At 64.2% G+C, this 115,343-nt stretch carries 99 protein-coding genes and 1 pseudogene (1 of these 100 running past the window's edge); 55 read left to right on the plus strand and 45 right to left on the minus strand.

The window, feature by feature from the left end; all coding sequences use genetic code 11:
• From bamA to CAG34_RS15725, 16 genes are all read left to right on the plus strand, one after another.
• Positions 1 to 1,436, plus strand: a 1,436-nt coding sequence (gene bamA / locus CAG34_RS15650; protein ID WP_143516492.1) for an outer membrane protein assembly factor BamA, incomplete at its 5' end; no start/stop codon positions are given.
• Between the two features lie 121 nt (positions 1,437 to 1,557).
• On the plus strand, positions 1,558 to 1,941 hold the full coding sequence (locus tag CAG34_RS15655; RefSeq protein WP_085591078.1) for a hypothetical protein: 384 nt from the start codon (positions 1,558 to 1,560) through the stop codon (positions 1,939 to 1,941).
• A 14-nt stretch (positions 1,942 to 1,955) separates the two neighbouring features.
• Positions 1,956 to 2,921: an endonuclease gene (locus CAG34_RS15660; protein ID WP_085591080.1), complete on the plus strand. Its 966-nt coding sequence runs from the start codon at positions 1,956 to 1,958 to the stop codon at positions 2,919 to 2,921.
• A 146-nt stretch (positions 2,922 to 3,067) separates the two neighbouring features.
• Positions 3,068 to 3,376 (plus strand): hypothetical protein, encoded by a 309-nt coding sequence (locus tag CAG34_RS15665; RefSeq protein ID WP_085591082.1) that lies wholly within the window; start codon positions 3,068 to 3,070, stop codon positions 3,374 to 3,376.
• A gap of 48 nt (positions 3,377 to 3,424) precedes the next feature.
• Complete coding sequence (locus tag CAG34_RS15670) at positions 3,425 to 3,976, plus strand: YbhB/YbcL family Raf kinase inhibitor-like protein (RefSeq protein WP_025339230.1); 552 nt, start codon at positions 3,425 to 3,427, stop codon at positions 3,974 to 3,976.
• A gap of 555 nt (positions 3,977 to 4,531) precedes the next feature.
• A complete protein-coding gene (locus CAG34_RS15675) occupies positions 4,532 to 5,587 on the plus strand; it encodes a 3-deoxy-7-phosphoheptulonate synthase (protein ID WP_085591085.1) in 1,056 nt (351 codons plus the stop codon).
• 80 nt (positions 5,588 to 5,667) lie between these two features.
• On the plus strand, positions 5,668 to 5,949 hold the full coding sequence (locus CAG34_RS15680; RefSeq protein WP_016715592.1) for a peptidylprolyl isomerase: 282 nt from the start codon (positions 5,668 to 5,670) through the stop codon (positions 5,947 to 5,949).
• A 13-nt stretch (positions 5,950 to 5,962) separates the two neighbouring features.
• Positions 5,963 to 7,888 (plus strand): extracellular solute-binding protein, encoded by a 1,926-nt coding sequence (locus CAG34_RS15685; RefSeq protein WP_143516493.1) that lies wholly within the window; start codon positions 5,963 to 5,965, stop codon positions 7,886 to 7,888.
• Positions 7,885 to 8,943: a microcin C ABC transporter permease YejB gene (locus CAG34_RS15690; protein ID WP_085591089.1), complete on the plus strand. Its 1,059-nt coding sequence runs from the start codon at positions 7,885 to 7,887 to the stop codon at positions 8,941 to 8,943. Before CAG34_RS15685 ends, CAG34_RS15690 begins: the two co-directional genes overlap by 4 nt.
• Positions 8,943 to 9,959, plus strand: a complete 1,017-nt coding sequence (locus CAG34_RS15695; protein ID WP_025339234.1) for an ABC transporter permease — start codon at positions 8,943 to 8,945, stop codon at positions 9,957 to 9,959. Before CAG34_RS15690 ends, CAG34_RS15695 begins: the two co-directional genes overlap by 1 nt.
• A 140-nt stretch (positions 9,960 to 10,099) precedes the next feature.
• A complete protein-coding gene (locus CAG34_RS15700) occupies positions 10,100 to 11,494 on the plus strand; it encodes a sigma-54-dependent Fis family transcriptional regulator (RefSeq protein WP_085591091.1) in 1,395 nt (464 codons plus the stop codon).
• Positions 11,495 to 11,778: 284 nt separating this feature from the next.
• Positions 11,779 to 13,170 (plus strand): GntP family permease, encoded by a 1,392-nt coding sequence (locus tag CAG34_RS15705; RefSeq protein WP_075045288.1) that lies wholly within the window; start codon positions 11,779 to 11,781, stop codon positions 13,168 to 13,170.
• Between the two features lie 10 nt (positions 13,171 to 13,180).
• Positions 13,181 to 13,951: a 3-hydroxybutyrate dehydrogenase gene (gene hbdH / locus CAG34_RS15710; RefSeq protein WP_085591093.1), complete on the plus strand. Its 771-nt coding sequence runs from the start codon at positions 13,181 to 13,183 to the stop codon at positions 13,949 to 13,951.
• Positions 13,952 to 14,006: 55 nt separating this feature from the next.
• The gene (eco, locus tag CAG34_RS15715) at positions 14,007 to 14,486 is read left to right on the plus strand and encodes a serine protease inhibitor ecotin (RefSeq protein ID WP_063914771.1); all 480 of its coding nucleotides are present in this window, start codon (positions 14,007 to 14,009) and stop codon (positions 14,484 to 14,486) included.
• 143 nt (positions 14,487 to 14,629) lie between these two features.
• Positions 14,630 to 16,585, plus strand: a complete 1,956-nt coding sequence (locus CAG34_RS15720; protein ID WP_085591096.1) for an acetoacetate--CoA ligase — start codon at positions 14,630 to 14,632, stop codon at positions 16,583 to 16,585.
• 202 nt (positions 16,586 to 16,787) lie between these two features.
• Positions 16,788 to 17,063 carry a peptidylprolyl isomerase gene (locus CAG34_RS15725; protein ID WP_013972552.1) on the plus strand — a complete coding sequence of 92 codons (276 nt, stop codon included), beginning with the start codon at positions 16,788 to 16,790 and terminating at the stop codon, positions 17,061 to 17,063.
• Positions 17,064 to 17,080: 17 nt separating this feature from the next.
• Here the strand turns inward: CAG34_RS15725 and CAG34_RS15730 are convergent, their stop codons facing one another.
• A complete protein-coding gene (locus CAG34_RS15730) occupies positions 17,081 to 17,704 on the minus strand; it encodes a LysE family translocator (protein WP_046616681.1) in 624 nt (207 codons plus the stop codon).
• A 131-nt stretch (positions 17,705 to 17,835) separates the two neighbouring features.
• Here CAG34_RS15730 and CAG34_RS15735 point away from each other — a divergent pair, with 131 nt between their 5' ends.
• Together CAG34_RS15735 and CAG34_RS15740 are read left to right on the plus strand one after the other, a co-directional pair.
• Positions 17,836 to 18,654, plus strand: coding sequence for an AraC family transcriptional regulator (locus CAG34_RS15735; protein ID WP_085591098.1), 819 nt, complete (start codon positions 17,836 to 17,838; stop codon positions 18,652 to 18,654).
• A 198-nt stretch (positions 18,655 to 18,852) separates the two neighbouring features.
• Positions 18,853 to 19,467, plus strand: coding sequence for a LysE family translocator (locus CAG34_RS15740; RefSeq protein WP_085591100.1), 615 nt, complete (start codon positions 18,853 to 18,855; stop codon positions 19,465 to 19,467).
• Here the strand turns inward: CAG34_RS15740 and CAG34_RS15745 are convergent.
• Entirely contained in the window at positions 19,415 to 20,140 is a 726-nt protein-coding gene (locus tag CAG34_RS15745) for a metallophosphoesterase (protein ID WP_085591102.1), read from the minus strand. The genes CAG34_RS15740 and CAG34_RS15745 overlap by 53 nt on opposite strands.
• Positions 20,141 to 20,215: 75 nt before the next feature.
• On the opposite strand from CAG34_RS15745, the gene CAG34_RS15750 reads away from it, so the two are divergent.
• From CAG34_RS15750 to CAG34_RS15760, 3 genes are all read left to right on the plus strand, one after another.
• On the plus strand, positions 20,216 to 20,731 hold the full coding sequence (locus CAG34_RS15750; RefSeq protein WP_085591104.1) for a DUF3016 domain-containing protein: 516 nt from the start codon (positions 20,216 to 20,218) through the stop codon (positions 20,729 to 20,731).
• Between the two features lie 76 nt (positions 20,732 to 20,807).
• Positions 20,808 to 21,551 carry a carbon-nitrogen hydrolase family protein gene (locus CAG34_RS15755; RefSeq protein ID WP_085591106.1) on the plus strand — a complete coding sequence of 248 codons (744 nt, stop codon included), beginning with the start codon at positions 20,808 to 20,810 and terminating at the stop codon, positions 21,549 to 21,551.
• A complete protein-coding gene (locus tag CAG34_RS15760) occupies positions 21,548 to 21,790 on the plus strand; it encodes a hypothetical protein (protein ID WP_085591108.1) in 243 nt (80 codons plus the stop codon). Before CAG34_RS15755 ends, CAG34_RS15760 begins: the two co-directional genes overlap by 4 nt.
• A gap of 4 nt (positions 21,791 to 21,794) precedes the next feature.
• Here the strand turns inward: CAG34_RS15760 and CAG34_RS15765 are convergent, their stop codons facing one another.
• The 8 genes from CAG34_RS15765 to CAG34_RS15805 all read right to left on the minus strand — a co-directional run bounded on the left by CAG34_RS15765 (position 21,795) and on the right by CAG34_RS15805 (position 34,179).
• Positions 21,795 to 22,295, minus strand: coding sequence for a methylated-DNA--[protein]-cysteine S-methyltransferase (locus tag CAG34_RS15765; protein WP_085591111.1), 501 nt, complete (start codon positions 22,293 to 22,295; stop codon positions 21,795 to 21,797).
• A gap of 858 nt (positions 22,296 to 23,153) precedes the next feature.
• Positions 23,154 to 24,794, minus strand: coding sequence for a fatty acid--CoA ligase (locus tag CAG34_RS15775; RefSeq protein ID WP_085591286.1), 1,641 nt, complete (start codon positions 24,792 to 24,794; stop codon positions 23,154 to 23,156).
• An 11-nt stretch (positions 24,795 to 24,805) separates the two neighbouring features.
• A complete protein-coding gene (locus tag CAG34_RS15780) occupies positions 24,806 to 26,584 on the minus strand; it encodes an acyl-CoA dehydrogenase C-terminal domain-containing protein (protein ID WP_085591114.1) in 1,779 nt (592 codons plus the stop codon).
• A complete protein-coding gene (locus CAG34_RS15785; protein ID WP_085591116.1) occupies positions 26,577 to 29,141 on the minus strand; it encodes an RND family transporter in 2,565 nt (854 codons plus the stop codon). The genes CAG34_RS15780 and CAG34_RS15785 overlap by 8 nt, the downstream gene beginning before the upstream one ends.
• A gap of 15 nt (positions 29,142 to 29,156) precedes the next feature.
• Positions 29,157 to 30,152 (minus strand): YCF48-related protein, encoded by a 996-nt coding sequence (locus tag CAG34_RS15790; RefSeq protein WP_085591118.1) that lies wholly within the window; start codon positions 30,150 to 30,152, stop codon positions 29,157 to 29,159.
• A 21-nt stretch (positions 30,153 to 30,173) separates the two neighbouring features.
• Positions 30,174 to 31,532, minus strand: a complete 1,359-nt coding sequence (locus CAG34_RS15795; RefSeq protein WP_085591120.1) for a DUF1329 domain-containing protein — start codon at positions 31,530 to 31,532, stop codon at positions 30,174 to 30,176.
• Between the two features lie 38 nt (positions 31,533 to 31,570).
• Positions 31,571 to 33,526, minus strand: coding sequence for a DUF1302 domain-containing protein (locus tag CAG34_RS15800; RefSeq protein WP_085591123.1), 1,956 nt, complete (start codon positions 33,524 to 33,526; stop codon positions 31,571 to 31,573).
• A 74-nt stretch (positions 33,527 to 33,600) separates the two neighbouring features.
• Complete coding sequence (locus CAG34_RS15805; protein ID WP_085591125.1) at positions 33,601 to 34,179, minus strand: alpha/beta hydrolase; 579 nt, start codon at positions 34,177 to 34,179, stop codon at positions 33,601 to 33,603.
• 207 nt (positions 34,180 to 34,386) lie between these two features.
• Here CAG34_RS15805 and CAG34_RS15810 point away from each other — a divergent pair, with 207 nt between their 5' ends.
• Positions 34,387 to 35,445: an AraC family transcriptional regulator gene (locus CAG34_RS15810; protein ID WP_075045146.1), complete on the plus strand. Its 1,059-nt coding sequence runs from the start codon at positions 34,387 to 34,389 to the stop codon at positions 35,443 to 35,445.
• 152 nt (positions 35,446 to 35,597) lie between these two features.
• Here the strand turns inward: CAG34_RS15810 and CAG34_RS15815 are convergent, their stop codons facing one another.
• The 7 genes from CAG34_RS15815 to CAG34_RS15845 all read right to left on the minus strand — a co-directional run bounded on the left by CAG34_RS15815 (position 35,598) and on the right by CAG34_RS15845 (position 42,031).
• Complete coding sequence (locus tag CAG34_RS15815; RefSeq protein WP_085591127.1) at positions 35,598 to 36,608, minus strand: YeiH family protein; 1,011 nt, start codon at positions 36,606 to 36,608, stop codon at positions 35,598 to 35,600.
• The gene (locus CAG34_RS15820) at positions 36,605 to 36,931 is read right to left on the minus strand and encodes a Rieske 2Fe-2S domain-containing protein (RefSeq protein WP_013972534.1); all 327 of its coding nucleotides are present in this window, start codon (positions 36,929 to 36,931) and stop codon (positions 36,605 to 36,607) included. Before CAG34_RS15820 ends, CAG34_RS15815 begins: the two co-directional genes overlap by 4 nt.
• Complete coding sequence (locus CAG34_RS15825) at positions 36,928 to 37,581, minus strand: DsbA family protein (RefSeq protein WP_085591129.1); 654 nt, start codon at positions 37,579 to 37,581, stop codon at positions 36,928 to 36,930. Before CAG34_RS15825 ends, CAG34_RS15820 begins: the two co-directional genes overlap by 4 nt.
• The gene (locus CAG34_RS15830; protein ID WP_085591131.1) at positions 37,578 to 38,894 is read right to left on the minus strand and encodes an MFS transporter; all 1,317 of its coding nucleotides are present in this window, start codon (positions 38,892 to 38,894) and stop codon (positions 37,578 to 37,580) included. Before CAG34_RS15830 ends, CAG34_RS15825 begins: the two co-directional genes overlap by 4 nt.
• Before the next feature lie 187 nt (positions 38,895 to 39,081).
• Complete coding sequence (locus CAG34_RS15835; protein ID WP_075045141.1) at positions 39,082 to 40,134, minus strand: 3-keto-5-aminohexanoate cleavage protein; 1,053 nt, start codon at positions 40,132 to 40,134, stop codon at positions 39,082 to 39,084.
• Positions 40,135 to 40,188: 54 nt separating this feature from the next.
• Complete coding sequence (locus CAG34_RS15840) at positions 40,189 to 41,037, minus strand: TauD/TfdA family dioxygenase (protein WP_013972530.1); 849 nt, start codon at positions 41,035 to 41,037, stop codon at positions 40,189 to 40,191.
• Positions 41,038 to 41,050: 13 nt separating this feature from the next.
• Positions 41,051 to 42,031 (minus strand): quinone oxidoreductase, encoded by a 981-nt coding sequence (locus CAG34_RS15845; protein WP_013972529.1) that lies wholly within the window; start codon positions 42,029 to 42,031, stop codon positions 41,051 to 41,053.
• A gap of 229 nt (positions 42,032 to 42,260) precedes the next feature.
• On the opposite strand from CAG34_RS15845, the gene CAG34_RS15850 reads away from it, so the two are divergent.
• Positions 42,261 to 42,464, plus strand: coding sequence for a hypothetical protein (locus CAG34_RS15850; protein WP_085591132.1), 204 nt, complete (start codon positions 42,261 to 42,263; stop codon positions 42,462 to 42,464).
• Positions 42,465 to 42,611: 147 nt separating this feature from the next.
• Here the strand turns inward: CAG34_RS15850 and CAG34_RS15855 are convergent, their stop codons facing one another.
• On the minus strand, positions 42,612 to 43,031 hold the full coding sequence (locus CAG34_RS15855; protein WP_085591134.1) for a MerR family transcriptional regulator: 420 nt from the start codon (positions 43,029 to 43,031) through the stop codon (positions 42,612 to 42,614).
• A gap of 111 nt (positions 43,032 to 43,142) precedes the next feature.
• Between CAG34_RS15855 and CAG34_RS15860 the strand changes: the two genes are divergently transcribed.
• Positions 43,143 to 44,378 carry an NADH:flavin oxidoreductase/NADH oxidase family protein gene (locus CAG34_RS15860; protein ID WP_085591136.1) on the plus strand — a complete coding sequence of 412 codons (1,236 nt, stop codon included), beginning with the start codon at positions 43,143 to 43,145 and terminating at the stop codon, positions 44,376 to 44,378.
• Between the two features lie 81 nt (positions 44,379 to 44,459).
• Positions 44,460 to 44,816 carry an osmotically-inducible lipoprotein OsmE gene (gene osmE, locus CAG34_RS15865; protein WP_085591138.1) on the plus strand — a complete coding sequence of 119 codons (357 nt, stop codon included), beginning with the start codon at positions 44,460 to 44,462 and terminating at the stop codon, positions 44,814 to 44,816.
• A 1-nt stretch (position 44,817) separates the two neighbouring features.
• Here osmE and CAG34_RS15870 read toward each other — a convergent pair whose 3' ends face one another.
• Positions 44,818 to 45,177 (minus strand): hypothetical protein, encoded by a 360-nt coding sequence (locus tag CAG34_RS15870; RefSeq protein ID WP_085591140.1) that lies wholly within the window; start codon positions 45,175 to 45,177, stop codon positions 44,818 to 44,820.
• Positions 45,178 to 45,311: 134 nt separating this feature from the next.
• Here CAG34_RS15870 and CAG34_RS15875 point away from each other — a divergent pair, with 134 nt between their 5' ends.
• Positions 45,312 to 45,512 carry a hypothetical protein gene (locus tag CAG34_RS15875; RefSeq protein WP_025338985.1) on the plus strand — a complete coding sequence of 67 codons (201 nt, stop codon included), beginning with the start codon at positions 45,312 to 45,314 and terminating at the stop codon, positions 45,510 to 45,512.
• 449 nt (positions 45,513 to 45,961) lie between these two features.
• On the opposite strand, the gene CAG34_RS15885 is transcribed toward CAG34_RS15875, so the two are convergent.
• From CAG34_RS15885 to CAG34_RS15895, 3 genes are all read right to left on the minus strand, one after another.
• Positions 45,962 to 46,384, minus strand: a complete 423-nt coding sequence (locus CAG34_RS15885; protein WP_015270222.1) for an anti-virulence regulator CigR family protein — start codon at positions 46,382 to 46,384, stop codon at positions 45,962 to 45,964.
• Between the two features lie 257 nt (positions 46,385 to 46,641).
• The gene (locus CAG34_RS15890; protein ID WP_085591144.1) at positions 46,642 to 47,910 is read right to left on the minus strand and encodes a cation:dicarboxylate symporter family transporter; all 1,269 of its coding nucleotides are present in this window, start codon (positions 47,908 to 47,910) and stop codon (positions 46,642 to 46,644) included.
• Between the two features lie 27 nt (positions 47,911 to 47,937).
• Entirely contained in the window at positions 47,938 to 48,351 is a 414-nt protein-coding gene (locus CAG34_RS15895; RefSeq protein ID WP_085591146.1) for a VOC family protein, read from the minus strand.
• A gap of 215 nt (positions 48,352 to 48,566) precedes the next feature.
• Between CAG34_RS15895 and CAG34_RS15900 the strand changes: the two genes are divergently transcribed.
• Positions 48,567 to 49,298, plus strand: coding sequence for a LysR substrate-binding domain-containing protein (locus tag CAG34_RS15900; RefSeq protein WP_158091100.1), 732 nt, complete (start codon positions 48,567 to 48,569; stop codon positions 49,296 to 49,298).
• Positions 49,299 to 49,307: 9 nt separating this feature from the next.
• Here CAG34_RS15900 and CAG34_RS15905 read toward each other — a convergent pair whose 3' ends face one another.
• The 10 genes from CAG34_RS15905 to CAG34_RS15940 form a co-directional block, all read right to left on the minus strand.
• The gene (locus tag CAG34_RS15905; protein WP_085591151.1) at positions 49,308 to 50,495 is read right to left on the minus strand and encodes an HlyD family efflux transporter periplasmic adaptor subunit; all 1,188 of its coding nucleotides are present in this window, start codon (positions 50,493 to 50,495) and stop codon (positions 49,308 to 49,310) included.
• Positions 50,485 to 52,647, minus strand: coding sequence for a type I secretion system permease/ATPase (locus CAG34_RS15910; RefSeq protein WP_085591153.1), 2,163 nt, complete (start codon positions 52,645 to 52,647; stop codon positions 50,485 to 50,487). Before CAG34_RS15910 ends, CAG34_RS15905 begins: the two co-directional genes overlap by 11 nt.
• Complete coding sequence (locus CAG34_RS15915; protein WP_085591155.1) at positions 52,637 to 53,908, minus strand: TolC family protein; 1,272 nt, start codon at positions 53,906 to 53,908, stop codon at positions 52,637 to 52,639. The genes CAG34_RS15910 and CAG34_RS15915 overlap by 11 nt, the downstream gene beginning before the upstream one ends.
• Positions 53,908 to 62,286, minus strand: a complete 8,379-nt coding sequence (locus CAG34_RS15920; RefSeq protein ID WP_085591157.1) for an Ig-like domain-containing protein — start codon at positions 62,284 to 62,286, stop codon at positions 53,908 to 53,910. The genes CAG34_RS15915 and CAG34_RS15920 overlap by 1 nt, the downstream gene beginning before the upstream one ends.
• A 408-nt stretch (positions 62,287 to 62,694) precedes the next feature.
• On the minus strand, positions 62,695 to 63,006 hold the full coding sequence (locus tag CAG34_RS15925) for a hypothetical protein (RefSeq protein ID WP_085591159.1): 312 nt from the start codon (positions 63,004 to 63,006) through the stop codon (positions 62,695 to 62,697).
• Positions 63,007 to 63,136: 130 nt separating this feature from the next.
• Complete coding sequence (locus CAG34_RS15930) at positions 63,137 to 63,469, minus strand: hypothetical protein (RefSeq protein ID WP_085591161.1); 333 nt, start codon at positions 63,467 to 63,469, stop codon at positions 63,137 to 63,139.
• Between the two features lie 311 nt (positions 63,470 to 63,780).
• Positions 63,781 to 63,936, minus strand: a complete 156-nt coding sequence (locus CAG34_RS28895) for a hypothetical protein (RefSeq protein ID WP_158090330.1) — start codon at positions 63,934 to 63,936, stop codon at positions 63,781 to 63,783.
• A gap of 244 nt (positions 63,937 to 64,180) precedes the next feature.
• The gene (locus tag CAG34_RS28900) at positions 64,181 to 64,330 is read right to left on the minus strand and encodes a hypothetical protein (protein ID WP_158091101.1); all 150 of its coding nucleotides are present in this window, start codon (positions 64,328 to 64,330) and stop codon (positions 64,181 to 64,183) included.
• Between the two features lie 18 nt (positions 64,331 to 64,348).
• On the minus strand, positions 64,349 to 66,160 hold the full coding sequence (locus tag CAG34_RS15935) for a DAHL domain-containing protein (protein ID WP_085591163.1): 1,812 nt from the start codon (positions 66,158 to 66,160) through the stop codon (positions 64,349 to 64,351).
• Positions 66,157 to 67,083 carry a cytochrome-c peroxidase gene (locus tag CAG34_RS15940; protein ID WP_085591165.1) on the minus strand — a complete coding sequence of 309 codons (927 nt, stop codon included), beginning with the start codon at positions 67,081 to 67,083 and terminating at the stop codon, positions 66,157 to 66,159. The genes CAG34_RS15935 and CAG34_RS15940 overlap by 4 nt, the downstream gene beginning before the upstream one ends.
• A gap of 171 nt (positions 67,084 to 67,254) precedes the next feature.
• On the opposite strand from CAG34_RS15940, the gene CAG34_RS15945 reads away from it, so the two are divergent.
• Positions 67,255 to 68,622 carry an HD domain-containing phosphohydrolase gene (locus CAG34_RS15945; RefSeq protein ID WP_085591168.1) on the plus strand — a complete coding sequence of 456 codons (1,368 nt, stop codon included), beginning with the start codon at positions 67,255 to 67,257 and terminating at the stop codon, positions 68,620 to 68,622.
• 130 nt (positions 68,623 to 68,752) lie between these two features.
• On the plus strand, positions 68,753 to 69,421 hold the full coding sequence (locus CAG34_RS15950; protein WP_085591170.1) for an SOS response-associated peptidase: 669 nt from the start codon (positions 68,753 to 68,755) through the stop codon (positions 69,419 to 69,421).
• Positions 69,422 to 69,465: 44 nt separating this feature from the next.
• On the opposite strand, the gene CAG34_RS15955 is transcribed toward CAG34_RS15950, so the two are convergent.
• On the minus strand, positions 69,466 to 69,825 hold the full coding sequence (locus CAG34_RS15955; protein ID WP_025338973.1) for a DUF6713 family protein: 360 nt from the start codon (positions 69,823 to 69,825) through the stop codon (positions 69,466 to 69,468).
• A 143-nt stretch (positions 69,826 to 69,968) separates the two neighbouring features.
• Between CAG34_RS15955 and CAG34_RS29485 the strand changes: the two are divergent.
• The 3 genes and pseudogenes from CAG34_RS29485 (at position 69,969) to CAG34_RS15970 (ending at position 73,714) form a co-directional block, all read left to right on the plus strand.
• Positions 69,969 to 70,337 (plus strand): annotated as a pseudogene (locus CAG34_RS29485) (integrase).
• A 32-nt stretch (positions 70,338 to 70,369) separates the two neighbouring features.
• Positions 70,370 to 71,956: an ABC-F family ATPase gene (locus tag CAG34_RS15965; RefSeq protein WP_025338972.1), complete on the plus strand. Its 1,587-nt coding sequence runs from the start codon at positions 70,370 to 70,372 to the stop codon at positions 71,954 to 71,956.
• Positions 71,957 to 72,520: 564 nt separating this feature from the next.
• Positions 72,521 to 73,714: an MFS transporter gene (locus tag CAG34_RS15970; protein WP_085591172.1), complete on the plus strand. Its 1,194-nt coding sequence runs from the start codon at positions 72,521 to 72,523 to the stop codon at positions 73,712 to 73,714.
• On the opposite strand, the gene CAG34_RS15975 is transcribed toward CAG34_RS15970, so the two are convergent.
• Positions 73,676 to 74,722 (minus strand): dienelactone hydrolase, encoded by a 1,047-nt coding sequence (locus tag CAG34_RS15975; RefSeq protein ID WP_085591174.1) that lies wholly within the window; start codon positions 74,720 to 74,722, stop codon positions 73,676 to 73,678. The two genes, CAG34_RS15970 and CAG34_RS15975, sit on opposite strands and share 39 nt — an antisense overlap.
• A gap of 200 nt (positions 74,723 to 74,922) precedes the next feature.
• Here CAG34_RS15975 and yghU point away from each other — a divergent pair, with 200 nt between their 5' ends.
• From yghU to CAG34_RS16005, 6 genes are all read left to right on the plus strand, one after another.
• Positions 74,923 to 75,765, plus strand: a complete 843-nt coding sequence (gene yghU, locus CAG34_RS15980) for a glutathione-dependent disulfide-bond oxidoreductase (protein ID WP_085591176.1) — start codon at positions 74,923 to 74,925, stop codon at positions 75,763 to 75,765.
• Positions 75,766 to 76,031: 266 nt separating this feature from the next.
• Positions 76,032 to 77,735, plus strand: a complete 1,704-nt coding sequence (locus CAG34_RS15985; protein ID WP_085591178.1) for an amidase — start codon at positions 76,032 to 76,034, stop codon at positions 77,733 to 77,735.
• Positions 77,736 to 77,919: 184 nt separating this feature from the next.
• Complete coding sequence (locus tag CAG34_RS15990; protein ID WP_085591180.1) at positions 77,920 to 78,594, plus strand: transcriptional regulator; 675 nt, start codon at positions 77,920 to 77,922, stop codon at positions 78,592 to 78,594.
• A complete protein-coding gene (locus CAG34_RS15995; protein ID WP_085591182.1) occupies positions 78,591 to 79,508 on the plus strand; it encodes a pyridoxal-phosphate dependent enzyme in 918 nt (305 codons plus the stop codon). The genes CAG34_RS15990 and CAG34_RS15995 overlap by 4 nt, the downstream gene beginning before the upstream one ends.
• Before the next feature lie 333 nt (positions 79,509 to 79,841).
• Positions 79,842 to 80,939 (plus strand): carboxynorspermidine decarboxylase, encoded by a 1,098-nt coding sequence (gene nspC / locus CAG34_RS16000; protein ID WP_013972889.1) that lies wholly within the window; start codon positions 79,842 to 79,844, stop codon positions 80,937 to 80,939.
• Between the two features lie 31 nt (positions 80,940 to 80,970).
• Entirely contained in the window at positions 80,971 to 82,215 is a 1,245-nt protein-coding gene (locus tag CAG34_RS16005) for a saccharopine dehydrogenase family protein (RefSeq protein ID WP_003248123.1), read from the plus strand.
• 143 nt (positions 82,216 to 82,358) lie between these two features.
• Here CAG34_RS16005 and CAG34_RS16010 read toward each other — a convergent pair whose 3' ends face one another.
• Both CAG34_RS16010 and CAG34_RS16015 read right to left on the minus strand, forming a co-directional pair.
• Positions 82,359 to 83,405: a class I SAM-dependent methyltransferase gene (locus tag CAG34_RS16010; RefSeq protein WP_075045114.1), complete on the minus strand. Its 1,047-nt coding sequence runs from the start codon at positions 83,403 to 83,405 to the stop codon at positions 82,359 to 82,361.
• A 120-nt stretch (positions 83,406 to 83,525) separates the two neighbouring features.
• Positions 83,526 to 84,389, minus strand: a complete 864-nt coding sequence (locus CAG34_RS16015) for a type 1 glutamine amidotransferase domain-containing protein (protein ID WP_085591184.1) — start codon at positions 84,387 to 84,389, stop codon at positions 83,526 to 83,528.
• 118 nt (positions 84,390 to 84,507) lie between these two features.
• Between CAG34_RS16015 and CAG34_RS16020 the strand changes: the two genes are divergently transcribed.
• From CAG34_RS16020 to CAG34_RS16080, 11 genes are all read left to right on the plus strand, one after another.
• The gene (locus CAG34_RS16020; RefSeq protein ID WP_085591288.1) at positions 84,508 to 85,443 is read left to right on the plus strand and encodes a LysR family transcriptional regulator; all 936 of its coding nucleotides are present in this window, start codon (positions 84,508 to 84,510) and stop codon (positions 85,441 to 85,443) included.
• A 48-nt stretch (positions 85,444 to 85,491) separates the two neighbouring features.
• The gene (locus CAG34_RS16025) at positions 85,492 to 86,829 is read left to right on the plus strand and encodes a UDP-glucose/GDP-mannose dehydrogenase family protein (protein ID WP_085591186.1); all 1,338 of its coding nucleotides are present in this window, start codon (positions 85,492 to 85,494) and stop codon (positions 86,827 to 86,829) included.
• The gene (locus tag CAG34_RS16030) at positions 86,817 to 87,791 is read left to right on the plus strand and encodes an NAD-dependent epimerase/dehydratase family protein (protein ID WP_075045111.1); all 975 of its coding nucleotides are present in this window, start codon (positions 86,817 to 86,819) and stop codon (positions 87,789 to 87,791) included. Before CAG34_RS16025 ends, CAG34_RS16030 begins: the two co-directional genes overlap by 13 nt.
• 34 nt (positions 87,792 to 87,825) lie before the next feature.
• The gene (locus CAG34_RS16035) at positions 87,826 to 88,569 is read left to right on the plus strand and encodes a glycosyltransferase family 2 protein (RefSeq protein WP_085591188.1); all 744 of its coding nucleotides are present in this window, start codon (positions 87,826 to 87,828) and stop codon (positions 88,567 to 88,569) included.
• Positions 88,566 to 88,838 (plus strand): lipid-A-disaccharide synthase N-terminal domain-containing protein, encoded by a 273-nt coding sequence (locus CAG34_RS16040; protein WP_025338958.1) that lies wholly within the window; start codon positions 88,566 to 88,568, stop codon positions 88,836 to 88,838. Before CAG34_RS16035 ends, CAG34_RS16040 begins: the two co-directional genes overlap by 4 nt.
• Positions 88,839 to 88,841: 3 nt before the next feature.
• Positions 88,842 to 90,362 (plus strand): glycosyltransferase family 39 protein, encoded by a 1,521-nt coding sequence (locus tag CAG34_RS16045; RefSeq protein ID WP_085591190.1) that lies wholly within the window; start codon positions 88,842 to 88,844, stop codon positions 90,360 to 90,362.
• Between the two features lie 335 nt (positions 90,363 to 90,697).
• A complete protein-coding gene (locus CAG34_RS16050) occupies positions 90,698 to 91,918 on the plus strand; it encodes a putative DNA modification/repair radical SAM protein (RefSeq protein ID WP_075045108.1) in 1,221 nt (406 codons plus the stop codon).
• A complete protein-coding gene (locus CAG34_RS16055) occupies positions 91,909 to 92,751 on the plus strand; it encodes a TIGR03915 family putative DNA repair protein (protein ID WP_085591192.1) in 843 nt (280 codons plus the stop codon). Before CAG34_RS16050 ends, CAG34_RS16055 begins: the two co-directional genes overlap by 10 nt.
• A 202-nt stretch (positions 92,752 to 92,953) precedes the next feature.
• Positions 92,954 to 95,020: a maltose alpha-D-glucosyltransferase gene (gene treS / locus CAG34_RS16060; protein ID WP_085591194.1), complete on the plus strand. Its 2,067-nt coding sequence runs from the start codon at positions 92,954 to 92,956 to the stop codon at positions 95,018 to 95,020.
• A gap of 748 nt (positions 95,021 to 95,768) precedes the next feature.
• Complete coding sequence (locus CAG34_RS16075) at positions 95,769 to 96,395, plus strand: riboflavin synthase subunit alpha (protein WP_085591198.1); 627 nt, start codon at positions 95,769 to 95,771, stop codon at positions 96,393 to 96,395.
• 10 nt (positions 96,396 to 96,405) lie between these two features.
• Positions 96,406 to 97,107, plus strand: coding sequence for a YoaK family protein (locus CAG34_RS16080; RefSeq protein ID WP_085591200.1), 702 nt, complete (start codon positions 96,406 to 96,408; stop codon positions 97,105 to 97,107).
• On the opposite strand, the gene proP is transcribed toward CAG34_RS16080, so the two are convergent.
• The 6 genes from proP to glaH form a co-directional block, all read right to left on the minus strand.
• Positions 97,108 to 98,610 (minus strand): glycine betaine/L-proline transporter ProP, encoded by a 1,503-nt coding sequence (gene proP, locus CAG34_RS16085; RefSeq protein ID WP_085591202.1) that lies wholly within the window; start codon positions 98,608 to 98,610, stop codon positions 97,108 to 97,110. It lies immediately after the preceding gene.
• 159 nt (positions 98,611 to 98,769) lie between these two features.
• Positions 98,770 to 99,744 carry a porphobilinogen synthase gene (hemB, locus tag CAG34_RS16090; RefSeq protein ID WP_013972900.1) on the minus strand — a complete coding sequence of 325 codons (975 nt, stop codon included), beginning with the start codon at positions 99,742 to 99,744 and terminating at the stop codon, positions 98,770 to 98,772.
• Positions 99,745 to 99,969: 225 nt separating this feature from the next.
• Positions 99,970 to 100,863, minus strand: a complete 894-nt coding sequence (locus CAG34_RS16095; RefSeq protein WP_025338950.1) for a PA4780 family RIO1-like protein kinase — start codon at positions 100,861 to 100,863, stop codon at positions 99,970 to 99,972.
• 87 nt (positions 100,864 to 100,950) lie between these two features.
• Positions 100,951 to 102,342, minus strand: a complete 1,392-nt coding sequence (gene gabP / locus CAG34_RS16100; protein WP_085591204.1) for a GABA permease — start codon at positions 102,340 to 102,342, stop codon at positions 100,951 to 100,953.
• A gap of 151 nt (positions 102,343 to 102,493) precedes the next feature.
• Complete coding sequence (gene lhgO, locus CAG34_RS16105) at positions 102,494 to 103,744, minus strand: L-2-hydroxyglutarate oxidase (RefSeq protein WP_085591206.1); 1,251 nt, start codon at positions 103,742 to 103,744, stop codon at positions 102,494 to 102,496.
• A 114-nt stretch (positions 103,745 to 103,858) separates the two neighbouring features.
• On the minus strand, positions 103,859 to 104,836 hold the full coding sequence (gene glaH / locus CAG34_RS16110; RefSeq protein ID WP_085591209.1) for a glutarate dioxygenase GlaH: 978 nt from the start codon (positions 104,834 to 104,836) through the stop codon (positions 103,859 to 103,861).
• Between the two features lie 195 nt (positions 104,837 to 105,031).
• Here glaH and csiR point away from each other — a divergent pair, with 195 nt between their 5' ends.
• The 3 genes from csiR to CAG34_RS16125 all read left to right on the plus strand — a co-directional run bounded on the left by csiR (position 105,032) and on the right by CAG34_RS16125 (position 107,988).
• Positions 105,032 to 105,727, plus strand: coding sequence for a DNA-binding transcriptional regulator CsiR (csiR, locus tag CAG34_RS16115; protein WP_015270630.1), 696 nt, complete (start codon positions 105,032 to 105,034; stop codon positions 105,725 to 105,727).
• Between the two features lie 211 nt (positions 105,728 to 105,938).
• Complete coding sequence (locus CAG34_RS16120; RefSeq protein WP_025338946.1) at positions 105,939 to 106,619, plus strand: response regulator transcription factor; 681 nt, start codon at positions 105,939 to 105,941, stop codon at positions 106,617 to 106,619.
• A complete protein-coding gene (locus CAG34_RS16125) occupies positions 106,597 to 107,988 on the plus strand; it encodes a HAMP domain-containing sensor histidine kinase (RefSeq protein WP_085591211.1) in 1,392 nt (463 codons plus the stop codon). Before CAG34_RS16120 ends, CAG34_RS16125 begins: the two co-directional genes overlap by 23 nt.
• 134 nt (positions 107,989 to 108,122) lie before the next feature.
• Here CAG34_RS16125 and cysS read toward each other — a convergent pair whose 3' ends face one another.
• Together cysS and CAG34_RS16135 are read right to left on the minus strand one after the other, a co-directional pair.
• Positions 108,123 to 109,505 (minus strand): cysteine--tRNA ligase, encoded by a 1,383-nt coding sequence (gene cysS / locus CAG34_RS16130; protein ID WP_025338944.1) that lies wholly within the window; start codon positions 109,503 to 109,505, stop codon positions 108,123 to 108,125.
• 9 nt (positions 109,506 to 109,514) lie between these two features.
• Positions 109,515 to 111,218: a glutamine--tRNA ligase/YqeY domain fusion protein gene (locus CAG34_RS16135; RefSeq protein ID WP_085591213.1), complete on the minus strand. Its 1,704-nt coding sequence runs from the start codon at positions 111,216 to 111,218 to the stop codon at positions 109,515 to 109,517.
• A 247-nt stretch (positions 111,219 to 111,465) separates the two neighbouring features.
• Between CAG34_RS16135 and CAG34_RS16140 the strand changes: the two genes are divergently transcribed.
• Together CAG34_RS16140 and CAG34_RS16145 are read left to right on the plus strand one after the other, a co-directional pair.
• Positions 111,466 to 111,966 carry a peptidylprolyl isomerase gene (locus CAG34_RS16140; protein WP_085591216.1) on the plus strand — a complete coding sequence of 167 codons (501 nt, stop codon included), beginning with the start codon at positions 111,466 to 111,468 and terminating at the stop codon, positions 111,964 to 111,966.
• Positions 111,963 to 112,685 carry a UDP-2,3-diacylglucosamine diphosphatase gene (locus CAG34_RS16145; RefSeq protein ID WP_025338941.1) on the plus strand — a complete coding sequence of 241 codons (723 nt, stop codon included), beginning with the start codon at positions 111,963 to 111,965 and terminating at the stop codon, positions 112,683 to 112,685. The genes CAG34_RS16140 and CAG34_RS16145 overlap by 4 nt, the downstream gene beginning before the upstream one ends.
• Before the next feature lie 113 nt (positions 112,686 to 112,798).
• Here CAG34_RS16145 and CAG34_RS16150 read toward each other — a convergent pair whose 3' ends face one another.
• Positions 112,799 to 115,111, minus strand: a complete 2,313-nt coding sequence (locus tag CAG34_RS16150; RefSeq protein WP_085591218.1) for an acylase — start codon at positions 115,109 to 115,111, stop codon at positions 112,799 to 112,801.
• A gap of 195 nt (positions 115,112 to 115,306) precedes the next feature.
• Between CAG34_RS16150 and CAG34_RS16155 the strand changes: the two genes are divergently transcribed.
• Positions 115,307 to 115,343 carry the start of a fe2+ zn2+ uptake regulation protein gene (locus CAG34_RS16155; RefSeq protein ID WP_025338939.1) on the plus strand. Its footprint extends 338 nt past the window's final position, so 37 of the gene's 375 nt are visible here — the first part of the coding sequence; the start codon lies at positions 115,307 to 115,309; its stop codon lies beyond the right edge, outside the window.

A 115,343-nucleotide genomic window follows, 5' to 3' on the forward strand; every position in this document is an offset into this window, starting at 1 on the left:
GCCTGGGTAACGAAGGCTACACCTTCGCCAACGTCAACGGCGTGCCGCAGCCGAACGATGAAGACCACACCGTCGACATCATGTTCGTGGTCGACCCGGACAAGCGTGCCTACGTCAACCGCATCAACTACCGCGGCAACACAAAGACCGAAGACGAAGTGCTGCGTCGCGAAATGCGCCAGATGGAAGGCGGCTGGGCCTCGACCTACCTGATCGACCAGTCCAAGACCCGCCTGGAACGCCTGGGCTTCTTCAAGGAAGTGAACGTCGAGACCCCGCCGGTGCCGGGCACCGACGACCAGGTCGACGTCAACTACAGCGTCGAAGAACAGGCCTCCGGCTCGATCACCGCCAGCGTCGGTTTCGCCCAGAGCGCCGGCCTGATCCTCGGTGGTTCGATCAGCCAGAGCAACTTCCTCGGTACCGGTAACAAGGTGTCCATCGGCCTGACCCGCAGCGAGTACCAGACCAAGTACAACTTCGGCTTCACCGACCCCTACTTCACCACCGATGGCGTCAGCCTGGGCTACAACCTGTTCTACAACAGCACCGACTACAGCGATTACTACGACGACGGCGTTTCCTATTACGCGATCGACAGCTACGGTGCCGGGGTCAGCTTTGGCTACCCGATCAACGAAACCTCGCGCCTGACCTATGGCCTGACCCTGCAGCACGACAATATCTCGCCCGGTACCTACAGCGCCGACGAGATCTACGACTTCATCGCCCGCGAAGGCAAGAGTTTCAACAACCTCAAGGCCTCGATCGGCTGGTCGGAATCGACCTTGAACAAAGGCGTGCTGGCTACCCGCGGCCACTCGCAGAGCCTGACGCTGATGGCCACCACCCCTGGCAGCGACCTGTCGTTCTACAAGCTGGACTACAGCGGCCAGACCTACCTGCCGCTAACCAGCAACACCTCGCTGCGCCTGCATACCAGCCTGGGCTACGGCAACGGCTACGGTTCCACCGACGGGCTGCCGTTCTATGAAAGCTACACCGCAGGTGGGCTGGGTTCGGTGCGCGGGTTCAAGGACGGCAGCCTCGGCCCGCGCAATACCCCGGCCACCGGCACCTACGCCAGCGCCGGGCAGGCCTATTACTCCGACCGTGACACCGACGTGCTGGGCGGCAACATCCTGATTGCCGGCGGCGCCGAATACATCTTCCCGTTGCCGTTCGTGAAGAACCAGAGCCAGCTGCGCAGCTCGGTGTTCGTCGATGCCGGCAACGTGTACGCCGACACCTGCTACCTGTCGACCACCCAGGGCTGCGGCAGCGTGGACCTGGCACAGATGGCCATGTCGCTGGGGGTTGGCGTGACCTGGTACAGCCCGATGGGGCCGTTGAGTTTCAGCCTGGCGGCACCGCTGAAGAAGCCGGATGGGGCAGAAACCCAGATCTTCCAGTTCTCGCTGGGCCAGACCTTCTGATGCCTGATGCCGTAACGGCCTGGCGTTGAGCATTACCCGCTTTTACCCCTGCTTAACCCAAGTTGACAGTGACCTTGCTTAAGCTGGCCAGGACTCGTACCCCGCCCAGCAGGACATGCCCATGCCACCCTTCACACCATGCTTCCCCACTTCACTGCGCCCCGACGAAGTCCCGGTCGCGCTACTCGACCTGGTCCAGCAGCGCCTGGCCGGGCTGCTCGGCCCGCGCTTCACCGTGGTGCTGGGCGGCAGTGGCAACGGTGCCGGGGTCAGCCACTACCACCTGGCAATCCAGCACAACCAGAGCGGTGTTTCCCTGGAGGACACCGGCGCCGTCGGCACCGGCTTCATCGAGCGCCTGCTGCGCATGGCCACCCAACTCAAGGCCATGCTCGACTCGGCCACGTTCAGCAGCATGGGCAGCGACGACCCGCGCCGCCCACTGGTGTGGATCAGCGAGCTGGCCTGCCCCAAGGAAATGATTACAATGCATGCCCCAATCTGAAATATGTTTTCCCCATGAAATCACTGCTTTACGCCGTATCCTTACTGTTTTCCTTTACCCTGCCCGCCCTTGCCAGCCCACCGGCGACCTTCACCGAAGCCAAGGTGGTGGCCAAGCAGAAGGTGTACATGGACCAGGCCAGCAGTGCCATGGGCGACCTGTACTGCGGTTGCAAATGGGCCTGGGTGGGCAAGTCTGGCGGGCGTATCGATGCCGCCTCTTGCGGCTACCAGACCCGCAAGCAGCAGAACCGCGCCGAACGCACCGAATGGGAGCACATCGTGCCGGCCTACACCTTCGGCAACCAGCGCCAGTGCTGGAAGAACGGTGGCCGCGAGCATTGCGTGGATGACGACCCGGTGTTCCGCGCCATGGAGGCCGACCTGTTCAACCTGTACCCGGCAGTAGGCGAGGTCAACGGCGACCGCAGCAATTTCAACTACGGCATGGTTGCTGGCAATGCAGGGCAATACGGGCAGTGCACCACCAAGGTGGACTTCGTGCAGCGTGCTGCCGAACCGCGTGACGAAGTGAAAGGCCTGGTCGCCCGCACCACCTTCTACATGTACGACCGTTACAAGCTGAGCATGTCGCGCCAACAGCAACAGTTGCTGATGGCCTGGGACAAACAGCACCCGGTGTCGGCCTGGGAGAAAGAGCGTGACCGGCGCATTGCCGCGATCATGGGCCATGCCAACCCCTTCGTGAGCGGGGAACGCAAATGGACCGCCAACTACGAGCCGGTCGGCAGTGGCGTGGTGCAAGCGGTGCCGGCGAAGGCTGCCAAGCCAGAGGCCAAGCCGAGCCTGGCCAATGCCGGGTCGGTGGGGGCGGTGCTTGGCAACCGCAACAGCCACGTCTATCACCTTTCCGTCGGCTGCCCGGGCTATACCCAGGTCACCGCGAAGAACCAGGTCACCTTCGCCACAGAGGGTGAGGCGCAGGCAGCGGGTTATCGCAAGGCGGGCAACTGCCGCTGATCACCTTCCTCGGGGCCTGCGCGGCCCCCTTGCAATCGAGCGGGCTGCACGGCAGCCCGCAACAATGACCATCCGTCGCCCAGACGGCACCCCACTCCCCACCCCCAGCCCAACGAATGACAGATCATCCGCAAAGGAGACGTTCCATGATCCGCATTCGCCCACTCTCACTGTGCCTTGCCCTTACCCTGGCCAGCGTCACTGGCACCAGCTTCGCCGCCACCGACACAGACACCGACAGCCGCCCGCAAACCGACCAGCACGGTGGCAAGACCGCCGGTGAAGACAGCAGCGTAAACAGCCCAGGCAGCAGCAAAACCAATGACAGCAGCGACACCGGCAGCAACAGCGATGCCGCCGACGGCGCCGCTGGCGGCTCGAACAGCACCGGCGAAGCAACCGGCTCCGGCGCCGGGCGCACCGGTGGCACCGCCGAGGATCAGGACAGCCATTGAGGCCGGCCTGGGCTACACTGCGCCGGAACGCCCTGCCAAGGATTCACCATGAACCTCAAACCCTGGCTGCTCGCCGCCCTGCTGCCGTGCAGCGCCCTGGCCGTCGCTGGTGGCCAGGGCGCGCTGTCGATCAGTTCATCGTCGTTCACCGATGGCGGCGTGATCGCCTTGCAACAGGTTGGCCCGGACCCGGCCTGCGGTGCCGGCGAAGAGCGCACCCCGCAACTGAGCTGGGACAACCTACCCGCAGGCACCCAGTCGCTGGCCCTGATCATGTTCGACCCGGACGGCGGCAAGGGCATTGGCGTGGTCCACTGGATCGCCTACAACATCGACCCGGCCCAGGATGGGCTGAAGGAAGGCGTCGCCGGGCTGACCGGGCAAGGCGTGACCGTGGGGCGCAACTCGCGGGGCACGCTCAGCTACCGCGGCCCCTGCCCACCCGCCGGCGACAACCCGCACCACTACGCACTGACGCTGATCGCCACCGACCTGCCATTGGGCACCCTGCCCGAAGGCCTGGACCGCAGCGGCCTGCTGCAACTGCTGCAAGGTCACGCGCTAGGGGCGCAGAGCCTGGTCGGGCGCTATGGCCATTGAACCGTGCGGTACAAAAACAATTGATCACCCCCATAACATTTATCCATTGAATGGCCCGGCCGAACTGAAGTAAGCTCGGGCTCATTCACTGGAGAGCAACATGCCGAAACACACCCGCAACCACGCCAACCACACCGGTCGCAGCCTGCGCCCTGTGCTGGCCGTTGCCGGCTGCGTGGCACCTGCCAGCTATTACTTTGGGTATTGGTTTAGCCACTAGGCGCCGATACCCACACGGCGCCCACCTTCGAGGGGCCGCCGAACATGAGAATACTCAAACCCCCGGTCGGCTCCCCGACCGGGGGTTTTGCTTTTCAGGCCTTTGAACAACACCGATTCACATTGAGGACAGATTCATGAACTACGCCACTTATTACTACGCAAACACTTACGCCTGGCGATTTAGCCAATCCCGTTCGGGCCAGCCTGCCGCCTCCGTTCGGTCTTCCACAGGTGGCAATGCAGCAGCCAATACGAATTCAACGATCTGTCGAACACCTCGATAGGGCCGACCATGCGGGCCAGAGCCCGCCGTCCGCCCAGGGAAAAAACGCCATGCAAGCTTCCAGCCTCGCCTTGACCCAGCCGCAAGCCGCCAACACCACCGTCAGCCAGCGCCTGCCCAGCCCGCACCTGCTCAAACAGCAAATGCCGCTGTCCAGCGAACTTACCCAGCAAGTCCATGCCCACCGCCAGGCCATCCGCGACATCCTCGAAGGCCGCGACCAGCGCCTGCTGGTGATCGTTGGCCCGTGCTCGATCCACGACCCGCGCTCGGCCCTGGAATACGCCGACCGCCTGGCCGCCCTCAGCCGCGAAGTCGACGACAAGCTGCTGCTGGTGATGCGCGCCTACGTCGAAAAACCCCGCACCACGGTCGGCTGGAAAGGCCTTGCCTACGACCCGCACCTCGATGGCAGCGACGACATGCACGCCGGCATCGCCCTGTCCCGCGGGCTGATGCTGAACATGATCGAACGCGGCCTGCCGGTTGCCACCGAACTGCTGCAGCCAATGGCCGCCGGCTACTTCGATGACCTTCTGGCCTGGGCCGCGATTGGCGCGCGCACCACCGAGTCGCAGATCCACCGCGAAATGGTCAGTGGCCTGGAACTGCCGGTAGGTTTCAAGAACGGCACCGACGGCGGCATCGCCATCGCCAGCGACGCCATGCGCAGCGCCGCCCACCCGCACCGCCACTTCGGCATGGATGCGCAGGGCTACCCGGCCATCATCGAGACCTTGGGCAACCCGGACACCCACCTGGTGCTGCGCGGCGGCCACAAGGGCCCGAACTTTGACGCCAACAGCATCGCCATGGCCCGCCAGGCGCTGGCCAAGGCCGGGCTGCAGGCGCGGATCATGGTCGATTGCAGCCATGCCAACAGCGGCAAGGACCCGGCGCGCCAGCCGGCGGTTTTCAACGATGTGCTGGAGCAGCGCCTGGCCGGCGACCGTTCGATCGTCGGCGTGATGATCGAAGGGCACCTGTTCGACGGCTGCCAGGCGCTGGGCAAGGGCGCGCTGAAATACGGCGTGTCGATCACCGACGGTTGCCTGGGCTGGGCTTCGACCGAAACCCTGTTGCGCGAGGCGGCACAAAAACTCTAGGTAGCGGGATGCAAGCCTGGCGAGACATACCCCGGACAAGTGCGCTAGGCTTGCCTTTTTTACCCCAAGGAGCAGTACCCATGGCCCGTGCAACCGCCCGCCACATCCTGGTCAGCAGCATCGATAAATGCAACGAACTGAAAGCCCAGATCGAAGCAGGCGCCGACTTCGCTGAAATCGCCAAAGCCAACTCCACCTGCCCGTCCAGCCGCCAGGGCGGTGACCTGGGCTCGTTCGGCCCGGGCCAGATGGTCAAGGAGTTCGACACCGTGGTGTTCAGCGCCCCGGTCAATACCGTGCAAGGCCCGGTGAAGACCCAGTTCGGCTACCACCTGCTGGAAGTGACCAGCCGCCAGGACTAAGTCCTCGCAGCCGATGAAATCCCCTGTGGGAGCGGGCATGCCCGCGAATAGGCCAGACCAGGCAATCTCATTGTCTGATCTGACGCATTCGCGGGCACGCCCGCTCCCACAAGTACTTTGGGGGCTTGTGTTTGCGTGCATGAGCTTGATGGCCCACGCCGCCTCCACCCACGCCCTCACCGTCTACGGCGAAGCCCCCCGCTACAACGCCGGCTTCCAGCATTTCGACTACGTCAACCCCGACGCCCCCAAAGGCGGCATCCTGCGCCGCTCGGCCATCGAGATCGGCCAGTTCGACCATATCCTGCCGTACATCGACAAAGGCATCGGTGTCAGCGAGGTCGATGGCCTGCTGTACGCGCCACTTGCCGTGCGCTCGTTCGATGAACCCTACACCGTCTACGGCCTGATCGCCCGGCGCATGGAGCGCGGCCCGGAGGATGCCTGGCTGCGGTTCGAGATCGACCCGCGCGCCACCTTCGCCGATGGCAAGCCGGTGCGCGCCGAGGACGTACGCTTTACCTTCGAGCTGCTGATGAGCAAGGGCAGCCTCAAGTACCGCACCCAGTTCGCCGATGTTGCCGGCGTCATCGTGGAAAGCCCGCACAGCGTGCGCTTCGACTTCAAGCCCGACCACGGCCGCACCCTGCCGCTGGACCTCGCCAGCCTGCCGGTACTGCCCGAACACGACTGGCAGCAGCGCGATTTTGCCAACGGCGCCGGCTTCGACAAGCCGGTCGGCAGCGGGCCGTACCGTATCGGGCGCATCGACAACGGCCGCAGCATCACCTTCGAGCGCGACGCCAACTGGTGGGCGCGCGATCTGCCGGTCAGCCGTGGCCGCTACAATTTCGACAAGCTGCGCATCGAGTACTTCGGTGATACCGAAGTGGCGCGGCAGGTGCTCAAAGGCGGCGGCTACGACTACAACCGCGAATTCTCCGCCACCGCCTACACGCTGGGCTACAACGGCGCACAACTGGACGACGGCCGCCTGCAGCGCGCCCACCTGGGCCCGGCCAAACCGCAGGTGGCCCAAGGCTTCGTGTTCAACCTCGACCGGCCGCAGTTCAAGGACCGTCGCGTGCGCCAGGCGCTGGGCATGCTGTGGGACTACGAGTGGAGCAACCGGCAGATGATGCGCAACATGTACATCCGCCAGCAGAGTGTTTTTTCCAATACCCCGCTGGCCGCCCGCCAACTGCCGGATGCCGGCGAGTTGAAACTGCTCGAACCGTTGCGCGGCAAGGTGCCGGACGAAGTCTTCAGCACCGTGTTCACCGCCCCGGTCACCGATGGTTCGGGGATCATCCGCAAGCAGCAGCTGCAGGCACTGGCGCTGCTCGAACAAGCCGGCTGGCGCCCCGAAGGCGACCGCCTGGTGAACAGCCAGGGCACGCCGCTGGCGTTCACCTTCCTCAACGGCCAGGCGGGCATGGAGCGCCTGCTGCTGCCGTGGAAGCGCAACCTGGCCCAGATTGGCGTGACCCTGGACATCCGCAACGTCGATTCGGCCCAGTACGTCAACCGCCTGATGGCGCGTGACTACGACATGATCGTCACCGGCTACCCGGTCACCCTGTCGCCCGGCGCCGAGCTGTACAACTATTTTGGCTCGGCAGCGGCCCACGACCCTGGGTCGAACAACCTGATGGTGCTGCAGGACCCTGCCGTGGACCGCCTGATCGACGGACTGGTGCGCGCCGACACCCAGGCCGACATGCTGCACCACGCCCATGCCCTGGACCGGGTGCTGCAATGGAACTACTACTGGATCCCCAACTACTACCCACCGGGCAGCTCCACTGCCTGGTGGAACCGCTTCGGCCTGCCCAAGGTCCAGGCTGCCTATGACGAAGGCCTGGACACCTGGTGGGAAGTCAGCCCCACCGCGCTGACCAACGCGCAAATGGCCGAGCGCCGGAAATCCTCGCCATGACCACCTACATCCTGCGCCGCCTGTTGCTGATCATCCCGACCCTGCTGGCGATCCTGCTGGTCAACTTTGCCATTGTCCAGGCCGCGCCGGGTGGCCCGGTGGAGCAGGCGGTGGCACGCCTGCAGGGCATCGGCGGCGGCGCCCCAGGTGCCCGGGCCGAGGTGGTGCACGGCGAGTCACGAGCCACCCGTGGCCTGGACCCGAAACTGATCGAGGAGATCAAGCGCCAGTACGGCTTCGACAAATCCGCCCCCGAGCGCCTGTGGTTGATGCTGGGCCAGTACGCCCGGCTGGACTTCGGCAACAGCTTCTTCCGCGGCGCCAAGGTCACCGACCTGATCCTCGACAAGTTGCCGGTCACCCTGTCGCTGGGCTTCTGGGCCACGCTGATCACCTACCTGGTGTCGATCCCGCTGGGCATCCGCAAGGCAGTGCGCCACGGCAGCCGCTTCGATGCCTGGAGCAGTGCACTGATCGTGGTCGGCTATGCCCTGCCCTCGTTCCTGTTCGCCCTGTTGCTGATCGTGCTGTTCGCCGGCGGCACCTCGCTCAGCTGGTTCCCGGTGCGCGGCCTGGTCTCGGACAACTTCGACGAGCTCAGCCTGCTGGGCAAGGTCGCCGACTACTTCTGGCACCTGGTGCTGCCGGTCGGTGCCCTGGTGATCGGCGGCTTCGCCACCCTGACGCTGCTGACCAAAAACGCCTTCCTCGACGAGATTTCCCGGCAATACGTGGTTACCGCCCGCGCCAAGGGCCTGAGCCAACGCCGGGTGCTGTATGGCCATGTGCTGCGCAATGCCATGCTGCTGGTGGTGGCCGGGTTGCCGCAGGCGTTGATCACGGTGTTCTTCGCCGGCTCGTTGCTGATCGAGGTGATCTTCTCGCTCGATGGCCTGGGCCGCATGAGTTACGAGGCGGCGGTGGCGCGGGATTACCCGGTGGTGTTCGGCACGCTGTTCATCTTCACCCTGGCGGGCCTGCTGATCCGCCTGATCGGTGACCTGTCGTACACCCTGCTCGACCCGCGTATCGACTTCGACACGAGGGCGCGCTGATGCTTTCACCGATCTCGCGTCGTCGCCTGCAACGCTTTCGCCGCAACCGCCTCGGCTGGGTTTCGCTGTGGCTGTTCGCCGCCCTTCTGCTGCTGAGCCTGTGTGCCGAGCTGGTGGCCAACGACAAACCGCTGCTGCTGGGCTACAAGGGCGACCTGTACGTGCCGGCGCTCAAGCGCTACACCGAGCAGCAGTTCGGCGGCCAGCTGCCGTTCCAGCCAGACTACCGCAGCGCCTATGTACGCCAGCTGATCGAGCAGCAAGGTGGCTGGATGCTGTTCGCCCCCATCCCGTTCAGCGCCGATACCCCCAACTACGACCTGCAAGTGCCCACCCCCAGCCCGCCGAGCGCGAGCAACTGGCTGGGTACCGACGACCAGGGCCGCGACGTGCTGGCCCGGGTGCTGTATGGCACCCGGGTATCCTTGCTGTTCGCCTTCGCCCTGACCGTGGTCAGCGTGCTGATCGGGGTGGCGGCCGGTGCCCTGCAGGGCTACCACGGCGGCTGGGTCGACCTGGTCGGCCAGCGCCTGCTGGAGGTGTGGTCGGGGTTGCCGGTGCTGTACCTGCTGATCATCCTCAGCGGGTTCGTCGAGCCGGACTTCTGGTGGCTGCTGGGGATCATGGCGCTGTTCTCCTGGCTGACTCTGGTCGATGTGGTGCGCGCCGAGTTCCTGCGCGGTCGCAACCTGGAGTACGTGAAGGCCGCAAGGGCGCTGGGGTTGCCAGACAGCCAGGTGATGCTGCGGCACATCCTGCCCAATGCCATGAATGCAACGCTGACCTATGTGCCGTTCATGCTGACCGGGGCGATCACCACCCTGACTGCGCTGGATTTTCTCGGTTTCGGCATGCCGGCCGGGAGTGCCTCGCTGGGAGAGCTGGTGACCCAGGGCAAACAGCACCTGGAGGCGCCGTGGCTGGGCTTTACCGCGTTCTTTGCGCTGGCGGTGATCCTGTCGCTGCTGGTGTTTATCGGGGATGCCTTGCGCGAGGCGTTCGACCCCAGGGGATAGGTTTTCAGGTCTGGCCTCTTCGCGGGCTTGCCCGCTCCCACAGGTACCCCGCAGTCCTCAGGATTTGTGGTGACCCTGTGGGAGCGGGCAAGCCCGCGAAGAGGCCGGCCCTGCTTACACAGATTTCAGGATTTCTACCCATGCACGACAGCGACAGCCTCAAGGACTACCCCCAGGTACGGCAACTGGCGATCCGCTCGTTGTTCGAGATCATCGAGCAGTCCAGCGAGGGCACGGTAATCGTCGACCGCCAGGCGCGCATCGTCTGGATGAACGAGCGCTACGCCCGGCGCTTTGGCCTGGCCGACGCCGCCAGTGCCATCGGCCAGCCATGCGAGGCGGTGATCCCGGGCAGCCTGATGCGCGAGGTAGTGAGCAATGGCCGGCCAATCCTGCTGGACATGCTCGACACCCCGAACGAGCCGCTGGTGGTAATGCGCCTGCCCATCCACGACGACCAGGGCGCGCTGATCGGCGCCATCGGCTTTGCCCTGTTCGATGAGTTGCGCAGCCTGTCGCCACTGCTCAAACGCTACTCCAGCATGCAGCAGGAGCTGGCCTCGACCCGCTCGCAATTGCGCGCCCGCCAGGCCAAGTACAGCTTCGCCCAGTTCGTCGGCAGCAGCGCCGCCAGCCTAGATGCCAAGCGCCGCGCCCGGCGTGGCGCAAGCAGTGATTCGCCGGTGCTGCTGCTGGGCGAAACCGGCACCGGCAAGGAACTGCTGGCCCATGCCATCCATGCGGCGTCGGCGCGGGCGCACAAGGCGTTTGTCAGCATCAACAGTGCGGCCATCCCCGAGACGCTGCTGGAAGCCGAATTCTTCGGCACCGCCCCCGGCGCCTTTACCGGCGCCGATCGCAAGGGCCGCAGCGGCAAGCTGCAACTGGCCGAAGGCGGCACGCTGTTCCTCGACGAGATCGGCGACATGCCGCTGGCCCTGCAGAGCAAGCTGCTGCGGGTGTTGCAGGAGAAGGAGTACGAGCCGGTAGGCTCGAACCAGATGCTGCGCAGTGATGTGCGCATCATTGCCGCCACCTCCATCGACCTGCAGGCTGCCATCGCCCGCGGGGCATTCCGCGCCGACCTGTATTACCGGCTGAATGTGCTGCCGATCGAGGTGCCGCCACTGCGGCAACGGCTGGAGGACCTGCCGGCGCTGTGCGAGGCCATCCTGGGGGAACTGGGCAGCCAGTATGAGCTCGAGGCCGAAGCGCAGCAGCTATTGGCGCGGCATGCATGGCCGGGGAACATTCGCGAGCTGCGCAATGTGCTGGAGCGGGCCACGCTGCTGGCGGATCAGCCGCGGCTGGGGGTGGCGGATCTACGGGCGGCATTGGGGCCGTTGAGCCCGGTGGCGGGTGAACCTATGCGGCAGACTTACCGTGAGGCGTGTGAAGAGTTTGAGCGTAAGCTGATTGTTGGGGCATTGGCCGAGCATGCGGGAAATGTGCCGCAGGCCGCGCAAGCATTGGGGTTGGGGCGGTCGACCTTGTACAAGAAGATGGTAGCGCTGGGGATTTCGTCTCCAATTTGAGACTTGTGTTTCTGATTTGAGATCGCTGCGAGGGCTTCGCCCTCGATCGCCGGCAAGCCAGCTCCCACAAGGTATTGCACCGCTTTCAGAGCTTTTGGATAACCCTGTGGGAGCTGGCTTGCCGGCGATGGGCTGCAACGCAGCCCCTACAGTCTCAAAATGTAGACAAGATTTTTAGAAAAACAAAATTAATCATTTAAAATCATCAACTTACCGATCTGGCACGATTCCCGCTATCTCCTGTTCACCGATAAAAACAAGACTCACCCAGGAGACCCACCCCGATGACCGTGCTCATCGCCCTCGCCGCTCTGGCCCTGCTGATGCTGGCTGCCTACCGCGGCTACAGCGTAATCCTCTTCGCCCCCATCGCCGCCCTCGGTGCGGTACTGCTCACCGACCCGTCTGCCGTGGCCCCCGCATTCACCGGGGTGTTCATGGAGAAAATGGTCGGCTTCATCAAGCTCTACTTCCCGGTGTTCCTGCTGGGGGCCGTGTTCGGCAAGCTGATCGAGCTGTCCGGCTTCTCGCGCTCGATCGTCGCCGCCGCCATCCGCGTGCTCGGCACCCGCCAGGCGATGCTGGTGATCGTGCTGGTCTGCGCCCTGCTCACCTACGGCGGCGTGTCGCTGTTCGTGGTGGTGTTCGCGGTTTACCCGTTCGCCGCCGAGATGTTCCGCCAGAGCAATATCCCCAAGCGCCTGATCCCGGCAACCATCGCCCTGGGCGCGTTCTCGTTCACCATGGATGCCCTGCCCGGCACCCCGCAGATCCAGAACATCATCCCCAGCACCTTCTTCAACACCACCGCCTGGGCCGCACCCTGGCTGGGCCTGATCGGCACACTGTTCGTGTTCTGCACCGGTATGGCCTACCTGCAGCGCCAGCGCAACAAGGCCCAGCGCGCCGGAGAAGGCTATGGCAGCGACTTGCGCAACGAACCGGAAACCGCTGCCGACCTGGCGCTGCCCAACCCCTGGCTGGCCCTGTCGCCACTGCTGCTGGTGGGGGTGATGAACCTGCTGTTCACCCACTGGATCCCGCAGTGGTACGGCCCCAGCCACAGCCTGCAACTGCCCGGCATGAGCGCGCCGGTGCAAAGCGATGTGGCCAAGCTCACGGCCATCTGGGCAGTGCAGGCGGCGTTGCTGGTGGGCATCCTGATGGTGCTTGTGTGTGCCTTCGGCGCCATCCGCACCCGCCTGGCCGAAGGCACCAAAAGCGCCGTGGGCGGCGCCTTGCTGGCGGCCATGAACACCGCCTCGGAATACGGCTTTGGCGCGGTGATCGCCTCGCTGCCGGGCTTCCTGGTATTGGCGGACGCCCTGCGCGGCATTCCCAACCCACTGGTCAACGAAGCCATCACCGTGACCTTGCTGGCCGGCATCACCGGCTCTGCCTCGGGCGGCATGAGCATCGCCCTGGCGGCCATGGGCGACAGCTTCATCGCCGCCGCCAATGCCGCCAACATCCCGCTCGAAGTGCTGCACCGGGTGGCCGCCATGGCCAGCGGGGGCATGGACACCCTGCCGCACAACGGTGCGGTCATCACCCTGCTGGCCGTGACCGGGCTGACCCACCGCGAGGCCTACAAGGACATCTTCGGTATTACCCTGATCAAGACCCTGGCGGTGTTCGTGGTCATCGCCACGTTCTACGCCACCGGCATCGTCTAAGGAGTTTTGCATGACCCTCAAAGGCAAGACCGCACTCGTCACCGGTTCCACCAGCGGCATCGGCCTGGGCATTGCCCAGGTGCTGGCCCGCGCAGGCGCCAACATCGTGCTCAACGGCTTCGGCGACCCTGCCCCGGCACTGGCCGAGATCGCCCGGCACGGGGTGAAGGCAGTCCATCACCCGGCCGACCTGTCGGACGTGGCCCAGATCGAAGCGCTGTTCGCCCTGGCCGAGCGCGAGTTCGGCGGCGTCGACATCCTGGTCAACAACGCCGGTATCCAGCACGTGGCGCCGGTGGAGCAGTTCCCGCTGGAAAGCTGGGACAAGATCATCGCCCTCAACCTGTCGGCCGTGTTCCATGGTACGCGCCTGGCCCTGCCCGGCATGCGAGCGCGCAAATGGGGGCGCATCATCAACATCGCCTCGGTGCACGGCCTGGTCGGCTCCACCGGCAAGGCAGCCTATGTGGCGGCCAAGCACGGCGTGGTCGGCCTGACCAAGGTGGTGGGCCTGGAAACCGCCACCAGCAACGTCACCTGTAATGCCATCTGCCCTGGCTGGGTGTTGACCCCGCTGGTGCAGAAGCAGATCGACGATCGTGCTGCCAACGGTGGCGATCCGCTGCAAGCGCAGCACGATCTGCTGGCGGAAAAACAGCCATCGTTGGCCTTCGTCACCCCCGAACACCTGGGTGAGCTGGTACTATTCCTGTGCAGCGAGGCCGGTAGCCAGGTTCGCGGTGCCGCCTGGAATGTCGATGGTGGCTGGTTGGCCCAGTGACGGGCGGCCTGGGCCTGGCGACGGTCTTGCATTCGTTTATCTGCAAGGAGGCCCTATGCGCCCAACCCCGATGACCGCGATCCTGGCCCTGACCCTGGCTGCCGCCGCACCTGCGATGGCAGCCAGCCTGAAGGACGTCGCGCCCTACCCCGAGGCGGAAAAAGGCTTCACCCGGCAGGTCATCCACCTGCCGGCCCAGGCTGATGAGTCGGCCTATCAACTGGAAATCCTCGCCGGCAAGACCCTGAAGGTGGACTGCAATCGCCAGCGCCTGGGCGGTAGCCTGGAGGAACGTACCCTGGAAGGCTGGGGCTACAGCTACTACCGCCTGGACAAGGTCAGCGGCCCGGTCAGCACGCTGATGGCCTGCCCCGATGGCAAGAAGACCGAGGCCTTCGTGCCAGTGGTCGGTGAAGGCTTCATGCTGCGCTACAACAGCAAGCTGCCGGTGGTGGTGTATGTGCCCAAGGACGTCGAAGTGCGCTACCGCGTCTGGACCGCGTCGCAGGACGTGCAAAAGGCTAAAGTAGAGTAAAACGCAAGCCTTTGGCCTTGATGATGCCTTCATCGCCGGCAAGCCGGCTCCCACAGGTTGGTCACCGCACTCAAGACCTGTGAGGTTCCTGTGGGAGCTGGCTTGCCGGCGATGGGGCCCTTGCAGGCAACAGGAGGTTCGGCATGAACGATGTGCTCTGGCGCCCCTCCACGGCGCAGATCGAGGCCAGCCGGATGGATGCCTTCCGCCGCCGGGTCAACCTGCGCTACAACCTGCAACTCGACGACTACCAGGCGCTGCACCGCTGGAGCATCGAGCAGCGCCCTGCCTTCTGGCAAACCCTTGCCGACTATTTCCACGTTCACTGGCATACCCCGCCGAGCCAGGTGCTCAGCGAAGGGCCGCAGATGCCCGATGCCCAGTGGTTCAGCAACGCCACCCTCAACTTCGCCGAACACCTGCTGCGCCGCCGCGACGACCGCCCGGCCCTGGTCGCCGTGCGCGAAGATGGCCAACGCCAGCTGTTCACCTATACCCAGCTGGCGGCCCAGGTGGCCGGCCTGCAAACAGCCTTCAAGGCCGCCGGCATCGTCCCCGGCGACCGGGTAGCCGCGGTCATGCCCAATACCTGGCAGACACTGGTCGCCATGCTTGCCTGCACCAGCCTCGGTGCGGTGTGGTCCAGCTCCTCGCCCGAGTTTGGCGTACACGGCATCATCGACCGCTTCGGCCAGATCGAGCCCAAGCTGCTGATCGCCTGTGCCGGGTACCAGTACGCCGGCAAGGCCATCGACCAGGTGGACAAGGTCAACCAGGTGTGCGCGCAACTGCCCGGTCTGCAGCGGCTGATCGTGGTGCCCCATACCCGCAGCGGGACGCGCGCCGACGAATTCCAGGCCGCCAATGTCAGCCTGTGGGACGAGTTCTTTCAGCCCGGCGGCGAGCCCCGCTTCACCCCGCTGCCCTTCGACCACCCGCTGTACATCCTGTATTCCAGCGGCACCACCGGTGTGCCCAAGTGCATCGTCCACCGCGCCGGCGGCGTGTTGTTGCAGCACCTGAAGGAACATGGCCTGCACAACGATCTGAAGGCCGATGACGTACTGTTCTACTACACCACTTGCGGCTGGATGATGTGGAACTGGCTGGCCAGCGGCCTGGCGGTGGGCGCCACGCTGGTGCTGTACGACGGCTCGCCGTTCCATCCCGGCCCCGAACGGCTGCTGGACCTGATCGACGCCGAGGGCATCCAGGCCTTCGGTACCAGCGCCAAGTACCTGGCGGCACTGGAGCAGGCGGGCCTCGAACCTGCGGCAAGCCACCGCCTGGAACGCTTGCGCCTGCTGCTGTCCACCGGCTCGCCGCTGTCGCCACACAGCTACGACTACGTGTACCGCAAGATCAAGGCCGACCTGTGCCTGGCGTCGATGTCCGGCGGCACCGATATCGTCTCCTGCTTCGTGCTGGGCAACCCGACCCTGCCAGTGCGCCGTGGCGAGATCCAGTGCAAGGGCCTGGGCATGGCGGTGGAAGTGTGGAACGAGCATGGCCAGCCGCTGCAGGGCGAAAAAGGCGAGCTGGTGTGCACGCGCAACTTCCCGTCCATGCCGCTGGGGTTCTGGAAAGATACGGACGGCAGCCGCTATCACGACGCCTACTTCAGCCAGTTCCCGGGGGTGTGGGCCCAGGGCGACTATGCCGAACAGCGTGCCGACGGCGGGCTGGTGATTCATGGCCGCTCCGATGCCGTGCTCAACCCCGGCGGGGTGCGCATTGGCACGGCGGAGATCTACCGCCAGGTGGAAAAGGTCGAGCAGGTGCTGGAAAGCGTGGCCATCGGCCAGGACTGGCAAGGCGACGTGCGGGTGGTGCTGTTCGTTCGCCTGCGTGACGGCCTGCAGCTGGATGAGACCCTGCGCCAGCACATCCGCCAGGTGATCCGCCAGTACACCACCCCCCGCCATGTACCGGCGGTGATCGCCCAGGTCGATGACATACCGCGTACCATCAGCGGCAAGCTGGTGGAGTTGGCGATTCGCAATGTGGTGCATGGCTTGCCGGTGAAGAACACCGACGCCCTGGCCAACCCCGAGGCGCTGGAGCAGTTCCGGGATCGCGAGGAGTTGCGCACTCCGTAATGAAGGTATTCACCGTTATTGTGGGAGCGGCCTTGCGTCGCGAAAGGGCCGCAAAGCGGCCCCAGAAATCTATGCTTCGCTGCTGAAATCCCGGGGCTGCTTTGCAGCCCTTTCGCGACGCAAGGCCGCTCCCACAATGGCCTCAACCCGACCCGTTAAGGCATAATGCCCACCTTTTTCGCCCCCGAAGCACAGGTACCCCATGAAAGCCCAAGCCCGCCACATCCTGGTCAAGACCGCTGACGAAGCCGAAAAGCTCAAGCAGCGCATCGCCAATGGCGAGGCTTTCGACGTGCTCGCAAAAAAGTTCTCCACCTGCCCTTCGGGCAAGCGTGGCGGCGACCTGGGTGAAATCCGCCCCGGGCAGATGGTCGGCGCCATCGACCAGGTGATCTTCAAGAAGCCCCTGCGCGTGGTGCACGGGCCGATCAAGAGCAAGTTCGGCTATCACCTGGTGCAGACGTTCTACCGCGACTAAGTGCCGAGTACGCAGTTCTAGCGCCGCGCAGCCAGCAGCCCGAGGCCGGCGCAGCCCAGCAATGAGGCGCTGACCCGGTTGAACAGCCGACGTGGGCCAGGCTGGCTGAACCAGCGCTGCAGGTACGCCCCCAGGCCGGCGTAGATGGCGATGGCGGCCCATTCCAGCAACAGGAACAACACTCCCAGCCAGAGGAACTGCTCGCTCACCGGAGTGGCGCTGCCGACCGAGACGAACTGCGGCAGGAAGGCGGTGAAGATCAGGATTGCCTTCGGGTTACCAGCGGCCACCCAGAACTCCTGACGTGCCAGGCGCCAGGTGCCGCGTGGGTGATCGCTTGCCACCACCGCCTCGCCCACCGGTGCCCGCCACAGTTGCCAGGCGATATAGAACAGGTACGCCGCCCCCACCACCTTGATGGCCAGGAACAGGTACTCGCTGGTGTGCAGCACCACTGCCAGGCCCATGGCCGCCAGGGCAATCATGCCGCTGAAGGCGACGATGCGCCCGCCGCCGGCCACGCAGGCCGTGCGCAGGCCGTAACGGCTGGCATTGTGCAGCGACAGCAGGTTGTTCGGCCCCGGCGCCATGTTCAGGGCGAAGCAGGCGGGGATGAAAAGCAGCAGGCTTGAGAGGTCCATTATTGTTTTCCTTTGGCAACAGGCGTCTATTTCGGCGGGTAGCGGGCCTTGCGGTCAAGTTACAGCCAGCGGAAAAAACTGTATGGGTGCGCGGCGCCTGATAAGCTGCCGCGCATACCGAGGACCCTGTGATGCACCGTTCCCATGCCGCCCTGTGGCGCGACCCGGCCCTGCCGCATGTCGAAAGCCGCCGCGCCTGCCATAGCCGCGCCTGCTACAAGCCCCACAGCCACCCGACGTTTTCCATCGGTGTGGTGGACGCCGGCCACAGTCATTTCACCGGTGCCGGCGACGGCCAGCAACGCCTGACACCCGGCACGCTGGTGCTGGTCCCGGCCCGCCGGGTACATGCCTGCAACCCCGAGCCCGGGCAGGCGTGGAGCTACCAGATGCTGCACGTGGATGCCGACTGGCTGGCACAGCTGCACCTGGAGTCAGGGCTGGAGGGTGCCGGGCCCGGCGAGCCGGCACGTATCTGCCAGGTGCCGGAGGTGTATCGGCAGTTCTGCGAACTGAACAGTCTGCTGTTCTCCAACGCCAGCAGTGGTGAGAAGGATGCGGCGCTGATTGCCTTTCTGGGTGACCTGGACTTTGCCAGGCACGCGCCGCTGGCACCGGCACCGGCCCTGGGGGCGACCGCGTTGAGTGGGCTGATCGCCCACATCGAAGGCCAGGACCCGGCGCAGTTGAGCCTGGCGGTACTGGCCCGGCAGGCCGGGCTTGGACGCTACCAGTTGATTCGCGCATTTCGCGCGGCCACCGGGTTTACACCGCATGCCTACCTGCTCAATGCCCGGGTCAACCGTGGGCGGCAATTGTTGGGTGAAGGGCAGGCCTTGGCGGAGGTGGCCTATCGGCTCGGGTTTGCCGACCAAAGCCATTTCCAGCGGGTGTTCAAGGCTCATGTGGGGGTGACACCGGGGCAGTATCGGGATTTGCACAGCCTCTGAGACCATGGGGGCGCTGTGCGCCCCTTTCGCGACACAAGGCCGCTCCCACAAGGTGCTGCGTACGCCGTTCAATGTGGGAGCGGCCTTGTGTCGCGAAAGGGCTGCGCAGCAGCCCCGGCAATGGGCCTGCAATATTGTTCAATACGGCATGAGCGCCGAGGGGCAGAGTCAGGCTTTACGCCAGAGCAACCTCACCCAATGCAACAGTTCCTGATCATCGCCCTCGCCCACTTCCTCGCCCTGCTCTCTCCCGGCCCGGACTTCTTCCTGGTCGCACGCACCTCGGTCAGCGCCGGCTGGCGCGTCGCGAGCGGCGCCTGCCTGGGTATCGCCCTGGCCAATGGCGTGTTCATCGCCATGGCTTTCACCGGCCTGTCGGTACTGCAGGAAGGCAGCCTGCTGTTCACCGCCCTGCAACTGGCCGGCGCCGGCTACCTGCTGTACATCGGCACCTTGTTCCTGCGCCATGCCGGGCAAACCAGCCTGGGCGCAGTCGCTGGCAAGCAGACCGCCCAAGGGTGGTGGCGGGGATTGGGCATGGGGTTCCTGTCCGGCATCCTCAACCCCAAGAATGCGCTGTTCTATGCCAGCCTGGTCAGCATGGTCGCCAGCGCCAGCATTGCCTGGAAAGCAACCTGTGCCCTGTGGATGTTCAGCATCGTGCTGCTGTGGGACCTGCTGGTTGCCGTGGCCATCGGCAACCCGCTGGTGCTGCGGCGCTTCGCCCGCTGCCTGCCGTGGCTGGAGCGGGCCTCCGGGGTCATGCTGGTGCTATTGGCTGCGGCACTGTTGTTTCACCTGGCCTGGGGCTGACCAGTTGCAGGGTCCGCATGTCCATCAAGGTGAAATGGCCACTGGCCCAACCCCCGGTATCCAGGTGCCAGACGTTGCCCAGCAGCTTGGCCTCCAGTACCGGCGTGTGGCCCACCAACAAGGCACGCAGGCCCTGCACGGGCTCGGTATCACCTACCTTCAACCGCCGCCGCGACCATTGGCACACTTCCCGTACTTGCGGGTCGTCCTCCAGTTCCAGCCAGGTCCTCAACACTGTCCAGTCGGCATATGGGCTGTCGGCATGCAGCAGCCCTACCAGGCCCGCTGCACTTTCAACCTCTATCGCAATCGGCAGCTGCTCGAAGCGCTCCACGAAACGCAACTGCCGAGCCCTCGGCAGGTCCAGAAACCAGCCACCCCCGGCGGCGCGGTACATGTCCAGATCGAGCCGCCCGCCGCGCACGCGGGTGATTGCCAGGGCTTCGTGATTACCCTGCACGGCATGGAACCAGGGCTGCGCCAGCCATTCCAGCGCCGCCTCGCTGTCCGGGCCACGGTCGACCAGGTCCCCCACGCTGAACAGGCGGTCCACGGCCGGATCGAAACCCACCCCATCCAGGCATTGCTGCAGGCGCTGGAAGTGACCATGGATATCGCCCACCGCCAGGTCACGCCCCCGCAGGTTGGCAATCAGACGCCGAAACCGTGCCATTACAATCTTCCTCTGCTGGTAGCGCCATGCCAGGGGTAAAATGGAGGCACACGCAATCTGCCCCGGAGGTGCATCATGCGTACCGCCCTCGTGTGTGCCGTGCTCATGGCGCTGTCATTGGACAGCATGGCACAAGGTGCCCCGGCCGCGCAGGTCGAGGTACGCTTCGAGCATCCGGAAAAATTCCGCGATGCCAGCCTCGACAGCCACGGGTACGAGCGTGGCGCCGACACCTATGTGATGAAAACCCTGACCCAGTACCTGCAGAAGCTTGGCCAACGCTACCTGCAACCTGGCCAGCAACTGGTCATCGACATTCGCGACATCGACCTGGCCGGGCGTTTCGAGCCCTGGCACAGCCAGGCCTACGATGTACGTTACATGCGCGAAATCACCTGGCCGACCATCGACCTCAGCTACACCCTCAGCCAACCGGGCAAACCCGACCAGCAGGCGCAGGAACGGGTCAGCGACAAGATGTACCTCAGCCGCCCGGGCCGGGTCACGAGCAGCAGCGACCGCCTGTATGCCGAAAAGGCCATGCTCAACGACTGGTTCCGCCAACGCTTCGCCGTCCACCCGGCATCCTGAAAATCCCTTCACTGGTACAGGCGTTGGTGCCGGTAGTATGCTCGGCCCTTCAACCTGTACCAGGGAAGGGTTTTTCATGAAGTTGTGCGCCGTGCAACTGGCGTCGCTCAAGGGCGATGTGCAAGCCAACCTCGAACGCCACCTGGCCTGCATCGAACAGGCCGCGGCCCTTGGCGCCGAACTGGTGGTATTTCCCGAACTGTCACTGACCGGCTATGAGCCAACCCTCGCGCGCCAGGCCGCCCTGCCCGTCAGTTCGACGCGGCTGGACCCGCTGCAGGCAGCCTGCGACCGGCTTGGTATCACCGTCGCCGCAGGCCTGCCACTGCCGACGCCTGATGGCATTCGTATCGGCATGCCAATCCTCAGCCCCGGTGCACCGCGCCAGGCCTATGCCAAGCGGCGCCTGCATGATGATGAACTGCCCTGGTTCACCCCAGGTGATCAAGCCTTGCTGCTGCAGGTGGGCGCGCACCGGGTAGCGCCTGCGATCTGCTACGAATCGATGTTCATGGCGCATGCGGCAGCCGCACGGGAACACGGTGCCGACCTGTACCTGGTCAGCGTGGCGAAAACCGCCAAGGGCATCCGCGAGGGTTACCAGCACTACCCCGAGGTGGCTCGTGAGCTGGGCATGACGGTGTTGCTAGCCAACTGCGTGGGGCCAGCCGACACCTTCATCGGCGCCGGTGGCTCGGCGGCCTGGGACAGCCAGGGGCGCTTGCTGGCCAGCCTGGACGACCACAGCGAAGGGCTGATCGTGCTGGACACCGCCAACGCCAGTGCCATGGCGGTGCCCCTGGTCCCGCACCCGACATGATCTATCTGTTTCTGGCGTTGCTGAGCTATGCCTGTACCTACTACCTGACGGGGCTGCTCATTCAGGGGCAACTGGCCGATGTGGCCGAGGGTTTGCGCCACCGGCCCGACGCGCCGACACCTGGCGAGTACCTGCGCGCAGTCAAGCCTCATGCGCGCCGGGCTCATCGACAGTACACCCTGATGGCCGGCACGACGTTGGCCGTGCTGGTCTGCCTGGTCGCCAGCTGGTTCTGCTGACGCCTTACAGGTCCAGTGCCAGGCTTTGCCGGCCCTCCAGCGCAAGCAGGTACTGCTTGGCCGCCAGGCCACCGGCAAAGCCGGTGAGGCTGCCCGAAGCACCGATCACCCGATGGCACGGGGCGATGATCGAGATCGGGTTGCGGCCATTGGCGGCGCCTACCGCGCGCACCGCGCTGGGGTTGCCGATCTGCCGGGCGATGTCGCTGTAGCTGCGAGTTTCACCGAACGGTATCGCCAACAGCGCGGCCCATACCTGACGCTGGAATTCGGTACCAGCAAAATCCAGCGCCAGTTCGAAGCGCTGGCGTTTGCCGGCGAAGTACTCGCCGAGCTGGCGGGCGGTTTCCAGCAGTACCGGGCACTGGTCATCACGGTGCAGGGCGCCAAGGCGCACGCGGTTTTCCCGCTCCTCCTCCCAGAGTACGGCAGCCAGGCGCTCGCCACGGGCTACCAGGGTCAAGGTGCCGACGGGCGACTGCATGAAGGTGAATGCGCTGGACATAAGCAGGCTCCTGCCAGGTTGCGATCAACCTACTGTACGCATCCACAGCCCTGCCTGCATCCGCTTTCTTGCTCAGGCAATCATGCAAGCGGAACATCGGCGTCGGCATATTGCCCGGGCCAGAGTGCCATCCACCGCGTCGCCTGCTTCGCGGGTGAACCCGCTCCCACAGGGATCCCATCAGCTGAAGGAATGCGCCATACCTGTGGGAGCGGGCGCGCCCGCGAACACCGGCGCAGCCGGTGCCATCCACCGCATTACCTGCTTCGCGGGTGAACCCGCTCCCACAAGGTGCCCATCAGCTGAAGGAATGTGCCGTACCTGTGGGAGCGGGTTTACCCGCGAACACCGGCGCAGCCGGTGCCATCCACCGCGTCGCCTGCTTCGCGGGCATGCCCGCTCCCACAGGGACCCCACCAGCTGAAGGAATGCGCCGTACCTGTGGGAGCGGGTTTACCCGCGAACACCGGCGCAGCCGGTGCCATACACCGCATTGCCTGCTTCGCGGGTGAACCCGCTCCCACAGGATGCCCACCAGCCGAAGGAATGCGCCGTACCTGTGGGAGCGGGCGCGCCCGCGAACACCGGCGTAGCCAGTGCCATCCACCGCATCGCCTGCTTCGCGGGCATGCCCGCTCCCACAGGGTGCCCATCAGCCGAAGGAATGCGCCGTACCTGTGGGAGCGGGTTTACCCGCGAACACCGGCGCAGCCGGTGCCATACACCGTGTCGCTTGCTTCGCGGGTGAACCCGCTCCCACAGGGTGCCCATCAGCCGAAGGAATGTGCCATACCTGTGGGAGCGGGCGCGCCCGCGAACACCGGCGTAGCCGGTGCCATCAGCCGGTGCTGCCAGCATTCAGAGAAATGCCTGCCGGATCCGCTTCTTGTCGATCTTGCCAACGCTGGTCTTGGGGATCTCGTCCACGCAACGCAACTGCCGTGGTATCGCCCATTTGTTCAGGTGCCCGCTGTCGACAAACGGCTGCAGATGCCCGGCCAATCCCGCCTGGTCGAACTGCATGCCGTCACAACAGACTACCAAGGCCAACGGTTGCTCACCCCACTGCGGGTCCGGGATGCCGATCACCGCCACCGATGCAACAGCCGGGTGCTGGCTGATCAGGTTTTCCAGCGCCACCGAGCTGACCCACTCACCACCGGTCTTGATCACATCCTTGATCCGGTCACGAATACGCACCACACCCGCAGGGTCGATGCAGGCCAGATCGCCGGTATGCATCCAGCCCCCCAGCCACAACGCGGCACCCTGCTCTGGCTCATGCAGGTAGCCCTGGGTCAGCCACGGTGCACGCACCACGATTTCACCCAGGCTTTCGCCGTCGCGGGGCACATCAATGCCTTCAGCGTCGACGATGCGCAGGTCCACCAGGGCAATCGGCACGCCAGCATCGATACGTAGCGGCAGCTGTTGCGCCATGGGCAGTGCCAGCAGCTCGGCGCTCAGGTGGGTGATGCTGAGCAGCGGGCAGCTTTCCGACATGCCGTAGCCACAATGCACGCTGATGCCGCGCTCGCTGGCACGCTGCGCCAGGCCCAGGGTCAGGGCGCTGCCGCCCAGCAGCATCTTCCAACCGGTCAGGTCGGCGCGGCGCCCTTCTTCACTGTCGAGCATCATCTGCAGCACCGTGGGCACGCAATGGGAGAACGTCACGCCTTCGTCGCGGTACAGGCGCACCAGGCGGTTGGGCTCGTAGCGCCCGGGGTAGACCTGCTTGATACCCAGCGCCGTGGCCACATAGGGCACGCCCCAGGCATGCACGTGGAACATCGGCGTGATGGGCATGTACACGTCGCCGCTGCGCAGCAGCGGCACCTCGCCGCAGGCAGCCAGGGTGCCCTGCTCGACCAGGGTATGCAGTACCAGTTGCCGGTGGCTGAAGTACACGCCCTTGGGGTTGCCGGTGGTACCGCTGGTGTAGAACAGCGTGGCCAGTGAGTGCTCGTCGAAATCGGCGAAGTCGAATTGCGGCTCGGCAGCCGCCAGCAGTTGTTCGTACTCACCCAGCAGCGGCACATCTTGCGTTGCGGGGTCGCCTTCGCCGAGGCGAATGAAACCCTCCACCGTCGGCAAGTCGTCGCGCAATTGCGCCATCAACGGCAGGAAATCGTCATGCACCAGGACCAGGCGGTCCTCGGCATGGTTCATGGTGTAGCGCACCTGCTCGGTGGACAGCCGTACGTTCACCGTGTGCAGCACCGCACCCAGCATCGGCACGGCAAAGAAGCACTCCAGCGCCCGGTGGCTGTCCCAGTCGAGCAAGGCCACGGTGTCGCCAGGCTTGACCCCGGCGGCGGTCAGCACATTGGCCAGCCGCTGAATGCGTTCGAGCAGCGTGGTGTAGGTGTAGCGCAGCTTGTCGGCGTAGACGATTTCCTGGTTGGGCTGGTAGCGCACGCCCGACAGCAGCAGGCGCTTGATCAGCAGCGGATAGGCATAGGCCTGCTCGGCCGCGGGCATGATGCGAGTGGTGATCATGTCGGCGGCCTTCACAGTTGCCCGGCCTCGAGCAGGTACAGGCTGTCGCTACCGGCCCTGACGCTGGCGCTCAGCGAATGAATGCGTGGCAGCAGGCGGGCAAAGTAGAACCGCGCGGTGCCCAGCTTGCTCAGGTGGAACGGCTCGGGGGCCGCATGACACTGGCATACCACGGCCATGCGTGCCCACAGGTAGGCGTAGAAGGTGTAGCCAAACACCTGTAGGTACTCCACCGCCGCCGCGCCAAGCTCGCGCGGGTTGCCCTGCGCGCGGTCGAGCACCCAGGCAGTCAGCTCGTCGAGGTTGCGCACGGCAGCCAGCAGCGGCGCGCCGAACTCGGCGCACGCCGCGGGCAGCGTCTCGACAAAGGCGGTAATTTCGTCGGACACGCTGCGATAGGCCTGGCCGCCATCGGCAAACAGTTTGCGCCCCACCAGGTCGAGGGCCTGGATGCCGTTGGTGCCTTCGTAGATCTGGGTGATGCGGCAGTCGCGGATCAACTGCTCCTGGCCCCACTCGCGGATATAGCCATGGCCGCCCAGCACCTGCTGGCCGTGCACGGTGGTTTCCAGCCCCATGTCGGTGAGGAAGGCCTTGGCCACCGGTGTGAGCAACGCCACCTTGGCCTCGGCCTGGGCGCGTGCCACCGGGGCCTCGCTGTATTTGGCCAGGTCCAGCTGCAGAGCCACATAGGTAGAGAAGGCCCGCCCGCCTTCGTTCAGCGCTTTCATGGTCAGCAGCATGCGCCGCACATCCGGGTGGACGACGATCGGGTCAGCGGCTTGCCCCGGCGCTTCGGCGCCGGTCAGCGCACGGCCCTGCTGGCGATCACGGGCATAGGCGATGGCGCCCTGGTAGGAGCGTTCGCCCAGGGCCAGGCCCTGGATACCTACGCCAAGGCGCTCGTAGTTCATCATGGTGAACATCGCGTTGAGGCCCTTGTTCGGTTCGCCGACCAGGTAGCCGATTGCACCGTCGAAGTTCATCACGCAGGTGGCCGAGGCCTTGATGCCCATCTTGTGCTCGATCGACCCGCAACTCACCGCATTTGCGTCGCCCAGCACGCCGTCGGCGTCAACCAGCACCTTGGGCACCAGGAACAGCGAGATGCCCTTGGGCCCGGCGGGCGCATCCGGCAGCCGCGCCAGCACCAGGTGGATGATGTTCTCGGTCAGGTCCTGCTCACCGCCAGTGATGAAAATCTTGGTCCCGCTGATGCGGTAGCGGCCATCGGCAACCGGCTCGGCGCGGGTGCGAATCAGGCCCAGGTCGGTGCCAGCGTGCGGCTCGGTCAGGCACATCGAACCGGTCCAGCGCCCTTGGTACATGGGCGGCAGGTAGAGCGCCTTCAACGGCTCGCTGGCATGGTTGAGCAGCGCCAGGCAGGCTCCGGCCGTGAGCATCGGGTACAGGCCGAACGACAGGTTGGCGGCATTGAGCATTTCTTCGAGCTGGGCACCGATCACTTTCGGCATGCCCATGCCCCCATATTCCGGGGCACCAGCCACACCCACCCAGCCATCTGCGGCAAATGCCCGGTAGGCATCGGCGAAGCCATCGGGGGTGTGTACCTGGCCGGCCTCCCAGCGGCAGCCCTGCTCGTCGCCACTGCGGTTTAGCGGCGCCACCACCTCGGCAATCAGCCGGCCGGCCTGTTCGAGCACGGCCCGGGCAGTATCGCCATCGACCTGTTCGGCCAGCGCGGGCGTTTGCGCCCACCAGGCCGGGATGTCGAACACTTCGTTGAACAGAAAATCCATGTCGCGCAGTGGCGGAAGGTAATCAGACATGAGGCGAACACTCGGTTTCTTGGGTTTGCGGAAGCGACGTGGCCTGGGCCTCGGCAGGTGCCGGGGCGGCCTGGCCACGCAGGAGGAAATGCGACAACGCAGGGATCAACACCAGCGCACCGAGCATGTTCCACAGGAACATGAAGGTCAGCAGCAGGCCCATGTCGGCCTGGAACTTGATCGGCGACCAGGCCCAGCCGACCACGCCGGCTGCCAGGGTGATGCCGACCAGCCCGACCACACGGCCGGTGAAGGCCACAGCTTTCTGGTAGGCCTGGGCCAGGCTCAACCCGGCGCGCTGGTAGTGCAGTTGCACGCTGAGCAGGTACAGCGCGTAGTCCACGCCGATGCCTACGCCCAGGGCGATCACCGGCAAGGTGGCGACCTTGACGCCAATGCCCATGGCTACCATCAGCGCCTCGCACAGCACCGAGGTGAGCATCAGCGGCAGGATCGCCACCAGCGTGGCGCGCCAGCTACGGAAGGTGAACAGGCAGAACAGCGTGACCGCCAGGTACACCAGCAACAGCATGCGGTGGTTGGCCTCGCGGACCACTACGTTGGTGGCAGCCTCGATACCGGCGCTGCCGGCGGCCAGCAGGAACTGCTGTTCGGCGCTGCTGTTGGCCTGGGCAAAACGCTCGGCCACGGCGGCCACCTGGGCCAGGGTGTCGGCGCGATGGTCCTTGAGGTAGGCGATTACCGGCATCAGCGAGCAGTCGTTGTTGAACAACTCAGGGGCGTTGACCGAAGCCTGCTGGGCGGCGTAGTTGAGCACGTCCTGGTTGCGCTGCAGGCTGTTCAGGCGCGGGTTGCCTTCGTAGGTGCCGGCGGTGATCTGGCGCACTGCGTTGGCCAGCGACACGGTGGTCTGCACACCCGGCAGTTGCTGCAGCTCCCAGGCCAGTCGGTCGGCAAGGACCAGTGTCTGGTATTGCAGGCAGCCTTCCGGAGCGGTCTTGACCATGACCGCGAAGGTATCGCTGGACAGCGCGTAGTGCTGGGTGATGTAGGCGTTGTCGAGGTTGTAGCGGGAGTCGGCGCGCAGCTCGGGGGCACCGCTGTCGAGGTCGCCGATTTTCAGTTGCAGGCTGCCCCAGATGCCGAGGGCGCCCAGGGCCAGGGCCACCAGCAGTGCGGCGCTGGCCCATTTGCGTTCGGTAAAGCGGTCGAGCAGGCTCCATGGATTGATTGGGGCTGCGTTGCAGCCCTTCGCGGGCATGCCCGCTCCCACAGGGACCGCGTCAGCTTCAAGTCTATCGCGATACCTGTGGGAGCGGGCATGCCCGCGAAGGGCCGCAGAGCGGCCCCAACGAGCATCAATTTCCAGGGCCCGCTCGGCAGCCTTGCGGCCAACACCAACATAAGACAGCGCCACCGGCATCAGCAGCAGCGAGGTGAAGATCAGCACCGCCACGCCGATGCTGGCGGTGATGGCCAGGTCCTGGATCACCGGGATGTCGATCAGCATCAGCACGGCAAAGCCCACCGCATCGGCCAGCAACGCAGTCACCCCGGCCACGAACAGGCGGCGGAAGGTATAGCGCGCTGCTACCTGACGGTGGGTGCCACGGCCGATGTCCTGCAGGATGCCATTCATTTTCTGCGCCGCGTGGGACACGCCGATGGCAAAGATCAGGAATGGCACCAGGATCGAATACGGGTCGATGGCGTAGCCCAGCCAGGCGACGATGCCCAGCTGCCACACCACCGCGGTCAGCGAACACAGCACCACCAGCAGGGTGCTGCGCACGCAACGGGTATAGCAGTAAATGATCAGCAGGCTGGTCAGCACCGCCAGGGCGAAGAACGCCATCACCTGGATCAGCCCGTCGATCAGGTCGCCCATCAGCTTGGCGAAGCCGATCACATGGATGCGGTACTGGCCGCTGGCCTGATACTGGCTGCGCAGTTGTTCAAGCTTCTGCGAGAAGGCGTGATAGTCGAGGCCCTTGCCGGTGGCCGAATCCTGGTCGAGCAGCGGCACGACCAGCATGCTCGACTTGAAGTCGCGCGCCACCAGGCTGCCGACGATATTGGCGCGCTCGATGTTCTGCCGCAGCTGCTCGATGTCACCCGCAGCGCCCTGGTAGCCGTCAGGCATCACCGGGCCACCCTGGAAACCCTCCTCGGTCACCTCGGTCCAGCGCACCGCCGGGCTCCACAGCGACTTCACCCAGGCCCGGTCCACGCCCTGGCTGAGAAACAGCTCGTCGTTGATGTGGCGCAGGGTCTGCAGGTAGCCCGGGTCGAAGATGTCGCCCTGGGTGTTCTCCACCACCACCCGCACCGCGTTGCCCAGGCCACGCAGTGATGGGCGGTTTTCCAGGTAGTTCTGGATGTAGGGGTGGCTCTGCGGCAGCATCTTGTCGAAACTGGGGCGCAGCTCCAGGCGGGTCAGCGCCATGTAGCCCAGCACCAGGGTCGCCAGCAGCATGCACAGCAGGAACGGCAGGCGATGGTTGAACACCAGGCGCTCCAGGCAATTGCCCGAGCGTGGGTCGAAATCGTCGAGGTTGCGGATTACCGGCAGGGTGTCTTGGCGGGTAGCGGCCATCAGGGTCTTCTCTTGTTATGGGTGCAGCGTGGGGTTACCGGGCTGGTTGCGCACGCCCCGCTCGCCCACCAGTACCAGGCCGTTGCCGGTATCGGTGGCGAGCGCGGTCACCGGGCCACGGGCGCTTTGCGGCACCGGGCTGAAGCTTGCGCCATCATCCCGGCTGAGCAGCAGGTCGCCAGCCTGGCTGGCCAGCCACAGCTGGCCATCACGGTCGACGCCGGCGGCGGTGAGGCTGGTGTTCACACCCGTGCTGACCGGTTGCCATTGCCGGCCGCCATCGGTGCTGCGGTAGGCATGCCCACGCAGGCCGTAGACCAGCAGTACGCCAGGCTTGCCGACAGCACCGAACAGTGTGCCGGCGTAGGGTGTCTCGACACGGCTGAAGCGCTCACCGTCCTGCTTCAGCAACAGGCCTTGCTCGCCGGTGATGTACAGCTCGTCACCCACCGCGGCCAGGCTGGTCAGGTGCAGGCCTTGCGGGTTATCGCTGTGGTCGAGCCAGGGCTGCCAGTGCTCGCCGCCATCAACGGTGCGCAACAGCAGGTTGAACACGCCGACCGCATAGCCATTGCGGGCATCGCTGAACCAAACGTCGAGCAAGGCATTGTCGCTACCTGTGCCCGGCAGTTGTTCGGCCAGCGCCCGGCCATCCAGCTGCTTCTGCCAGTGCACGCCGCCATCACGGCTGTGCAACACCACGCCATCGTGGCCAACCGCCCAGCCCAGCTCGGGCGTGGCGAAGCTCACGGCATTAAGGTCGGCGCTGACCGGCACCTGGGCCTGCTGCCAGTGCGCGCCGTGGTCGTCGGAGTACAGGATGTGCCCACGCGGGCCCACCGCGACCAGGCGCTGGCCGGCCAGGGTTACATCGCGCAAGGCGCTGCTGGCGACCAGGGCGCTGGGCATGGCGGGCAGGTCCAGCACATCGGTGAAGGGCGCAGCCTGGGCCGCGCCCTGCAGCGCGGCCAAAGCCAGAACTACCACGCTGCATCGTTTGAAGACAGACATTGCCACCTCTGCTGCGTGCGTTCAGCGAATGCCGTTGCCGGCCAGCGACTCAGGCGACCACTGGGTTTTCGACAGCGGGTCGATGTAGCGGATGCCGCCGTAGGCACCGACCACGCCATTGAGGTTGTAGGTGCCGCCGATCAGGTCGTAGATCATGAACGGCGTGGCGTCCGGGGTCTGCTTGTCATAGCTCTGGGTGAGGAAGGCGAACGAGCCGCGGTACAGCTGGCCACGGGCGTCGTACTGGTCCGAGGCCAGGGCGATCCAGCTGTCTTCGTCGAGGTAGAAGCGGCGCTTGTGGTAGATATGGCGCGCACCCTCCTTGAGCTTGCCTTCCACCACCCACACCCGGTGCTTCTCCCAGCGCACGAACTGCGGCGCCAGGTGGTTGGGGGTGATCACCTGCTTGACGTCGGTGTTGTAGGTCAGCTGGTAGGTGTTGTACGGCACGTACATTTCCTGCTTGCCGACCAGGGTCCAGTCGTAGCGGTCCAGCGCACCGTTGAAGACGAACACGTCATCGTAGGTACCCGAACCGGAGGTGCCCGGGTTGGGCGTGTCGTAGGCCAGGTTCGGCGCCAGCTTGACCCGGCGCTGGCCCGGCAGGTACTGCCAGGCGCTGCGTGGCTGCACCAGCGGGTTGGCGGCATCGCGCAGCATCATCGCTTCGCCGGCACGGCGTGCGGGCCCGGTGTATACCAGCTTCATCTGGTAGTAGGTGTCCTTGGCACCGATCGGCTTGGCCATGTCTTCGTAGATCGGGTAGCTGATATTGGCCTGGCCGGTGGTCGACAGCGATGGCTTGCCAGCAGCGTCGACGTTCCAAGAGTCGTACTTGGCAGTCATGCTCACGCCCTGATAGCGCAGCAGGAAGTTCCACATGGCCTCGGCGCCGTTCTGCGGAATGGGGAACGGGATGCCCGGCAGCACGTTGTCCACCGCAGTGCCGCCCTCCTTGCTGTTGGCGGCAGTGGCGTTCTTGCGGGTGTTGTCGAGTACCGCTTGCGGCAGCGCCACGCTACGGTGGGTCGGGTACACATCGACGCGGTAGCTGGGGTAGCGCTTGAGCAGTTCCAGGGTGGTGGCGGTCAGCTGGCCCTTGTACTGCTCGGCGTTCTTGCCATCGATCACCAGCAGCGGCTTGTCGCTGGCGAACGGGTCGGGGCGCATGCTGGCGCCGCTCTGGTAGCTGGCTGGCGGCGTCAGCAGGCCGCCCTGGTAGGCCGGGATCGAGCCATCGGCGTTGCCGGCCTTTTCCGCGCCGATGACGGTCAGGCTGGTGCCCAGGCGCGCGGCCTGGTCAGTGGAAACGGCGGCCTGGGCAGCGTTCAGGGCGGCCAGTGACAGGCACGAGGCCAGCAGGGTACGTACGAAATTCATGATGGTTGTCTTCCTGTGTAGGCTGTAGGAAACATGACTCAGAAGGTCGTCTTGACGGTCAGGTACAGGGCGCCACGGTCCTCGGTGGTGGCACCACCGCCGGAGAAGGAGGCGTAGCCGCCGCCGTAGCAGGTGTAATCCTGTTCGCCGTCCAGGGCGTTGGGGGTGCTGCCGTCGGTCTGGCCGTCCTTGCAGGCCTTGGTCTCACCGAAGCTGTCGACGTACTTGAGGTCGACGAAGTACTGGTTGTAGATCGCGGCGCTCACGCCCACCGCATAGTTGCCGGTGTTCTCGGCGCCACCGCCCTGCACCGGCGACACGCCGTCGAGGCCGACGTTGACCGACAGCGGCATGCTCAGGTCCATGCCAGGCAGCACCTGGTACCAGGTAGGGGTGAAGTTGACGGCGATGCCCCAGTTGTCGCGGGTGGCCTTGTCGATGCCGCGGTAGCTGCTCTTGCCCTTGTACAAGGCCTCGTTGTGGCTATCGAGCTTGAGCAGGTTGCTGTAGAACAGCTCGCCAAGCAGGGTTGCCGAATCGAACAGCGGCGTGTCGCCAATGGTCATCAGGCCGTTCAAGGTCCAGTGCAGGGTGTCGCCGGTGGCGCTCAGGCCGTCGCCATCCTTGGGCACGTCGTAGATCACCCCGCTGCTGGGCAGGCGTGCCGGCAGCAGGCCGAAGCCGCCGCCCAGGCCGCCCTGGCCGGGGGCGCTGACGATTGCCGGGATGCTCGCCAGCGGCATGTTGTGGCGGATGTTCAGGTCGCTGCCGACACTGATGCCGCCCACATCCTTGGACAGGCTCAGGCCATAGATGTCGATGTCGTCGGAGTAGGCGAACTGGTAAGTAGTGCTTTGCAGCGAGTTGTACAGGTTGCCGACTGCGCCTTGGCGGCTGCCCGGCGGGTTGCCGAACGGGCCATTGGCGACGGTCATGCCGCGCGCGTCGAGCCAGGCCTGCGGGAGAATCTCGGAGGTCTTGCGGTAGTAGAAGCCGAGGGTGCCGCCCAGCCACTCGGGCGACCACTTGGCCATGATGCCCCAGTCGCCGCTCTTGCCCGGGTTCAGGTCATGGCCACGGCGGATGGTGGTCAGCGCGCCGCGTACCGGGATGAGCCCCGGGGTACCGGTGTGGCCGAGCAGGAAGCTTTGGGCGCCCTCGCCTACCACGTCCGTGCCGCCATAGTAGGTACCGGCTTCGGGCAGGCGGGCGGCGTCCCAGTCGAAGAAGTACTGGGCGCCCAGGGTCAGTTCGGAATTGACCAGGAACGAGGTCGACAGCTGGTTGCGCGGCACGAACAGCTCCTTGGCCTCGGTGCCCGGCGAGGCGGCCAGCTTGGCCAGGTCCAGGCCCGACTGGCCGTAGCTCAGCGAGTGCACCGGGTTGAGCAGGGTTTCACCCCAGAACAGGTTGTGCTGGCCCAGCTTGGCGCTGACCTGCGAAGCCTCGCCGACTTCACGGCTGAAGAACACGAAGGCATCCAGCACTTCACCGGACGGGCCGCTGTAGTAACGCTGGGCGTAGTTGCTCAGGTGCGGGCTGCCCAGCGGCACACCGGTGCCGGGCAGGCCATTGAGGCTGGGGTTGATACCGGACTGGTCACCGTTGCCGTTGACGAACGGGTTGCTATTGGAGCCGGTGTTGTCATAGGCCTTGTCGTACCAGCTGGCGGTGCTGACGCGGAACCCGATATTGCCCTGGTAGACCACATCCAGTTCGGTCAGCAGGTCGACCCGGTTGGTGATGTTGGTGCCGGCCTTGCGGAAGTTGTAGTCACCGTCGTTGCTGTTGGGCGTGCCAAGCATGCGCTTGTCGGCGCTTTCGGTGCGTACGCCGTAGTTGTACTTGACGGTGTTGTCGAAGCGCACGGCCCAGTTTTCATTACCGGTATCGACTTCGAACGCCTGGGCGGCGGGCAGCGTGAGCAGGCCGATGGCGCAGGCGAGCAGGCAGCGCTGTGGTTTCACAGCACGGTGAATGCGGTGTTCTGGCATTACGATGGCTCCACGTATTGTTATTGTTTTTTTCGCCGCCCGTCTTTTGCGAGCGTGGCTGGGGCGTCCATGCGCTATTGCAGGTTGGGCTGGTCCAGTCGCTGGATGAACGCCTCGGCCTGCGGCCAGGGGCCGAAGCCGGAGGCCGGGTTGAGGTGGCCGACGGCCCCCAGTGCGACCAGTTCGCTACCCCAGCCTTGGGCCAGGGTGCTGGCCGCGGCAAAGCTGGCCAGGTGGTCGTTGCTGCTGGCCGCGACAATGCTGGGGAACGGCAGCGGCGCCTGGGGCAATGGCGACCAGCCGTGCTCGGCCAGGCTGGCCGGGCTTGGGTAGTGGGCCGGCCATGGCGCGTTCAGGTCGGGCGGCGCCGCCAGCAATGCACCCTTGATCGGCCGCCGGTAGCGCGCCGCCCAGTGGGCGACCATCAGCACGCCAGCGCTGTGCGCCACCAGGATCACTTCACCATCGATCTGGTCCAGTTCGCGCTGGATCGCCTCGACCCGGGCCGTGCAGCTCAGGCCGTCGAACTGTAGCGGCGGTACGCTGCGCACCTTGGCCAGGCGGCCTGCGAGCAGGGTCTGCCAGTGTTCGGCGACATGGTCGCGCAGGCCGGGGACGATCAGCACGGTGGCAGTGGTTTGCAGTTTTTCCACGGTGAACCTCGTGTGCGGTGTAGCTCTTGAGGTTCACAGTAAACAGCCCACCCACCGGGTGCTTCACATTGGGCGTCAGGGGCTTTTCATTTGATGACAATGGCCAAGACAGGGCTTTGCTTTTCAATTCATGACACGCAGGCTATAAAACACAAAACGCATGTCGGCATACCCAACAACAAGAAACCGCATGGAAAACAACCAAAGATGCCTGCCCTAGTCCGTGCCGCCAGCTTGACCAATTACCTTGAGGTGTCCCGCCACCTGGGCCTCAATCCCCATGCACTGTTGGCACAGGTTGGCCTCAGCGCCGCGTTGCTCGATGACCCCAACCGGCGTATCCCGGTTGCCAGCGTCATCACCTTGCTGGAAGCCTCCGCCAGCGCCACCCGTTGCGAAAGCTTCGGCCTGCGCATGGCCGAGTTGCGGCAACTGTCGGACTTCGGCGAAATCAGCCTGCTGCTCAGCCACCAACGCACCCTGCGTGATGCGCTGCAGGTGATCGTGCAGTACCGTCACCTGCTCAATGACGCCCTGGCCATTCATATCGAGGAAGCCGGCAAGACCGTGGTCATCCGTGAGGAGGTGATCAACGAACGCGCGCCCTGCAGCCGCCAGGCCACCGAGCTGGCGATCGGCGTGATGATGCGCCTGTGCGCGGCGCTGCTAGGTGCGCATTGGCACCCGATCAGCGCCAACTTCACCCACGCGCCTCCCGCCGACCTGGCCACCCACCGGCGCATTTTCGGCTGCACGCTGGTGTTCGGCAGCGAGTTCAACGGTATCGTCTGCCCGGCCGCCGACCTCGACAGCGCCAGCCCGCAGGCCAACGAGGCTATGGCGCGTCTGGCGCAGCGCTATCTGGACAGCCTGCCGGCGGGCGGCACGCCGTCCCTGGAGCTGGAGTTGCGCAAGACCATCTACCTGCTGCTGCCCATGGGCCGCGCCACCATCGAGCAGGTGGCACAAACCCAGGGCATGAACGTGCGCACCCTGCAGCGGCGCCTGGAAGAAAGCGGGTTGACCTTCAAGGACCTGATCAACAGCGTGCGCCGTGACCTGGTGATGCGCTACCTGGAAAACCCCGGCTATTCGCTGGGGCGTATCGCCGACATGCTGGGTTATTCGATGCCGAGTTCGTTCACCCGCTGGTTCATCGCCCAGTTCGGCATGCCGCCGGCCAGTTGGCGGGCACAGCGGGCCGGCCCATTAGGGCTGCCATGCAGCCCATCGCCGGCGAGCCAGCTCCCACCTCGACCGTATTGACCTCAAGCCATGCGCTATCCCTGTGGGAGCTGGCTTGCCGGCGATGAGGCCAGAACAGGTATGGTACAAACCCTCGACCCAGCGCCGGCCCTGTGGGAGCGGGCATGCCCGCGAAGCAGGCGCCGCGGAGTGTTGTCACCCACGGTCACTTTCTAAAGGCCCCAGTGCATCAACGCCAGCACCAAAAGCACAAGAAACACGCTCTCCCCCACCATCAGCGCAATGGGTTTCAACCCGACCGAAGCCAGCGCCTTGAGTTGGGTTTTCATGCCCAGGGCACTGATCGCCACCACCAGGCAGCCGCGCGACAGGTCGTTGATACCGGCTTGCACCGCGGTGGGTACCCAGCCTGTGCTGTTGACGCACGCCAGCAGCAGGAAGCCGACCGCGAACCATGGCAACAAGGGCGGCCGCTGGCCACCGGCCTCGAGGCCCTGGCGCCGGGTGATCATGGCCGCGCAGACAATGACCGGCAACAGCATGGCCACCCGCATCAGCTTGACCACCGTGGCGATGTCGCCGGTCTCGGTAGACATGCTGTAGCCCGCCCCCACCACCTGCGCCACGTCGTGGATGGTCGCACCGAGGAAGACCCCGGCCTGCGCTGGGGACAGGTGCAGCCACTGGGCAATCATCGGGTAGAGGATCATCGCCAGGGTCGACAGCGCCGACACGCCGATCACGGTGAACAGCGTTGCATGCTCCTTGCGCGGGTGCTGTGGCAAGGCAGCTGCCAGCGCCAGCGCAGCCGAGGCACCGCAAATGGCCGTGGCACCGCCGGTGAGCATGCCGAACAGCCGTGAAAAACCCAGCACCTTGGCCACCACCACCGAGACCAGGATGGTCACCACCACCAGGGTCACGACCAGGGCCACGGGCTTCCAGCCCAGGCTGGCAATCTGGTCCAGGGTGATGCGCATGCCAAGCAGCGCCACGCCCAGGCGCAGTACCGTGCGGGCGGTGAACTCGATACCGGCCTTGCAGGGGCCATCGACCGCGAGAAAGTTCAGCGCCATCCCCAATAGCAAGGCAAACAGCATGACCGGGGCCGCGTAATGCTCACCGAGGAAACTGGCGGCCGCGCCGACCACAAGGCTGACCACCACCCCCGGGGCGAGGGTGCGGATACGCTGATGGGTAGCGCCAAGTGCCAGTGTATTCATTGCCCCGCCTCCTCACTGTCAAACACGATGTAGACCTGCCCGCCCTGCTGCTCGACCGGGTAGCTGGCAACCTTCAAGGCCCTGGAGTTGACCAGGTAGCCGCTGGCCAGGTCAAAACGCAGGCCATGCGCGCAGCACTGGATGACACGGCCTTCCAGCCGGCCGCCGCACAACGACGCGCCCTGGTGCGGGCAGCTGTCGTCGATGGCATAGAGCGAGTCGGCAACGTTGAACAGCGCCACGCTGCGTCCTTCGCAGGCCAACAGCACACGGCCGTCACGTTCCGGCACCTGATGGGGGGCCAATGCAATGCGCCGGGTCATGCCCTCTCAACCTCTTGCAGCGCTTCGGTCATTGCCGCATACAGCACCTCGGCAGGCTGTGCACCCGCAACGAGCGGCCCCTGATTGAAACGGAAGCGCGGCACGGCACTGCCAGCGCGCCCGGCCCCATCGAGGAACGGGCTGCCGTCGTCACGCAGGCAGTCGACTACCTGCGCGGCATCCAGCCCGCAACATTGGGCGATGTCGAGCAAGGTGCGGCTATCCCCCAGATCGCGGCCCTGGTGGAAATAGGCGATGAACAGCTGCGCCAGCAAGGCTTCCAGTTGCGCTGCTTCGAGCAACTGGGCAGCCCGTTGCAGCAGCCGATGGGCATTGCCGGTGTTGGGCATGCGGCGAATACGCGAGAAGTCGATGTCCTCGCCTACCACACGGGCAGCGGCGCGCACCTGGGCCTGGCGCTCGCGTACTGCCTCCTCGCTGCCCAGGCGTTGCAGATAGAAGGCATGGAACGGCACGCCACCGGCTGGCAAGCCAGGCAACAACTGCACACCTCGCCATTGCAGTTGTAGCTGCACTTGCGGCTGTTCGCGCTGCAACAGCAACAGGGCGGCCTGCAGGTGCCGCTGGCCAATCAGGCACCACGGGCAGACGAAATCGAAGAACACTTCGACGGACAACAGCTGTTTCACGGTTTCAACTCCCGGGGTGCGTCGGCAGTGTCGTGTGCCGGTGCGTGCAGACGATCCATGTCGCGGTGGTAATGACGTTTGGCGAGGAAAAACACCGCCGCTGCGCCGATGCTCATCAGCGGCACCAGCTGGAAGGCGGCATGCAGGCCGATCAGGTCGGAAACGCGCCCGGTGATCAGCGGCCCGGTGGCCAGGCCCAACAGGTTGTTGGCCAGGGTCAGGGTGGCAAACGCGGTGCCGTGCACCGAGGCGTGGGTGAGGTTGGCGACCATGGCACTGGATGGGCCGTTGGTGCCGGCGGCGATCATCATGCCCAGGCAGATCAGCACCAGTTGGGCGGTGCCGGCTGGCAGCGCGAAAGCGAGGGACAACAGCGCACAACTGCCCAGGCAGTAGGCGATGGCCAGGCTGATCTTGCGGTCCGGGCGCTGCCGCCCGAGGCGGTCGCAGAGCATGGCGCAGAGGATCATGCCGATGCCGCTGCACAGCACGATGACTGCGGCAATAGCCCCGGCGCGGTCGGTGCCCATGGCGTAATAGCGGTTCAGGTAGCTGGGCATCCAGACGATCACGGTGCCGCCGACGAACAGCTGCAGCCCGCTGCCGACGTAGGCCGCGATGACCGAACGGCTGCTGTACAGGGTGCGCAGCGGGCGGCCGGCCTTGCCTTGCGACTGCTGCGCGCATCGAGGCGCAATACGCGCTTCCTTGACGATCAGCGGGTACAGCATCGCCAGCACCAGGCCGAACAGCGCCATGCCGGCGAATGCCCAGCGCCAGCCCAGGTGCTGGGCCAGTACACCGCCCAGGGCCATGCCCAGCACCGAGCCGAACATGCCACCGGCCATGAACGCGCCGGCCAGGGTCGAGCGCATGTCGCGGGGGAACACGGCGACCACCACGGCGATGCCGACACTGCCGTAGGCCGCCTCGCCCACCCCGACCAGAAACCGCGCGACGAACATTTGCGGGTAGTTTTCCGCCAGGGCGCAGCCGAGGGTGGCCAGGCTCCACAGTACCGCCATCAGCACCAGGCTGCGCACCCGGCCGAAGCGGTCGGCCAGCAGCGACAGCGGGAAGGTCAGCAGGCCGACCATCAGCGCGACGATACCGCTGAGCAGGCCGAGCTGGCTGTCGCTCAATGCCCATTCGCCCTTGAGCAGCGGGAACACCGCATTGAGCACCTGGCGCGACATGTAGTCGGAGATCAACAGGCCAAAGGTCAGGGCGAAGACCACCCAGGCATAGCGCCGGGGGACGCTGTGGGCGGTGTCGGTGCCGGAATCTTCGGCACTGGCGAGATAGGTGGCCATGTTGCCTCCTTGGGTGCGGGGCGTGAGGTTGTTTTTGTTGTTATGGTTACAGCCAACATTCATGTTGCTTTTGCGGGCCTCTTCGCGGGCTCGCCCGCTCCCACAGGGACAGCGTCGACCTTTGGGCCAGTGCCGCACCTGTGGGAGCGGGCATGCCCGCGAAGAGGCCGGACCTGCCGTACCAGCATCAGCCGCGCTGCGGCACGCCCTTCACACCCGGCTGGCGATTCGGCGCCATGCCGTTGGCCTCGAGGGTCTGCTCGATGCTGTCGTACTGCTGCCCGATGCGGTAAATGGCGCGTGCTTCCTTGCCGCTGGCAATCTCGCGGCCCAGCTCATGGGCCACACGCACGGTCTGCTGGATCTGCTGCACCGAGGTAAAGCGCTTGCCATGCTGGTCGATGATGGTGTCTTCGTTGCCGCAGCGTGGGTGCAGGCCCATGGCCAGGGCCATGGTGTTGAACGGCAGCACGTTCTTCAGCAACGATTCGGCGGTCAGGGTGCAACCGTCCGGCGCGCGGTGGATGAAGTTGAAGAAGTTGAACGGGTTGGGGCCGTCGAAACCGCCGCCAATACCGATCCAGGTCAGGTTCAGCGGGCCCATGTAGTCACCGCGGCGGACGATGCGCTCGAGCGTCTCCAGGGCATGCATGCCGGTCAGCTGGAAATGCGGCTGGATGTTGCTGGCCTGCAGGCGGCGCAGGTGCTCGCGGACCCAGGCCGGGCCGGCCGGCACGGTCATTTCACTATAGGCGGCATGAATCGCCGGGCTGGCCAGCGAGGTGCCTTCCAGGTACTCGGGGTACAGCAACTCCATGATGTTCATCTGCGTGGTGTTGATGGCGACGGTCACCTGGTCGGGGCGCGGCGTCAGCTCGGCGAGCATGTGCCGGGTGTCGTCCGACAGCCACTTGGCCGCCTCGCCTTCGCTTTCCGGGGCAAAGGAAATCGATCCGCCAACCTGGATGATCATGTCCGGCACCGCTTCGCGCACCCCGGCGATCAACTCGTTGAACTTGGACAGGCGCTTGGAGCCCTTGCCGTCCAGTTCGCGCACGTGCAGGTGCAGTACGGTGGCGCCTGCCTCGTAGCAGTCGACAGCCTTCTGCACCTGCTCGTCCATGGTCAGGGGAATGTCTTCAGGGAAGTCTTCAGGCATCCACTCCGGGCCATAGGGGGCCACGGTGATCACCACCTTTTCCATGTTTTCCGGGTGCAACGAATCGTCGAAGAATTGCATGCTGTAGTCCTCGCTATTGTTATTGTGCGGTTGCCGCCAGCGACGGCGACGAACTCAGAACGTGGGGCTGCCCTTGATCCCGGCGCGCTCCATCTTGCGGTGGCACGGCGGGTAGTCCATGACGGCGTAGTGCTGGGTGCTGCGGTTGTCCCAGATCGCCACGCTGTTGGGCTTCCAGCGCCAGCGCACCTGGTACTCCGGCAGGTAGGCCTGGCTGATCAGGTAACGCAGCAGGTCGCTGGCACCGGGGTTGGCGTCCTGCCCGAAGCGCACCCGCTGCGGGGTGTGGTAGTTGCTGAAATGGGTGGTGAAGGCGTTGACGAACAGCACCTGCTCGCCGGTTTCCGGGTGGGTGCGCACCACCGGGTGCTCGGCATCGGGGAACTGCGCCTTCAGCGCCAGGCGCTTTTCCAGCGGCATGGCGGCGCCAAAGCTGGCCTCGATGCTGTGACGGGCGCGCAGGCCTTCGATCTTGGCCTTCACATCGCCTGGCAGGTTTTCATAGGCCAGCACCATGTTCGCCCACATCGTGTCGCCGCCCACCGGCGGGCATTCGATGCAGCGCAGCACACAGCCCATCGGCGGGGCCTCGCGCCAGGTGGCGTCGGTGTGCCAGGCATTTTCATAGCGGTCGTTGGGCTGGTCCGGGCGCTTGTAGATCTGTACCAGGCCCGGATGCTCCGGGTCGCTGCCGGCCACCGGGTGGTCCTCCAGGTCGCCGAAGCGGCGGGCGAACGCCACGTGTTCGGCGCGGCTGAAGTGCTGGTCGCGCAGGAACAGCACACGGTGCCGGAGCAACTGCGCGCGAAGCTGGGCGAACAGGTCGTCGTCGTGGATCGCGTCGGCCAGGTTGACCCCACTTACCTCGGCACCGATCGCGCAGGTCAGTTGTTCGATGTGCATGCTGTTGCCCTCTTCAGATGACGAAGATCGACGAGCCGGTGGTCTTGCGCGCTTCCAGGTCACGGTGGGCCTGGACGGCATCCTGCAGTGCGTAGTGCTGGTTGATCTCGATACGGATGCGCCCGCTGCCGACGTGATCGAACAGCTCGCCGGCCAGGTCGGCCTTTTCCGCCGGGTCGGCGATGAAGTCGGCCAGAGCCGGGCGGGTGAGCTGCAGCGAGCCCTTGATCGCCAGCAACTGCGGGTCGAACGGCGGGATGGTGCCTGACGCCGTGCCGACGCAAACCATCAGGCCGCGACGCTTGAGCGAATCGAGCGAGCCCATGAAGGTGTTCTTGCCAACGCTGTCGAACACCACGTTCACCCCTACCCCGTCGGTCAGCTCACGCACGCGCGTGGCAACGTCCTCGACGCTGTAGTTGATGACGTGGTTGCAGCCATGGGCGCGAGCCACTTCAGCCTTGGCTTCGGTGGACACCGTGCCGATCACGTTCAGCCCCAGCAGCTGCGCCCACTGCGCGACGATCAGGCCGACCCCGCCAGCGGCAGCATGCAGCAGCACGCTGTCGCCGGGTTTGAAGTCATGCAGCCGACGCAGCAGGTAGGCGGAGGTCAGGCCGCGCATGGTCATGGCGGCGGCGGTTTCGAAGGCGATGGTATCCGGCAGCTTGATCAGCGCGGCGGCAGGGATCAGGCGCTCGGTGCAATAAGCGCCCAGGGTGTTGAGGAAGCCGGTGTAGGTGACCCGATCACCGACCGCCACCTGGGTCACGCCCTCGCCCAGCGCCTCGACCACGCCAGCCGCTTCCACGCCGATGCCATTGGGCAGCGGGATCGGGTAGGTGCCGTTGCGGAAATAGGTATCGGCGTAGTTCAGGCCCACCGCCACCTGGCGCAAGCGCACCTGCCCCGGGCCGGGCTCGCCGACCTCGGCGTCCTCGTAGCGCAGCACCTCGGGGCCACCGGTCTGATGGAAACGTACGACTTTGGACATGCTTGTCTCTCCAATCATCGATCTGGACGCATGGCGTCAGTTCTGGGTGATTGGACTGTATGCCCTTGGGGTGCGGGGTGCTTCGCATCGGACGACAGCGGGTTTTCATTTGATGACAGTACGTGCGTCGACCTGCCGATCACGAAAACCGGGTTTTATTCATGAGTCTCCTTGATGGTTATCCATGGCCAGACTAATACTTAAGTCTCTGCCTGGGGAGGCACGAAAAATGCAACCAAGATTCGTTATCGTTCCCGCTGTGCCGATCGAAAAGGAGTCGTTCCGCGTGGGTAGCCGCTATTACGCCGCTACCGTTTGTGGGGGGTTCGACATTTACGATAACCAAGCGAAGGAGCGGCTCAAGCCCAGTTATCCAAGCAGGACGGATGCGCTGATGCAGTGCGAGCAGATGAACAAGCGCGATGTAGGCTGATCGCGCAAGCAATAGCCTTGCTCGATCCTGTGGGCGCGGCCTTGTGTCGCGATGGGCTGCGTAGCGGCCCCGGCAATCTGTGCATCGACGCAAGATCCGGGGGTTGCTACGCAGCCCATCGCGACACAAGGCCGCTCCTACAGGGGGTCACGTGTTCGTGGCCTCGCCCTGCTGCCAACCGGCAATCAGGCGCTGGGCATTCTCCTCGCAATCCATTCCCTGCGGCTTGTCTTCCATGCCTGCAATAACCGCCAGCAACTGCGCGCGGTTGTGCGCCAGCCGCTGCTGCATCGCTTCGATCTCCGCCACCTTGCGCTTGAGGCTGCCCAGCAATAGATCATGCCCACCCGCCGCAGCCCCGGAGGCGTCGGTGAGTTTGCGCATTTCTTCCAGGCTGAACCCGGCCTGCTGGCCGCAGGTAATGATCTCCAGCGCCCGCACCACCTGCTCCGGGTAATCCCGGTAACCATTGCCCAGGCGCCGCGCAGTAATCAGTCCGCTGGCTTCGTAAAAGCGGATACGCGATGCACTAAGCCCCGTGCGTCGCGCCAGTTCACCAATTTTCATAGCGGCAGCATTCCCCTCTTGACCTTAAAGCTGACTTTAACCTTAGCCTTCTCCCGAACCTAGCCCACGCGCGCAAAAACCGATGCGTGGCAACCCTTTGCGGAGATCGCCATGACGCCGTTCCAGCCCCTGCACCTGCCCAATGGCAGTGTCATCCCCAACCGCATCGCCAAGGCGGCGATGGAGGAAAACCTGGCCAACCCGGACCAGACCCCTTCCGACCAGCTGCTGCGCCTTTACCAGGCTTGGGCCGAGGGCGGTGCCGGGCTGTTGCTGACCGGTAACGTGATGGTCGACCCTGGCGCCATGACCGGCCCGGGTGGCGTGATGCTCGATGCCAGCCAGCCACTGCAACGTTTTCGCGACTGGGCGCGCATCGGCCGCGCCCACGGCGCGCAGTTCTGGATGCAGATCAACCACCCGGGCCGGCAGATGCAGGCCAACCTCGGCCAGCCCACCGTGGCGCCTTCGGCCATTGCCCTGGACATGGGCGGTTTGTCCAAACTGTTCCCCCTGCCCAAGGCACTGGACGAAGCCGAGATCGGCGCGTTGATCCAGCGCTTCGCCCGCACTGCGGCGCTGGCTGAAGAAGCTAATTTCAGTGGCGTACAGATTCACGCTGCCCACGGTTACCTGCTGAGCCAGTTTCTTTCGCCACTGAGCAACCAGCGCCAGGATCGCTGGGGTGGCAGCCTGGAAAATCGCGCGCGGTTGCTGCTGGAGGTGGTCAAGGCCGTGCGCGAAGTGGTTTCGCCCGGTTTCGCCGTGGCAGTGAAACTGAATTCGGCGGATTTCCAGCGCGGCGGTTTCGAACCGGCGGATGCGCGCCAGGTAGTGCTGTGGCTGAATGAATTGCCGGTGGACCTGGTGGAGCTGTCGGGCGGCAGCTATGAGGCACCGGCGATGCAGGGTGATGCCCGCGATGGGCGCACCCTGGCTCGCGAGGCCTACTTCCTGGAGTTTGCCCGGGAAATCGCCGCCATCGCGAAGATGCCGGTGATGGTCACCGGCGGTATCCGGCGGTTGCCGGTGGTCGAGCAAGTGCTGGCCAGCGGTGTGGCCATGGCGGGGATTGCCACGGCGTTGGCAGTCGAGCCTGCCCTGCCCCGGCGCTGGCAGAACGGCGAGCAGACGGCAACCGCCGAACTGCAGCCCATTCGCTGGAAGCGCAAGGCCTTTGCCGCACTGGCCTACATGGCCCTGGTGAAATTGCAGATGCGCCGTCTGGCGGCCGGCAGCCGGCCCAAGGCGCATGCGTCGCCCTTGCGCGCCTTGTTGCTGGAGCAAGGCTGCACGTTACTGCGGGTGCGGCAGTACAGGCGTATGATGAAAAGCCGAGCGGATTGATGGTGTGATCGCAGAGCCAGGGGTCGCACATTCGCGCTGGGAGCACCTGCCTTCATCGGCGTCCTCTACCGGAGCACTGCCATGAACAAACCCTTTCAAGCGCTGATCCTTGCACTGGCAGCGCTTTCTGCCTGCTCGTCCAACTCCGCGCTGTACCACGACCAGCCGCTGGTGGCGAAAGTCGCCAACGGCATGAGCAGAGACCAGGTCATGCAGGTCGGCGGCAAGCCCGATGCCGAGACCGAACGCACCGTGGTACCCGGCACCTGCTTCGACTACCTGCTGACCAAGGCCGACAACCGGCAACCCTACAGCGTGAGTTTCGACGGCACCGGCAAAGTGGACAATACCGCTTTCATGACCTGCGCCGAGTGGAGCAATGCTCAGCGCAGGGCCCGCCTGCCCAGCATGGGCGGCTCTAGCGGATCGGGTTACTGAGTCAGTCCAGGCATTCCTTGGCAGCCTGGCGCAATTTGTCGCCAGACAGGAAGCTGCCCTTGTAGAAGGTCGCGCGGCTGCCCTCGCGGGAATCGACTACGTCCAATACATCATCGGATGCCACGGCGCTGGGAGCCGTCAACCGGTAGCCGTGGGCGATCGATTTCTGCGTGGCCTGTGGCGCCAGCGCTTGCCACTTGGGCAGTACGCAGGCGGCATACTGCTGGGGCGATTTGTGGGTCAGTTTGCTGGCAGTGGGTTTGCCAGGGGTTGCGCAGCCGGCAAGGCCGGTGACCAGCACGGCGGCGAGAAAGATACGAAACGTAGACATTTGCAGTTGGCCATCAAGGATACGCGACATTTTAACGGGGGTTGTATTGGCTTACCAATCAACCAAAGTCTCGCTGCACGGGCCGCAACTGATATTTCTGCCAGTGGCCTGGGTAAGTGAAGGCTGGGAAAGTGTATCTGCCAATAGCCTTCGGAGCACACACCATGCAAAGGAACACCAACAGAACGCAATTCTTCTATCAGAATGGAAAACTGATCACCCTGAGGGTTGGTGAACAAGGTCGCAGCATTTTCCGTACTACAGATGTGCCACTCGCCGAACTGCAAACGGAAGGCACGCACTCCAGCGGCTTGCTGGCCACGGACGATAAGGGTTCAGTACTGAACGTGCAGGAAAACACCTGATTCTGGAGGAACGGGCGCTATCGAGAACACCGGCGTAGCCGGTATCAGCCACCGCGTAGCCTGCTTCGCGGGTATGCCCGCTCCCACAAGGCCCCCACCTGCCGAAGGAATGCGCTGTCCCTGTGGGAGCGGGCGTGCCCGCGAACACCGGCGCAGCCGGTGCCAGCCACCGCGTCGCCTGCTTCGCGTGTGAACCCGCTCCCACAGGGTCCCCGCCAACCAAAGGAATGCGCTGTCCCTGTGGGAGCGGGCGTGCCCGCGAACACCGGCGCAGCCGGTGCCAGCCACCGCGTCGCCTGCTTCGCGTGTGAACCCGCTCCCACAGGGTCCCCGCCAACCAAAGGAATGCGCTGTCCCTGTGGGAGCGGGCGTGCCCGCGAACACCGGCGTAGCCGGTGCCAACCACCGCGTCGCCTGCCGGGGGCGCTCGCTGACACCTGCGCCTGACGTCAATCCAGCGCGCCGTTCAACACCTCGTAGATAATACCCGTAGCAACTGCCACCAGGATCAGGTCCGCACCCGCCTGCATCCATTCATAGCCATCGTAATGAGGCAGTTGCCCCAGCAGCCTGCCATCGAGCTTCTTGGCGATACCCGGCGGCAGCGGTTTGCCACGGGCCAGGTTCTTCTGAATGCCGGGGGGCAGCGCCGGCCCTGCGCTCCAGTAGCCACGGTGCCCGTCAAGAATGCCAAGCACATCGCCACGGTTTATCGACGGCCCACCATACGAGCCCCCGTGGCCTTGACCATGCTGGCCCTTGTCCTTGCCGTGGCCCTGCCCTTTACCATTACCCGGGTCGGCATAAGTGAGCGCCGGCCCCACTGCCAGCGCGATCGAGGTAGCGATAACAGCCCATCGACGCTTTGCCATAGCTGTTTCCTTACACCAGAGACGTCCCAGCACTGTAGACCAAAACCCGGTTCAGGGTGAAAGTCCCCAAACCCGGGTCAGGGCTTGGCACTCCGATAGAGCATGATGGCTGCCACATCGAGTGCCAACACGGCAACTGCGAAGAGAAACATGAAGTACAGATCTTCTGGAAACATGGCCGTATCCCCAAATGGGCAGGTTTTCAGGGATGCAGCAATTCCCGTTCCAAACGCCTGGCTGAACGAGCCTCCCCTCTGCTATCGAGATGATTGCTCCGTAACCACCACATCAGCCGGTAATGTTCCAGCGCGGCTTTCCCATTTGGCGACCACGATCGGCGCCAGGGCATTGCCGAGTACGTTCAGTGCCGTAACGGGCATGTCCATCAATCGATATACCCCTGCAATCAGGGCCACGCCTTCCAATGGCAAACCTGCCGCTGTCAGGGTTGCAGTCAGAATCACAAACATGAACCCGGGCACTCCGGCAGCGCCTTTGGACGTCAATACCATGATGAATACCAGCATCACCTGGTCGGCCAGGGCCAGTTCAATATTGTAGGCCTGCGCGATAAACAGCGTACCCAGGCCCGCAAACAGCGACGCGCCATCCAGATTGAATGAATAGCCCAACGGGATCACCAGCGACGTGATCGCTCGCGGCACACCCCGTGCTTCGGTCTTGGCCATCAATTGCGGCATGACGGTGGCAGAACTCGCGCTGCTGAAGGCCAGTATCAGTTCATCCTTGAAGGCCTTGATGATCTCGAAGATGTTCTCGCCAACAGCCCTGGCAACAAGGCCCAGCACGGCAATCGCGAAGAACAGTACCGCCACATAAGTAATGGCTATCAGTTTTGCCAGCGGCATCAGTGAATCAATCCCGAAGGTCGACACCGTGACAGCTATCAGGGCAAAGATGCCGATCGGTGAGTAGGCCATGACCATATGAGTGACCTTGAACATGGTATCCACTACCGTCTGCAGCACGGCAACCAAAGGCTGCCTCCTGGGTTCATCCAGCGTAGACAGTGCCACCCCGAACAAGATGGCGAAGAACAGTACCGATAACAGCTTCGCCTCTGCCATTGCGGCCACTACATTGTCAGGAATGATGCCCAACAATACCTTGCCGAGCCCTGCCGAACCATTTTGCACCGGTGGCACTGCTTCACTCGCCGATGAAACGGCGAAACCCGCACCGGCGCCTGGCTGGAGCACGTTACCGACCAGCAGGCCGAAAATGATTGCGACCCCGGTCACGACAAAGAAATAGACAAGGCTTTTTGTTCCCACCCGCCCCAGGGCGCGCTTGCCAGAGCCGGCTATGCCTACCACCATGCAGGAAAACACCAGCGGCACGATGATCATTTTCATCAGTTTTATAAACGCGTCGCCCGCCGGCTGTAGCACCTGTTCGATCCACCACCCCTTGTAATCGGGAAAATGATTCAACAACACGCCAACGCATATACCGACAGCCAGACCAATTGCAATTTGCGTGATTAAATTTATTTTTATTCTCACAGGACTGATCTCTGTTTTTATAAGACACTAGAAAGCAAAGACTGCATTCAAATTCTTGAACCCCTTGATTTCGATCGGGTTACCACTTGGATCCAGGAAAAACATTGTCCTCTGCTCGCCAGGCTCACCCTCGAAACGTACAACCGGTGGAATTTCGAACTGCACGCCCAGAACTTCAAGGCGTTCAGCCAAGGCTTGCCAGCGATCCAGAGGCAATATCACCCCGATATGAGGCATCAGTACAAGGTGCGGGCCGACCTTGCCAGTGCGGCTGGTTTCAAAGGGCTTGCCCACATGCAGAGATATCTGGTGACCAAAGAACTCGAAGTCTACCCACGTATCAGTGCTACGCCCCTCGACACAGCCAAGAACCTCTTTATAGAATTTTCTTGCTTCATCCAGATCTTTGACATGATAAGCAACATGAAAGGGTGTCAACATGATGGTACTCCTCGAACGGAGCCACTATCCTCACACCGCCCGGCATTCATGTACACCAATTGACACTTGGTCTGAGCATAAGCATTACTTATGGACATTCAAAATCTGGAAAGCCTCATATCTGTTGTTGAATGCGGCTCCATTGCGGGTGCGGCAAAGAAAGCAAATGTTTCAGCCTCCGCAATAGTTTGCGCATTCGAAACTTGGAGAAACACTTGGGCTGCACTCTCTTCAATAGAGAGGCACACGCGATAAGGCCGACAGAAAAGCTGCTGGCATTGATTCCACGGATACGTTGCATCGTCGAGCATGCCAATCAGCTCAGGAACGACCTGAACGCCGATACGCTGACCGGGGAACTGCGCATTGGCGCCATATCAACCGCCCTCACCGGCCTTGTACCGGCAGCACTGGAGCATTTGTCATCCTCCGCGCCCGACCTCAAACTCACCATCACGCCCGGTGACTCGAAACTGCTTCATGACAAGTTGATCAATCAGGAACTGGATGCGGCAATTCTGGTGGCGCCACCCTTCAAGACAGCAAAATCGTTGAGAACGCTCACGTTGCGCAGCGAACCGCTGTGCTTGTTGGCACCTGCCGCGGCCTCCCGGGCTGAAGCGCAGGCAATGCTGGCCACCGGGCCCTATATCCGATATGCCGTGGACTCCTGGGGCGGCCTGATAACCCAGCGTTATCTGGACGATCTGGGCCTCGCGCCCAGCGTGGCTTGCGACCTGGATGCGCTCGAGGCCATCAGCCTGTTGGTGTCGCTGGGGCAAGGTGTTTCCTTGGTACCGCAATGGCCGTCATTGCTGGAGCAATCGCCGAACGCCCGGATTCTGAGCGAAGAACCAAGGTACTGCCGCGACATAGTGCTGGCCTACAGTGCCGGCCATCACCGCACATCGGCAATCAAGCTGCTGGCATCCGTACTGATGGCCTGACACCCCAGTTCAGTACAGACGGGCCTTGATCAGCGGGCGCAGCAAGTAATTGAGCACGCTGCGCTTGCCGCTGAGGATATCCACCTCGGCAACCATGCCGGGGATGATCGGCAACACCTCCTCGCCGCGCTTGAGCTGGCTGCCGTCAGTGCGGATCAGCACCTGGTAGAACGACTCCTTGCCATGGGGCGTGTCCTCCTCGATGGTGTCGGCGCTGATCTGCTCCAGAGTGCCCTTGAGGTCGCCATAGATGCTGAAGTCGTAGGCGGTGATCTTCACCTTGGCCGGCATGCCCGGCACCAGGAAGGCCACGTCGCGCGGCTTGATCCTGGCCTCGACGAGCAGGCGGTCCTCCACCGGGATCACTTCCATGATCGCCTCGCCGGGCTGGATCACCCCGCCACGGGTGTTGATCAGCACGGTGTTGACTCGCCCACGCACCGGCGAAACGATCCCGGTGCGGCGCAGCTGGTCCTGGCGCTGCTGGACAATCGGCTCCAGGGCACTGAGGTCGGCCTTGCGCTGTGAGCGTTCGGTATAGGCATCCTGGAAGTAGCTGCTCTTCAGCTCGGTCAGCTTGCCGTTGAGGGTAGCGATGTCCTGGCTCAGGCGCAGCGCCTCCATCTGGCTCACCGCACGCTTGGCCACCAGCGGGCGGACCAGGTCGAGCTGGCTCTGGGCCAGGCTGATCTGCCTCTGGATTGCCTGGCTGCCTTCGAGCAGCTTGTCCCGCCGCGACTTGAACAGCTCGCGCTCGGAACGTGCCAACGGCCCTTGCGGGTCGATGTCCGGCGGGAACTCGATGGCCGCCTTGCCCAGCACTTCGGCGTCCAGCCGGGCGATGGCCGCGCGCAGCACCCCGGCCTGGTTGGCCGACTCCTGGAAATTGGTGAGAAAGCGCGTCTCGTCCAGGCGCAGGAGCGGCTGGCCGACCTCCACCAGGTCGCCCTCCTGCACCAGCAGACGGTCGAGAATGCCCCCTTCCAGGCTCTGGATCTTCTGGATACGGCTGAACGGCACCACCCGCCCATCGCCGCGCGTCACTTCATCGATCTCTGCCCAGGCGGCCCAGGCGACGAACAGCAAGACGCTGCCGAGCAGGGTCCAGAGCAGCGGGCGATAGACCGGGTGAGTGGTCGCCAGCAACGGGTCGGCCAGTTGCCGGCGCAGCACTACAGAACTTTTTTCAGCTGCCATGGCCGGCTCCTTCGGCGACCTGTGGCGCCTGCACCTGGTTGCCCAGCACCACTTGGTTCAGCGGGCCGTCCATGATCACCTGGCCGTTGCGCAGCACCACCGCACGGTCCACCAGCGCCAATACGCTTTTCTTGTGGGTGGTGATGATCAGGGTACGGCGGCCCAGCCATTTCTGCAGGTAGTCGATGACCTGTTTCTCGCTGTTCTGGTCGAATGCCGCGGTCGGCTCGTCGAGCAGCAGGATCGGTGGGTCCTGCAACAGTACGCGGGCCAACCCCACCGCCTGGCGCTGGCCACCGGAGAGGCTGGCGTTGCCCTGGATCGGCATGTCCAGCCCCAACGGGTGGGCGCGTACGAAAGTGCCCAGCCCCACGCCATCGAGGGCTTCCAGCAATTCCTCGTCGCCCAGCGCGGCGTTGGCCAGGTTGAGGTTTTCCCGCAGGCTGCCGTGGAACAGCGCCACATCCTGCGGCAAGTAGCCGATGCCGCGCTGGCGGTCGGCCGGGTCGAGCTGGCTCAGGGCGATGTCGTCCAGCAACAGCCGGCCGGATTGCGCGTCGAGCAGGCCGCTGAGCAGCCGCAGCAGGGTCGACTTGCCGGCGCCGTTGCCGCCAAGCAGCGCCACCCGCTCGCCGGCCTGGATGTTCAGCGCCTGCACGTCGACCACCGGCGGGCTGTCGCCATGGGCCAGACGCAGCGCCTCCAGGCGGTAATGCCCGTGGAGCCGGTCGCGGTGCACGAAGCGCTTGCCGGCGGGCCGCTCCTGCTCGGCGGACATCAGCTGGTCGAGGCCCTCCAGCGCCACCTTGGTGTGCTGCCAGCGGCCAAGAATGGCGGCAGCCTGGGACAGCGGTGCGATGGCCCGCGAGGCCAGGATCGAACAGGCCACCAGGGCACCGACGGTCATCGCGCCGTCGCTTATCCGGTAGACGCCGAACACCACCACCCCGACATAGCACAGCTGCTGGACGATGCTCGCCGAATAGCTGAGGGTCGAGGCCAGGGCGTGGGTCTTCATTGCGGTACCGGCCAGTTCCCCGGTGAGCGTCTCCCACTGCTGGCGGCAGCGGCCTTCGGCACGCGCAGCCTTGACCGTCTCCAGGTGTTCGAAGGCTTCCAGCAGCACGCTGTTCTTCATCGCCCCCTCGCGCAGGTTCTGCCGCGACAGGTGCCCCAGCAGGCGCTGGGTCAGTAGCCCCGGCAGCAGCATCAACACGCAGGCCACCAGCGGCACCCAGACCACATGGCCACCGATCACGGCAATGATCAACAGGAAGATCACCACGAACGGCAGGTCGCTGATCAGTGCGGCGCTGGACGAAGTGAAGAATTCGCGGACCGACTCGAACTCACGCACCTGGGTACTGAACGCGCCCATCGACGCCGGTTTGGCGGCGATCCGGGTGCTCAGCACACGCGCGAACAGCAGGCTCGACAACTGCAGGTCCAGGCGCTTGCCGAGAACGTTCAGCAGGTGCCCGCGAAGGATCCGCAATACCCCGTCGACGATGATCGCCAGGGCCACGCCGCTGGCGAGTATCCATAGGGTATCGAAGGCCGCGTTGGGTACCACGCGGTCGTACACCTGCATGGCGAACAGCGCCGAGGCGACGGCCAGGACGTTGGCCACCAGGGCCGCCGCCGTGACTTCCGCATAAGAGCGCCAGAGCCGCTTGAGCGGCCCGAAGAACCAATGTTCCGGCAGGCCGCTGGCGTAGTCGCCCACCCGCCCGTCGGGGTGGTAGCGGCACTTGGCGAACACCGCCGTGCCGCTGTAAAGCGCCTCCAGAACGGGCAGCGCCATGCACTCACGGCCGCCGTCGCTCTGCGGCACCAGCACCTCGTACTGCTCACCCTCGATGCCAACCAGCAGCAGGCTGCGGCCATCGTCGAGCAACAGCAGGGCCGGCAGCAGGTAGGTGTCCATCTGCCGCAACGGCAGCTCCGCAACCCTCGCAGTGATGTCGGCGCGGCGCAGGGCGCGGGCGACCAGGCGCAGCGGCAGGCGTCCGTGCTCCAGCGCCAGGCCGTCGACCAGCTCGGCGTCGCCCAGCGGCCGGCCCAGTTGCCGGCACAGCAGCAGCAGGCCCTGGCGCAGCGGGTCGTCGTGGTTCAGGGTCACGACATTATCCGGGGATTGTTCAACTTCCATGATTCAACCGATTCTCCAGTAATGCCCCCAACAGCCCGACCTGCGCGGCCGCCCGGTACTCGATGCGCTTGCGCTCGATGTGCAGATTGATCAATTGCCGCTCGGCCTCGAAGCGTTCGCGCTGCACATTGAGCAAGTCGATCACGTCGCGCCGGCCGACCTCGAACTGCTCGCGGTACAGCTCGCCCACCTGCTCCGACTCCGTCACCTGCTGGCTCAGCGACTGCTCCCGCCAGCGCAGCGTGTCGCCATTATCGAACAGCGTCTGCAACTGCCGGCGGATGTCACGCTGCATCGCATCGGCCGTCCATTGCGCCGACTCCAGACGCTGTTGCGCAGCAGTCGGCCGGCGGAAGTTGGAGAGCCCCTGGAAGGTGTCCATGCGAAAGCGCAGCGACATCACCGAGTCGCTTTCCGGGCGACCGCCGATCTCCCGGCGCAACGCGGAGGCCTCCAGGTTCAACTGCGGCAGCAACGAAGCCTTGGCCTCGCGGACTTGCGCCTCAGCAACATTGGCGTCCTCCAACGCCTTGCGCTGCAACGGCGACTCACGGATCACCCGCGCCACGTCGCTGGCAGCCAGGTAGCGCTGCAGCGACATCGGCTCGGGCTCCACCAGTTCGGAGGGGTCCTGGCCAACCAGGATCGCGTACTGGTTGCGCGCGTCCTGCAGGTTGCCCTTCTCCAGCGACAGCTGTTCCTGGGCACGTGACAGTTCGAGGTTGGCGCGGTCCAGTTCGCTGCGGTCGGCGTAACCATCGCTGCCGCGTGCCTGGGTCATCTCGCGGATGCCGTCCAGGCGCTGGATGTGCTGGCGCACCGTCTCCACCCGGCGCTCCGAGGCAAGCACATCGAGATAGGTCTCGACGATGTCCAGCGCCGCATCGTCGCGCGCCACCAGCACCGCCTCGGACAGCTTGCGCCGGGTGGCGCTGGCGCTGTCGACCTTGCTCGTCACCCTTCCCCAGTCATACAGCATCTGCGATACGGTGACGTCGTAGACGACCTCGCCGACGTCGAACTCCTGCGGCCCCCCGGACATGGTGACAGAGGGGTAATAGCCACCCTTGGCGATCTCCACCTCGGTGCCCGCACGGTCCGCCTCGGCCATCGCCGAACGCACCTGCGGGTGGATCGCCAACCCCGCCCGCACCGCCTGGTCGAGCGGGATGGCCGGGGCGGACAACGGCAGCCCCAGGCACAGGAGCCAGAGGGCTCCCGCGCCACGGCGCCGTCCCTTGAGCACGGACAGGCCGCGCATCAGACCACGACCTGTACCGTGTTGTCCTCGATCAGCAGGGTACTGCTGCCAAAGTTGTAGACATCGTAGGTAATGCCGTTGAGCTGCTGCGTGGTCCCGGTGTTCACGGCACCCACCACGTTGAGGGTGTCGTTGCTCTCGCCGGTAATCTGCAGCACGTTGTTGGCATCGGTGATGGCGTCGACCTCCGCCGCGGTCAGGGTCAGCACGCTCCCCGAGTCGCCCCTGCCGAGGTCTATACGCTCGATGTTGGAGAGCGTGCCGACGCCGACCGCGTTGTAGTCAAGGTCGATGCCATCGGCCAGGATCAGGGTGTCGAAGCCCGCGCCGCCGTCGATGCTGGTGAAGTTGGTCGCAGTGATCTGGATGGCGTCGTTGCCGTCGCCGGCCACTACCTGATCGCCGGTCCCCACGTTGAAGATCAGGTCGTTGCCATCACCTCCATTGATGTGCTCCGAACTGCCGCTCGCCCCGGACATGACATCGTCCCCCGAGGTGCCGTTGACGTCGATCTGGCCGATATTCAGCGACAGCCCGTTGGGGGCCAGGGTGATGCCGTAGGCCGAGCTGTCGTTGCCGTTGGTGTCGGTGGCGACGATGTTGAACGAGATCTGCGAACCGAGGTTGAGGATATCGGTGATGTTCAGCCCCAACTGGGTGAGGACGGTCGGGCTCAGCAGGTTCAGCGAGAAGTTGCCGGAGCTGTCCGCCTGGATCGGCAGCAGTTCGACGTTCAGCGCCGGGGTGATGACACGGATCACCACGCTGGAGTCCGGCTCGGTGGTGCCGCTGAAACCGAACCGCGGGTTCAGCGGGTTGAGGCTGACATCGACGCCGAAGTTGCCGATGGTCACTGGCTGCTCGATGCTGCCGCCAACGCCGATGGTCGCCACATTGCTCGTGTTGCCGGCCGGGTCCTCGCCGGTCACCGAGACCTGGGCGTTGAGCAACTGGTCCAGGGTAAGGTCGATGTCCAGGTCGGTGAGCAGGTTCAGCGAAGCCAGCCCGCTGTTGTCGGCGGTCACCGTGGCGGTGGCGGTGACGCCGCCGATGTCCACTTCAACCGTAAGTTCGGTTCCCGGATCGGTGGAGATGGTCAGGATGCTGCCCACCAGCGACAGCACCGGGGTCGCAGGCGGGATGGTGTCGACGGTGAACGGCACCGGGGTCGAAGCAGTACCGCCATTGATGTCAGCGATGACGGTAGAGGCGCCCTCCGGGAACGGCCCCATGCCACCGCCAGGGGGAATGGTCACGGTGACGCTGCCGGCCAGGATATCGCTGGCGGTGATGGTGTGCGTTGCCTGCGTCTCGTAGCCGTTCTGCCCGGCGAAGGCGACGGTGATCACCTGGCCGACCTGCATGGTCGGGCGGATCGTCACGTCGACCTGGATGCCGTCGCTGATCTCCGCAGCGTTGATCCAGGTGTCGGCGGCTTCCGGCACACTGATGGTCGGCGGCGCCAGGTCCGGCGCGTTGATCGTCGCCGGGCCGCTGAGGTTGCCGGCAGCGTCGGCGGTAACCCCGCTGATCAGCTCGCCGGTGATCAGCGGTGGCGCCAACGGCAGGCTGAAGTTACCGGCGCCGTCGACATTCACCGTGATCGGGTTGGCGGTATCGCCGTCGATCACGAGGCGTACCTGGCTGTTCGGCTCGGCGGTACCGGTCAGCAGCGCACCGTCGGCACTGATGCTCAACAGCGGTGCCGACGGCGCCACCGAGTCGACCGTGGTACTGGCCGGGCCACTGCTGTTGCCGGCGGCGTCCTCGGCCACCGCGTTGACCACCGTGCCATTGGCCAGCGGCGTGGTTGGGGTGAAACTCCAGTCGCCACTGCCGTCGGCGGTCGTCTCGCCGATCGGGTTGCCGCCACCATCGGTGAGGATGACGGTGGCGCCGGGCTCAGCAGTACCCGTGAGGACCACACCATTGCTCGGCTCGATAGTCGGCGCGCCCGGTGCGATGGCGTCAACGGTGACGCTGCTTGGCCCGCTGGTATTGCCGGCCGGGTCCTGGGCCACGGCGTTGATCACCGTGCCGTTGACCAGCGGCGTACCGGGCGTGAACGACCAGTTGCCGCTGCCGTCGGCAGTGGTCTGGCCGATCGGGTTGCCGCTGCCGTCAGTGAGGATCACCTTGGCCCCGGCTTCAGCGGTACCACTGATCTCGGTACCGTTGCTCGGCTCGATCGTCGGCTGGCCAGGGGCGACCGCATCCACCGTGGTGCTGACTTGTGGGGTGCTGGTGTTGCCAGCGGCGTCCTGGGCCACGGCATTGATGACCGTGCCGTTGACCAGCGGCGTACCGGGCGTGAACGACCAGTTGCCGCTGCCGTCGGCAGTGGTCTGGCCGATCGGGTTGCCGCTGCCGTCGGTGAGGATCACCTTCGCCCCGGCTTCAGCGCTACCCGTGATCACGGTCCCGTTGCTCGGGTCGATCGTCGGCTGGCCAGGTGCGACTGAATCCACCGTGGTGCTGCCCGGCAGGCTGGTGTTGCCGGACGGGTCCTGAGCCACGGCGTTGATCACCGTGCCGTTGCCCAGCGCAGGCGAAGGCGTGAAGGCCCAGTTGCCACTGCCATCGGCGGTCGTCTGGCCGATCGGGTTGCCGCTGCCGTCGGTGAGGATCACCTTGGTCCCGGCTTCGGCGGTACCACTGATCACCACCCCGTTGCTCGGGCTGATAATCGGTGCGGCCGGGGCGATGGCGTCAACGGTGACGCTGGCCGGCCCGCTGGTGTTGCCGGCCGGGTCCTGGGCCACGGCGTTGATGACCGTGCCGTTGGCCAGCGGCGTGCCGGGCGTGAACGACCAGTTGCCGCTGCCGTCGGCGGTAGTCTGACCTATCGGGTTGCCGCTGCCGTCGGTGAGGATGACAGTGGCGCCGGCTTCGGCGGTACCGCTGATTTCCGTACCATTGCTCGGCTCGACCACCGGCGCGGCCGGCGCCACGCCGTCCACGGTAATGACCGCCGGCGCACTATCGGTCCCACCGGGGTTGCGCGCCACCGCGTTGACCACGGTGCCATCCGGCAACGGAATGCCGGGTGTGAACGACCAGTTACCGGCGCCGTCGGCGGTAACCTGGCCGATCGGGTTGCCGTTGCCATCGGTGAGGATAATGGTGTTACCGGCATCGGCAGTACCGCTGATCACCGAGCCGTTACTCGGGTCGACCTGCGGAATCGACGGCAGCGACGAGTCCACGGTGGTGCTACCTGGAGCACCCGTATTGCCGGCGGCATCGGTCGCCGTGGCGTTGACCACGGTACCATTGGGCAGTTGCGTGCCCGGAGTGAACGTCCAGTTGCCGCTGCCGTCGGCAGTGACTTCGCCAATCGGATTACCATTGCCATCGGTGAGAGTCACGGTGCTGTTCGGCTCGGCAGTACCGTTGATCACGGCGCCGTTGCTCGGATTGACCACTGGCGCGGCGGGCGCGATCGAATCCACCGTGGTGCTGCCCTGCGGGCCAGTGTTGCCGGCTGGGTCCTGGGCGACGGCGTTGACCACCGTGCCATTGGCCAGCGGCGTGGTCGGGGTGAAGCTCCAGTCGCCGTTGCCGTCGGCGGTGGTTTGGCCGATGGGGTTGCCGCTGCCATCGGTCAGGATGACGGTGCTGCCCGGCTCGGCGGTGCCGCTGATTTCGCTGCCGTTGCTTGGCTCGACGACTGGTGCGGCCGGGGCTACCGAGTCCACTGTGGTGGCGGCCTGCGGACCGGTGTTGCCGGTCGGGTCGGTTGCCGTGGCGATGATTACGGTACCGTTGGCCAGCGGCAAGCCGGGGGTGAAGCTCCAGTTGCCGCTGCCGTCGGCGGTGATCTGGGCGATCGGGTTGCCGCCGAGGTCGGTCAGGGTGACGGTGGCGCCCGCTTCAGCGGTACCGTTGATGGTCGCGCCGTTGGTGGGATTGATTACCGGTGCAGCCGGCGCGCTGGAATCGACGGTGACCGTCGCTGCCGGGCTGGTGTTGCCCGCCGGGTCGCTCGCCGTGACATTGACCACGGTGCCATTGGGCAGCGGCGTGGCTGGGGTGAACGTCCAGTTGCCGCTGCCGTCGGCGGTGACTTCGCCAATGGGGTTACCGCTGCCGTCGGTGAGGATCACGGTGCTGTTCGGCTCGGCGGTGCCGCTAAGACTGCTGCCGTTGCTGAGATTGATGGTAGGTACACCCGGGGCCACGCCGTCCACGGTGGTGCTGGCCGGCCCGCTGGTATTGCCGGCCGGGTCGGTCGCCGTGGCGTTGATCACGGTTCCGTCGGCCAGCGGCGTACCGGGGGTGAAGCTCCAGTCGCCGCTGCCGTCGGCAGTGGTCTGGCCGATCGGGTTGCCGCTGCCATCGGTCAGGGTGATGGTACTGCCTGGCTCGGCGGTGCCGCTGATTTCGCTGCCGTTGCTCAGTTCGACCACTGGTGCGGCCGGGGCTACCGAGTCCACCGTGGTGGCGGCCTGCGGACCGGTGTTGCCGGTCGGGTCAGTTGCCGTTGCGATGATTACGGTACCGTTGGCCAGCGGTGTGCCGGGGGTAAAGCTCCAGTTGCCGCTGCCGTCGGCGGTGACCTGGCCGATCGGGTTGCCGCTGCCATCGGTCAGGGTGACGGTGGCACCCGCTTCAGCGGTACCGCCGATGGTCGTGCCGTTGGTGGGATTGATCACCGGTGCAGCCGGCGCGCTGGAATCGACGGTGACCGTCGCTGCCGGGCTGGTGTTGCCAGCCGGATCGCTCGCCGTGGCATTGACCACCGTGCCATTGGGCAACGGCGTGGCTGGGGTGAACGTCCAGTTACCGCTGCCGTCAGCGGTGACTTCGCCAATGGGGTTACCGCTGCCATCGATGAGGGTCACGGTGCTGTTCGGCTCGGCGGTGCCGCTGAGGCTGCTGCCATTGCTGAGGTTGATGGTAGGTGCACCCGGTGCCAAACCGTCCACCGTGGTGCTGCCCTGCGGGCCAGTGTTGCCTGCCGGGTCCTGGGCCACGGCGTTGACCACCGTGCCATTGGCCAGCGGCGTACCGGGGGTGAAGCTCCAGTCGCCGTTGCCGTCGGCGGTGGTTTGGCCGATGGGGTTGCCGCTGCCATCGGTCAGGATGACGGTGCTACCCGGCTCGGCGGTGCCGCTGATTTCGCTGCCGTTGCTCGGCTCGACCACCGGCGCGGCCGGGGCCACCGAGTCCACTGTCGTACTCGATGGAGCGCTGGTATTGCCAGTCGGGTCGGTCGCGGTGGCGTTCACCACGGTGCCGTTGGGTAACGGGCTGCCCGGTGTGAAACTCCAGTTGCCACTGCCGTCGGCGGTGACCTGGCCGATCGGGTTGCCGCTGCCATCGGTCAGGGTGACGGTGGCACTCGCTTCAGCGGTACCGCCGATGGTCGCGCCGTTACTCGGATTGATTACCGGTGCAGCCGGCGCGCTGGAATCGACGGTGACCGTCGCTGCCGGGCTGGAATTGCCGGCCGGGTCGCTCGCAGTGGCATTGACCACCGTGCCATTGGGCAACGGCGTGACTGGGGTGAACGTCCAGTTACCGCTGCCGTCGGCGGTAACTTCGCCAATCGGATCACCGCTGCCGTCGGTGAGGGTCACTGTGCTATTCGGCTCGGCGGTGCCGCTGAGGCTGCTGCCGTTGCTGAGGTCGATGGTGGGCACGCCCGGGGCCACGCCATCCACGGTGGTGCTGCCCTGCCCGCTGGTATTGCCGGCCGGGTCGGTCGCCGTGGCATTGACCACGGAGCCATCCGGCAACGGTGTGCCAGGGGTGAACGACCAGTTGCCGCTGCCGTCGGCAGTGGTCTGGCCGATCGGGTTGCCGCTGCCGTCGGTCAGGGTGATGGTGCTGCCCGGCTCGGCGGTACCGCTGATTTCGCTACCGTTGCTCGGCTGGACCACCGGCGCGGCCGGGGCCACCGAGTCCACTGTGGTGCTTGATGGAGCGCTGGTGTTGCCGGTCGGGTCGGTCGCGGTGGCGTTCACCACGGTGCCGTTGGGTAACGGGCTGCCCGGTGTGAAACTCCAGTTGCCACTGCCGTCGGCGGTGACCTGGCCGATCGGGTTGCCGCTGCCATCGGTCAGGGTGACGGTGGCACTCGCTTCAGCGGTACCGCCGATGGTCGCGCCGTTACTCGGATTGATTACCGGTGCAGCCGGCGCGCTGGAATCGACGGTGACCGTCGCTGCCGGGCTGGTGTTGCCAGCCGGGTCGCTCGCCGTGGCATTGACCACGGTGCCATCGGGCAACGGCGTGGCTGGGGTGAACGTCCAGTTACCGCTGCCGTCAGCGGTGGCTTCGCCAATCGGATTACCACTGCCGTCGGTGAGGGTCACGGTGCTGTTTGGCTCGGCGCTGCCGCTAAGAATGCTGCCGTTGCTGAGATTGATGGTAGGTACGCCCGGGGCCACGCCATCCACGGTGGTGCTGCCCTGCCCGCTGGTATTGCCGGCCGGGTCGGTCGCCGTGGCATTGACCACAGAGCCATCCGGCAACGGTGTGCCTGGGGTGAACGACCAGTTGCCGCTGCCGTCGGCGGTGGTCTGGCCGATCGGGTTGCCGCTGCCATCGGTCAGGGTGATGGTGCTGCCCGGTTCGGCGGTGCCGCTGATTTCGCTGCCGTTGCTCGGCTGGACCACCGGCGCGGCCGGGGCCACCGAGTCCACTGTGGTGCTCGATGGAGCGCTGGTATTGCCAGTCGGGTCGGTCGCAGTGGCGTTCACCACGGTGCCGTTGGGTAACGGGCTGCCCGGTGTGAAACTCCAGTTGCCACTGCCGTCGGCGGTGACCTGGCCGATCGGGTTGCCGCCGGCATCGGTCAGCGTGACGGTGCTGCCCGGTTCAGCGGTGCCACTGATCGTGGTGCCATTGCTGGGGTTGACCACTGGTGCAGCCGGGGCCTGCGCATCCACTGTCGTGCTCGTCGGAGCGCTGGTGTTGCCAGCTGCATCCTGGGCCACCACGTTGATCACGGTACCGTCGGGCAGCGGTGTCGCGGGGGTGTAGCTCCAGTTGCCACTGCCATCGGCCGTCACCTGGCCGATCGGATTACCGCTACCATCGGTGAGGGTCACGGTGCTGTTCGGCTCGGCGGTACCGCTGAGGCTGCTGCCGTCGCTCAGGTCGATGGTGGGAGCACCCGGCGCCACGCTATCCACGGTGGTGCTGCCCTGCCCGCTGGTATTGCCAGCCGCGTCCTGGGCCACCGCGTTGACCACGGTACCATCGGGCAGCGGGGTCGCGGGGGTATAGCTCCAGTTGCCGTTGCCATCGGCCGTCACCTGGCCGATCGGGTTACCGCTGCCATCGGTGAGGGTCACGGTGCTGTTCGGCTCGGCGGTACCACTGAGCTCGGTACCATTGCTCGGGTTGATCACGGGTGCCGCTGGCGCCACGCCGTCGATGATGATGCTGGCGGGCGGGCCGCTGTTACCGGCGGCATCCACTACCACTGCTTTGACCACCGTGCCATCGGGCAGTGGGCTATCGGGTGTGTACGACCAGTTACCGTTACCGTCGGCAGTAGTCTGGCCGATGGGGTTGCCGTTGCCGTCGGTGAGCACCACGGTGCTGCCCGGCTCGGCGGTACCGCTGAGGCTGGAGCCGTTGCTCGGGTTGATTTGCGGCGCATCGGGGAAGTCAGGGGCCTGGACGGTCGCGGGCGGGCTGCTATTGCCGGCCGGATCGGTCACCACCACGGTAACCGTTTCGCCGTTGGTCAGTGGCGGATTCAGTGGAATCTGGAATTTGCCGTCGGAGCCGACCACCACGCTGACGTCGGTTTGCCCGTCGCCGTTGCTGTCGATGCCCACGGTGGCGCCCGGCTCGGCCGTGCCGCTGATGCTGCTGCCATCTGGGGCAATCTGCAGTCCGCTGGCAGGCGCCGGTGCCGTGGTGTCAGGCGGCACACTGCCGCCACCGCCGCCGCCGCCGCCGCCATCGTTGCTGTTGGCGATCGCGACGCCGCCGCCAATGATCGCAGCCCCAGCCAGCAATGCAGCGCCGGGGCTGAGCCCGGCAATGGTGCCGTCGGCGCCAGTGAGCGACTCGAACCCGGCCGCAGTTTCCTGGGGCACATAACCTGCCAACAGCGGCCCATCGGCAGCGACCGGGGGCAGGTCGACGGCCAGCAGTTTGTCCCGGTCTACCAGGTACAACTGGCTTACCGGCTGCCCTTCGACATAGAAGTTGGCAATGCGCAGGCTCTCGCCAGACTTCAGTTGTACGATCAGGTCCGCCCCGCTCTTTGTGTAGCTCGTCACGCTTTCGGGAGCAATATCCAGAACAATGTTACTGCTCTGAGTAAGCGTCAGGATTCCGTTATCGGGGATTGCGATGGGGGCGGCAGAATTAACACTTTGAGCGAGGGGAGATACCTTGGCCTGAATCGACATACGTGACAGTCCTTTTGTCAACAGCACGACCGAGCGATCGCACGCGTATATCCACAAATAGCACGACCCCGATAAAACGCCAGACGGGCCTTAAAATATTTAAGGAAGGTCTCTTGCGGGGAGGATCATCATCAAGGTTCGCAAAAATCTACTTGATCTATTACTTTTGAGTTAGCCCTTCCTCACCGCAGGATGGCGTAACTGAAAGTTGGTGTTAACAGGAAGGTATTAGTTGAAAAGTAGCCGCCCCCACACCTTGATAAATGCAAACAAATCGTGTTTGCTTCCAGCTCCTGACGAACCTTTCAACTTGAGCCTGGGTAAGCCCGACAGCAAGGCAGATTATCGAGCAACATGAGACAGTAGGCCGCTCGGTGCTGGTCTTCGAGCGGCTCGTTCAGCGTTTCCTTAGTTGAACTTGAGCTTTGCCACTTTGCTCAGTGCCCACCCACTGAACACGTAGAACGCATCCAGATAGAAGCGGCCTTCGTAGTTCGGTAGCGGTTCACGATTCAACAACAGCTCGGGCATGTCGGGCGACGGGGGAAACAGCGCATAAAAACCGTTGGGCAACACCGCCAACGCGATGAGCAGCAGGTAGGTCACGGTCCGCAGCATGGTGGCGCGGTTATCGGATTGCTCGGCCCATTTCAGGCCGAACCAGGCGACCAGGCCGGCAACCGGCAACACCCAGAAATGCGTCGGCATTCCAATGAACATTTCCGCGACAACGCTTCTTGCTTCCAACCTGGTGCTCTCCGTTCAAATGAGCGGATTATTGCCGCTGGGGTCGGCAAATGCAAAAAGCCCGCTCTCGAGGGCGGGCTTTTTGTTCGCGAGGGTCAGTTGATCATGCTTTAGAACACATCAGCGCGGCGTCCAGCAGCCTGCCATGGTCGTACCAGGCATCGCGTTGATAGGCCGCGAACTGGCGCTGGTTACCCGTGCCCCGCACCTCGACCATGCCACCCGCCTTGTCGGGGTCGGTACTATCGACGAACAGTCTGACCGAGTTATCGCCATCGACCTGGTAGGTTTTCACATTCCCTTGAAGTTCGCTTTTGACGCATCCCAGGTACGCCGGCGTACTTCTTTCCGTGGCCCCGGCCGCATACCCATGGCCCTCACGCACATCGGGGTCATGTGCGCAGCCTGCCATGAACAGTGTGGCGAAGGTGGACATCAGTATTGCACCTGCTACCGATCTTGAGCTCTTCACGCGACACGCTCCTGCCGCCCCATCGAGTAACTTGGGAAAGTGTTGCCAAGCCGCATGCACCTTTTTTGTTTTTGTTTGCCCATGTTACTGCTCAACGTCAGCCGGGCAATATGCTTGTTTGCTATATCGGTTTCAGGGCGGGCGTTCCCCGCGAAGTTAACCTTCGTTCATGGATAAGCGGGCAAGTTCCAGACAGGCCAGCCTGGGCGAGCATGCGTAGTTTTGCAGTGTGTTCGCACAGGCGTGGCCGCTAGCGGAAGGGATTGCTGCCTGCATCAATAGCGGCGGTAGTCCTGACCACCATGGTGTCCATCGTTGAAATGCCGGTGATGGCCGCCGCCGTGATGCCCACCGTGGTGCCAATATGGCCAGCAACCACCGAGCAGCAGCAACCCTGACAACACTACGACCCATGCAGTCTTGCGTTTCATGTGCGTACCTCCGGCCAGGTGAAACCAGGCCTTGCTTACGTTGGACCGCACAAAGGAGGGATGTTCAGGCAGAGGTACGCCGCTGGTCATCTTGCGGGCGAGATTTCAGCTGGCGGTCGACTCAAGGGCGTGCAGCGCCGTGTGGCCATGAACCAGACAGGGGGCGGACAAAACTTGTCCCAAACCGGGTAGTCACTCTGCAGATGACCCCGATTTCGGGTACAACCAGGCCCACAAACGGGGGTCAGGCGATTGCCTTGAGAAACACAAATGTCGCCGCCAGATCCAGGACCAGTACAGCAACCACAACGAAGATCATGTAGTAGCGGTCATTCTGAGTCATTTCTGCGTACTCCGCATGATCGATGCCCCAGAGGGTCACAGCAATTTGCATTCCACTTCCCTGCTGCTCTCAGGCTGACCGGGCCTGATGGATGGGCAGTTCGACCCTGAATGTCGTACCGACTCCCACCTCGCTGTCTACGCGGATCTCGCCACCATGACGCTTGATGATTCCGTACGAAAGTGACAATCCCAGCCCGGTGCCCTGGCCGATGGGCTTCGTCGTGTAGAAGGGATCGAAGATCTTTTGCAGGCTTTCGGCAGGAATGCCACAACCATTGTCTGCGACTTCAATCCACACCCACTTGTCACTGGCACCGGTTCGCAGGGTAATTCTGCCACGCTCGGCACCCATCGCCTGGGTGGCATTGACCAGCAGATTCATGATTACCTGATTGATCTGCGAGGGCAGGCACTCGACCGGCGGCAATGGGCTGTAATCCTTGACAAGGTCCGCCTTGTGCCTGAGTTCGCTGGCAACAATGTTCAGCGTTGACTCTATGCCTTGAAGCAGGTCTGCCACTTGCCAGTCATGGCTGCTCTCTACTCGCGAAAAGTCCTTGAGGTCCTTGACGATCCGCGCAACGCGACTGATACCCTCCTTGGATTCGCGGATCAGCGCCGGAATATCCTCCAGCAAGTAATCCAGCTCGATTTCCGTGCGCAACTTCGCCAGCTCCGCGCCGAGCGCGTTCGGAACCCGAGTATTTTCTGCGTCGGCATATGCCTTCAGCATGTCCTGCAAACGGCCGAAATAATCATCCAGTGCACCGAGGTTGGAAGAGACAAACCCAATCGGGTTGTTGACTTCATGGGCTACGCCGGCTGCCAGCTGACCGAGCGAGGCGAGCTTTTCGGACTGGACCAACTGGTTCTCGAGCAACCGGCGTTCATCCACCTCGCGCTGCAGTGCTGCGCTGGCTTGGGTAAGTGCCTGGGTACGCCGTTCGACCCGCTGTTCCAATTCGTCGTTGGCACTCACCAGCGCTCGGTTTACACGGTTTATTTCGGCGTAGCTACGCATCAACCACATCCCCATGTACAGCAATAGCAATACCAGCAGGGTGGAAAACACCAACAGATAGAAATGGTATCGCTGAGCCGTCAGCGCTGCTGCTTGCTCGTCGCGGTCCAGCATCAGCGCAATGGCGTCCAGACTCTCGGCGATCGGAACCGCCTCGATCGCTTCGAGCAGTTGATCGACCTTGGGTTGCTCACGAAGAATCAACTCTATGTGTTTGCTGATGGTATCGATGGGCACCTGAAAATCGACGGGCAAGCGCTCCTTGTTGACCGAAAGATTGTTCAGTCCGACAAGGATGTCGGCAGCTTTTTCATCGGTTGTGGTCTGGGCAAACTCAAGGCTGCTCAGCATCAAGTCATAGGTATCGCTGGTGATTCTGCGCAGGCGCAGTGTATCGGCATCGACCAATTGACGAAGGTGCACCTGTATTACATCGGCTGCAGCCGGGAGAAAAGCCAGGGAATTTCGCAGGATCGCATTGTGCGTCTTGAAGCGCGAGACCAGCAGGACCTTGTCGTCAAAGGACTGTTGGTAATCGCGAAAAGCCTTTTGCCAAGCGAGCATTTCTGCTTTTTGATGACGCCCTTCCAGCGTGTCGAATTCCCGCCATAGGCGCTTCATTTCAATCAACGGCAGCACCAGCGGGTCGTAGTTGTAATTGGTGGTGGTGCGCGCCTTGAGCACCGCACCCTCCCACTGCGCATCGTACTGCTTGATCTGGCGAATCAGATCGCGCGCCTGGGCGTAGTTGGCACTCTCATCGGACCTGGACATCCTGTACAGGTAGACCAGCACGGAAGCCAGCGACATGGCGCACGCAGCCAACAGCAGCAGACTGCGCCGAGCGTTCAACCTCATAGCGGTTTACCCTCCCATTGGCCGGTGAGGGTCTGGAGAAACTTGATGATCAGCGCTTTATCATCGTCGCTCGGCGTACGTCCCAACTGATAATGAAACATGGCATCGACGGCTGCTTCCAAGGTGGGCGCCGAACCGTCATGAAAATAAGGGGCGGTCACCTCCACGTTTCGCAGGCTTGGAACTTTGAACAGGTGGAGGTCATCCGGGTCACCTGTCACGTTGTAGCGTCCCCGGTCTGCCCCGGTAACATTGCCACGGTTGGTGAAATAATCATCGAAAACACCGAACTTCTGCAGCATGTTGCCGCCGATATTCACGCCCTGGTGGCAGGCTATACAACCGTACTCCTGGAAGCGCTGATAGCCATGCTTCTCTTCCAGGCTGAGGCTGCTGGTATCTCCTTTCAGATAGCGATCGAAGCGTGAATCGGGTGTCAGCAGGGTGCGCTGGTACGTAACCAGGGCATCTTTGACATCGATGGCGGTCACTGGTTTGCCATAGGCTTCGGCGAACCCCGTCTGGTAGGCCGGATCGTCAGCAATTCGTTGAACCACGGTAGCCCAGCCATCTTCTTTGCCGTCCGTATTACCGGTTGCCAGGTGCACCAGGCCGTCAAACGATTGCGCGCGCCCATCCCAGAACTGCAGGAAGTTCAGGCTGGCGTTGAAGACGCTGGGTGTGTGAACTGGCAAGGGTTTGCCATCTGCATCAGGCGAGCGCGCCTGCCCGTCCGCGCCACCACGATCCAGGCGATGGCAATCAGCACAGGACTGGCTGTTATCGAGGGACAAACGCGAGTCATTGAACAGTTTGCGCCCCAGCTCCACCCGGGCAGGGTCAAGCTCAGGCACCGCCGGCAATGGCGTGAGCGGCCCACCAATGCTCTGGGCCAGCCCCCATGCCGGCAAAACGACAAGCATCGAGGCAACGATGCGAACCTGCAGACTAGTCGGCACAGCACAACCCTCCCTGGCGAGATGCACCTGCCTCCGAGCATAGTGAGGCCAACAGACAAAAGCTAACGGCGGGGGCAAATATCATCTAGGCTGTGGCCAGGGAGTAGTCTGGCCGAGACCGGCAGGGAGGGACCCATGGAGCTACCCGTTACCGATGGCGCAGCAGCCACGCCGGTGATACTTCTGGTTGACGACGAGCCCTCGATTCTCAGCAGCCTTCGTCGTCTACTTCGCAACCAACCCTACGAACTCCTCCTTGCCGAAAGCGGTGCCGACGCCCTGCAACTGCTCCAACAACGCCCGATCAATCTGGTGATGAGTGATGCGCGCATGCCAAACATGGACGGGGCAACACTGTTGGCCCACGTACATGAGCGTTTTCCCGACACGTTGCGCATTCTGCTTACGGGTTACGCTGACACGGACACCATTGCGAAAGCCATCAATGATGGGCACATCTATCGTTACATCAGCAAACCCTGGAATGATGAAGAGCTGTTGGTCACATTGCGCCAGGCATTGGCCCACCAACATTCGGAAAGCGAACGAAAGCGACTGGAACAGCTGACTCAGGTTCAGATCAAGCAACTCAAGGCGCTTAACGAAAGCCTTGAACAGCGTGTAGCGGCGCGCACCGCCGAGTTGCAGCAAACTGCCGACATGCTTGACCTTGCCTATGAAGAACTCAAGCGCAGTTACGTGACCAGCACCGAGTTCTTTTCGCAGTTAGGCAACCTGCGTCTGCCCAAGGCCAAGCAGACCAACCGGCAAGTCATAGAATTGATACGGGTGTATTGCACCAGCCATGGGCTGGACGAAGGTAGCTGTCGCAACCTGACCATGGCTGCAGCCCTCTACAACATCGGCAAGATGAGCTGGACCGACAGCATGCTCACCTGCCCTGCCGATCTCATTCCTCCACCAGAGCGCGAACTGTACCGGTCATACCCGAAACAGAGCGAAGCGCTGGTCATGACCCTGGAGCCAATAAAAGAGGCTGCACAACTCATACTTCACCACCAGGAACGCTGGGATGGCAGCGGTTTTCCGGGCCACCTGAAGGGCGCGGCAATTCCACTGGGCGCCCGCTGGTTGAAAATGGCCGTGGATTTCATCGAATTGCAGCGCGGACTGGTCCTGGATCGCCAGCTCAATAGCGATGAGGCACTGCTCTACATACGCAAGTATGCTGGAAAGCTGTATGACCCAGACCTGGTGGAAGACTTCGTCAACGTCTGTGCCGAGTACATGCGCGACATTACCTTGACCGACCCGGCGATCAAGGTATTGAGCACGCACGAACTGGCAGAGGGCATGATACTGGCGCGTAACCTGAATGCCGACAATGGCATGCTGCTATTGAATGCCGGCAAGGTACTGAACGGTGCGCTGGTGAAAAAACTGATTGCCTTCGAAGAAATGGAAGGTGGCAGATACAACGTGTTCATCAGGGTTCCCGAGCAGGCAGGCAGCCTGCAGCCATCGCCCGCAACGGCAGGCTGACCCCGTTGCGGGCAGGCGCTGAAATCCGTTCGCCCTGCATCGTGGCAAGCGGGGTGCCTGGCCGTCCCCGTATGACTGGCGGCACTACTACCAGCCAACGGCTATCCTTCAGGTTTCGGTAGGAGGGCGTATGTGCGGAAGGCTCAGCCAGTACCGTGGCATACATGACTTCGTTGCAACCCTGAGCCTGCCAGAGGCCTGGCGGAACAACGTCGGCGACCAGCCGCTTGGCCGGTACAACATCGCGCCGACCACGCTGGTGGCAGTACTGCGGATGGATGACGCAGGCCCACGAGCGGACCTGGTGAAGTGGGGATGGCGGCCGCACTGGGCAAACGATCGCGCTGCACCGATCAACGCCCGGGTCGAGAAGGTGGCGCATGGCCCATTCTTCCGGGCGATCTGGCCGCACCGGGCCATCACCCCTATCGACGGCTGGTACGAATGGGTTGATGAAGGTGGGCCGAAGAAGCAACCGTACTACATCCGCCGCCAGGATGGGCGCCCTGCCCTTTGCGCCTCGATCGGCCAGTTCACCGGCACCGAGCACGACGGGTTCGTCATCATTACCGCCGACGCTCAGGGCGGAATGGTCGACGTTCACGACCGCCGGCCTGTCGTGTTGTCGCCAGAACTGGCGTACGAGTGGATCGCGGCAGCAATGCCCAGCGAGCGCGCAGAACAACTGGTGCTCAACCTGGGTGAGCCGGCCGAAGCCTTCGAGTGGTACCGGGTGGGTATCGCCGTGGGGAATGTGCGTAACCAAGGTGCCGAGCTGATGAACCCGCTTCAGGTGTGATTTGAATGCGCAGCGATGCAGGATCGTAAGTGCGGCGCCTGCGATCATTGCGATGAGGACCGTATCCCTGCCATCAGCCATACAGAGCTGGCCAAGCAGAGAATGAGGATGGAGATCGAAGCAGGCAGGTGAAACTGGTGATATCCAGCCAATCCGAAGCCGGCATGGATAAGGAACGTGATCAGGCCTAGGCCGGCACAAACTTTGGCGAAGAACACCGCGTTAACCGTACCCAGCAACACGCTTCGATAACCAACCAGCAACACGGGTATTGCCAAGATATTGAACAGGAGGAAGCCCTGTACCCCACCCGGTAGGAAAAACATCTCCCATTCCTGCCAATACGCGGCATCTATTTGATGAAGAATCAGTGCAAGCATCGTTACGAAATAGCTTCTTTCCATGTAAGCAATCCCTTCAGCTAGTGATCATCCCTGAGTAAAGCGCTGACGATGATATCTCGCGCCTCTATGCGACGCTTGGAAGTATTTGCAGATCAGTGCTGCTCAACGAGCGCGCGCTGAATGCCATCCAGCAGGCCCAGAGGATGGCAACTCTCCGGCGCATGGCATCCCAAGCCAGCGCACCCGATCCGCCCATTTCTGTTCCAGCCGAGCAAAGGTGGGCTGTGGATCAACGAACCAAGTGTTACAATCCGCCACTTCAAATCGGCGCCCAAGGCGCTGAACATCCGTGAACGCCGTCAGTACGACACCCGCCACACCTACGCCACCCTATGCCTGATGTCTGGGATGAACCCGCGTTCATCGCGAACCAGCTTGGTCACAGCGTCGAGATGTTGCTTTCTACCTACGCGAAATGGATCAGCTCCTCCTCGGACTGGAGGGAGCTGGAGAAGCTGCCGCCCCGAGTCGAATTGGCCCAAAATTGGCCCAAGACTGACAAGATGGCCTAAATACACCTCTGGAACCCCCGCAGGACAAGCACTTGATTTCTACCGCCAACATCACCATGCAGTTCGGCTCCAAGCCGCTGTTCGAAAACGTTTCCGTCAAATTCAACAACGGCAACCGCTACGGCCTGATCGGCGCCAACGGTTGCGGCAAGTCGACCTTCATGAAGATCCTCGGCGGTGACCTGGAGCCGTCCGGCGGCCAGGTCATGCTCGAGCCGAACACCCGCCTGGGCAAGCTGCGCCAGGACCAGTTCGCCTACGAGGAATTCACCGTGATCGACACAGTGATCATGGGCCACGGCCAGCTGTGGAAGGTCAAGGCCGAGCGCGATCGTATCTACTCGCTGCCGGAAATGACCGAGGAAGACGGCATGGCCGTCGCCGAGCTGGAAACCGAATTCGCCGAAATGGACGGCTACACCGCCGAATCCCGTGCCGGTGAACTGCTGCTGGGCCTGGGTATTCCGCTGGAACAGCACTTCGGCCCGATGAGCGAAGTGGCACCGGGCTGGAAGCTGCGTGTCCTGCTGGCCCAGGCGCTGTTCTCGGACCCGGACGTGCTGCTGCTCGACGAGCCGACCAACCACCTGGACATCAACACCATCCGCTGGCTGGAAACCATCCTCACCGCGCGTAACAGCACCATGGTGATCATTTCCCACGACCGGCACTTCCTCAACAGTGTCTGCACCCACATGGCCGACCTGGACTACGGCGAGCTGCGCGTATTCCCGGGCAACTACGACGAGTACATGACCGCTGCCACCCAGGCCCGCGAGCAGCTGCTGTCGGACAACGCCAAGAAGAAAGCCCAGATCGCCGAACTGCAGACCTTCGTCAGCCGCTTCTCGGCCAACGCCTCCAAGGCCAAGCAGGCCACCTCGCGGGCCAAGCAGATCGACAAGATCCAGCTGGCCGAGGTCAAGCCGTCGAGCCGGGTGAGCCCGTTCATCCGCTTCGAACAGACCAAGAAGCTGCACCGCCAGGCCGTCACCGTCGAGAAAATGGCCAAGGCCTTCGACGACAAGGTGCTGTTCAAGGACCTGGGCTTCACCATCGAGGCTGGCGAGCGCGTGGCGATCATCGGCCCCAACGGTATCGGCAAGACCACCCTGCTGCGCACCCTGGTCGGCGAAATGACCCCGGACAAGGGTGAAGTGAAGTGGACCGACAGCGCCGAAGTGGGCTACTACGCCCAGGACCACGCCCACGACTTCGAAGACGACATGACCCTGTTCGACTGGATGGGCCAGTGGACCTCCGGCGAGCAGGTGATCCGCGGCACCCTCGGGCGCATGCTGTTCTCCAACGACGAGATTCTCAAGTCGGTGAAGGTGATTTCCGGTGGTGAACAAGGCCGCATGCTGTTCGGCAAGCTGATCCTGCAGAAGCCGAACGTGCTGGTGATGGACGAGCCGACCAACCACCTGGACATGGAATCGATCGAGGCGCTGAACCTGGCGCTGGAAAACTACCCGGGCACCCTGCTGTTCGTCAGCCACGACCGTGAGTTCGTGTCGTCGCTGGCCACGCGCATCATCGAGCTGTCGGCTGATGGCGTGGTGGACTTCAGCGGTACCTACGACGATTACCTGCGTAGCCAGGGTGTAGTGGTCTGATTGATGGGCGGCCTGGCCATCTTGTATGGCTGGGCCGGCCTCTTCGCGGGCATGCCCGCTCCCACAGGGACTGCGTAGCACTTGAGGCCAATGCAAATCCTGTGGGAGCGGGCGAGCCCGCGAATGACGATTACCTGCGTAGCCAGGTAGTGGTCTGATTGATGCGGCGGCCTGGCCATCTTGTATGGCTGGGCCGGCCTCTTCGCGGGTAAACCCGCTTCCACAGGGACTGCGTAGCACTTGAGGCCAATGCAAATCCTGTGGGAGCGGGCGAGCCCGCGAATGACGATCAACTGCGTAGCCAGGTAGTGGTCTGATTGATGCGGCGGCCTGGCCATCTTGTATGGCTGGGCCGGCCTCTTCGCGGGTAAACCCGCTCCCACAGGGACTGCGTAGCATTTGAGGCCTATGCAAATCCTGTGGGAGCGGGTTCACCCGCGAAGAATCCACCGCCGATCCCACAGGCTGGCACTGCCCGACGAATAATTCGTTAGCCTGCTTTCATTTCTTTCGCGCAACGGCCATGATGGGGGCACGCCCAACCGCCCGCCCGCGAACGAGCCCATGACCGCGCAACAACCCGCCCCCGCCAGCAACACGCTGCAAATTACCCTGCAGATCCTGTCGATCGTTTTCTACACCTTCATTGCCTTCCTCTGCATCGGCCTGCCGATCGCCGTCTTGCCCAGCCATGTGCACGACCAGCTGGGGTTTGGCGCGGTGGTCGCCGGGCTGACCATTGGACTGCAATACCTGGCCACGCTACTCAGCCGCCCGTTTGCCGGGCGCGTGGCCGATACCCTGGGGGGCAAGCAGGCGATTCGCTTCGGCTTGCTGGGGATTGCCGGCTGCGGGGTGTTGACCCTGCTATCGGCCTGGACCCTGACGCTACCGCTGCTGAGCCTGGCGCTGTTGCTCGGCGGGCGCCTGCTGCTGGGCCTCGCCCAAGGGCTGATCGGCGTGGCCACGCTGAGCTGGGGCATCAGCCAGGTCGGGCCCGAGCACACCGCCAGGGTGATTTCCTGGAACGGTATCGCCTCCTATGGCGCCATCGCCATTGGTGCCCCCTTGGGTGTACTGGCCGTGGACGGGCTGGACTTCAGCGTGCTGGGGCCGGCATTGCTGGTGCTGGCGGTATCGGCCCTGCTGGTACTGCGCAAGCGGCCGGACGTGGTGGTGGTGCGTGGCGAGCGCCTGCCCTTCTGGTCGGCCTTCGGCCGGGTCGCACCCTGTGGCCTGGGCCTGACCCTGGCCTCTATCGGCTACGGCACCCTGACCACCTTCGTCACCCTGTATTACCTGGAGCGCGGCTGGGCGGGCGCGGCCTGGTGCCTGAGTGCCTTTGGCGTGTGCTTCATCATTTCCCGGCTGCTGTTCGTCAACGCGGTCAACCGTTTTGGTGGCTACAACGTGGCGATCGCGTGCATGGCCACCGAAGTGCTCGGCCTGGGCCTGCTGTGGCTGGCACCATCGCCGCCGTGGGCGCTGATCGGTGCCGGGCTTACCGGTTTCGGGCTGTCGCTGGTGTACCCGGCGCTGGGGGTGGAAGCGATCAAGCAGGTGCCCAGCAGCAGCCGCGGCGCAGGGCTGGGTGCCTACGCGGTGTTCTTCGACATGGCCCTGGCCATCGCCGGGCCGGTGATGGGCGCGGTGGCGGCGCACCTGGGTTATGCCTCGATCTTCTGCGTGGCCGCCCTGCTCGCCCTGGCGGGTGTGGGCCTAACGCTGTTGCTGGCGCGGCGCGCCGCTCGCGGCTGAACGCTCGGCAGGCTGCGGCGCGCCCAACGCCTGGCTGAAGAACACCGCGGCTTCACGTTGCAGGGAATGGTGGATGTGCCGACGGTCCACGCCTGCGGCATCCTTGCACAGCGCCGGCATCCGCACGGACTGCTCGGCATCACAATGGGCCATGAACACGAAGTGCCCGGCGCCAGCCAGCAGGCGATAGTCCGGTGTGACCGGCAACTTGCGGGCCAGGGCTTCGGCGTTGCGGTCCACCGCCACCAACTGGTCGCTGTCGCCACTGTAGATCAGCGCCGGCACCTGCACCCCGGCCAAGGCATGGCGTCCGAAAAGCAGGCTGAGCGGCGCCATCAGCATCACCGCTCCCACCCGCTGGTCGGCCTCTGGCACCAGCTCGCTGCGGTCGGCAATCAGTACGCCGTGGGTCCTGCAGGCGTCGGCGTCGTTCGGGCGCTCCAGGCAGTACTTGCGCAGGCGGTCCAGGTCGGGGCGCGCGCCTGAGAGAATCAAGGCGGTTTCACCACCGGCCGAGTAGCCGATCACCCCAACCTTGCCACCGTTCAGGTAGGGCCCCAGCAAGGCATCATCGCGGGCGGCCGTAATCGCGGCACTCACTTGCAGCGGCCGGCCATACAGGTTGCTCAGGGTGCCCAGGCGGCTGTGGTCGCGGGCGTTGTCGCCGGGGTGCACCACCGCCACCACGATAAAGCCCTGGCGCGCCAGCGACGTCGCCAGGTAGTGCAAGGCCAGCGGGCTGCCGGTATTGCCGTGGGACAGCACCAGCAACGGGAACTGGCCCAACGCTACCGGCGCCTCTTCACTCACGTCGATCGGGTAGCCGTCTATCCGGCTGCTGCGGGTATTGCCGATAGCCGGGTAGAACGCCAGCGCCTGCATGGGCCGGGCGTCGACCGGGTCGGCCAGGGTCATGTGGTGCAGACCGGCAACCCAGGGCGCGGCCTCGGCGTGGGCCAACAGGCTGCCGAACAGGGCCAGCGCCAACACGCAGCGTGGGAGAGTCATCGGCCGGCGGTTCCTTGCAGGGCGAAGAGATAGCCCAGCATAGAACCGCCCTGGGCTGCACCGGATGAAACCTGGATGAAACCGAAGTCATGCACTTCACGCCCGCGCCCTATGCATTTGCGCTTTTCGTCGAACCCGTGGCATAGATGCAGGTCCACGTCTCTACGTGACCGTTTCGCGCCATTGAAGGAGATTCATGCATGAGCAAGCCCGCTTACGTGCCACCCAAGGTCTGGCGCAACGACGCAGCGTCCGGCGGCCAGTTCGCCAGCATCAACCGCCCGGTTGCCGGCCCGACTCACGACAAGGACCTGCCGCTGGGCAAGCACCCGCTGCAGCTGTACTCCCTGGCCACGCCCAATGGCGTCAAGGTCACCATCGCCCTCGAAGAGCTGCTCGCGCTGGGCCACTCGGGCGCCGAATATGATGCCTGGTTGATCCGCATTGGCGAGGGCGACCAGTTCTCCAGCGGTTTTGTCCAGGTCAACCCCAACTCGAAGATCCCCGCCCTGCTCGACCGCAGCGTCGAGCCGCCGGTGCGGGTGTTCGAGTCGGGCTCGATCCTGCTGTACCTGGCGGAAAAGTTCGGTGCCTTGCTGCCGAAAGCGCCAGCTGCACGCACCGAAAGCCTGAACTGGCTGTTCTGGCAAATGGGCGCGGCGCCTTATCTGGGCGGCGGCTTTGGCCACTTCTATGTGTATGCGCCGGAAAAGTTCGAGTACGCGATCAACCGCTTCACCATGGAAGCCAAGCGCCAGCTGGATGTGCTCGACCGGCGCCTGGCCGAAAGCCGCTACCTGGGCGGCGAGGAATACAGCATCGCCGACATTGCCGTGTGGCCGTGGTTTGGCCAGCTGGTGCGCGGCAACCTGTATGGCGCGGCGGAGTTCCTGGCGGTGGACGAGTACCCACATGTGCAGCGCTGGGCCGAGGAGATTGCCTTGCGCCCGGCGGTGCAGCGCGGCACACGGGTGAACCGGACCTGGGGGGATGAGGCCAGCCAGGTGCCGGAGCGGCATGCAGCGGCAGACCTGGACGGTTGACGCGGCACCCTTGTGGGAGCGGCCTTGCGTCGCGAAAGGGGTGCGAAGCGCCCCCAGGGTCTTCGTATGACAGTGAAATAATTGGGGCCGCTTTGCGGCCCTATCGCGACACAAGGCCGCTCCTACAAGGTTTCGCGCCGGGCTTAAGAGGCTCGACAATGCCCGCCTGCAAAAAACCATTTGCCCCCGCGCAAACCTGCGCCGGCCAAGCCCTTCTTGTACACTCCTCGCATTAGCCCCCACCTGCACATTTTTTTGGTGAACGCATGATCGAGGTAACCGAGGTTTCCATTGCCGAGCTGCGCGACGCGCTCGAGTCGGGCCGCACGACGGCGGTCGAGCTGGTCCAGGCCTACCTGGCGCGCATCGATGCCTACGATGGCGCCGACACCGCCACTGCCCTGAACGCCGTGGTGGTGCGCAACCCCGAGGCGCTGAAAGAGGCCGAAGCCTCCGACGCCCGTCGCGCCAAAGGCCAGGTCCTGAGCCCGTTGGACGGCATCCCTTATACCGCCAAGGACAGCTACCTGGTCAAAGGCCTGACCGCTGCCTCCGGCAGCCCAGCCTTCAAGGACCTGGTGGCCCAGCGCGACGCCTTCACCATCGAACGCCTGCGCGCCGCCGGCGCCGTGTGCCTGGGCAAGACCAACATGCCGCCCATGGCCAACGGCGGCATGCAACGCGGCGTGTATGGCCGCGCCGAAAGCCCGTACAACGCCAACTACCTGACCGCACCGTTCGCCTCGGGCTCGTCCAACGGTGCCGGCACCGCCACCGCTGCCAGCTTCAGTGCCTTCGGCCTGGCCGAAGAAACCTGGTCCAGCGGCCGTGGCCCGGCGTCCAACAACGGCCTGTGCGCCTATACCCCGTCGCGTGGGGTGATTTCGGTGCGTGGCAACTGGCCGCTGACACCGACCATGGACGTGGTGGTGCCGTATGCCCGCACCATGGCCGACCTGCTGGAAATCCTTGACGTGGTCGTAGCCGACGACGCCGACAAGCGCGGCGACCTGTGGCGCCTGCAACCTTGGGTGCCAATCCCGGCGGCTTCGACGGTGCGCCCGGCTTCGTACCTGGACCTGGCCGTGGATGCCAGCGCGCTCAAGGGCAAGCGCTTTGGCGTGCCACGCATGTACATCAATGCCGATGCCGAGGCCGGTACTTCCGAGAAGCCTGGCATCGGCGGCCCGACTGGCCAGCGCATCAACACCCGCGCCACGGTGATCGACCTGTGGCAGCAGGCCCGCCAGGCACTGGAGGCGGCTGGTGCCGAAGTGCTGGAAGTGGACTTCCCGCTGGTGTCCAACTGCGAGGGCGACCGTCCGGGCGCACCGACCGTGTACAACCGCGGCATCGTCAGCAAGGAGTTCCTGCATGACGAGCTTTGGGAGCTGTCGGGCTGGGCCTTCGACGACTTCCTGCGCGCCAACGATGACCCCAGGCTCAACCGCCTGGCCGACGTCGACGGGCCGCAGATCTTCCCCCACGACCCGGGCACCCTGCCCAACCGTGAGGACGACCTGGCCGCCGGCATGGACGAGTACGTCAACATGGCCAAGCGTGGCCTGAAGACCTGGGACCAGATCGAGACCCTGCCCGACGGCCTGCGCGGCCTGGAGCAGACCCGCAAGATGGACCTGGAAGACTGGATGGACAACCTGGGCCTGGACGCGGTGCTGTTCCCCACCGTGGCCGACGTGGGCCCGGCCGATGCCGACGTCAACCCGGCATCGGCGGACATCGCCTGGAGCAACGGTATCTGGGTTGCCAACGGCAACCTGGCGATCCGCCACCTGGGCGTGCCGACCGTGACCGTGCCGATGGGCGTGATGGCCGATATCGGCATGCCGGTGGGGCTGACCTTTGCTGGCCGGGCTTACAGCGACAATGCGCTGCTGAGCTTTGGTGCGGCCTTCGAGGCGACCGGGTCGCGGCGGATGATCCCACCGCGCACCCCGGCCCTGGGCTGAGGGTTAAAGGGGCCGCTTTGCGGCCCATTCGCGGGTAAACCCGCTCCCACAGGTTCACCACAGGTGTTGAATACCGTGGGGCCCCTGTGGGAGCGGGTTTACCCGCGAATGGGCCTGGAAAAGCAAATCGCCTAATTCAACTTTATGTGTAAAAATACACAAAACGTTGATTTTGCGATCTGCCATGCCTATCACCCCAAGCGAAGAACGCCAACTCACCCTCACCGTCCTCAAGGCCGCCATTCAGGCCCTGGGCAGCGTTGCCGCACGCAACATGGAAATCCTCCTGCACGACCTCGACCACCCGGAACACTCCGTGGTGGCGATCGTCAACGGCCACCTTTCCGGTCGCAGCGTCGGTAGCCCGATCCTCGCCGCCCCGGAACAGGACCAAGGTTTCAAGGCACTGATGCAGGCCTCGGCCGATCAGCACGGCTGTGAGCCGGTGGTGCTGCCCGATTACCCCACCACGCTGAAGGGCCGCACGCTGCGCAGCGCCACGGCCATCTTCCGCGACCGCAGCGGCCACCCCTTCGCCAGCCTTTGCGTCAACACCGACGTCACCGGCCTGGATGCCGCCATGAACTTTCTTCAGCAGTTCCAGCCGCTGGGGGCCACACCTGCCGTCAGTGAACCCGCCGACATGGAACTGCTGATGAGCGAGATAATCCAGGCATCCCTGCAGCGCAGCGGCCAGGGGCGGATGAACAAGCAGGCCAAGGTCGAGGCCGTGCGCGTGATGCAGGAGCGTGGCCTGTTCATCGTCAAGGGCGGCGTGGAAAAGGCCGCCAGCGCCCTGGGTGTGACCCGCTACACCGTTTACAACTACCTCGAGCAACTGCGCGGAGCCAGCCAATGACCTTGCATATTCATACCCCCCTGATCGAATCCCGCCCGCTGTCACTGGCCGCGGGCAGCAATATCTGGCTCAAGCTCGATGCCCTGCAGCCCTGCGGTTCGTTCAAGCTGCGCGGCGTGGGCCACGCCTGCGAGGTGCACCATGCCCGTGGCGCGCGGCATTTCGTGTCTTCCTCGGGCGGCAACGCGGGCCTGGCAGTGGCCTATGCCGGGCGCAAGCTGGGCGTGCCGGTGACCGTGGTAGTGCCCGAGACCACCACCGAGCGGGCCAAGGACCTGCTGCGCCTGGAGGGCGCCAAGTTGGAGGTGCATGGCAGCTCCTGGCAAGAGGCCAACGCCCTGGCGCAGACCTTGGTCGGCCCGGATGACGCCTTCATTCACCCATTCGACGACCCGCTGCTGTGGGCCGGGCATGCCAGCCTGGTGGATGAAGTCGCCGAGGCCGGCGTGAAACCGGATGCCGTGGTGTTGTCGGTAGGCGGCGGTGGTTTGCTCACTGGTGTGGTCGAGGGGCTACAGCGCAACGGCTGGGGCGATGTGCCGGTGCTGGCGGTGGAAACCGAGGGCGCAGCATCGCTGCATGCGGCCATGCAGGCGGGGCATTCGGTGGAGCTGGAACGTATTGCCTCGGTGGCGACCTCGCTGGGGGCCAAGCGTGTGGCTGACCAGGCGCTGGTGTGCGTGAAGGAGCATCCGGTGCACAGCCATCTGGTCACTGACCGCGCTGCGCTGGAGGCGTGCGAGCGGTTCCTGCTGGACCATCGCGTGCTGGTGGAGCCTGCATGTGGGGCGGCTTTGGCGTTGGCCTATGCACCGGGCGCCCTGGCGCAGTACCAGAATGTGCTGGTGGTGGTTTGTGGCGGGGCTACCGCCACGCTGGAGCAGATCCAGGCGTGGTTGCAGCAGGTTGATTGAGGTTGCCTGTACCGGCCTCTTCGCGGGCTTGCCCGCTCCCACAGGTTTAGCGCGAGGCTCAGAAAATGCGCGGTTCCTGTGGGAGCGGGCAAGCCCGCGAACACCGGCGGAGCCGGTGCCATCCAATACAACACTCATCGGATTCTCCTTGCGGCACCCGGTTGCTGATTACGATAGTCACATGCCGCTGTTCTACTGAGCCCGCCGCAACCGGAAAAATCCTCTCGCAACAGCGTCAACCACGACGAAATGCGTAACCCACCCTTTCGGTCTGCGGCAAGTGAAGGCACAATGCGTGTCCTTTTTTTGGCCGGCCTGGCCGGGGGCCTTTAAATGATCAAGACGCCGTACTACCTCATCGATAAAACCAAGCTGCTGGGCAACATGGAGAAGATCGCCTACGTGCGCGAACACTCCGGTGCCAAGGCGCTGCTCGCCCTCAAGTGCTTTGCCACCTGGTCGGTCTTCGACCTGATGCAACAGTACATGGACGGCACCACCTCTTCGTCGCTGTACGAGCTCAAGCTCGGCCGCCAGAAGTTCGCCGGCGAAACCCACGCCTACAGCGTGGCCTGGGCCGACGACGAGGTCGAGGAAATGCTCGAGAACTGCGACAAGATCATCTTCAACTCGATCGGCCAGCTGCAGCGCTTCGCCGAACAGTCCGAAGGCAAGGTCCGCGGCCTGCGCGTCAACCCGCAGGTCAGCAGCTCCGACTACCTGCTGGCAGACCCTGCCCGCCCGTTCAGCCGCCTGGGCGAATGGGACCCGGCCAAGGTCGAACAGGTGATCGAGCAGATCTCCGGTTTCATGTTCCACAACAACTGCGAGAACGGCGACTTCGGCCTGTTCGACAAGATGCTCACGCACATCGAAGAGCGCTTCGGTCACCTGCTTCACAAGGTCGAGTGGGTAAGCCTCGGTGGCGGCATCCACTTCACCGGTGAAGACTACGCGCTGGACGCCTTCTGCGCGCGCCTGAAAGCCTTCTCGGAAAAATACGGCGTGCAGGTGTACCTGGAGCCGGGCGAAGCGGCCATCACCAACAGCGCCTCGCTGGAAGTGACCGTGCTCGACACCCTGTACAACGGCAAGCACCTGGCCGTGGTCGACAGCTCGATCGAAGCGCACATGCTCGACCTGCTGATCTACCGCCTCAACGCCAAGATGGCCCCCAACGACGGCGCGCACACCTACATGGTCTGCGGCAAGTCGTGCCTGGCCGGTGACATCTTCGGCGAATACCAATTCGATCGTCCGCTGGCCATCGGTGATCGCCTGTCGTTCGTCGACGCGGCGGGTTACACCATGGTCAAGAAAAACTGGTTCAACGGTCTGAAAATGCCATCCATCGTGGTCAAGCAACTCGACGGCAGCGTCGAAGTGGTGCGCGAGTTCGGTTTCGAAGACTACGTTTCCAGCCTGTCGTAAGACCGGCTTTCAGTAAGGAGCAAGGGATAAATTGAAGAAGAACGTTCTTATCATTGGTGCAGGAGGTGTCGCCAAGGTGGTGGCCCACAAGTGCGCGCAGCATAACGACGAACTGGGTCGTATCGCCATCGCGTCACGGAACATCTCCAAATGCCAGGCCATCATCGACAGCGTCAAGGCCAAGGGTAGCCTCAAGGTACCCGCCGACATCCAGGCCTTCTCGCTCAATGCCCTCGATGTCGAGGCAACCAAGGCGCTGATCCGCGAGACCGAATCGCAGATCGTGATCAACGTTGGTTCCGCCTTCCTCAACATGTCGGTGCTGCGTGCCTGCATCGATACCGGTGTCGCCTATCTGGACACCGCCATCCACGAAGAGCCGGGCAAGATCTGCGAGACCCCGCCGTGGTACGGCAACTACGAGTGGAAACACCTCGAAGAGTGCCAGGCAAAGAACATTACCGCCATTCTCGGCGTCGGTTTCGACCCGGGTGTGGTGAACAGCTACGCCAAGCTGGCGCAGCAACAGTATTTCGACAGCATTGACTCGATCGACATCCTCGACGTCAATGCCGGTTCGCATGGCAAGTACTTCGCCACCAACTTCGACCCGGAAATCAACTTCCGTGAATTCACCGGGCAAGTGTGGAGCTGGCAGAACAGCCAGTGGACCAGCAACACCATGTTCGAGGTCAAGCGTACCGACGACCTGCCGGTGGTAGGTTCGCAGAACCTGTACCTGACCGGCCACGATGAAGTTCACTCGATTTCGAAGAACCTCAACGTGCCGAACGTGCGTTTCTGGATGAGCTTCGGCGAGCACTACATCAACGTGTTCACCGTGCTGAAGAACCTGGGCCTGCTCTCCGAGCAACCGGTGAAAACCGCCGAAGGCCTGGAAGTGGTACCACTGAAAGTGGTCAAGGCCGTGCTGCCGGACCCAGCCTCGCTGGCCCCGGGCTACACCGGCAAGACCTGCATCGGTGACCTGGTCAAGGGCACCAAGGATGGCCAGCCGCGCGAAGTGTTCATCTACAACGTGGCCGACCACGAAGAAGCCTACGCCGAGACCGACAGCCAGGGCATTTCCTACACCGCCGGTGTACCGCCAGTGGCTGCCGCCCTGCTGGTCGCCCGTGGCGAGTGGGATGCCAAGCGCATGGTCAACGTCGAGGAGCTGCCAGCGGAGCCGTTCCTCAAGGCGCTGGACGTGATGGGCCTGCCGACCCGCGTCAAGGATGAAAAAGGCGATCGTCCCTGGGACGCTGAAGCCTAAGCAGCAAGACAGAGGGGGCGCCATCAAGGCGCCCCTTCTGCTTTTGCAGGCCCGGCCTCTTCGCGGGTGAACCCGCTCCCACAGGTATTTCACAGGTCTGTGGGAGCGGGTTCACCCGCGAAGAGGCCGGCACAGGCTGACCTCTACTTCCGAGCCTCCAGAATCAGGTTGAACGGCGTCTGCGTCGCCCGCCGGAACCGGCCGAACCCCGCCTCCTCGAACACCGCCCGCAACCGCGCTTCCCCCGCCTGCGCACCCAGCCCCAACCCCACCTCCTGCGACAACGAGTTCGGCGTGCAGATAAACGTCGACGCCGCATAGAACAAGCGCCCGACCGGTGTCAGGTTGCCCTCCAGCGAATCCTCGGCATAAGGCTCCACCAGCATCACCGTGCCGTCGGCCTTCAACGCACGGTAGGCATGCTTCGCAGCCCCCACCGGGTCGCCCATGTCGTGCAGGCAATCGAAGAAGCACACCAGGTCATGGTCATGCCCCGGGTAGTCCTTGGCGCTGGCCTGCTGGAAGCTCACCCGCCCCGCCAACCCCGCCTCGCGCGCACGCTCGTTGGCGGTGGCGATGGAAGGCCCGTGGTAGTCGTAGCCGACGAAGGTGGATGCCGGGAACGCCTGGGCCATGACCAGCGTGGAAGCGCCATGCCCACAGCCCACATCCGCCACCTTGGCGCCCGCCTGCAGCTTGGCCACCACGCCCTCCAGCGCCGGTAGCCATTCGGCCACCAGGAAGGTGCGGTAACCCGGACGGAAGAACCGTTCGGTGCCGCTGAACATGCAGGGGTGATGGTCGCCCCAGGCCAGCCCGCCATCGCCGCGCATGGCCGCGACCAGCTTGTCCTTGTCGTGGAACAGCGCGGCCACCACCGCCGCACCACCGGCCATGTAGGCCGGGGAATCCTCCAGCGCCAGGGCCATGGCCTGCTCTTCAGGCAACACGAAACGGCCCTTGTCATGCACCATGTAGCCCGAGGCGGCCTGGGCGCTGAGCCATTCGCGCACCAGCCGCGGGTGGCAGCCGGTCTTTTCCGCCAGCGCCTCGGGGGTGGTCGGCTGGCTGTCGGCCATGGCCCGGTACAACCCCAGCTCGTCACCGAGAATCACGTTGGCCAAGGTCGCCGCCGCGCCCATGTCGCCCACCAGCTTGCCCATGAAGTCGTGAAGCCTTGCCTCGTCCATGACCTGCCCTCCTCTGCAAAGAAGGCCATCGCCAGCGAGGGACATCCGCTCCGGGGAGGCGGTGGTCGGTTGAATGGTATGGGCCTGCCGAACGTTGCCCGATGCAGGCCACTTGTAAGTTTAGATGCCCTGATCCGAGGCCTTTGCCTGCCCTGCCAACTTTTCCAGCAATACCTTGGCCAGCGCCTTGTCCGAGAACGGGTTCTGCCCGGTGATCAGTTCGCGGTCCACCACCACATTGGGTTGCCAGGCCTTGGCGTAGCCCATGTCGCCCCCTGCCATTGCCATGGCGTTGGCCGGGTAGAACAACAGCCTCTGGTCCTTGAGCGAACCTTCGAACACCTGCTCCTCCGGGTCGGAGAAGATGGTCATCTTGTAACCCTTGTACAGCCAGTCTGTGGCTGCCGGCTTTTCACCACGCGCCAGCGCCGACTGGTAGCTCGCCGGGTCCTGCTGGGCCGAGAGCAAGGCGATGGGGCCGTGGCAGATGGCGGCTGTGGGCTTGCCGGCCTGGTGGAAATGCCGCAGCAAGGCGCCCACGTCCGGGTTGTTGGCCAGGTCGATCAAGGGCGCATGGCCGCCGGGGATGAACAGTCCGGCATAGCGGCCCAGGTCACCTGCCAGTACCTGTTTTACCGACAGGGTATCGTCAATGCCCGGCAGGCCTTGCACGACTTTCTCGATCCGGCGCATCTCCACCGCATCGCCGGCAAAGTAACGCGGGTCGATCGAACGCTGGTCGACGCTCGGGGCATTACCCTTGGGGGTTACCAGCACCAGCTTGTAGCCAGCCTTGAGCAATTGGTCGGCTGGCACGCCGAACTCGTTGAGGTAGTAGCCAGTGGCGTAGCGCTTGCTGTCCTGCAGCGGCAGCTGATGCTCGCTGGACAACAGCACCAGCACCTCACCCTTGGGCGCAGCGTGGGCGCCGGCGGCAAGCAGGGTGCTGGCAACAGCCAGGGCAAGCCGGGACATCTTGGTCATGCAACAATCTCCTGATCAGGCAAAAAGAGCCGTCCGATCATGTCGGCGGGATGCGTTCATGCTAATGGCAAAGCTATGATTCGATAATTCGAAAGCTCTCATGTCTGCGATCCAGAAAATGAATATCTCCAGCAAGGACCTCAACCTGCTGTACCTGTTCCATGTGCTGTATCAGGAACGCAACGCCACCCTCGCCGCCCAGCGCATGGCGCTGAGCCAGCCCGCGCTCAGCCACAAGCTCAACAAGCTGCGCCATCAGTTTGGCGACCCGCTGTTCGTCCGCGCGCCCAGGGGCCTGACCCCGACGCCGCGCGCCCACGAACTGGCGCCCGAGGTAGAACGCCTGGTAGTGGGCCTGGAGGGCTTCTATGAACGCTGCGAAGGGCAGGACTTCCTCGCCCGCCCTGCCCGCCTGCACCTGTACAGCACCGATTTTGTCGAGCAGACCTTGTTGCCCAGGCTGCTGCCGATACTGCGCAGCCAGGCACCGAACCTGACGCTGGTCACCTGCAACACCCGCGGCCAGCTGCCTCGCGAAGAACTGGAAAAAGGCACCTGTGACCTGGCCGTTGCCGGGTTCTACACCGACCTGCCGGAAACCTTCCATCAACAGCGCCTGCTCAGCGAACACTTGGTAGTGCTGGCCTCGCGCAGCCATCCCGGCCTGGAAAGCGGCCTGGACCTGGATACCTTCCTCGCCAGCGACCACCTGCTCACCACCCTCACCGGCGACCTCGATGGCCTGGTCGACCGCGCCTTGCGCAGCCAGGGCATGCAACGACGGGTCGTGGCTGGCCTGTCTAGCTTCGTGGCCCCCACGCGCCTGCTGCGCGGCACCGACCTGCTGCTCACCTGCCTGAGCTCGCTGGCCATCGAAGCCACCGAGCGTGATGACGACCTGCTCATGTACCCGCTGCCGCTGACATTGCCCGCAATCGAGGTGATGCAGATATGGCATGAACGCACCCACGCCGACCCGTTGCGGCGCTGGTTCCGCCAGCAGCTGTGGAACGTCGCCCAGGAAGCAGCGGCCTGCGCAAGTAACAATATCTAAACAACGTTGTGACATTTTTTTTCAGCTTTCTCGCCAAGGAGCTGTCAAATGAAGGTCACGGTTTTCGGTACCGGCTATGTCGGCCTCACCCAGGCAGTGTGCCTGGCCCAGGTGGGGCACTCGGTGTTGTGCATGGATGTCGACGCCGAGCGGGTCGCCAGCCTCAATGCAGGCCATTGCCCGATCTTCGAGCCCGGCCTTGCGCCGATGCTGGAGAAGAACCTGGCCTGCGGTCGCCTGCGTTTCACCACCGACGCCAGCGAAGCGGCCAACTATGCCAGGTTGCAGTTCATTGCCGTCGGCACCCCGGCACAGGCCGATGGCAGCGCCGACCTGAAGCACGTGTTTGCCGTGGTCGACAGCATCCTCGAACATGCCGACGGCCCCAAGCTGATCGTCAACAAATCCACCGCGCCGGTCGGCACGGTGCACCGCATCAAGGCGCGCATCGCCCAGGCCGTGGCCGATACCAGCCGCTTCCACGTCGTCAGCAACCCCGAGTTCCTCAAGGAAGGCTCGGCAGTTGATGACTGCATGCGCCCGGAGCGCATCATCATCGGTGGCGCGGAACCTGCCGAGGTGGAGTTGCTGCGCGAGCTGTACCTGCCGTTCAGCCGCAACCGCGAAAAGCTCATGGTCATGGATGCGCGCAGCGCCGAGCTGACCAAGTACGCGGCCAACTGCATGCTGGCGACCAAGATCTCGTTCATCAACGAGATCGCCAACCTGGCCGAGCACCTGGGCGCCGACATCGAAATGGTACGCCGCGGCATCGGTTCGGACCCGCGCATCGGCTACGACTTCATCTATGCCGGCTGCGGTTTTGGCGGCTCGTGCTTCCCCAAGGACCTGCAAGCCCTGCGCCGCAGCGCCGAGGCCGAAGGCTTCGAGCCGCAGCTGCTGCGTGCGGTGGAATCGGTCAACGAGCAGCAAAAGGGCCGGCTGTTCAGCAAGATCCAGCGCCACTACCCACGCGGCCTGCGGGGCAAGGTCTTCGCCTTGTGGGGGCTGTCGTTCAAGCCCAATACCAATGATATCCGCGAGGCCTCCAGCCGGGTCCTGCTGGAAGCGCTGTGGGCCGCCGGCGCGCGGGTGCAGGCCCATGACCCGCAGGCCATGGAAGAAATCCAGCGGCACTATGGCCCGCGCGCCGACCTGCGACTGGTGCCGTGCAAGGACGATGCCCTGCGCGGCGCCGACGCCCTGGTGATCGTCACCGAATGGCAGGACTACCGCGTGCTCAACCTGGACAAGGTGCCGCAACAGCTGGCCGACCGGGTGGTGTTCGACGGGCGCAACCTGTTCGAACCCGAACACATGGCCGCCGCCGGCCTGACTTACTACGGCATCGGCCGTGGCCAGGTGCAGCCAGCATGCCCGTACTGATTACCGGCGTGGCCGGCTTCATCGGCTACCACGTTGCGCGGCGCCTGTGCGAAGCAGGCATCGAGGTGGTCGGCATCGACAACCTCAATGCCTACTACAGCGTCCAGCTGAAGCTGGCGCGCCTGCAGCAGCTGTTCGGCTTTGCCAATTTCCGCTTCCACACCCTCGACATCGCCCACCCGAGCGAACTGCAACAGCTGTTCGCCGGCCAGGCGTTCAGTGAGGTGATCCACCTGGCGGCCCAGGCCGGGGTGCGCTATTCGCTGGACAACCCCGGCGCCTATGGCCAGGCCAACCTGGTCGGCTTTCTCAACATCCTCGAGGCCTGCCGCCAGCAGCCACCCCGCCACCTGATCTACGCCTCCAGCAGTTCGGTGTACGGCGCCAACGCCAAGCTGCCGTTCAGCGTCGACGACCCGGTCGAGCAACCGCTGTCGCTGTATGCCGCCAGCAAGCGCGCCAATGAACTGATGGCGCACAGCTACGCACACCTGTACCAGCTGCCGACCACTGGCCTGCGCTTCTTTACCGTATACGGCCCCTGGGGCCGCCCCGACATGGCGCCGTTCAAGTTCACCCGCGCCATGCTCGAGGGCCGGCCGATCGAGGTCTACAACAACGGCCTGATGGGGCGCGACTTCACCTACATCGACGACATCGTCGAGAGCATTGTGCGCCTGCGCCTGAAGCCGCCACTGCCGGCCGAGGGGCAACCGCCCTGCCAGCTGTTCAACATCGGCCGAGGTCAGCCGGTACGCCTGCTGCACTTCGTCGAATGCCTGGAGCATGCCTTGGGCATCAAGGCCCGACGCGACTACCTGCCGCTGCAAGCAGGTGATGTGCTGGAAACCTGGGCCGACGTCGGCTCGCTGGCGCGCTGGATCGACTACACCCCCGGCACATCGCTGGAACACGGCGTCAACGCCTTCGTTGGCTGGTACCGGGATTTCTACCGGGTCTGAGCCGCGCAATCACAACAAGATTACAGGTAGCCTCATGACAGATCCACTTGACCTCTCGGTGCTCATTCCCGCCAGGAACGAGGTCGACAACCTGCCGTCACTCTTGATGGAAATACGCATCGCGCTGGCGGCTGAAGACCATGAAGTACTGGTGGTTGATGACGGCAGCAGCGACCGCACCCTGAGCGTACTGCTGCAACTGAAAAGCCAGGGCTACACGCAACTGCGCATCCTCCGTCACGAGCGCTCGCTGGGCCAGAGCACCTCGCTGTGGCATGCCGCCCAGGCGGCGCGCGGGCGCTGGCTGGCGACCCTGGACGGTGACGGCCAGAACGACCCGGCGGACATCCCCGGCATGCTGGCCCTGGTGCGCGCCAACCAGGACCTGGCCGGCGGCGTCAAGCTGGTGGCCGGGCACCGGGTCAACCGCCGCGACAGCGCCAGCAAACGCTGGGCGTCGCGGCTTGCCAACGGCCTGCGCAGCCGCTTGCTCAAGGACGCCACGCCAGACACCGGCTGCGGGCTGAAACTGATCGAACGCGCGGCCTTCCTGCGCCTGCCCTACTTCGACCACATGCACCGCTTCATCCCGGCGCTGATCCTGCGCCACAACGGCCGCATGCTGGTGCACCCGGTCAACCACCGGCCACGTCAGGCCGGGGTGTCCAAGTACGGCAACCTGGACCGCGCCCTGGTCGGCATCCTCGACCTGTTCGGGGTCTGGTGGCTGATCCGGCGCACCCGCCTGGACACGCGCCCCCAGGAGCTCGAAGGATGACCCGCGAAACCCTGTGGCTGGTCATCGGTTTCGCCGGCCAGGCCGTATTTACCGGGCGCTTCGTGTTGCAGTGGCTGTACAGCGAGTTCAAGCGCCGCAGCGTGATCCCGGTGGGCTTCTGGTACCTGAGCATGCTCGGCAGCGCGCTGCTGCTGACCTACGCCATCTATCGCCAGGACCCGGTGTTCATCATCGGCCAGAGTTTCGGCTTCCTGGTCTACCTGCGCAACCTGCAGCTGATCGCCCGCCACCAGGAACAGAAGGAATAGCCCTTGCCAAGGTTCAACACGCTCGGGGCCGAACGCCTGGCCCTGATTGCCCTCGCGGTGTTGCTGGTGGGCGCGGGTATCGGCTGGCGCCAGCCGATGAACGTGGATGAAGAACGCTTTCTCGGCGTCGCCCTGGAAATGCTGCAGAGCGGCAACTGGTTCATCCCGCACCGGGCGGCGGAAATCTACGGCGACAAGCCGCCGCTGTTCATGTGGACCGTGGCCCTGTTCAGCCACCTCACCGGCTCGCCCAAGGTTGCCCTGTACCTGCCTGGGCTGCTGTCGGCGGCGACCATTACCTGGGTGCTGCATGACCTGGGGCGGCGCCTGTGGAACCGACGCATCGGCGTGATCGCCGCCTTGCTGTTCCTGGCCACCTACCAGAGCTACAGCATCCTGCGCACCGGGCAGATCGACAGCTTCCTGTGCCTGTGGGTGGCACTGGGTTTCTACGGCATGCTGCGCCACTTGCTGCTCGGGCCGGCCTGGGGCTGGTTCTACCTGGCCTGCGCGGCCATGGGCATGGGCATTATCAGCAAGGGCGTGGGCTTTGTCCCGGCGCTGCTACTGCTGCCCTATGCCTGGGCGGTGCGCCACCGCTGGCACGGGGTGGTGGCCATGCCCGGCCAGGGTTGGCGCTGGAGCCTGGGGCTGGCGTGGCTGCTGGCCGGTTGCGCGGTGTGGCTGCTGCCATTGCTGGTTTCGATCGCCCATGGTGGTGGCGCGGCGGAGCTGGCCTACCTGAAGGAAATACTCCTGCGCCAGACCGCCAGCCGCTATGCCAATGCCTGGGACCATCGCGAACCGTTCTGGTACTTCTTCGTCAAGGTCATCCCCAAATACTGGCTGCCACTGGTGCTGGCCCTGCCCTGGCTGGTACCGGCCTGGCGCCGGCAACTGCAAAAACGCGACGGGCGCTTTCTGCTGCTGCTCGGCTGGGTGGTGCTGGTGCTGTTGTTTTTCAGCCTCAGCAGCGGCAAGCGCAAGCTGTATATCTTCCCGGCGCTGCCGGGCCTCGTGCTGGCCATCGCGCCACTGCTGCCGTGGCTGCTCAAGCGCTGGCTGCAGCGCCGGCCGGCCTGGCGCAAGGCGTTCACTGCCGTGGCCCTGGCATGGTTCGCGCTGTGGTTCGCACGCGGCTTCGTCGAGCCGCTGAAGGAAGGCCGCAACCCGCATGAAACATTGATGAGTGAAGCCGCACGGGCCACCGGCGGCGCCGAGTTGGTGCTGGTCAACTGGCGCGAGGGGCATTGGCTGTTTGCCCGGCAACCCATCGTGCACTTCGGTTTCACCGGCCAGCCCAGGGCGGACACGGCCGCTTACTGGCTGCGCCACAACCCCACGGCCTTCGCCCTGGTACCGGCTTCGGAGCTGGGCCGCTGCTTCAGTGCCGACAAGGCACGCAGGCTGGGCGAGACCTCGCGCGCAGAGTGGTATGTGGTCGGTGCCGATGCCGATAACGGCCAGTGCCAGGCCACGGCCCCCAGCCACGTCTACCACTTCGCCTGGACGGGCTCGCCTTAGTGCCTGCCAGCGTTTCTGCAGGCGTTCGCAGGCACGTTTGCTCCCAAAGGTTTGGCGCCGAGCTCAAGCTACGCGCTATCCCTGTGGGAGCGGCCTTGTGTCGCGAAAGGGCCGCAACGCGGCCCCAGAATTGATGCGCAATAGTTGAAATTGCTGGGGCTGCTTTGCAGCCCTTTCGCGACACAAGGCCGCTCCCACAGGGGATCGCGCCACTTTTTCGGGGGCAGTCCAGGTTCCTGCCCGCCAAGGTATTCGGGCATGACCGGCGCACAATAGCTTGCAATCCGTCATATCTCAAAATACTGTATGAATATTCAGTATCACAGGTCAGCCCCATGCAACTCATCGCCAAACTCGGCATCCTTGCCGATGCTGCCAAGTACGACGCATCCTGCGCCAGCAGCGGCGCACCCAAGCGCAACTCGCGCGGGGCTGATGGCCTGGGTGCTACCAATGGCATGGGCATCTGCCACAGCTACACTCCCGACGGGCGCTGCGTCTCGCTGCTCAAGGTGCTACTGACCAACTTTTGCCTCTACGACTGCCAGTACTGCGTCAACCGTCGCTCAAGCAACGTGCCACGCGCGCGCTTCAGCCCCGAGGAAGTGGTCCGGCTGACCCTGGACTTCTACCGGCGCAACTGCATCAGCGGCCTGTTCCTCAGCTCCGGCATCATCCGGTCTGCTGACTACACCATGGAGCAGCTGATCCGCGTGGCGAAGCTGTTGCGCGAAGAGCACGACTTCCGTGGCTACATCCACCTCAAGACCATCCCCGATGCCGACCCGTTGCTGATCGAAGAGGCCGGGCGCCTGGCAGACCGGCTAAGCGTCAACATCGAGCTGCCGACCGACGCCAGCCTGAAACGCCTGGCACCGGAGAAACAGGCGCACACCATTCGCCAGGCCATGGGCGTGATCCACCAGGGCCAGCAAGCCGTGGCCCACGAACCCAAGGCGCCACGCTTTACCCCGGCCGGGCAAAGCACCCAGGTGATCGTCGGGGCCGACAGCACCGATGACAGCACATTGCTGCGCAATGCCGAATCGCTGTACCAAGGCTATGGCCTCAAGCGCGTGTACTACTCCGCCTTCAGCCCCATCCCTGACAGCCCCGGCAGCGTCCCCCTGGCCGCACCACCGCTGCTGCGCGAGCACCGCCTGTACCAGGCTGACTTCCTGCTACGTGGCTATGGCTACAAGGCCGGCGAGCTGCTGGGCCAGAGCGGCAACCTGGCACTGGACATCGACCCCAAGCTGGCCTGGGCGCTGGCCAACCGCGAAGTGTTCCCGCTGGACGTGAACCGTGCCGAGCCGGCGCTACTGGCGCGCATCCCCGGCATCGGCCTGCGCAGCGTGCAGCGCCTGGTAGCCCTGCGACGCGAACGGCGCATTCGCTACGATGACCTGATCCAGCTGCGCTGCGTGCTGGACAAGGCGCGGCCGTTCATTGTCACCAGCGACTACCGCCCGGCCCAGGCCGAGCTGCGCAGCGGCCTGCTGAGGGCGCGCTTGCGTGAGCCGCAGGCGCCGGTGCAGATGGGCTTGTGGGGATGATCGCGCTCGACTGCGATGGCCTGTTCGCCACCTGGCGTGACCAGGCCCGGGTGTTGTTGGGGCATGGCATCGACCCGTCGGAGGTGACCTGGGCGCAAGGGCCGGTGGCTGATTTGCTGGCCGTACCGACAGCGCTGCCGGAAGGCTCCGGTCCTTTTCGCGCCAAGGTGCCAGCGGCGCTGTTGAACCAGCTGGAACAGGCCGCCCGCTACCGTGGCGAGCACCGCTGGAACCTGCTTTACGAGGTACTTTGGCGGGTGGCCCATGGCGACCGCACTGCAATGCTGGCGGGTGACCGACTGGGCAGCGAGCTGCAAAGACGGATCAAGCAGGTCAATCGCGAAGCGCACCACCTGCATGCGTTTGTACGCTTCGTGCCACTACCCGAAGTATTGGCTGAACAGCTGCAACTCGACCTGGTGGCCTATCACGAGCCGGCGCATGACATTCTGGAAAGCGCCAGTGCGCATTTCGCCGACCGCCTGGGGCGTTTGCGCTGGATGATTGCCACGGCGCACGACGGCATACGCTTCGACGGCCAGGCATTCGACTACCAGCGCCAGTGCCCCGAGCCCTGGCGCCAGTGGGCCCGCAACGCCGAAGACCCTGGCGCCGAATTGTGGCGCACCTACTATCGCCATACCTTCAACCCTGCCCGCCTCAACCCCGACGCCTTGCGCCTGCACATGCCCGGGCGGTTCTGGCGACATTTGCCGGAGGGCATGCTGATTCCGCAGCTCGAAGGCCTGGCTCGGCAAGGCAAGCAACGGGATGGCCAAGCCCTGGAAGTCGCCTCCCAGGCTGGCAAACAGATCAGCAAGCCCACACGGTAGCTGCGTATTCGCAAACCTTGATCAGTGGGGATTTCTTCGCGGGCATGCCCGCTCCCACAGGTAGTGCACTGTTCTCAACGTGTGTGGAGATCCTGTGGGAGCGGGCGTGCCCGCGAAGCAGCCAAACCATACTCAAGCCGAACGATCAGCCGCCACAGCCGTCATAACCTGAGCCGCTGCCGACACGCAAAGAGGACGCGAAATGACCCAACCCGACCCGTCATACGTCAAATGGCTCGAAGACCGCGCCATGCTCAGGGCCTCCCAGCAACGCACCCACCTGTACTCGGGCCAGTCCCGCCTGTGGCAGCAGCCCTACGCCGAAGCCCAGCCCCGCCGCGCCACTGAAATCGCTTCGGTCTGGCTGACCGTCTACCCCGACGCCATCATCGCCCCCGAAGGCTGTTCGGTGCTCGCTGCCCTGGCCCACGAAGCGCTGTGGAAGCGCTTGTCGGAGATCGGCATCCAGGGCCTGCACACCGGCCCGATCAAGTTGTCCGGCGGCATTCGTGGCCGTGAACTCACCCCCAGCGTGGACGGCAACTTCGACCGCATCAGTTTCGACATCGACCCGCTGTACGGGAGCGAACAGGAGCTGATCCAGATGAGCCGCATGGCCGCCGCGCACAACGCCGTGACCATCGACGACCTGATACCCTCGCATACGGGCAAGGGTGCCGACTTTCGCCTGGCCGAGCTGGCCCACGGCCCCTATCCGGGGCTGTACCACATGGTCGAAATCCGCGAGGAAGACTGGCCGCTGCTGCCCGAAGTGCCTGCCGGGCGCGACGCGGTCAACCTGCTGCCGGCCCAGTGCGACGAGCTCAAGGCCCGCCATTACATCGTCGGCCAGCTGCAACGGGTTATCTTCTTCGAACCAGGTGTGAAGGAAACCGACTGGAGCGCCACGCCGCCGGTGACCGGTGTAGATGGCAAGACCCGGCGCTGGGTGTACCTGCACTACTTCAAGGAAGGCCAGCCGTCGCTGAACTGGCTGGACCCGACCTTTGCCGCCCAGCAGATGATCATTGGCGATGCCCTGCACGCCCTGGACTGCCTGGGTGCACGCGGCCTGCGCCTGGATGCCAACGGCTTTCTCGGCGTGGAGACCCGCGCCAGCGGCACTGCCTGGTCGGAAAGCCACCCGCTGTCGATCGTCGGCAACCAGCTGATCGGCGGCATGATCCGCAAGGCCGGCGGTTTCAGCTTCCAGGAACTGAACCTGACCCTCGACGACATCGCGCAGATGTCCAGGGGCGGTGCCGACCTGTCCTACGATTTCATTACCCGGCCGGCCTACCAGCATGCGCTGCTGACCGGTGACACCGAGTTCCTGCGCCTGATGCTCAAGGAGATGCATGCCTTCGGCATCGACCCGGCCTCGCTGATCCATGCCCTGCAGAACCATGACGAGCTGACCGTGGAGCTGGTGCATTTCTGGACCCTGCATGCCCATGACATGTACCTGTACAAAGGCCAGACCTTGCCCGGCGGCATCCTGCGCGAGCACATCCGCGAAGAGATCTACGAACGGCTCTCGGGCGAGCATGCGCCGTACAACCTGCGCTTCGTCACCAATGGCATAGCCTGCACCACGGCCAGCCTGATCGCTGCCGCACTGGGCATCCGCGACCTCGGGCAGATCGGGGTTGCAGAAATCGAGCTGATCCAGAAGTTGCACCTGCTGCTGGTCATGTACAACGCCATGCAGCCGGGGGTGGTGGCGCTGTCCGGCTGGGACCTGGTGGGCGCCCTGCCCTTGCCCGCCGAAGCGGTCGCGCAGCGGATGCTGGATGGCGATACCCGCTGGATTCACCGCGGCGGCTACGACCTGGCCGGGCTGGAGCCGCAGGCCCAGACGTCGGTGCGTGGCATGCCCCGTGCCCGAGCGCTGTATGGCAGCCTGGACAGCCAGCTGGAAAATGGCGATTCGTTTGCCTGCAAGGTGAAGAAGCTGCTGGCGGTGCGCCAGGCCTATGGCATCGCCACCAGCCGCCAGGTGCTGGTGCCTGAAGTCAGCAGCCCAGGCTTGCTGGTAATGGTGCATGAACTGCCGGCCGGGCGTGGCATCCAGATCACTGCGCTGAACTTTGGCCAGGAAGTGATTGCCGAGGAGCTGCAACTGACCGGGTTCACGCCGGGGCCGGTGGTGGACATGATCAATGAAACGGTCGAAGGGGATTTGACCGAGGATGGGCGCCTGATGGTGAACCTGGACCCGTATGAGGCGCTGTGCCTGCGGATCGTCAACAGCAGCGGCCATGTCTGAATTGTATTTGCCCCATTGCCTTCGCCGGTGAAGCTCAGAACGGTAGCCACGCGATACCTGTGGGAGCGGGTTCACCCGCGAACACCGGCGCAGCCGGTGCCATCCACCGCGTCGCCTGCTTCGCGGGTAAACCCGCTCCCACAGGGACCCCGCCAGCTGAAGGAGTGCGCCGTACCTGTGGGAGCGGGCGCGCCCGCGAACACCGGCCTAGCCGGTGCCATCCACCGCGTCGCCTGCTTCGCGGGCATGCCCGCTCCCACAGGGTCCCCGTCAGCCGAAGGACTGCACCATACCTGTGGGAGCGGGCGCGCCCGCGAACACCGGCGTAGCCGGTGCCATCCACCGCGCCGCCTGCTTCGCGGGTAAACCCGCTCCCACAGGGACCCCACCAGCTGAAGGAGTGCGCCGTACCTGTGGGAGCGGGCGCGCCCGCGAACACCGGCGTAGCCGGTGCCATCCACCGCGTCGCTTGCTTCGCGGGTAAACCCGCTCCCACAGGGCCCCAACCAACTGAAGGAATGCGCCATACCTGTGGGAGCGGGTTCACCCGCGAACACCGGCGCAGCCGGCGCCATCCACCGCGTCGCCTGCTTCGCGGGCATGCCCGCTCCCACAGGGTGGACCCACCAGCTGAAGGAGTGCGCCATACCTGTGGGTTTCAAGTGTCCAGACAAATGGCCGGCTTGCTTTTACCGCTCCACGGGCATAGCGTTCGGAAGTTTTCTTTTCCGTGCCCAGGAGCAACTCCATGTACACCGGCATCGTCCAGGCCGTCCGCCCTCTGCTTGATGTGACCACCTACCCGGGCCACAACCAGTTCACCATCGACCTCACCCCCGAACTGCTCGACGAGCTGAAGATCGGCGCCAGCGTCAGTGTCGAAGGCACCTGCCTGTCGGTCACCGAAATACACGGCACCCAGGTCAGGTTCGACGCCATGACCGCCACCCTCGAGCGCACCAACCTGCGCAACTTCAAGGCCGGCCAGGGCGTCAACATCGAACGCTCGGCGAAGATGAACGCCGAAGTCGGCGGCCACCTGATGGCCGGCCACATCGCCACCACCGCCGAAATCGTCGAGCTGTCGATCAAGGAAACCGGCGCCTTCATCAGGTTCCGCATGCCACCGGAATGGGGCAAGTACGTGTTCCCGCGCGGCTTCATCGGGGTCAACGGCTGCAGCCTGACCGTAGCCGATGTCGAGGACAATGTGATCACCATCAACCTGATCCCGGAAACCCTGCGCCAGACCACCTTCCCCAGCTACAAGGCCGGCGAGCTGCTCAACATCGAAGTGGACCACCAGACAATGGTGCTGGTCGATGTAGTGGAGCGCACCATCAAGAGCACCCTGGCCCGCGAAATGCCTCGCTGAGTTCCCGAGGATGCTGCCCAACACCCTCCCCGCGGGCACAGCCAAGCGGCTGCGCCTGCAGATGCTGCGTGGTCGCGTGGGCCTCGGCCTAGTCGCCGGCCTGTCCGTACTGGCCGGCATGACCGATGCCATCGGCCTGCTGGCGCTGGGCGACTTCGTGTCGTTCATGAGTGGCAACACCACGCGCCTGGCCGTCGCCATCAGCGATGCGGACCTGGCCCTGGTGCTGCGCCTGAGTGCTGCAGTGCTGGGCTTCGTCGTCGGCAACGCCCTGGGCGTGCTGCTGGCGCGCGCTTTCCGCCGTCGGGCGTGGCCGGTGCTGCTGGTAGTCGCCGCCCTGCTGGGCTTTGCAGCCGCATGGCCCTTGGCAGCCACCTTTCCAGCGCTGCTCGCTGCCACACTGGCCATGGGCATGATCAATGCCGTGGTCGAACAGGTGAACGGCCTGCCCATCGGCCTGACCTACGTCACCGGCGCCCTGTCACGCTTCGGTCGTGGGCTGGGGCGCTGGCTGCTGGGCGAGCGGCGCAATGGCTGGCGGGTGCAACTGGTGCCTTGGGCCGGCATGCTGCTGGGCGCCGCGCTGGGTGCCTGGCTGGAGCAACACCTGGGCCTGCAGGCACTGACCGGCAGCTGTGCGCTGGCCTGCGTGCTGGCCCTGGTGTCGCGGTTCATTCCACGGTCGTGGCAGCGTGGCTACATGCCACACTGATCACTCGATGCGCGGGTGCTGCTGCACCAGCAACTTGCGCTTGGCCTCCAGTTCGGCAATCTGCGCATCGATGTCCTCGATCCTTTGCTCGATGTTGTCGTGGTGCTCCTGCAGCAGCTCACGCGCTTCCTCGATATCCGATGCTGCCGGTGCCGCGCCGCGCAGCGGTTTGTTGGCGGTTTCCTTCATGGTCAGGCCGGTGACCAGCCCCACGGCGGCGATCACCATCAGGTAATAGGCCGGCATGTACAGGTTGCCAGTACTTTCCACCAGCCAGGCGGCGATGGTCGGGGTGAGGCCGGCGATCAGCACCGAGATGTTGAAGGCGCTGGCGAGGGCGCTGTAGCGGATGTGCGTGGGAAACATTGCCGGTAGCGTCGAGGCCATCACGCCGATGAAGAAGTTCAGCATCACGGCAATGATCAGCAGCCCGGCAAAGATCACCCCCAGTACGCCGCTGTTGATGAGCATGAATGCCGGAATGGCCAGCGCAAACAGGCCGACGCTGCCGACGATGATAAACGGTCGACGGCCGAACTTGTCGCTGAGCAGCCCGATCATCGGCTGCACGAACAGCATGCCGACCATGATCGCGATGATGATCAGCACACCATGGTCTTCGCTGTAGTGCAGGTTATGCGACAGGTAGCTGGGCATGTACGTGAGCAGCATGTAGTAGGTGACGTTGGTGGCGATCACCACGCCAATGCAGGTCACCAGGCTGCGCCAGTGTTGGGTGGCCACTTCCCTGAACGACACCTTGGGCCCGGTCGCCAGGCCTTCGCGGTCGCCTTTTTCCAGCTTGTCGACGTGCTGCTGGAAGGCTGGCGTCTCCTCAAGCGCATGGCGCAGGTACAGGCCGATGATGCCCAGCGGCAAGGCGAGGAAGAACGGTAGGCGCCAACCCCATTCGAGGAACTTGTCCTCACCCAGCACCGTAGAAATCAACACCACCACACCGGCACCCAACACGAACCCGGCAATCGAGCCGAAGTCCAGCCAACTGCCGAGAAACCCCCGTTTTCGGTCTGGGGCATATTCGGCGACGAAGATCGACGCACCGGTGTACTCGCCCCCCACCGAGAAGCCCTGGGCCATCTTGGCCAGCAGCAGCAGGATCGGCGCCCAGATACCGATGCTGGCATAGGACGGTATCAGGCCGATGGCGAAGGTGCTGAGCGACATGATCACGATGGTCGCAGCGAGAATTTTCTGCCGCCCGAAGCGGTCACCCAAGGCACCGAAGAACAGCCCGCCCAGAGGCCTGATCAGAAACGGCACCGAGAACGTGGCCAACGCCGCGATCATCTGCACGCTCGGGTCGGCATTGGGGAAGAAAACCTTGCCCAGGGCGTAGGCGACGAAGCCGTAGACGCCGAAGTCGAACCACTCCATGGCATTGCCCAGGGCTGCCGCGGTGATTGCCTTGCGCATCTTGGCGTCGTCGACAATGGTGATGTCCTTCAGGCCGATTGGCTGGAGGCTTTTCTTGCGAGGTTTCATGTCCGTATCCCTGTCGATGAATGCTCTAAGGGATGAGATACAACGGGACACTAAATAATTCAGCGCTTACGGTTTTTTTGTGCTTTTCCTCACCGGTTGCGGCGCAGGCAAAGAAAAGCCGCTGCGATGGCAGCGGCTTGCATGGGCAACGGCTCGCGGTCAGATGCCTTCGCGGGCCAGGTCCATGGCGAAGTAGGTGAGGATCAGGTCGGCACCGGCACGCTTGATCGCGCCAATGCTTTCACGCACCACCCGGCCTTCGTCGATGGCGCCAGCCAGGCCGCCGAACTTGATCATCGCGTACTCGCCGCTCACCTGGTACGCCGCCAGCGGCAGGCGCGAGGCGGCACGGATATCGGCGATCACGTCGAGGTAGGCACCGGCCGGCTTGACCATCAGCACATCCGCCCCTTCCTGCTCGTCGAGCAGCGACTCACGCACGGCTTCGCGGCGGTTCATCGGGTTCATCTGGTAGCTCTTGCGGTCGCCCTTCAGCGCGGTACCACCGGCTTCACGGAACGGGCCATACAGCGACGAGGCGAACTTGGTGGAATAGGCCATGATCGCGGTGTCGTGGAAGCCGGCACCATCCAGCGCGCTGCGGATGGCCTGGACCTGGCCGTCCATCGCCGCCGACGGGGCAATGAAGTCGGCACCGGCAGCAGCGGCGATGACCGCCTGCTTGCCCAGGTTGGCCAGGGTGGCGTCGTTGTCCACGCCGTGGTCGTGCAGCACGCCGCAGTGGCCGTGGCTGGTGTATTCGCAGAAGCAGGTGTCGGACATCACCACCATTTCCGGCACGGTGTCCTTGCAGATGCGCGACATGCGCGCGACCAGGCCGTTTTCGTTCCAGGTGTCGCTGCCGACGGCGTCCAGGTTGTGCGAAACGCCAAAGGTCATCACCGACTTGATACCGGCGCGGGCATAGCGCTCGATTTCCTGGGCCAGCAGCTTCTCGGGGATGCGGTTGACGCCCGGCATGCTGGTGATCGGCACGAAGTCATCGATGCCCTCTTCGACGAAGATCGGCAGGATCAGGTCTTCAAGGCGGAACTCGGTTTCCTGGAAGATCGTGCGCAGGGACTCGTTCTGGCGCAGGCGGCGTGGACGAACGGACGGGAATTGGTTGGACATGACAGCTCCAGGGAATTTGAACGGCGTATACCTTATGCCTGTCGCGCGCCAGTGAAAAGGCCAGATGACGAGATATTGTCTTGCGTCAAAGGCAATGGCTGCATTTTTCCTGTGCTGGCCTCTTCGCGGGCATGCCCGCTCCCACAAGTACAGCGCAGCCCTCAAGTATTGTGCGGTCCCTGGGGGAGCGGGCGTGCCCGCGAAGAGGCCGGCACAGGCAACACATCACTGCAGCCAGGGCGGCGCAGGCTCCTCTGCCCTGGCCGCCCCATGCTCAGCCTCGGCCCGCGCGGCGCGCCGGCGCGCATCATCCAGCCGGGCCGCATCGATCTCGCGCATCACCCCGGCCACGTCAGCCGCATGCTCGTCATCCTCGAACAGCCCCGTCAGCGGGCTGTCCGGGCGCAGTTCGCCCGCCTCGTACAAGGCCCACATTTCCTGCGCATACCGGGTGCTTTTCAGCTCCGGTGCAAAGCGCCCGAAATAATGGGCCATGTTGGCCACATCGCGCTGCAGCATGCTGAAGGCATGGTTGTTGGCCGCTGCATCCACCGCCTGTGGCAGGTCGATGATCACCGGCCCGTCCGGGCCAAGCAGCACGTTGAACTCCGACAGGTCGCCATGCACCAGCCCGGCACACAGCATCAGCACGATCTGGCGAATGACGAAGGCATGGAACGCCCGGGCATCCTCGGCCTCGAGGTGCACGTCGTTCAGGCGCGGGGCCGCGTCACCGTCGGCATCGGTCACCAGCTCCATCAACAGCACGCCGTCCTGGAAATCGTAGGGCTTGGGAACCCTCACGCCAGCGCCGGCCAGGCGGAACAGCGCCGCCACTTCGGCGTTCTGCCAGGCGTCTTCGGCTTCCTTGCGGCCGTACTTGCTGCCCTTGGCCATCGCCCGGGCCTGACGGCTGTTGCGAACCTTGCGGCCCTCCTGGTACTCGGCAGCCTGGCGGAAACTGCGCTTGTTGGCTTCTTTATAAACCTTGGCGCAGCGCACCTGGCTGCCACAGCGCACCACATACACGGCGGCTTCCTTGCCACTCATCAACGGCCGCAGTACTTCGTCGACCAGGCCGTCTTCGATCAGGGGTTCGATTCTTTTGGGTGTCTTCATCAGGCTGCGTTCGGGGTCCTGGCTGTGATGACGGACATCCTCTCACAGCCTGATGCGACTTGCTCGTCTGTCTTCAGGCCGAACGGCTCAGGCGCCCTGCCCTACGCGGCCAACCACCACCTCGCGCGCCCGGCGCCGTGTGACCAGAAGGCCCGAACACACCACCAGCACCGCCAGCACCATGGTCGATACCACTTCCAGGCGGTGGTCCGGGCGGAACAGCATCAGCACCAGCACGCCACTGATGAACAGGATCACGCCCCACGTCAGCCACGGGAACAGCCACATGCGGTAGCCCAGTGTCTTGCCCTGTGCGGTCAGACGCTGGCGCAGGCGCAACTGGGAAACGGCGATCACCAGGTACACCAGCAAGGCAATGGCGCCGGAGCTTGCCATGAGGAAGCCGAACACCTTGGCCGGTACCAGGTAGTTGGCAATCACTGCCAGGAAAGCTGCGCCAGTGGACAGCAGCACAGCTACCACGGGGGTGCCGCTGCGGCTGGTCACCTGGGCACAGGCCGGCGCATCACCGCGGCGGCTCAGCGAGTAGACCATGCGCGACGCGGTATACAGCGACGAGTTGAGGCAGCTGGTCACCGACGTAAGCACCACGAAGTCGATGATGGCCTTGGCATTCGGCACGCCCAGGGTGTCCAGCACAGTGACATAGGAACCTTCGCTGGCCAGGCGCGGGTCGGTCCACGGCACCAGCGCGATGACGATGAAGATCGACAGGATATAGAACAGGGTGATTCGCCAGATCACCGAGTTGGTGGCCTTGGAAATATGCTTGCCCGCTTCGTCGGATTCGGCCGCGGCGATGGTCACCACCTCGGCACCGAGGAACGAGAACATGGTAATCAGCATGGCGCTGAGCACCGCACCAAAACCGTTGGGCATGAAGCCACCGCTATCCCACAGACGCGACACGCCGCTGACACCTGAGCCTGGCAGCAGGCCGAAGATGGCGCACACCCCCAGCGCGATGAAACTGACGATGGCCACCACCTTCACCAACGCCAGCCAGAACTCGAACTCACCGTAGTTCTTCACGCTGAACAGGTTGGTGGCAGTCAGCAATAGAGTAATCACCAACGACAAGACCCAGATCTCCAGCTGCGGGACCCAGGAATTGATGATGGTGGCGGCGATATTGGCCTCGATGGGGATGATCAGTACCCAGAACCACCAGTACAGCCAGCCGATGGTGTAGCCGGCCCACTTGCCGATGGCGAGGTCGGCATAGGTAGAGAACGAACCGGTGTCCGGCGAGGCAACGGCCATTTCGGCCAGCATGCGCATCACCAGCACCACCAGCGCGCCGGCCAGGATATAGGCCAGGATGGTGGCTGGCCCTGCTTCGGCAATCGCACGGCCAGAGCCGACGAACAGGCCGGCACCGATCACGCCGGCAATGGACAGCATGGTGACATGCCGGGATTTCAATCCATGACTCAAATTGTTCTTGTGGGTTTGCATGGCGCTACCTTGTTGTTTTTGTCATGCCCACGCAGGGGCCGCCGGCTTGCACGTCACCGACGCAGGCGCGAAAAAGCCCGCCCTGCCCCAGGTGGTGAGTAGGGCAGTACGGGTTGAGTAAAACGAAACCGCAGAACGTATTACGGGTAGGTCAGCCGGCAGCCCGCTGACGGGGCGCCAGGTCGGCCTTGGGGAAACTGCCGCCCTGGCGGCCGACCTGCTCGCATACCTTGTCGACGATGTAGGCGCCGATCGGGATGGCGGAGGTGGCGGCCGGCGACGGTGCATTGCACACGTTGACGCTGCGAGCGGTGTTGACGAAAAGGAAGTCGTCGATCAGCTTGCCGTCACGCGACACGGCCTGGGCTCGCACGCCGGCCGGGTAAGGCGTGAGGTCGGCCTTGGTGATGCTCGGGCAGTACTTCTGGACCTGCTTGAGGTAGCCACCCTTGAACAGCGAGTTCTTCATCTCGATCAGGCCAGGGCGGAAGTTCTTCGCCAGCACCTTGAGGATGCCGGGGGTGGTCAAGGTCTGGAACAGGTCGCCGGGGCTGATATCGCGCTTGCGGTAGCCCTCGCGCTTCATCGCCAGCACGGCGTTGGGGCCAACGGTGACGGTGCCGTCGATCATGCGTGTCAGGTGCACGCCCAGGAACGGCATGGTCGGGTCGGGAATCGGGTAGATCAGGTGGTTGACGATCTGGTTGTGCTGCTTGGGCAGCAGGTAGTACTCGCCACGGAACGGGCAAATGACGAATTCGGTACGCAGGCCCAGCATGCTCACCACGCGGTCGGCCATCAGGCCCGAGCAAGTCACCAGGAAACGGCTGCGCAATTCGTCACCCTGCGTGCGCACGACCACTTCGCTGGCCAGCTCCTGCAGGCCGACCACCTCGGCGCCATAGCGGATTTCACCGCCGGCGCGCTGGAACTCGGCGCCCATGGCAGCAGTCACTTCGGCGTAATTGACGATGCCACTGGAGGGCACGAAGATGCCGCCCATGCCAACGATATTGGGCTCGCGCTCGCGCAGTTCGGCCGCCGACAGCCAGTAGCGCTCCAGGCCATTGGCCGCGGTGCGCTCCCACAGCGCCTTCATGCGCTGCATTTCCAGGTCGTTGGTGGCCACCAGCAGCTTGCCGCACTCATCGAAGCGGATACCGTGCTGGGTGCAGAAGGCCTTGGTGGCCTTGTTGCCTTCCAGGCAGAAGCGCGCCTTGAGGCTGCCGGGGGTGTAATACACGCCGGCGTGGATCACGCCGCTGTTGTGGCCGGTCTGGTGGCGGGCCGGGCCGGACTCTTTCTCCAGCAGGAGAATCTTCGCATCCGGGTAGACCTTGATCAGGTGCATGGCCGTGGACATGCCCACAATGCCACCGCCAATGATGATGAAATCGTACACAGCCTTACCTCACACGCAGGCATTGCCTGACTGGCTCACCAAGGCCCGCGCGGGCCCTGGTGGCATCGTTTTGTGCAAAGACGCGTGGGCGGGCGCCCGCCCCGCGCCCTGTCATTATTGCCCGCGCTGGTACAGCGGTTTGGGGAAGGCCACGTAGCCGCGCTGGCGCATCAGTTCGCGGCGCAGGCCTTCGTGCGGCGTGAAGCGGTCGCGGCCATGCAGCCAGAACAGGTTGTTGATCAGCAGGAAGCTACCCACGCCAACCGGTACCGAAAGCTTCTTCTCGCTGCCTTCCAGCGATTCGGACAGGGCGTTCAGCCAGATGCCCTCCTCGTAGTTTTCCGGCTGCACGAACTGGTCGATGTAGCGCATGGTCGGGCGGCCTTCGGCATCGGTGTCGAATACCGAGTGGAACACATCTTCGGACACCTTCTTGCTCGGCGGTGCGGTCCAGCGCATTTGGCGACGGGCCAGCGGGTGGCGGAAGAATTCGTCGCACTGTTCCCAGTCGTCCAGGTGCAGCAGCAGCGAGTTGCCGCCTTCCATGTTCTTTTCGTCGATCTTCAGCATCAGCACGTAGTCGGTGATCTGGTTGACGAAGGTGCCGTCGTTGTGCAGCTCCATGACCCGGTGCGGCTGGCGCAGGTAGCTGTCGGAGTTGTCGGTGTTGACCACCACGAAGCGGGCATAGAACTGGCCGCTCATGGCGTCGTAGTTGGAGCGGCCGATCAGGTGTGCGCAGGCGGTGGTGAACTTGACCATGTCCTCGGCCTGGCTCACGTCATCCAGGCCGACCGGGGTGATCAGCATGCCGCCGCTGGCGCGGTTGAGGATGGTATTGAGCAGCACCGGCCGCAGGGTGCCCTGGCACAGTTCGTCGAGGATCTCGCCAACCCGGAAGCGCAGGAATGACTTGTACTCCAGCGCCTGCACCGGCCACTGGGCAACAGCCTGGACGAACGCTTCGACCGTTTCGCGGGCAAAGGTGAGCTCAAGCAGGCGCGGCGACTGTTTCGAGGGGGCGATGGTGAAACCTCGCGGTTCGAGCGGCAGTGGCATCACAAGTTCGTCGATCTGCGTAAAAGCGTTCATGGCAGTGTCCTGGCAGAGAAAGTGAGTGGCGCCGTCCGGTCATGACCTGGATCAGTGCGGGCGAGCTAAAATTATCGCCATAAACGCAAAATGTCTACATTTTTATTTTTCACAGATAAAACACGTGTTTGTCCATTGTTTTTCGCCAGCGAACGCTTTCGGTATGATTGACAAAACCGTTTGAGGAACAGGACCTTGGAAGCGCTCGCCCCCCGACAAAACTCAGCATTCAGCGGGTATGAGAGGCTCAAGAAGGACATCATCCGCGGCGTGTTCAAGCCCGGAGAAAAGCTGCTGATGAGCACCCTGAAGGAACGCTACGACCTGGGCGTGGGCCCGCTGCGCGAAGCACTGTCGCAGCTGGTGGCCGAGCATCTGGTCAACGCGATCAGCCAGAAGGGCTACCGTGTGGCGCCCATGTCGCTGGACGAGATGAACGACATCTACGATGCCCGCGCCAACCTGGAGGCGATGATCATCACCCTGGCCATCGAACGTGGCGACGACGCCTGGGAGGCGTCGGTACTGGCCCATTCGCATACCCTGGCCAAGGTGGTGGAAGTGAAGACCCGCGAGCAACGCCTGGATGTATGGGACGAACGGCACAAGGCGTTCCACACGGCCATTGCCTCGGGCTGCGGCTCCAAGCACCTGCTGCAGGCGCGCACCTATCTGTTCGATCAGGCCGAGCGCTACCGGCATCTGTGGCTGACCCAGACGGTGTTTTCCGAACAGGCCCTGGAGCTCAAGCGCCAGGAGCATGCGGCATTGGTCGAGGTGATTCTGGCCCGGGACGCCAAGCGCGCAAGCGCCATGATGCGTTCGCACCTGATGACTCCGGTGCCGATCATTGCGCAGATCATGCATGCCGAGGGTATCGGCGCACGCTAGGGGGTTGCTTTGTACCTTTCAGGGCCCTATCGCCGGCAAGCCAGCTCCCACAGGTACTGCGCTGCCTTCGGGGCCTGTGGGGTCTCTGTGGGAGCTGGCTTGCCGGCGATAGGGCCAGTGCAGGCAAAACGCGCCAGATGAATTTTTCTTAAATCGCCGTTTGGCTATTCTTTGGCACAATCAAGTCTCCATTAGATGCCCGGGAACCAGCATGCCTCGCGTACTGACCATCGAAGACGACGCCGTCACCGGCCAGGAAATCGTCGCCGAACTTACCAGCCACGGCCTTGAGGTGGATTGGGCCGACAATGGCCGTGAAGGCCTGGCCAAGGCCATTGCCGGCGGCTACGACCTGATTACCCTGGACCGCATGCTGCCCGAGGTCGATGGCCTGACCATCGTCACCACCCTGCGCAGCCTCAAGATCGCCACGCCGATCCTGATGATCAGCGCCCTCTCCGACGTCGACGAGCGGGTACGCGGCCTGCGTGCCGGGGGTGACGACTACCTGACCAAACCGTTCGCCTCCGACGAGATGGCCGCGCGGGTCGAAGTGCTGCTGCGCCGCAACAGCGTGCCCATGACCCAGACCCGCCTGCAGGTCGCCGACCTGCAACTGGACCTGATCAGCCACGAAGCCCGCCGTGGCGAACAGACCCTCAACCTGCTGCCCACCGAGTACAAGCTGCTGGAGTACCTGATGCGCCATAGCGGCCAGGTGATCACGCGGATGATGATTTTCGAGGAAGTCTGGGGCTACCACTTCGACCCGGGCACCAACTTGATCGATGTGCACATCGGCCGCCTGCGCAAGAAAATCGACTCACCCGGCCAATCGCCGCTGATCCGTACGGTACGGGGCTCCGGCTATGCCATTGCTGAACCCGTCTAAGGGCTGGAGCTCCTCGACCAGCCGTCTGCTGGCGCTGTACAGCTTTCTGTTCGTGGCCTGGAGCAGCATCCTCATGGGGGTGCTGTACTTCGAGGTGTCCAGCTACCTGAACAAACTCACCCGCCATTCGATGCTGCAGCGCCAGCACCTGTTCGCGCACATGAGCGGCAAACAGCTGGACGACGCCCTGGTCGCCAGCCAGGCCTTCGAAGAGCGCAGCTTCGACGCCTACGGCCTGTTCGACAACCAGCTCAACCCGATCGGCGGGCGCATTCGCGCCATCCCGCCAGAGCTGGGGCTGGACGGCAAGGTTCACGAACTCAAGCGCTGCCTGGACGCCGACGACCCACACATGCCGCGTGACAGCTGCGACGCGGTGGCGATCAAGGTGCAGGATGGCCGCTGGCTGGTGCTGGTGCGCGACAACGGCTCGCTGTTCGTGGTCACCCGGATCATCCTGCATGCCCTGCTCTGGGGGATCTCGCTGACCCTGATCCCGGGCTTTGCCGGCTGGTACCTGCTCAGGCGCCGCCCGCTCAAGCGCATTCGCGCGATCCAGGCCCAGGCCGAACTGATCGTCGCCGGTGACCTTACCCACCGCCTGCCGCTGTCGGCCCGGCGTGACGAGCTGGACATGCTGGCGGCCATCGTCAACGCCATGCTCGACCGCATCGAGCGGCTGATGCACGAGGTCAAGGGCGTGTGCGACAACATCGCCCACGACCTGCGCACCCCGCTCACGCGCCTGCGCGCCCAGCTGTACCGCATTCGCCAGCAAAGTGACGTCGACTCCACCCAGGCCGAGGCACTGGACCAGGCCATCGGCGAAACCGACACCCTGATGGCGCGTTTTCGCGGTTTGTTGCGCATCAGCGAACTGGAAGACCGCCAGCGGCGGGCCGGTTTCGTCCAGCTTGACCCGCACGAACTGCTGGTGGAGTTGCACGACTTCTACCTGCCGCTGGCCGAAGACGTCGGCATCCGCCTGGAACTGCAGCAGCCAGCCGAACTGCCGGCATTGCACGGTGACCGCGAACTGCTGTTCGAGGCACTGGCCAACCTGGTGGGCAACGGCATCAAGTTCACGCCCGAGGGTGGGCTGGTGCGGATTACTGCGACCCAGGACGACAAGGGCCTGCGCCTGGCCATCGAGGACAGCGGGCCGGGTATTCCGGAAGAGGAACGGGCGGCAGTGCTGAAGCGCTTCTACCGTAGCGATGAAGGCCACCGCCATGCGGGGTTCGGGCTGGGGTTGTCGATCGTTGCGGCGATCGTCGACCTGCATGGGTTCGGGCTGGAGGTGGGGGAAAGCGAGCTGGGTGGGGCGAGGCTGGTACTGCACTGCCCGCTCGCCGGGCTAGCCAAATAGAAGCTGGGGCCGCTATGCGGCCCATCGCCGGCAAGCCAGCTCCCACAGGGAGTGCGCAGTTCTTCAGTATTGCGCGGTTCCTGTGGGAGCTGGCTTGCCGGCGATGGGCTGCGCAGCAGCCCCGATGACATCGATCAGTCAGCCAGACGCCAGGTAGTCCCACCCTTGCTGTCTTCCAGCACCACACCCATGGCGGTCAGCTGGTCGCGAATGCGGTCGGACTCGGCCCAGTTCTTGTCCGCACGCGCCTGCAGGCGCGCCTGGATCAAGCCCTCGACCTCAGCGGCATCCACCTTGCCTTCGGCACCGGCACGCAGGAAGTCATCGGCTTCCAGCTGCAGCACACCCAGCACATCACCCAGCTCGCGCAGGCGACCGGCCAGGCCGGCAGCGGCCTCAAGGTCGCTGTCGCGCAGGCGGTTGATCTCGCGCACCAGGTCGAACAGCACGGCGCAGGCTTCGGGGGTGCCGAAGTCGTCGTTCATGGCCACGCTGAAGCGCTCGACAAACTCTTCGCCACCCTTGGCCGCCACCCGTGGCAAGCCGCGCAAGGCGTGGTAGAAGCGCTCCAGTGCGCCCTTGGCATCGCGCAGGCTGTCTTCCGAGTAGTTGATCGCGCTGCGGTAGTGGCTGGCCACCAGCAGGTAGCGCACCACTTCAGGGTGGTACTTCTCGAGCACGTCACGGATGGTGAAGAAGTTGTTCAACGACTTGGACATCTTCTCGCCATTGATCCGGATCATGCCGCAGTGCATCCAGGCGTTGGCGTACTGCTTGCCGGTGGCCGCCTCGCTCTGGGCAATCTCGTTCTCGTGGTGCGGGAACTCCAGGTCGCTGCCGCCACCGTGGATGTCGAAGCTTTCACCCAGGCAGCAGGTGGACATCACCGAGCACTCGATGTGCCAGCCCGGACGCCCCGGGCCCCATGGCGATTCCCAGCTCGGCTCGCCCGGCTTGACGCCCTTCCACAGCACGAAGTCCAGCGGGTCCTGCTTGGCTTCGTCGACCTCGATACGGGCACCGATGCGCAGGTCTTCGATCTTCTTGCGCGACAGCTTGCCGTAACCGACGAACTTGCCGACGCGGTAGTACACGTCGCCATTGCCCGGTGCGTAGGCATAACCCTTGTCGATCAGGGTCTGGATCATCGCGTGCATGCCGGCGATATGGTCGGTGGCACGCGGCTCCTGGTCCGGCGGCAGGATGTTCAGGCGGCGCTCGTCTTCGTGCATCGCGTCGATCATGCGGGCGGTCAGGGCGTCGAAGCTTTCGCCGTTCTCGTTGGCCCGGTTGATGATCTTGTCATCGATGTCGGTGATGTTGCGCACGTAGGTCAGCTCGTAGCCGCTCTTGCGCAGCCAGCGGGTGACCAGGTCGAAGGCCACCATGCTGCGGCCATGGCCCAAGTGGCAGTAGTCGTATACGGTCATGCCGCACACGTACATGCGCACCTTGTTGCCATCCAGCGGCTTGAAGGTTTCCTTCGCTTTGCTCAGCGTGTTGTAGATGGTAAGCACGGCGGTTCCTCAGCTGCCCCAGGAGTCACGCAGGGTGACAGTGCGGTTGAACACCGGGCGGCCCGGCTGGCTGTCTTTCAGGTCGGCGCAGAAGTAACCTTCGCGTTCGAACTGGAAGCGGTCCTCGGGCTGCGCCTGGGCCAGCGACGGCTCGGCACGGCAGCCGCTGAGCACTTGCAGCGAGCCTGGGTTGATGTTGTCCAGGAAGCTGCCGCCCTCCTCGGTCTTTTCCGGGTTCGGCGAGCGGAACAGGCGGTCGTACAGGCGCACTTCGCACTCGACGCTGCCCTCGGCCGGCACCCAGTGGATCACGCCCTTGACCTTGCGGCCTTCCGGGTTCTTGCCCAGGGTGTCCGGGTCGTACGAGCAGCGCAGCTCGACGATGTTGCCGTCGGCATCCTTGATCGCCTCGTCGGCGCGGATCACGTAGCTGCCGCGCAGGCGCACTTCACCGGCCGGTTCCAGGCGCTTGTAGCCCTTCGGCGGCTCTTCCATGAAGTCGTCGCGGTCGATGTACAGTTCACGGGAGAACGGCAGCACGCGCACGCCCATGTCCTCCTTCGGGTGGCGCGGCAGTTCGAGCTGCTCGACCTGGCCTTCCGGGTAGTTGGTGATGACGACCTTCAGCGGGCGCAGCACGCACATGGCGCGCGGTGCGGTACGGTCCAGGTCGTCACGGATGCTGAACTCGAGCATCGACATGTCGACCACGCCGTCGGAACGGTTGGTGCCGATCATTTCGCAGAAGTTGCGGATCGAGGCCGGGGTGTAGCCACGGCGACGGAAGCCGGACAGGGTCGACATGCGTGGGTCGTCCCAGGCTTCGACGTGCTTTTCGTCCACCAGCTGCTTGAGCTTGCGCTTGGAAGTGATGGTGTAGTTCAGGTTCAGGCGGCTGAACTCGTACTGGCGCGGGTGTGCCGGCACCGGCAGGTTGTCGAGGAACCAGTCGTACAGCGGACGATGCCCTTCGAACTCCAGGGTGCAGATCGAGTGGGTGATGCCCTCGATGGCGTCCGACTGGCCATGGGTGAAGTCGTAGTTCGGGTAGATGCACCACTTGTCACCGGTCTGGTGGTGGTGGGCATGGCGGATACGGTACAGGATCGGGTCGCGCAGGTTCATGTTCGGCGAGGCCATGTCGATCTTGGCCCGCAGCACGCGCTCGCCATCCTTGAACTCGCCGGCCTTCATGCGGGCGAACAGGTCGAGGTTCTCGTCAACGCTGCGCTCGCGGAACGGGCTGTTCTTGCCCGGCTCCTTGAGGTTGCCACGGTATTCCTTGGCCTGCTCGGGGGTAAGGTCGCAGACGTAGGCCTTGCCGCGCTTGATCAGCTCGACTGCCCAGTCGTGCAGTTGGTCGAAGTAGTCGGAGGCGTAGCGCACGTCGCCGGCCCATTCGAAGCCCAGCCACTTGACATCGCTCTGGATGGCGTCGATGTACTCCTGGTCTTCCTTGGCCGGGTTGGTATCGTCGAAACGCAGGTGGCAGACGCCCCCGAATTCCTTGGCCAGGCCGAAGTTGACGCAGATCGACTTGGCGTGACCGATGTGCAGGTAGCCATTGGGCTCCGGCGGGAAACGGGTGACGATGCTGCTGTGCTTGCCCGAGTCCAGGTCGGCCTGGATGATCGGCCGCAGGAAGTTCGCAGGGACAGCGGGGGCGCCTTTGGCAGCGGCGTTGGGCGCGTTGTCGGCAGTGGGCTTGCTCATAGGATCCTTGAATGCACGTGTCCGGCCTGGGTAGGCCGATTGAATCAAAGGGCCTATCATAGCCGAAGCAGTCAAGCTGCTGACAGTCGGGCCCGGACAAACTGGCGTGATTTATCACGGCTTTTTGCCGCAGCCTGGCAAAATGGCCAGTGCGCGCCATGTGTCGCGATCGCCTGATCCTGCGTCAGGTGATAACCCGCGCCCTGCGCACCCTAATTCCGATTGCCTTGAAAGAGCGAGTTTCAGCATGTCCAAAGTCAAACTGAGCACCAACCACGGCGAAATCGTACTGCAACTGGACGCCGAGAAAGCGCCGCTGACTACCGAAAACTTCGTTCAGTACGTCAAGGACGGCCACTACAATGGCACCGTGTTCCACCGTGTGATCAAGGGCTTCATGATCCAGGGCGGCGGCTTCGAGCCTGGCATGAGCCAGAAGAAGACCCGCGCCAGCATCCAGAACGAAGCCGACAACGGCCTGAAGAACAAGAAGTACAGCATCGCCATGGCCCGTACCATGGAGCCGCACTCCGCCTCGGCGCAGTTCTTCATCAACTCGTCCGACAACGACTTCCTCAACCATAGCGGCAAGAACGTGCAGGGCTGGGGCTACGCGGTATTCGGCGAAGTGATCGAAGGCCGTGAAATCGTCGACGCTATCGAAAAGGTCGCCACCGGCTCCAAGGCTGGCCACCAGGACGTTCCGAAGGACGACGTGGTCATCGAGAAAGCCGAGATCGTTGAGTGATCCTGCTGATCTCCGATCTCCACCTGCAAGAAGAACGCCCGGACATTACCCGGGCGTTTCTTGATCTGCTCGATGGCCGTGCCCGCCACGCCAAGGCGTTGTACATCCTTGGCGACTTCTTCGAAGCCTGGATCGGCGACGACGCCATGACGCCCTTCCAGCAGTCGGTCTGCCAGGCCATGCGGCGGCTGAGCGACAGCGGCACGGCCATCTACCTGATGCATGGCAACCGTGATTTCCTGATTGGCCAGGCCTTCTGCGACGCTGCGGGCTGCACGTTGCTGCACGACCCCAGCGTGATCGAGCTGGGTGGTGAGCAGGTGCTGCTGATGCATGGCGATACCCTGTGCACCCGCGACCTGGCCTACATGAAAATGCGCCGCTTGCTGCGCAACCCGCTGAGCCTGTGGGTGTTGCGGCACCTGCCGCTGTCGGCCCGCTACAAGCTGGCACGCAAGCTACGCAGCGAAAGCCGCACGCAGACACGGATGAAGTCCACCGAGATCGTCGATGTCACGCCAGAGGAAGTGCCGAAGGTGATGGCGGCGCATGGTGTACGTACCTTGGTGCATGGGCATACCCATCGGCCGGCGATACACAAGCTGGTAGTCGACGGGCAACCGGCACGGCGTATCGTGCTGGGCGACTGGGACCGCCGTGGCTGGGCCTTGCAGGTTGACGAGCAAGGGTTTCAGCTGGCGCCGTTCGAGTTTTCCTGAGCGACCGAGTCGCCTTCTTCGCGGGCACGCCCGCTCCCACAGGTACCGCACCGCTTGTAGCCCTGGTGCAGTACCTGTGGGAGCGGGCGAGCCCGCAAAGAGGCCGGCATGCCTTACTGCTGGACCACCGCCCCCTTGTCCCGCTCGCTGATCACCACTTCCCGATACTCCGGGTCAGCCTTGATCTGCGCCTCGGTAAACGGAATCACCGCCAGTTTTCCGGCCGCAAACGCCTTGGTCTGGTCACCGGCATGCACCGAAGCCGCTTCACTCGACTGGGAAAACGCCAACAGCCCACGGGCCTGCGGCCCCTTGTCGGTAAAGCTGACCAGTTGCAGGTAGCTGGTACCACTGACCACCAGCCGCTTGCCCTGCCCGTGCGGCACGCTGTAGATCGCGTTGTACACGCCCAACGCCTGCGGGCCACCCGGCACCGGTGTCCCATTGCTTGCCTGTTGCACCTGCCCCCAGCGCGCCTCCCCTGCCATGCCGCTGTCACGCACCTGCTTGAGCGACGCCAGCGCGGCCTGGTGCAGCAGATTGCGCACGCCCGCCTGCTCTACCGCCAGCCCGCGCGGGGTGTGCTGCGGGTCGGCCGGGTCGAAGGCCACCCGCCAGCTTTCCGGGTGCTCGGCCAGGGCATCGAACAGGTTCTGGAAATGCACCAGGCCAATGCCGCTGTCCAGGTCAGCCTTGCCATTCCAGGCCGCCAGGCTGCTGCATACCGCCCGCACATCCGCATCGGCGCCCTTGCACCACTGCAGCAGGTCAGGCAGTAGCAGGCTGGCCAGGTAGACCTCGTCATCGGTCACCATGCGCTGCAGGTCGTCAACGCCCAGGCGGGCCGTACCCTGCAGGCGTTGCAGGGCAAAGCGGCCACGCATGCCCAGCGGCTGGTCACTGCGGCTGACCAGCGGCGAATAACCGGTCAGCGGCTGCGCCGGGTTGGCCATCCAGGCCGGGTCGTTGGAGTTCTGCACGAAGTCCTCGCGCTCCAGGCTCGGCAGCAGCCGTGCAGGGAAGATCCCCGGCTGCGCGGCCTGCGCATCGACCTTCCACTGGCACGCGCTGCGTGAGCCATCCAGTACCACCAGGCGCCCTTGTGCCTGCGGGTTGCTGCACGCACTCAGCAGTTGCTGATCCACATATGGCACCACTGACTGGTTCAGGTACAAGGCCTTGCCTGCCGGGTCCACCGCCAGCGTGTTGACCCAGGGAATACCCTGCAGCTGTTCGATCGAGCCTTTCAACGTAGCCAGGCTGTCGGCACGGTTGATCTGGTACCACTGCTGCAACACCCGAGTGTTCTCGAGGTTGGCGTCGCGCAGGCTGTAGGCGGCATGCGCATCCCAGTCCAGGCGACCCGGCCATTGCACCACCGGGCCGAACTGCGAGCTGTAGACCTGGCGCTGTACCTGGCTCAGGCTGCCATCCTCGGCCTTGACCGCAACGCTGACGGTTTGCCGGGCCAGCGGCAGCGACTTGCCATCGAGCAGGTAACGGGTCGGGTCCTTGGGGTCGAGTTGCAGGCGGTACAGGGTGAAGTGCTTCGATGTGTCGACGGTGTGCGTCCAGGCCAGATGCTGGTTGAAACCGATGTTGACCACCGGCAGGCCCGGCAATGCCGCCCCCATCACATCGAGCTGGCCGGGAATGGTCAGCTGCATCTGGTAGAAGCGCATGCCCCCCATCCACGGGAAGTGCGGGTTGGCCAGCAACAGGCCGCGGCCATTGGCCGAACGTTGCGCCCCGACGGCCACCGCATTGCTACCGCGTTCCGTGGCAAAACGCTGCTGCCTGGCCAGCGCCGCGGCAAACCCGGCCGGCGCCTGCTGGCTGGCCAGCGTTGGCGGTTGCGCCCCCGCCAGCGCTTCGACGAACTGCCCGACACCGCCTTCGGCGAGTAGCCGGCGGGTCAGCTTGATCAGGTCCTCGCTGCTGATCGGCCGCAGCCACTCGCCGTTGCCACATTCGGCAGGCAACCCCTGGCTGCGGCGCTCGGCGAGCGCCCGGTTGTAGCCGCTGGCATAACCTGCCAGCAGCGCCTGTACTGGCGCTGGCTGCGCCTGCAAGAACGCCTCGACTGCCGCCGGCGTGTTGAGCCAGGCGAAGAACACATCGCTGGCCAGGTTGTCACGCTGCTCCAGGGTCTTGCCCTTGGCACCGAAGTAGCGTGAGCGCTCGCCACTCACGGTCAGCACTTCATTGGCCAGCAGGCACAGGTTGTCCTGGGCGTAGGCGTAGCCGATGCCATAGCCCAGGCCGCGCTCGTCCTTGGCCACGATGTGCGGCACCCCGTAACTGGTTCGTCGAATCTGCGCACTGGCATCGGCGGCGGCGGACTGCACCGGCACTGCGCCGACGTTGAAGGCTACCAGGGCGGCGACCAGGCCAGCGCAAGTCATGGGACGGGAAAGTGGAAACACGGGCACTCCTCGGGTTCGGGGGTCATCCCGATCAGACGAATGGCCAGATGAAAATTTTACGTATTACCAGGCAATGAAACGTCTTGAACAGAACCAGGCTTTTTTTTGCGCGTGGGCTGCAGTTTTTCCGTTCTCATTCGTCCTAGTAAGTGAGGCACCCAAATTTCGGGTTCGTCCACGAAAAGGAGCATTCACATGTACAACCCGCAACCCTCGATCCAGGCTGGGCGCG

Origin of the sequence: Pseudomonas sp. B14(2017) (assembly GCF_002113255.1) — a bacterium.
Classification (GTDB): Bacteria; Pseudomonadota; Gammaproteobacteria; order Pseudomonadales; family Pseudomonadaceae; genus Aquipseudomonas; species Aquipseudomonas putida_Z.

Coding starts and splice junctions, on each gene's coding strand:
- CAG34_RS28900 (WP_158091101.1), bottom strand. CDS start 64,330: ATGCAAATTGCTGTGACCCTCTGGGGCATCGATCATGCGGAGTACGCA.
- CAG34_RS15820 (WP_013972534.1), bottom strand. CDS start 36,931: ATGACCCGGCGCATTGCATTGGCCCCCCATCAGGTGCCGGAACGTGAC.
- CAG34_RS15975 (WP_085591174.1), bottom strand. CDS start 74,722: ATGACTCTCCCACGCTGCGTGTTGGCGCTGGCCCTGTTCGGCAGCCTG.
- CAG34_RS15655 (WP_085591078.1), top strand. CDS start 1,558: ATGCCACCCTTCACACCATGCTTCCCCACTTCACTGCGCCCCGACGAA.
- CAG34_RS15790 (WP_085591118.1), bottom strand. CDS start 30,152: ATGTCTGTCTTCAAACGATGCAGCGTGGTAGTTCTGGCTTTGGCCGCG.
- CAG34_RS15895 (WP_085591146.1), bottom strand. CDS start 48,351: ATGTTGACACCCTTTCATGTTGCTTATCATGTCAAAGATCTGGATGAA.
- glaH (WP_085591209.1), bottom strand. CDS start 104,836: ATGAACGCTTTTACGCAGATCGACGAACTTGTGATGCCACTGCCGCTC.
- CAG34_RS15800 (WP_085591123.1), bottom strand. CDS start 33,526: ATGCCAGAACACCGCATTCACCGTGCTGTGAAACCACAGCGCTGCCTG.
- CAG34_RS15675 (WP_085591085.1), top strand. CDS start 4,532: ATGCAAGCTTCCAGCCTCGCCTTGACCCAGCCGCAAGCCGCCAACACC.
- CAG34_RS15745 (WP_085591102.1), bottom strand. CDS start 20,140: ATGGCACGGTTTCGGCGTCTGATTGCCAACCTGCGGGGGCGTGACCTG.
- CAG34_RS15780 (WP_085591114.1), bottom strand. CDS start 26,584: ATGTCTGATTACCTTCCGCCACTGCGCGACATGGATTTTCTGTTCAAC.
- CAG34_RS15885 (WP_015270222.1), bottom strand. CDS start 46,384: ATGGCAAAGCGTCGATGGGCTGTTATCGCTACCTCGATCGCGCTGGCA.
- CAG34_RS15875 (WP_025338985.1), top strand. CDS start 45,312: ATGCAAAGGAACACCAACAGAACGCAATTCTTCTATCAGAATGGAAAA.
- CAG34_RS15855 (WP_085591134.1), bottom strand. CDS start 43,031: ATGAAAATTGGTGAACTGGCGCGACGCACGGGGCTTAGTGCATCGCGT.
- CAG34_RS15930 (WP_085591161.1), bottom strand. CDS start 63,469: ATGTCCACCTTCGCCACACTGTTCATGGCAGGCTGCGCACATGACCCC.
- CAG34_RS15840 (WP_013972530.1), bottom strand. CDS start 41,037: ATGCACATCGAACAACTGACCTGCGCGATCGGTGCCGAGGTAAGTGGG.
- CAG34_RS16040 (WP_025338958.1), top strand. CDS start 88,566: ATGACCCGCGAAACCCTGTGGCTGGTCATCGGTTTCGCCGGCCAGGCC.
- CAG34_RS16015 (WP_085591184.1), bottom strand. CDS start 84,389: ATGACCAAGATGTCCCGGCTTGCCCTGGCTGTTGCCAGCACCCTGCTT.
- CAG34_RS15785 (WP_085591116.1), bottom strand. CDS start 29,141: ATGGCCGCTACCCGCCAAGACACCCTGCCGGTAATCCGCAACCTCGAC.
- CAG34_RS15815 (WP_085591127.1), bottom strand. CDS start 36,608: ATGAATACACTGGCACTTGGCGCTACCCATCAGCGTATCCGCACCCTC.
- CAG34_RS15685 (WP_143516493.1), top strand. CDS start 5,963: ATGAAATCCCCTGTGGGAGCGGGCATGCCCGCGAATAGGCCAGACCAG.
- CAG34_RS15810 (WP_075045146.1), top strand. CDS start 34,387: ATGCCTGCCCTAGTCCGTGCCGCCAGCTTGACCAATTACCTTGAGGTG.
- nspC (WP_013972889.1), top strand. CDS start 79,842: ATGATCAAGACGCCGTACTACCTCATCGATAAAACCAAGCTGCTGGGC.
- CAG34_RS28895 (WP_158090330.1), bottom strand. CDS start 63,936: ATGAAACGCAAGACTGCATGGGTCGTAGTGTTGTCAGGGTTGCTGCTG.
- CAG34_RS15750 (WP_085591104.1), top strand. CDS start 20,216: ATGCGTACCGCCCTCGTGTGTGCCGTGCTCATGGCGCTGTCATTGGAC.
- CAG34_RS15945 (WP_085591168.1), top strand. CDS start 67,255: ATGGAGCTACCCGTTACCGATGGCGCAGCAGCCACGCCGGTGATACTT.
- CAG34_RS16050 (WP_075045108.1), top strand. CDS start 90,698: ATGCAACTCATCGCCAAACTCGGCATCCTTGCCGATGCTGCCAAGTAC.
- CAG34_RS15700 (WP_085591091.1), top strand. CDS start 10,100: ATGCACGACAGCGACAGCCTCAAGGACTACCCCCAGGTACGGCAACTG.
- CAG34_RS15740 (WP_085591100.1), top strand. CDS start 18,853: ATGCAACAGTTCCTGATCATCGCCCTCGCCCACTTCCTCGCCCTGCTC.
- CAG34_RS15735 (WP_085591098.1), top strand. CDS start 17,836: ATGCACCGTTCCCATGCCGCCCTGTGGCGCGACCCGGCCCTGCCGCAT.
- CAG34_RS15795 (WP_085591120.1), bottom strand. CDS start 31,532: ATGAATTTCGTACGTACCCTGCTGGCCTCGTGCCTGTCACTGGCCGCC.
- CAG34_RS15835 (WP_075045141.1), bottom strand. CDS start 40,134: ATGCAATTCTTCGACGATTCGTTGCACCCGGAAAACATGGAAAAGGTG.
- CAG34_RS16080 (WP_085591200.1), top strand. CDS start 96,406: ATGCTGCCCAACACCCTCCCCGCGGGCACAGCCAAGCGGCTGCGCCTG.
- CAG34_RS15845 (WP_013972529.1), bottom strand. CDS start 42,031: ATGTCCAAAGTCGTACGTTTCCATCAGACCGGTGGCCCCGAGGTGCTG.
- CAG34_RS15775 (WP_085591286.1), bottom strand. CDS start 24,794: ATGATCACCACTCGCATCATGCCCGCGGCCGAGCAGGCCTATGCCTAT.
- CAG34_RS15760 (WP_085591108.1), top strand. CDS start 21,548: ATGATCTATCTGTTTCTGGCGTTGCTGAGCTATGCCTGTACCTACTAC.
- CAG34_RS16140 (WP_085591216.1), top strand. CDS start 111,466: ATGTCCAAAGTCAAACTGAGCACCAACCACGGCGAAATCGTACTGCAA.
- CAG34_RS16010 (WP_075045114.1), bottom strand. CDS start 83,405: ATGGACGAGGCAAGGCTTCACGACTTCATGGGCAAGCTGGTGGGCGAC.
- CAG34_RS15915 (WP_085591155.1), bottom strand. CDS start 53,908: ATGCGCGGCCTGTCCGTGCTCAAGGGACGGCGCCGTGGCGCGGGAGCC.
- CAG34_RS15935 (WP_085591163.1), bottom strand. CDS start 66,160: ATGAGGTTGAACGCTCGGCGCAGTCTGCTGCTGTTGGCTGCGTGCGCC.
- CAG34_RS15985 (WP_085591178.1), top strand. CDS start 76,032: ATGATCGAGGTAACCGAGGTTTCCATTGCCGAGCTGCGCGACGCGCTC.
- CAG34_RS16125 (WP_085591211.1), top strand. CDS start 106,597: ATGCCATTGCTGAACCCGTCTAAGGGCTGGAGCTCCTCGACCAGCCGT.
- CAG34_RS16095 (WP_025338950.1), bottom strand. CDS start 100,863: ATGAAGACACCCAAAAGAATCGAACCCCTGATCGAAGACGGCCTGGTC.
- CAG34_RS15950 (WP_085591170.1), top strand. CDS start 68,753: ATGTGCGGAAGGCTCAGCCAGTACCGTGGCATACATGACTTCGTTGCA.
- CAG34_RS15680 (WP_016715592.1), top strand. CDS start 5,668: ATGGCCCGTGCAACCGCCCGCCACATCCTGGTCAGCAGCATCGATAAA.
- CAG34_RS15660 (WP_085591080.1), top strand. CDS start 1,956: ATGAAATCACTGCTTTACGCCGTATCCTTACTGTTTTCCTTTACCCTG.
- CAG34_RS15670 (WP_025339230.1), top strand. CDS start 3,425: ATGAACCTCAAACCCTGGCTGCTCGCCGCCCTGCTGCCGTGCAGCGCC.
- treS (WP_085591194.1), top strand. CDS start 92,954: ATGACCCAACCCGACCCGTCATACGTCAAATGGCTCGAAGACCGCGCC.
- hbdH (WP_085591093.1), top strand. CDS start 13,181: ATGACCCTCAAAGGCAAGACCGCACTCGTCACCGGTTCCACCAGCGGC.
- CAG34_RS15695 (WP_025339234.1), top strand. CDS start 8,943: ATGCTTTCACCGATCTCGCGTCGTCGCCTGCAACGCTTTCGCCGCAAC.
- CAG34_RS15995 (WP_085591182.1), top strand. CDS start 78,591: ATGACCTTGCATATTCATACCCCCCTGATCGAATCCCGCCCGCTGTCA.
- CAG34_RS16120 (WP_025338946.1), top strand. CDS start 105,939: ATGCCTCGCGTACTGACCATCGAAGACGACGCCGTCACCGGCCAGGAA.
- CAG34_RS15925 (WP_085591159.1), bottom strand. CDS start 63,006: ATGTTCATTGGAATGCCGACGCATTTCTGGGTGTTGCCGGTTGCCGGC.
- CAG34_RS15755 (WP_085591106.1), top strand. CDS start 20,808: ATGAAGTTGTGCGCCGTGCAACTGGCGTCGCTCAAGGGCGATGTGCAA.
- CAG34_RS15920 (WP_085591157.1), bottom strand. CDS start 62,286: ATGTCGATTCAGGCCAAGGTATCTCCCCTCGCTCAAAGTGTTAATTCT.
- eco (WP_063914771.1), top strand. CDS start 14,007: ATGCGCCCAACCCCGATGACCGCGATCCTGGCCCTGACCCTGGCTGCC.
- proP (WP_085591202.1), bottom strand. CDS start 98,610: ATGAAACCTCGCAAGAAAAGCCTCCAGCCAATCGGCCTGAAGGACATC.
- CAG34_RS16035 (WP_085591188.1), top strand. CDS start 87,826: ATGACAGATCCACTTGACCTCTCGGTGCTCATTCCCGCCAGGAACGAG.
- CAG34_RS15690 (WP_085591089.1), top strand. CDS start 7,885: ATGACCACCTACATCCTGCGCCGCCTGTTGCTGATCATCCCGACCCTG.
- CAG34_RS15665 (WP_085591082.1), top strand. CDS start 3,068: ATGATCCGCATTCGCCCACTCTCACTGTGCCTTGCCCTTACCCTGGCC.
- CAG34_RS15910 (WP_085591153.1), bottom strand. CDS start 52,647: ATGGAAGTTGAACAATCCCCGGATAATGTCGTGACCCTGAACCACGAC.
- CAG34_RS16025 (WP_085591186.1), top strand. CDS start 85,492: ATGAAGGTCACGGTTTTCGGTACCGGCTATGTCGGCCTCACCCAGGCA.
- CAG34_RS15765 (WP_085591111.1), bottom strand. CDS start 22,295: ATGTCCAGCGCATTCACCTTCATGCAGTCGCCCGTCGGCACCTTGACC.
- CAG34_RS15970 (WP_085591172.1), top strand. CDS start 72,521: ATGACCGCGCAACAACCCGCCCCCGCCAGCAACACGCTGCAAATTACC.
- CAG34_RS15860 (WP_085591136.1), top strand. CDS start 43,143: ATGACGCCGTTCCAGCCCCTGCACCTGCCCAATGGCAGTGTCATCCCC.
- yghU (WP_085591176.1), top strand. CDS start 74,923: ATGAGCAAGCCCGCTTACGTGCCACCCAAGGTCTGGCGCAACGACGCA.
- CAG34_RS15955 (WP_025338973.1), bottom strand. CDS start 69,825: ATGGAAAGAAGCTATTTCGTAACGATGCTTGCACTGATTCTTCATCAA.
- CAG34_RS15905 (WP_085591151.1), bottom strand. CDS start 50,495: ATGGCAGCTGAAAAAAGTTCTGTAGTGCTGCGCCGGCAACTGGCCGAC.
- hemB (WP_013972900.1), bottom strand. CDS start 99,744: ATGTCCAACCAATTCCCGTCCGTTCGTCCACGCCGCCTGCGCCAGAAC.
- CAG34_RS15990 (WP_085591180.1), top strand. CDS start 77,920: ATGCCTATCACCCCAAGCGAAGAACGCCAACTCACCCTCACCGTCCTC.
- CAG34_RS16135 (WP_085591213.1), bottom strand. CDS start 111,218: ATGAGCAAGCCCACTGCCGACAACGCGCCCAACGCCGCTGCCAAAGGC.
- CAG34_RS15830 (WP_085591131.1), bottom strand. CDS start 38,894: ATGGCCACCTATCTCGCCAGTGCCGAAGATTCCGGCACCGACACCGCC.
- osmE (WP_085591138.1), top strand. CDS start 44,460: ATGAACAAACCCTTTCAAGCGCTGATCCTTGCACTGGCAGCGCTTTCT.
- CAG34_RS15870 (WP_085591140.1), bottom strand. CDS start 45,177: ATGTCGCGTATCCTTGATGGCCAACTGCAAATGTCTACGTTTCGTATC.
- CAG34_RS15730 (WP_046616681.1), bottom strand. CDS start 17,704: ATGGACCTCTCAAGCCTGCTGCTTTTCATCCCCGCCTGCTTCGCCCTG.
- CAG34_RS15720 (WP_085591096.1), top strand. CDS start 14,630: ATGAACGATGTGCTCTGGCGCCCCTCCACGGCGCAGATCGAGGCCAGC.
- CAG34_RS16075 (WP_085591198.1), top strand. CDS start 95,769: ATGTACACCGGCATCGTCCAGGCCGTCCGCCCTCTGCTTGATGTGACC.
- CAG34_RS16030 (WP_075045111.1), top strand. CDS start 86,817: ATGCCCGTACTGATTACCGGCGTGGCCGGCTTCATCGGCTACCACGTT.
- CAG34_RS16020 (WP_085591288.1), top strand. CDS start 84,508: ATGAATATCTCCAGCAAGGACCTCAACCTGCTGTACCTGTTCCATGTG.
- CAG34_RS15705 (WP_075045288.1), top strand. CDS start 11,779: ATGACCGTGCTCATCGCCCTCGCCGCTCTGGCCCTGCTGATGCTGGCT.
- CAG34_RS15850 (WP_085591132.1), top strand. CDS start 42,261: ATGCAACCAAGATTCGTTATCGTTCCCGCTGTGCCGATCGAAAAGGAG.
- CAG34_RS15940 (WP_085591165.1), bottom strand. CDS start 67,083: ATGCTTGTCGTTTTGCCGGCATGGGGGCTGGCCCAGAGCATTGGTGGG.
- gabP (WP_085591204.1), bottom strand. CDS start 102,342: ATGCAAACCCACAAGAACAATTTGAGTCATGGATTGAAATCCCGGCAT.
- CAG34_RS15725 (WP_013972552.1), top strand. CDS start 16,788: ATGAAAGCCCAAGCCCGCCACATCCTGGTCAAGACCGCTGACGAAGCC.